The 86,464-nt window shown below is 74.5% G+C and carries 46 protein-coding genes (1 of these 46 cut by a window edge); 26 read left to right on the top strand and 20 right to left on the bottom strand.

Features of this window, described 5'->3' with window-relative positions; translation table 11 throughout:
* Positions 1-86: 86 nt before the first annotated feature.
* On the bottom strand, positions 87-539 hold the full coding sequence (locus AB0883_RS21935; RefSeq protein WP_366643005.1) for a hypothetical protein: 453 nt from the start codon (positions 537-539) through the stop codon (positions 87-89).
* 114 nt (positions 540-653) lie between these two features.
* Here AB0883_RS21935 and AB0883_RS21930 point away from each other — a divergent pair, with 114 nt between their 5' ends.
* A complete protein-coding gene (locus AB0883_RS21930) occupies positions 654-2,915 on the top strand; it encodes a catalase (RefSeq protein WP_366643004.1) in 2,262 nt (753 codons plus the stop codon).
* Positions 2,916-3,031: 116 nt separating this feature from the next.
* Here the strand turns inward: AB0883_RS21930 and AB0883_RS21925 are convergent, their stop codons facing one another.
* From AB0883_RS21925 to AB0883_RS21910, 4 genes are all read right to left on the bottom strand, one after another.
* Positions 3,032-3,904: a peptidoglycan DD-metalloendopeptidase family protein gene (locus tag AB0883_RS21925; protein WP_366643003.1), complete on the bottom strand. Its 873-nt coding sequence runs from the start codon at positions 3,902-3,904 to the stop codon at positions 3,032-3,034.
* 142 nt (positions 3,905-4,046) lie between these two features.
* Positions 4,047-4,469: a hypothetical protein gene (locus AB0883_RS21920; protein ID WP_366643002.1), complete on the bottom strand. Its 423-nt coding sequence runs from the start codon at positions 4,467-4,469 to the stop codon at positions 4,047-4,049.
* Positions 4,470-4,712: 243 nt separating this feature from the next.
* On the bottom strand, positions 4,713-9,056 hold the full coding sequence (locus AB0883_RS21915) for a S8 family serine peptidase (protein WP_366643001.1): 4,344 nt from the start codon (positions 9,054-9,056) through the stop codon (positions 4,713-4,715).
* Between the two features lie 199 nt (positions 9,057-9,255).
* Positions 9,256-9,786 carry an adenylate kinase gene (locus AB0883_RS21910; protein WP_366643000.1) on the bottom strand — a complete coding sequence of 177 codons (531 nt, stop codon included), beginning with the start codon at positions 9,784-9,786 and terminating at the stop codon, positions 9,256-9,258.
* Between the two features lie 343 nt (positions 9,787-10,129).
* Here AB0883_RS21910 and AB0883_RS21905 point away from each other — a divergent pair, with 343 nt between their 5' ends.
* Positions 10,130-11,212 carry a hypothetical protein gene (locus tag AB0883_RS21905; protein ID WP_366642999.1) on the top strand — a complete coding sequence of 361 codons (1,083 nt, stop codon included), beginning with the start codon at positions 10,130-10,132 and terminating at the stop codon, positions 11,210-11,212.
* Positions 11,213-11,232: 20 nt separating this feature from the next.
* Here the strand turns inward: AB0883_RS21905 and AB0883_RS21900 are convergent, their stop codons facing one another.
* Positions 11,233-12,384 (bottom strand): M20/M25/M40 family metallo-hydrolase, encoded by a 1,152-nt coding sequence (locus tag AB0883_RS21900; RefSeq protein ID WP_366642998.1) that lies wholly within the window; start codon positions 12,382-12,384, stop codon positions 11,233-11,235.
* 99 nt (positions 12,385-12,483) lie between these two features.
* Here AB0883_RS21900 and AB0883_RS21895 point away from each other — a divergent pair, with 99 nt between their 5' ends.
* From AB0883_RS21895 to AB0883_RS21830, 14 genes are all read left to right on the top strand, one after another.
* Positions 12,484-13,182: a GNAT family N-acetyltransferase gene (locus tag AB0883_RS21895; protein ID WP_366642997.1), complete on the top strand. Its 699-nt coding sequence runs from the start codon at positions 12,484-12,486 to the stop codon at positions 13,180-13,182.
* A gap of 3 nt (positions 13,183-13,185) precedes the next feature.
* The gene (locus AB0883_RS21890) at positions 13,186-13,824 is read left to right on the top strand and encodes an SIS domain-containing protein (protein ID WP_366642996.1); all 639 of its coding nucleotides are present in this window, start codon (positions 13,186-13,188) and stop codon (positions 13,822-13,824) included.
* Between the two features lie 85 nt (positions 13,825-13,909).
* Positions 13,910-15,040 carry an o-succinylbenzoate synthase gene (gene menC / locus AB0883_RS21885; RefSeq protein WP_366642995.1) on the top strand — a complete coding sequence of 377 codons (1,131 nt, stop codon included), beginning with the start codon at positions 13,910-13,912 and terminating at the stop codon, positions 15,038-15,040.
* A 139-nt stretch (positions 15,041-15,179) separates the two neighbouring features.
* Positions 15,180-16,478, top strand: a complete 1,299-nt coding sequence (locus tag AB0883_RS21880) for an MFS transporter (protein ID WP_366642994.1) — start codon at positions 15,180-15,182, stop codon at positions 16,476-16,478.
* A gap of 70 nt (positions 16,479-16,548) precedes the next feature.
* Entirely contained in the window at positions 16,549-16,770 is a 222-nt protein-coding gene (locus tag AB0883_RS21875) for an MbtH family protein (RefSeq protein ID WP_334609053.1), read from the top strand.
* Between the two features lie 21 nt (positions 16,771-16,791).
* Entirely contained in the window at positions 16,792-22,269 is a 5,478-nt protein-coding gene (locus AB0883_RS21870) for an amino acid adenylation domain-containing protein (protein WP_366642993.1), read from the top strand.
* A gap of 1 nt (position 22,270) precedes the next feature.
* Positions 22,271-25,579: an amino acid adenylation domain-containing protein gene (locus AB0883_RS21865; protein ID WP_366642992.1), complete on the top strand. Its 3,309-nt coding sequence runs from the start codon at positions 22,271-22,273 to the stop codon at positions 25,577-25,579.
* Positions 25,576-26,247: a hypothetical protein gene (locus AB0883_RS21860; protein WP_366642991.1), complete on the top strand. Its 672-nt coding sequence runs from the start codon at positions 25,576-25,578 to the stop codon at positions 26,245-26,247. The genes AB0883_RS21865 and AB0883_RS21860 overlap by 4 nt, the downstream gene beginning before the upstream one ends.
* A gap of 129 nt (positions 26,248-26,376) precedes the next feature.
* The gene (locus tag AB0883_RS21855) at positions 26,377-39,969 is read left to right on the top strand and encodes an amino acid adenylation domain-containing protein (RefSeq protein WP_366642990.1); all 13,593 of its coding nucleotides are present in this window, start codon (positions 26,377-26,379) and stop codon (positions 39,967-39,969) included.
* Complete coding sequence (locus AB0883_RS21850; protein WP_366642989.1) at positions 39,966-44,024, top strand: amino acid adenylation domain-containing protein; 4,059 nt, start codon at positions 39,966-39,968, stop codon at positions 44,022-44,024. The genes AB0883_RS21855 and AB0883_RS21850 overlap by 4 nt, the downstream gene beginning before the upstream one ends.
* Positions 44,024-53,590: an amino acid adenylation domain-containing protein gene (locus AB0883_RS21845; RefSeq protein WP_366642988.1), complete on the top strand. Its 9,567-nt coding sequence runs from the start codon at positions 44,024-44,026 to the stop codon at positions 53,588-53,590. The genes AB0883_RS21850 and AB0883_RS21845 overlap by 1 nt, the downstream gene beginning before the upstream one ends.
* Entirely contained in the window at positions 53,587-54,654 is a 1,068-nt protein-coding gene (locus AB0883_RS21840) for a GSCFA domain-containing protein (protein ID WP_366642987.1), read from the top strand. Before AB0883_RS21845 ends, AB0883_RS21840 begins: the two co-directional genes overlap by 4 nt.
* Positions 54,617-55,312 (top strand): hypothetical protein, encoded by a 696-nt coding sequence (locus AB0883_RS21835; RefSeq protein ID WP_366642986.1) that lies wholly within the window; start codon positions 54,617-54,619, stop codon positions 55,310-55,312. The genes AB0883_RS21840 and AB0883_RS21835 overlap by 38 nt, the downstream gene beginning before the upstream one ends.
* A 22-nt stretch (positions 55,313-55,334) precedes the next feature.
* A complete protein-coding gene (locus AB0883_RS21830) occupies positions 55,335-56,210 on the top strand; it encodes a TauD/TfdA family dioxygenase (RefSeq protein WP_366642985.1) in 876 nt (291 codons plus the stop codon).
* Between the two features lie 98 nt (positions 56,211-56,308).
* Here the strand turns inward: AB0883_RS21830 and AB0883_RS21825 are convergent, their stop codons facing one another.
* Positions 56,309-57,364, bottom strand: a complete 1,056-nt coding sequence (locus AB0883_RS21825; protein ID WP_366642984.1) for an NAD(P)/FAD-dependent oxidoreductase — start codon at positions 57,362-57,364, stop codon at positions 56,309-56,311.
* A gap of 270 nt (positions 57,365-57,634) precedes the next feature.
* Here AB0883_RS21825 and AB0883_RS21820 point away from each other — a divergent pair, with 270 nt between their 5' ends.
* The 6 genes from AB0883_RS21820 to AB0883_RS21795 are packed head-to-tail and all read left to right on the top strand — an operon-like array spanning position 57,635 to position 62,722.
* On the top strand, positions 57,635-58,276 hold the full coding sequence (locus tag AB0883_RS21820; RefSeq protein WP_121401313.1) for a hypothetical protein: 642 nt from the start codon (positions 57,635-57,637) through the stop codon (positions 58,274-58,276).
* A complete protein-coding gene (locus AB0883_RS21815) occupies positions 58,249-59,292 on the top strand; it encodes a transglutaminase domain-containing protein (protein ID WP_366642983.1) in 1,044 nt (347 codons plus the stop codon). The genes AB0883_RS21820 and AB0883_RS21815 overlap by 28 nt, the downstream gene beginning before the upstream one ends.
* Positions 59,289-59,561, top strand: a complete 273-nt coding sequence (locus AB0883_RS21810; RefSeq protein WP_121401311.1) for an acyl carrier protein — start codon at positions 59,289-59,291, stop codon at positions 59,559-59,561. Before AB0883_RS21815 ends, AB0883_RS21810 begins: the two co-directional genes overlap by 4 nt.
* Before the next feature lie 2 nt (positions 59,562-59,563).
* Entirely contained in the window at positions 59,564-59,815 is a 252-nt protein-coding gene (locus AB0883_RS21805) for an acyl carrier protein (RefSeq protein ID WP_121401310.1), read from the top strand.
* Positions 59,812-61,365, top strand: coding sequence for a long-chain-fatty-acid--CoA ligase (locus AB0883_RS21800; protein WP_366642982.1), 1,554 nt, complete (start codon positions 59,812-59,814; stop codon positions 61,363-61,365). Before AB0883_RS21805 ends, AB0883_RS21800 begins: the two co-directional genes overlap by 4 nt.
* A gap of 58 nt (positions 61,366-61,423) precedes the next feature.
* Positions 61,424-62,722: an SDR family oxidoreductase gene (locus AB0883_RS21795; RefSeq protein ID WP_366642981.1), complete on the top strand. Its 1,299-nt coding sequence runs from the start codon at positions 61,424-61,426 to the stop codon at positions 62,720-62,722.
* A gap of 57 nt (positions 62,723-62,779) precedes the next feature.
* Here AB0883_RS21795 and AB0883_RS21790 read toward each other — a convergent pair whose 3' ends face one another.
* On the bottom strand, positions 62,780-63,730 hold the full coding sequence (locus tag AB0883_RS21790) for a LysR family transcriptional regulator (RefSeq protein ID WP_366642980.1): 951 nt from the start codon (positions 63,728-63,730) through the stop codon (positions 62,780-62,782).
* A 99-nt stretch (positions 63,731-63,829) separates the two neighbouring features.
* Between AB0883_RS21790 and AB0883_RS21785 the strand changes: the two genes are divergently transcribed.
* The 3 genes from AB0883_RS21785 to AB0883_RS21775 all read left to right on the top strand — a co-directional run bounded on the left by AB0883_RS21785 (position 63,830) and on the right by AB0883_RS21775 (position 68,628).
* Positions 63,830-65,098 carry an MFS transporter gene (locus tag AB0883_RS21785; RefSeq protein ID WP_366642979.1) on the top strand — a complete coding sequence of 423 codons (1,269 nt, stop codon included), beginning with the start codon at positions 63,830-63,832 and terminating at the stop codon, positions 65,096-65,098.
* Positions 65,099-66,047: 949 nt separating this feature from the next.
* On the top strand, positions 66,048-67,217 hold the full coding sequence (locus AB0883_RS21780) for a SagB/ThcOx family dehydrogenase (RefSeq protein ID WP_366642978.1): 1,170 nt from the start codon (positions 66,048-66,050) through the stop codon (positions 67,215-67,217).
* 136 nt (positions 67,218-67,353) lie between these two features.
* Complete coding sequence (locus AB0883_RS21775; protein ID WP_366642977.1) at positions 67,354-68,628, top strand: MFS transporter; 1,275 nt, start codon at positions 67,354-67,356, stop codon at positions 68,626-68,628.
* Between the two features lie 78 nt (positions 68,629-68,706).
* Here AB0883_RS21775 and AB0883_RS21770 read toward each other — a convergent pair whose 3' ends face one another.
* The 5 genes from AB0883_RS21770 to AB0883_RS21750 all read right to left on the bottom strand — a co-directional run bounded on the left by AB0883_RS21770 (position 68,707) and on the right by AB0883_RS21750 (position 75,121).
* Positions 68,707-70,806 carry a cellulase family glycosylhydrolase gene (locus AB0883_RS21770; protein WP_366642976.1) on the bottom strand — a complete coding sequence of 700 codons (2,100 nt, stop codon included), beginning with the start codon at positions 70,804-70,806 and terminating at the stop codon, positions 68,707-68,709.
* A 192-nt stretch (positions 70,807-70,998) separates the two neighbouring features.
* Positions 70,999-71,505, bottom strand: a complete 507-nt coding sequence (locus AB0883_RS21765) for a hypothetical protein (protein WP_366642975.1) — start codon at positions 71,503-71,505, stop codon at positions 70,999-71,001.
* 112 nt (positions 71,506-71,617) lie between these two features.
* On the bottom strand, positions 71,618-73,012 hold the full coding sequence (locus tag AB0883_RS21760) for a hypothetical protein (protein ID WP_366642974.1): 1,395 nt from the start codon (positions 73,010-73,012) through the stop codon (positions 71,618-71,620).
* Positions 73,013-73,133: 121 nt separating this feature from the next.
* Positions 73,134-74,552, bottom strand: coding sequence for an FAD-dependent oxidoreductase (locus tag AB0883_RS21755; RefSeq protein WP_366643027.1), 1,419 nt, complete (start codon positions 74,550-74,552; stop codon positions 73,134-73,136).
* A gap of 74 nt (positions 74,553-74,626) precedes the next feature.
* Entirely contained in the window at positions 74,627-75,121 is a 495-nt protein-coding gene (locus AB0883_RS21750) for an N-acetyltransferase family protein (RefSeq protein WP_366642973.1), read from the bottom strand.
* 196 nt (positions 75,122-75,317) lie between these two features.
* On the opposite strand from AB0883_RS21750, the gene AB0883_RS21745 reads away from it, so the two are divergent.
* Positions 75,318-75,695: a metalloregulator ArsR/SmtB family transcription factor gene (locus tag AB0883_RS21745; RefSeq protein ID WP_121401300.1), complete on the top strand. Its 378-nt coding sequence runs from the start codon at positions 75,318-75,320 to the stop codon at positions 75,693-75,695.
* A 119-nt stretch (positions 75,696-75,814) separates the two neighbouring features.
* On the opposite strand, the gene AB0883_RS21740 is transcribed toward AB0883_RS21745, so the two are convergent.
* From AB0883_RS21740 to AB0883_RS21710, 7 genes are all read right to left on the bottom strand, one after another.
* On the bottom strand, positions 75,815-76,282 hold the full coding sequence (locus AB0883_RS21740) for an SRPBCC family protein (RefSeq protein WP_366642972.1): 468 nt from the start codon (positions 76,280-76,282) through the stop codon (positions 75,815-75,817).
* Between the two features lie 65 nt (positions 76,283-76,347).
* Entirely contained in the window at positions 76,348-77,550 is a 1,203-nt protein-coding gene (locus AB0883_RS21735; protein WP_366642971.1) for a hypothetical protein, read from the bottom strand.
* A gap of 98 nt (positions 77,551-77,648) precedes the next feature.
* Entirely contained in the window at positions 77,649-79,925 is a 2,277-nt protein-coding gene (katG, locus tag AB0883_RS21730) for a catalase/peroxidase HPI (protein WP_366642970.1), read from the bottom strand.
* The gene (locus tag AB0883_RS21725) at positions 79,922-80,377 is read right to left on the bottom strand and encodes a Fur family transcriptional regulator (RefSeq protein ID WP_366642969.1); all 456 of its coding nucleotides are present in this window, start codon (positions 80,375-80,377) and stop codon (positions 79,922-79,924) included. The genes katG and AB0883_RS21725 overlap by 4 nt, the downstream gene beginning before the upstream one ends.
* A 106-nt stretch (positions 80,378-80,483) precedes the next feature.
* Positions 80,484-83,423 carry an AAA family ATPase gene (locus AB0883_RS21720; protein ID WP_366642968.1) on the bottom strand — a complete coding sequence of 980 codons (2,940 nt, stop codon included), beginning with the start codon at positions 83,421-83,423 and terminating at the stop codon, positions 80,484-80,486.
* 101 nt (positions 83,424-83,524) lie between these two features.
* The gene (locus AB0883_RS21715; RefSeq protein WP_366642967.1) at positions 83,525-83,731 is read right to left on the bottom strand and encodes a hypothetical protein; all 207 of its coding nucleotides are present in this window, start codon (positions 83,729-83,731) and stop codon (positions 83,525-83,527) included.
* Positions 83,732-83,784: 53 nt separating this feature from the next.
* Positions 83,785-86,464: the 3' portion of a type 2 lanthipeptide synthetase LanM family protein gene (locus AB0883_RS21710; protein ID WP_366642966.1), read on the bottom strand. It continues 461 nt past the right edge of the window; 2,680 of the gene's 3,141 nt are visible here — the last part of the coding sequence; the start codon falls outside the window, past its right edge; it ends in the stop codon at positions 83,785-83,787.

Below are 86,464 nucleotides of genomic sequence, written 5' to 3'. Positions count from 1 at the left end.
CCACCCCGCATAAACCCCCGGCGGCCCCGCCTCCTCCCCCCCCCCGCCGGCGCCCCCCCCCCCCGGGGGGCGACGGCACCGGCGCGTCACAGCCGCGCGACGACGAGTTCGTGGATCGCGGCGAGCAGCTCCTGGTCGCGCTCCGCGTGCGCGGTCACCGTGACGGCGGCCCGCCGTGCGGGGCTGACCACCACGTACCGGCCGTAGCGACCGTCCAGCCGGTACGTGTCGGCCCGGTCGATCCACACGCCCAGCCCGTCTCCGTGGGTGTACGGCTCGCCGCAAGTGACGGCGCTCGTGTCGACCCGCTCCCCCGCCATCCGCCGCACGTACCGCGCGGGCAGCACCTGCCGGCCGTTCCACCGGCCCTCCCGCACGAGCAGCTGGGCGAAACGCGCGAGCTCCCCGGTACGGAGGAAGAGGCCGCTCTCCGCGAGGGGATGACCCAGCGGACACGTGAGCCAGGGCGGGTCGTGCAGGTCCAGCGGCGCGAACAGGCGCGGCAGCAGGAACGGACGACGGAGTAGACCGGCGCCCACGGGCGGACGACACGCGAGACGGCGGCCCGCCGGCGCGTCGCCGTTTCCGCCGCCCGGCTCGGGGTACGGGCCAGGACGCCTGCTCAACACCGTATTCGTGGAGGAACTCGCCAGATGGATGCCAGCAAGCCCGCCAAGGCGGTCAAGGACGTGGTGGAGGCCGCAGCCGGGAAGGTGGCCGACGCGCTGACCCCGGACGTGCCCGGCGCGCCGGGCAGCGCCCCGCCGACCGTCGAGGAGCCGACGACGCCACACGATCCGCTGCCGCCCAAGAAGGAACAGGGCGCCCCGGAGACCCGTACGCCGACCGGCGCGGCGACCGGCGCGCCGACGACGGCGAACGGTCAGCAGGGCGCCTTCCTCACGACGTCGCAGGGAGCGCGGCTGCGCGACACGGACCACTCGCTGAAGGCCGGGCCGCGCGGTCCGGTCCTGCTCCAGGACCACCACCTGCGCGAGAAGATCACCCACTTCGACCACGAGCGCATTCCCGAGCGCGTCGTGCACGCGCGGGGGGCCGGCGCGCACGGCGTCTTCGAGGCCTACGGCACAGCCGAGGGCGTGACGAAGGCCGGCTTCCTGGCGAAGGGCAGGACGACCAACGTCTTCGTGCGGTTCTCCACCGTCCTCGGTTCGCGCGGCTCGGCCGACACGGTCCGCGACACCCGCGGCTTCGCGACGAAGTTCTACACCGACGAGGGCACCTTCGACCTGGTCACCAACAACATGCCGGTCTTCTTCATCCAGGACGCCATCAAGTTCCCCGACATCATCCACGCCGGCAAGCCGCACCCCGACCGGGAGATCCCGCAGGCGCAGAGCGCGCACGACACCTTCTGGGACTTCGTCTCCCTGCACACCGAGGCGCAGCACCACACCATGTGGAACATGTCCGACCGGGGCATCCCGCGCTCGTACCGGATGATGGAGGGCTTCGGCGTCCACACGTTCCGGCTCGTCAACGCCGCCGGTGAGACGGCGCTGGCCAAGTTCCACTGGAAGCCCAAGCTTGGCGTGCACTCCCTGACCTGGGAGGAGGCGCAGTTGCTCGGCGGCGTGGACCCGGACTTCCACCGCCGGGACCTCTACGACGCCATCGAGGCCGGCGCCTTCCCCGAGTGGGAGCTGGGCCTACAGGTGTTCCCCGACACTGCCGAGGAGACCTTCGCCGGGATCGACCTGCTCGACCCGACCAAGATCGTGCCGGAGGAGCTGGCGCCGGTGCAGCCGGTCGGGAGGCTGACGCTCCACCGGACGCCGACGAACTTCTTCGCCGAGACCGAGCAGGTCGCCTTCCACGTCGGCCACCTGCCGCCGGGCATCGACGTCACGAACGACCCGCTGTTGCAGGGCCGGCTCTTCTCGTACGTCGACACGCAGCTCACCCGGCTGGGCGGGCCGAACTTCTCGCAGATCCCAATCAACCGCCCGCACGCCCCGGTCAACGACATGCTGCGCGACGGCTTCCACCAGCAGGCCGTCCACGCCGGGGTCGCACCGTACCGGCCGAACTCGCTCGACGGCGGCAACCCCTTCCCGGCCGGGGAGGAGGACGGCGCGTTCGTCGACGTGCCGGTGACGGTGACGGAGGCGCCCAAGGTACGCGCCAACCCGGTCTCGTTCGACGACCACTACAGCCAGGTCCGCCTGTTCTGGCTGAGCATGTCGCCGGTCGAGAAGGAGCACATCATCCGCGCCTACACCTTCGAGCTGGGCAAGTGCTACCACCAGGCGATCCGGGAGCGGCAGCTCCAGTGCCTCGCCAACATCGACCCGGTGCTGTGCGCGGAGGTCGCCACCGGGCTGGGTCTTCCCGCGCCGGAGCCGACCGTGCCGCTCGTCGACCCCGCGCCCAGCCCCGCGCTGTCGCAGGTGGGCAGGCAGTGGCCGGCCGACGGCCGCACCGTGGGCATCGTCGTCGACCCCGCCGCCGGGCTCGACGGCGTCAACGAGGTACGCCGGGCGGTCATCGCCGCCGGCATGGTGCCGCTCCTCGTCGCCCCGCACGGCGGCCTGGTGGGCGGCCTGCCCGTGCAGCGGACCTTCGCCACCGGTCGCTCGGTCGAGTTCGACGTGCTCCTGCTGGCCGGGGCGCCGGCGCCCGCGCCGGACGCGTCGCCGGCGCGCGACGCCAAGGCCGGCGCGGCGGACTCCGCCGCCGTGGATCCGCGGGTGCTGCTGCTGGTCGACGAGTGCTGGCGGCACGCCAAGGCGATCGGCGCGTGGGGCGCCGGCGTCGACGTGCTGCGGCAGGCGGGGGTCGCCGGCACGCCCGGCGTCGTCACGGGCGGCTCCGGCGCCGAGGTCCTCACCGCCGTGCAGCAGCTGATGGCCGCCCACCGGGTGTGGGAGAGGTTCCCCGCCTCGGTCGCCTGACACGCTCGTCCGTCGACGAGGGGCCGTCCCCCCGCAGCACCGGGAGGACGGCCCTCGTGGCGTCCGGCCCGCGCCGCGTCGCCGCCCGTCCGGCGGGTGCGGCGGGGCTGTCGCGGTCAGTCCCACCTGTCCTGGTTGAGGAAGCGGGCGAAGCCGCGCCACGAGTTGGGCCCCATGACCCCGTCGATCGGGCCGGTGTAGCCGTGGCCGGAGGCGAGGCGCTGCACGGCCCGCCAGGTGTTCGGGCCGGGCTGGCCGTCGATCGGTCCGGTGTAGCCGTAGGCCCGCATGGCCCGCTGGAGGGCGGCGTAGGTGCCCGGCCCGGGCACGCCGTCGATGGGGCCGGTGTATCCGGCGGTGAGCCGCAGCCAGTTCTGCATGCGCTGGTAGAAGATGGTGCCGGGGATGCCGTCCTGCTCGGTGGAGGTCTTGGGCAGTCGCCCGGGTGCGGGGTTCTGCCCGATGTAGGCCAGCGGGTTGATGCGTACGCCGGCCGGATTGATCATGTGCCAGTGCACGTGCGGCCCGGTCGACGAGCCCGAGCCCGGCGCGCCGGCCGCGCCGCCGGAGAGACCGACGACGGTGCCGCTGGACACGGCCGCGCCGTTGCCGAGCAGGAACTGCGACAGGTGCATGTACTGGCTGCGGTACCCGTCCGCGTGCTGGATGGTGACCGTGTGCCCACCCGTGCCGTTGTACGGGATGTTCTGGATCGTGCCCGCGCCGCAGGCGGGCAGGCGGGTGCCGACCGGCATGCCGAAGTCGACGCCGCCGAGCGAACCACGGTTCAGGTGGTCCTGCCAGGTGCCGGTGACGGGGTAGCCGGAGAAGGGGTTGTAGATGGCGGGCGCGGCGTACGCGCGGCCGGGAACGGCCAGCCCGGCCAGGGCGCCCGCGCCGAGGGCGGCGCCGAGCAGCACCGCGCGGCGGTCGACACCGGCGACCGCCGGGCCGTCGCCGCAGCATCCGGGTTGGTCGAGACGGTCCATCGCGTGCTCCCTGCTGATCGGTACGCCGGTCGGGCCAGTGACGATACATAGCCACGAATGAATCTGTCGACCGGCCGCTCCGCCACGGCGTCGGGTCACGGGCGACGTCTTGTCCGGCGCCGCGACCGCACCACCGGGTCGCTCAGCCGCCCGGGCAGCGGTTGTCACCGCCGCTGTGCTCCTGGCAGGTGGTCGGCGCCGGGACGGGCGCGGCCGGCGGCCTGAGGGTGCGCGCGGCATCCACGACCGCCGGCGTCAGCGCCGCCGCGACCACGACGGCCAGGAACAGGTAGACCAGCCCGGTGCGGCGGTACCGGCAGCCGAACGCCACCGACGCGATGACGGCCGGCCCGCCCGCTGCCGTCGCCGCGAGGAACAGCAGCGCCCGGGCGGAGCGCCGCCCGATCTCCGCCGCCCGCCCGCCACCGTTCGAGTGGTGGTCGGCCCACCCTTCCATGCCGATGGTGAACAACCACCACAGCAACGCCAGGCACGCCCCCACCCAGACCACCGTCAGGAGCACGACGGCGTACCGGGACCGGGCGGCGGGTGTCGACGAGGTCATGCCGTACAGCCTGGCGGAGCCGGGGCCGCGGGACGTGAGCCCGCGTACTCACCGCGCGGGCGGATCCTTCGCACCCGGGCGCACGCGCGGGGCCGGGGCCGGCGGGAGCCACGCGCCGGACGGCGGTCGTTGCGGCGGGAAGGGTCGCCGCCGGCGGGGACGGCGGCCCGCCGGTGCGGTCGCGACGGCGACCGCACCGGCGGGCCTGGCCTCGTCACCGGCGGGCCGGGTCGGGAGGTCCGCTCACCACCCGCGGCACTGGCCGGACGTCGGGCCGCTGACCGTGTTGGCCACCCCGCCGTCCACCGGTGGCGGCTGGTTGCCGACGCACCGCAGCGGCCCGTCGATCCGGTTGCCGGACACCACGACCGGCGTGTCGCCGGTGCGGCTGTCGACCACGCTGACCGGCCCGGTCACCCGCGTCCCGCTGATCAGCACCGAACCGGTGACGCCGGTGACCGACAGCGGGCCGTCGACCGTGCTGCCCGTCAACTCCACCACCGTGGCCCCGGTGGCGGTCACCGGGCCGCTGACGCTGGCGTCGAGCGCGATCAGGCCCGCGCCCTTCGCGACGGTCACCGGCCCGAACACCGTGGCACCCGGCGCGAGGCAGGTCACCCCACCGTCGACCGGCAGCGGACCCCGACGCTCACCGCTGACGACCTGGGCGCAGGTCTGGTCGGTGACCTCGAGCGTCACCGGCAACGTCGTCAGCGGGTTGGACGGGTCGTCGCTGGTGACGCAGAGCTGGGCCCGGTAGGTACCGGCGGCCAGCCCGGTGCTGTCCATCGAGAGCGTCACCTCGGTGGACCGGCCGGCACCGGTGCCGCCCGACGTGCGGGACGCCGTCAGCCACGGCACCTCGTCGGGCGTCACGCACGGCTGCAGGTCGGGCAGCCGGACGTGGGTGATGAACCGGGCGGCACCCTTGTCGTTCTCGACCTCGACCAGGCGGCCGGAGCGGTCGATCTCGTGGACCCCCTTGGAGCTGGTGGTCAGGATGTTGCCGTTGCCGAGCGGGTGCACGCCCTGGTATCCGCTTCCGCCGGGCGGCGTGTAGACGCCGACCAGCTTGCCGTCGCGGTCCATCTCCCAGACTCCCGGGGTGGAGCCGCTGCCCCAGCTCGCCGCGAGCACGTTGCCGTTCGGCAGTTCCACGAGCTGGCCGGGCCAGCTCAGCCCCTGGAAGAAGCGGGCGTTCGCGGCGGAGCCGTCCTTCTTGAAGCTGTGGATGGCGTCACTGTCGCTGGCCGAGACGAGCACGTCGTCGCCGCGGAACAGGATGCCCCACGGTCCCTTCAGCCCGTCGGCCCCCGGCGCGATGAACGTACCGAGGAACTTCCCGTCGGCGTCGAACTCGACCACCGAGTTGGCGTTCGCCTGGGAGGCGACCGTCACCAGCACGGTGCCGCGCGGCGAGAGCGCGACGCCCCGGGTGTTGCCCATGACCGTCGGGTCTCCCGCACCGCCGGCGGGGGCGAAGACGCGCCGGAAGCTGCCGTCCAGGCCGTGCTCGGTGACCACCGAGTTGACCTGGTCGGACATGAGGAAGCCGCTGCCGTCCGGCTTGGCGACGACCTGGAACGGCGTGTAGAGGTTGCTGGTCGGGTCGAACTTGAAGTGCGGGATGAACTGCGGGTCGATCTGCTTGCCGGTCTGCGGATCGAACGCCATCACCCCACGGGTCGCGCTGCCCGAGTTGGGGATCAGCAGGACACCGTCACGCAGGAGCTGGATCCGCTCGTCGCTCGGGCCGGCGTCCGGGTCGTCCAGCCGCCAGTCCAGCACGCCGTGCCCGGCGTTGCGTACCGCGAACTTCTGGCTGGTGACCAGGCCGGCCGGCTGCCGCGCGGAGAGCGACTTGGGCGCCACCTCGATCTTCGGCACCGGCACCACCGTCAGTTCCAGCGCGATCGTCGTCGCCGGCTGGTCCTGGTCGTTGCTGGCCAGGCACAGGTTCGCCTTGAACACGCCACCGTCGTCCAGGCCGGTCGAGTCGAGCGTGATCCGGATGTCCTGGCTCTTGAACGCGGCCAGGGTGCCCTGCGCCGGGGTCAGCCTGACCCAGCTCGGCCAGGCGCAGTCGTCGCCGTCGCCGGTCGCCCGCCAGGTGAGCTCGGCGCCGCCGGCGTTGCCCACCGTGACGGTGTGGCTCTCGCTCCGCGCGACGTCCATGCTGGAGCTGAGCGCGGTCTTGTCCACGGTCAGGTCCGGGGCCGCGGGGAGCACGGCGACCGGGAAGTGCGCCTGGGCGATCGGCTGCCCGTCCGGCGCGTGCCGGGCGTCGGTGGTCAGGTCGATCGCACCGAAGAGCCAGTTCTTGCGGGGGGTCCCGGTGACGTCCAGGGTGATGGTCAGCTGCTGGCTGGCGCCGGGCGCCAGGGTGAACTGGGTCGGGGCGACCGTGATCCGCGCCCCGGCCGGGGACTGCGCCGCCACCTGGTAGGTCGCGGCCACCCTGGCCACGCTGGACACCGTCCGGGTGAAGGTGCAGACCTTGAGGCAGTGGTGCTCGACCACGGCCGGCAGGTTCAGCGTCTGCGGGTCGCCACCGGCGTCGGGGTTGGCCGCGGCGAAGTTCGCGGCGGTCTCGTCGAGCACGATGCCGGTCCGGGCGGCCTGGGCCAGGTTGATCCGGCCGGAGCCCATGTCGAACGCGTCGGCCGGCGTGCGGCCGTCCTCCTTGACCACCCCGTCGCGGTCCGCGGTGACCGCCAGCGCGGACCGGATCCGCGTCGGCGACCAGTCGGGGTGCAGCGCCGCCAGCAGCGCGCCGGCGCCGGCGACGTGCGGCGACGACATGGACGTGCCCTGCATGAAGGCGTACGTGGCCGGGTTGTCCTTCGCCGCCATGGTGGCGGCGAGGATGTTGCGGCCCGGGGCCGCCACGGTGGGCGCGAGCATGTCGAACTTGCTGGGTCCGCGCGAGCTGAAGTCGGCCACGACGTCGGTCCAGTCGCCGTCGCGCAGCACCTCGCTGCCGGGGTCGACGCGCACGGTGACGGGGCCGTCGGTGGCCGCCGCGTGGTCGCGCAGCCGCTGCCCGTCGGCGAGGGAGACCATCACGGCGGGGATGGTGGTCCCGGCGAGCGCGCCCATCGTGATCGGCGGGCCGCTGTACTGGTTGTGCACGACCACGCCGGTCGCGCCGGCGGCGGTGGCGTTCTTGACCTTCACGGAGAAGTCGCAGCCGCCCCGGGGCAGCAGGGCGACCTTGCCGCTGAACGCCGCTGCCGGGAACGGAACGCAGGCCTGCACGTTGGTCGCGTCGACGGTGCCGGAGTACCGGATCTCACCCTCGATGGGCGGGTTCGGCGAGTTCTCCCCGATCACGGCGGCGATGCCGGTGAGCGCCGCCGGGACGGGCGTCGGGCCCGTCACGTCGAGCCGGTGGGCGATGACCCGCTCGTGGCTGACCGCGGCCACGGACATGTTCCACGGCGCGGTCTTCGCGACGGTGCTGGCGCCCGGGCCGCTGTTGCCGGCGGAGGCGGCGACGAAGATGCCGGCCGAGTACGCCTCCAGGAACGCCTGGTCGACGAGGTCCTTCCACGGGTCGTCGCGCCCGGAGATCGAGTAGTTGAGGACGTCCACACCGTCGGCGATCGCCTGGTCCACGGCGGCGATCGTCGCCGAGGAGAGGCAGCCGAGGGCCATGCAGACCTTGTACGAGATGACGTTGGCCCGCGGCGCGACCCCGGAAACGGTGATCTTGTGCGTGCTGGTGCCGACGGTCATGGTCGCCTCGTGCCGGTTGCCGGCGGCGGTCGAGGCGGTGTGGCTGCCGTGGCCGTTGTCGTCCCGGGCGTCGGTGCCGACCATCGACCAGGCGCCGATCAGCTTGTCGTTGCAGATCGGCTTGTGCTGGGGATGGGTCGGGGCGCAGACGCCGGTGTACCTGCCCGCGCCGTACGGGTTGGTGTGCCGGTAGCCGTCGCCGTCCACGGCCGCGAACGACGGGTGCTCGGGGTTGATGCCCGAGTCGAGGATCCCCACGATGGCACCCTCGCCACGGGTGCCGACGTTCTCCGCCGTCCTGCCCTCCCACACCGCGGGCGACTGGATCAGCGCGTTGCTGGTGTCTGTCGTCAGCTCCAGGACCTCGTCGGGTACGACCGCGCTGACCCCCGGCAGGCCGGACAGGTGCGCCGCCTCGTCCGCGCTGACCTCGACCGCCAGGCCGTTCACCACGTTGCGGTAGGTGTGGGCGACCCGCACGGAGCGGCCCAGGACCGCCTCCATCTCGTCCACCAGCGTGTCCTGCTGCCGCGCCAGCTCCTGCGCGTGGGAGGTGCTCGCCGCGGACCGGGTGTCGATCCCGCCGGTGCGTGCCGACCTCGCCCGCGAGGCGGCCACCACCGACGGCTTGTCCATCTTCACCAGCCAGAGCCCGCTCTTGGGCTGCGCCCTGCTCGCCGCCGGGCGCGCTGACGCCCCGGCTGTCGTGTCGCCCGCCGGCAGCGGTGCCGCCACGGCCGGGACGGGGGCCACGGCGAGCAGCACGGTGCTCGCCGCCACCGCCGCGACCAGCCGGGCCGGTGTCCGCCAGCGGGAGGGGAACGTTCTTCGGGAGGGGGAGTGTGCCACGGTGAGCTCCTAAGTCACTGAGCGGCGCGATCGGTGCTGTCTCGCTGCCTCGCCAGAGCCGGGGAGTGCTCGGTGCGGCTGGGTGCGATCGTGTGAAACCTAGGTGATCACGCAGGCCGAGGCAATGGCGTCCGTCCATCCGCGCACCTCACCGGGGCGCGCGGGGGAACACCGCCCGCCGGGCCTGCGGGACGGGTCCTCACCGTCGGGTCAGTTCGGACAGCCAGCCCTCCAGGGCCGCCGGGGAGCGGAACAGAAGCACCGGCGGCCCGGTCGGATCGGCCTGCCAGGCGCGCATCCGCCGCCGGGCCCGGCCGAACGCGGTGACGTGCCACACCAGGATCGAGTCCCGGGACAGCACGCTGCGCAGCGACTCGCGGTTGCCGTTGCAGATCTCCTCGCCGCTGACCAGCCGGTGGGCGGTGCGCCGCAGCAGCCGCCAGAAGGAGAGCCAGCGCGGGTAGTCCAGGCCGACGACCAGGTCGGCGCGCGCCAGCACCACGTCGCGCCAGCCGTGGTAGGCCCCGTCGAGGATCCAGCGGTCGCGTCGGCAGACCGCCTCGATCCGGCTGCGCTGCTCCGCGACCGGCACCTCCACCCAGCCCGGCTGCCACAGCAGGTCGTCGACCGGGTGCCACGGCGAGCCGAGGCGCTCGGCCAACCGCGCTGCCAGGGTGGACTTGCCGGCGCCGTACACCCCGTAGACGAGGATGCGGGCCGGTGCGGTCATCGCGGCAGCGTACGTCGCCGACGCCGGTCGGGTCCCGGCCCGGTCGCGTCTCGATCCGGGCGGGTGCGGCGGGCGGTGGCGTCACCGGCCGCGGCGACGGGGGCGGTCCGGGTCGCCGGCACGGCGGGCCGCGACCGGGGCCGCGCCACCGGGTCATACACTCATCCCCTGCTCACGCGCCCGGACGCCGCTCACGTCGGGGCCGGCGACGCACCGGAGCCGGGCGGACGGCAGCCGGTCCCGGCACACGGCGTGACGCCCGGGTCGGTGGGAGTGGATCGCCGGTGCGCGCACCGGCACCGGATTGCCGGACGGGGCGGACCGGCACTGGAAGGGACTGCTGGTGAGGCGACGAGGCAACGGGACCCGGCGGCTGCGGGTCGCGGCGGGGACGGTCGTCGTCCTCGCCGTCGTGACGGCCCCCGGTGGTGCCGTGGCCGACCCGACATCCTCGGCGGCCCCCGGGACGCCGGTGTGCGAGGTGCGCGGCGGCCGGCTGAGCGAGATCTCCGGCATGGTCGCCACGGACGACGGCTTCGTCATGGTCAACGACGGCGCGGACGACGAGGCCCGCCGCCGCATCTTCTTCCTGGACGATCGGTGCTCCGTCGTGCGGACCGTGTCCTATCCGTCCCGGCCGCGCGACACCGAGGATCTCGCCGTCGGCGCGGACGGCACGGTCTGGGTGGCGGACATCGGGGACAACGACAGGTCGCGGCAGACGATCGCGGTGTGGAAGCTGCCGCCGGGAGCCGACCGGCCGGTGTTGTACCGCATGGCCTATCCGGACGGTCCGCACGACGCCGAGGCCCTGCTCGTGACCGGCGACGACCGGCCGGTGGTCGTGACCAAGTACTCGGCCAACCTGTACGCGCCGAGCGGCGCCCTACGTGCGGGTACGACGGCGCCGCTGGTGAAGGTGGGGCAGGTCCGGCTGCCGGCCTCCGCGACGAGCAACCCGTTCGGGGCGCTCGGACGCACGGCGGTCACCGGCGCCGCCACCGCGCCGGACGGGCGCCGGATCGTCCTGCGCACCTACGCGGACGCGTACGAGTTCGACGTGACCGACGGCGACGTGGTCACCGCGTTGACCGGCGGGACGCCACGGATCATCGCGCTGCCCGACGAGCCGCAGGGCGAGTCGGTCACCTACAGCCGCGACGGGCGGTCCCTGCTCACCGTGTCCGAGACCGCCGACCAGCCGCCGGGGACGATGCCCGCGGTCCGGCGCTACCCGCTGCCGGCGGTCGCCGGGTCCCCCGCCCCGTCCGGCACGCCCGGGCCGACGACCCGCGCCGCCGGCGACGCGACCGGCCGCCCCGGTGCCGTGGGCAGCTACCTCGTGGCAGCCGGAGCGCTCGGGCTGGCGCTGATCGCCGTGGGGCTGCTCGCGCTGACCCGCGCGCGGCGCGCCAGGTCGCGCTGACCCGCGACCGGGTACCCGGGTCAGGCGCCGTCCCCACGGGACGGAGCCGCGGTGTGGAGGCCGGTGAACAGGGCGGCCAGCAGGTCGCTGCGCGCGTCGATGCCGGCCGTCGAGACCCACTCCTGCCGGGCGTGTGCGCCGCCACCGGGCGGGGCGAGCCCGTCGACGGTGGGGCGGCCGAGCGCACCCGTCGTGTTGGTGTCGGCGGCACCGTCCGCCGGGCGACCGGCGAGGCCGCCCTGACCGAGGTCGGCGGCGATGCCCACGATCCGGTCGAGCAGGTGCGCCCCCGCCTCGTCCGGCCGCCAGGTGGGCCGGTGCGAGAGCAGCCGGGTGTCGAGCCGGGCGCGGTCGCGCACCGGACGCAGTGACCGCAGGCCGGCGAGGACGGCGTCCTCGTCCGCCGGGTCGCTGAAGCGCAGTCCCAGTTCGACGTGGGCCTCGCCGGCCACCACGTTGGTCCGCCCCCCGCCGGCGATGGTGCCGGTGTTGAGCAGGACCGGCCGGCCCTGCACGAGTGCGCGGAGCCGCACGAGCTGGTCGACGAGCTCGTCGATGGCGTTGACTCCGGCGCCCGGGTCGAGCGCGGCGTGCGCCTCGATCCCGGTGACCCCGATGCGGACCCGGGTGCTGCCGCGCCGGCCGGTCTTGAGGTCGCCGCCGGGGTGCGGCGGTTCCAGGCCGAGCACCGCGCGGGCCCGGGCCGCCTCGGCCCGGACCAGCCCGGTGGCGGTGGGCGAGCCGATCTCCTCGTCGGCGACGACGAGGACCCTGATCTCGGGGTGCGGGGCGCTCTGCCGCTCGACGCGTGCCGCCGCCGCGAGCAGTGCGACGATCCCGGCCTTGGTGTCGTACACGCCCGGGCCGCGGACGACGTCCCCCTCGACGGACCACGGCATGCCGGACAGCGTGCCGACCGGCCAGACGGTGTCGTAGTGGGTCAGCAGTAGCACCGGGTCGCCCGGGACCCCTCGCGCGGGGAGGGTCCAGACCAGATGGTCGCCGCTCGGGTGCGGCACCCGGGCGGTGTCGAAGCCGGCGCGGGCGGCGTCGGCGTCGAGCACGTCGGCCAGCGCGGCCAGCGCCCGCCGGTCACCGGTCGGCGACTCGTGCAGCGTGTAGCGGTGCAGCGCGTCGAGCGCGGCGCGGGAACCTGACGGCGATGACGACACATACGGACCGTATGACTCGCCGCGAGGCCTTGTCAACAGGCTCGGACACCGGCAGCATGGGGGAACATACGATCGCTATCTTTCACATGGGAGTGGCTGATGACCGCTGACCCGCAGGGAATCGTGGCGCGTGACCTCACCGGGCTCGCCGAATGGACGGCGGCATCGGCGCTCTACCGGGCCGTCTTCGGTTACCAGGGCCCCGAGCACGCCGTCAGCCCCCGCCTCCTGGCCGCGCTGCGCGAGAACGCCGGGACCGTGGTCGGCGCGTTCGACGGGGAGGGCTCCCTCGTCGGCTTCTGCTACGGCTTCACCGGCGTCGAGCACGGCGAGCTGTACCACTACTCGCAGGCGGCCGTCGTCGACGCGCGGGCGCAGGGGCGCGGCGTCGGCCGCCTGCTCAAGCACGCCCAGGCCGAGGCGGCACGACGCGCGGGCGCGCACACGATGCGGTGGACCTTCGACCCGTACGCGCTGCGCAACGTCCACTTCAACCTGCACGTGCTGGGCGCCGTCGGGATCCGCTTCCTGCCCGACTTCTACGACGACGGCGGCAGCGACCGGGTCCTGGTCCGGTGGGACCTCGACCGTCCCGGGGGCGGCAACCGGGCACCCGGGCACGGGCACGCGACCGTGGACTCGCCCGCCGACGACCGTACCGCCGCGCGCAGGCCCGACGACCGGGCGCGACTGCGCCAGGAGTTGGCCGACCGGTTCGCCGCGGGCGGGCGGCTCGTCGGCGTCGCGCGGCGGGCGGACCGCCCCGGCCGCGTCAGCTACCTGTTCGCACAGGACTGAGGCATGACCACGAGAAGATCGACGCCCTCGGAGCGCTTCGACCGCAACGTGCAGCGCAGGTCCGCGCAGGTGCTCAAGCAGCGGGTCCTGGAGCAGCAACGCACCGAGTTCGCCACGGCGCTGGCGTGGGCCGCCGAGCAGGACGCCATCGAGCGGGCCGCGGCGCTCATCGTGTCGGCCCGGCGACGGTACCTGCTCGGCCACGGCAAGTCGCTCGGCTTCGCGTCCCTGCTCGCCTCCGACCTCAGCGCCGGGCTCTCCGGCGTCCACCTCGTCGACGGCGCGGCACTGCGGCCCCTCGACGTGCTCAGCGACATCCGCCAGGGCGACCTGCTCGTGGCCGTCTGCATGGCACGCTACCGGCGCGAGACCATCGACGTCGCCTCCGCCTACGTCCGACACGGCGGTCAACTGGTCCTCGTCACCGACGCCGAGGACGCGCCGCTGGCCGGGAGCGCCGCCGTCCGCATCGTCATCGGCACCGACAGCGCCTCCTACGCCAACTCCCCCACCCCGGTGGTGCTCGCGCTGCACCTGCTCGCCACCCTGACCATCGCCAGCTCGAAGGGGGCCGGCCGCCGCCTGCGCGAGCGCGACGCCCTCGCCGCCGAACTCGATCTCTACCACGAGGAGGAGCCGTGACCGACCGCAGGCGAGGCGGAGGGACCGCCGACGGGCCGGCCCGGGACGACCGGCACGGTCACGCCGGGCGCGGCGGGGTGACGGCGTGAGGCGGATCGAGGCGGTGGAGCTGCGCCGGGTCCGGCTGCCGCTCGTGCACCGGTTCCAGACCAGCTCCCACGCCAAGCGCGAGCTGGAGCACATCCTGGTCGCGCTCACCGACACCGACGGCGCCGTGGGCTGGGGCGAGATCGCGTCGCCGAGCGGCCCGTTCTACTGCGCCGAGACCGTCGAGAGCTGCTGGGCGGTCGCGCGTGACCACCTCGCGCCGATGGTCCTGCGTACCGGCTGGGAGCACCCGGCGGACCTGGCCACGACGCTCGGCCGGGTCCGGGGCAACCACTTCGCCCGCGCCGGTTTCGACATCGCCGCCTGGGCGTTGTGGTCGGCCGCCGAAGGCACCTCCCTCGCGCACGCGCTGGGCGGCACGCGCGGCAGCGTCGAGGCGGGGGTGTCGCTGGGGATCGAACCCACCGTCGACGACCTCCTCGCGCAGGTGCGGCTGCGGGTCGACGAGGGCTACCGCAGGATCAAGCTCAAGATCGCGCCCGGCTGGGACCTCGACCCGGTGCGGGCCGTGCGCGCGGCACATCCGCGCGTGCCGCTGCACGTCGACGCCAACGGCGCCTACGAGGACACCCCGGAACACCGGGCCGTCCTGGCGGAACTCGACGGCCTGGGCCTGCTGATGATCGAGCAGCCGTTCGCGCCACGGGCGCTCGTCGCGCACGCCGCCCTCCAGGAACGCATCGACACCCCCGTCTGTCTCGACGAGTCCGTCGAGGAGTTGGACGACCTCGTCACCGCGCTGCGCCTGGGCGCCGTACGCGTGCTCAACGTCAAGGTCTCGCGGATGGGTGGGCTGACCCACGCCGTACGGGCGCACGACCTCGCGCGCGAGCACGGCGTCCCGGTGTGGTGCGGCGGCATGCACGAGTTCGGGATCGGACGGGCCGCCAACGTCGCGCTGAGCGCGCTCGCCGGCTTCACGCTCCCCTCGGACGTCTCCGGCTCCGACAAGTACTACGCCCGCGACGTCACCACCCGCCCGATCGTGAGCGCCGACGGGCTCGTCGAGGTGCCCGCCGGGTCCGGCCTCGGGTGGGACGCCGACCTGGCGTACATCGGGGAGAGGACCACCGACCGGCTCGTGCTGCGCGCGGACGGCGCGGCGTGACGGGCCCGGCGCGGCTGACGCCGGCGGGCCGGCACGCCCGGCCGGCGGTGCGCGCCTGCCCCGCGACACCGGACCCGGGTCCGCGCGTCGGGTCGGCGTTGCCGCCGGAGGCGACCGCCCGGGTAGCCTGACCGGCACCATGGACGGTCACCGATTCGCCGTGTCCCGGCTCCTGCCGCCGCCCGGGCTGCCCCGGGCGATCGCGTACCAGTCCGCCATGGTCGCCGTCGGCAGCGGCACCTTCCTCACCGGCAGCATCGTGTTCTTCACCGAGGTGCTCGGGCTCAGCGCCGTGCAGATCGGGGTCGGCTTCTCGATCGCGGGGCTCGCCGGGGTCGCCACCTCGCTGCCGCTGGGCGCGCTGGCCGACCGGATCGGCGGTCAGCGGTCCTGGGCCGTCGGCGCGCTCGGCTCGGCGCTGACCTTCGCCGCCTATCCGCTCGTGACGTCCTTCGTGGGCTTCGTGGTGCTGATGGTGGTGGCCGCCGTGACCGACTCGTTCGCCAACGCCGGGCGCACCATCTACACCGCCGACGCCATGCCCGCCGGGGACCGGGTCCGGACGATGGCGTACGCGCGCTCGTACCTCAACGCCGGGTTCACCCTCGGCACCGGGCTCGGCGCCGTCGCGCTGGCGTTCGACTCCCCCGCCGCGCTCGTCGCCATGGTGCTGCTCAACTCGGCGTTGTCGTTGCTCAACGCCGGCCTCGTGACCCGGCTCCCGGCCGCGCCCGTGGTGCGGCACGACCGGAGGACCACCACGTCGCGGTGGGCGGTGCTGAAGGACCTGCCCTACGTCACGACCGCCGTGCTGCTCGCCGTCATGATGTTCCACGCGGTGATCCTGGTCGAGATCCTGCCGCTCTGGGCGATCACCCACACCGACGCCCCCAAGCCGCTGCTCGGCGCGATGCTGGCCCTCAACACGGTGCTGGTGATCACGTTGCAGGTGCCGGCGTCGCGCGGCGCGGACTCGCTTCCCGGCGCGGCCCGCCTGATCCGCCGGGGCGCCCTCGTCACCGCGCTCGCCTGCCCGGTGGCCGCGCTCGCGGGCCGGACCGGCGGCGGATGGACGGTCGTCGCGCTCCTCAGCGTCGTGGTGCTGGTGACCACCACAGAATTGTGGTTCTCGGCGGCGCTCTGGTTCGTCCAGACCAACGTGCCGCCCGCCGCGTCGCGCGGGGTGTACCTCGGCACGGCACAGACCATCAGCTCGGCGGCGGACGTCTTCGCGCCGGTGGGCCTGACCCTCCTCGCGATCCAGACCGGCGGCTGGGGCTGGTGGGTCGTCGCGGCGATCTTCGTGGGCTGCGCGCTGGCCGCCGGCCCGGCCGTCGGCTGGGTCGCCCGGACGTCGCGGATCGACGCCGGCACCGACGCGCCGCCGCCGTCGTCCACACCGGACTCCGAGGCGGCCGTACGGCCCACCTCCGCGTGACGTCGGAAGATCGACCGATCCTTGACACGGAATCGACGTGGCTGAAATCCTTCCCGGCGAAGGGGGTCCGATGAGCGCTGACGACGACGACACCCGGACGTACGCCGTGGTCGTGAACGACGAGGAACAGTTCTCGATCTGGTGGGACGACCGTGAACTGCCCGCCGGCTGGCGGCGTGAGGGCACCACCGGGACACGCGGCGAGTGCCTGGCCCGGATCGACGAGGTGTGGACGGACATGCGGCCGCTGTCGTTGCGGCGTTGGATGGACGAGCACGCCGCCACCGGCTGACGCCGCACCGGACGAGGGCGCATGAACGACAGTTGCCAGCGGTATCCGGCCCTCGCCGTGCAACGCGGGATGGTGCTGCAGACCCTCCGGCAGCCCGCCGGAGGGGTGGACGTCCAGCAGGTCACGATCAGGTGGGACGGTCCGCCGGACCGGGACGCGTTCACCACCGCCTGGCAGGCCGCGACCCGGCGGCACGCGGTGCTGCGTACGGCCTTCGAGGTCGACGGTGACCACGGCGTCGCGCAGGTCGTCCGGTCCACCGTGGCGCCGGACCTGCGGTGGCGGGAGACGACGCTCGACGACTTCCTCCCCACCGACCGGCACGAGCCCTTCGACGTCGGTCGGGCGCCCCTGCTGCGGGTCACCGCGCTGAGCGACCACCACGTCGTCGTCACCTTCCACCACGCGATCCTCGACGGCCGCTCCACCCGGATGCTGCTCGACGAGGTCCTCGCCGACTACGCCGCGCGCCGGGCCGGCGGGGCGCCGGACCCGCCGCGCCGGCCGCCGTTCGCGGACTTCGTGTACTGGTGGGGCACGCGCGACCCGAGCAGCGGCGACGCGTTCTGGAAGGGGTACCTCGGCGACGCCCCGATGCCCCGGGCGCTGCCGGGCCGCCTCGACGCGGACCCCGGCGCGCGCGGCGTGCCCGCCTCGCACGAGGTCGCCCTCACCCGGCCGGAGTCCGACCGGCTCCGCGCCGCCGCCGCAGCGGCGGGCGTCGGCGCCGGCGCCGTGGTCCACGCGGCCTGGGCGCTGCTGCGCGGCGGCTACGGCGGGGTCGACGACATCACCTTCGCGGTCACGAGATCCTGCCGGTACGGCAGCGTCCCGGACGCCGACAAGATCCTCGGGCTGCTGCTCAACACGGTGCCGCTGCGGATCCGCCTCGATCCACGATGGACCGTCCCGCGGTTCCTGGCCGACGTGGCGGACCGGATCCGCCGGATCCGCGAGCACCAGCTCACGCCGCTGCACACCATCCTCGACCAGGCCGGCCTGGCACCCGACACGCCGCTGCTGGACAGCCTGGTGGTGTTCGAACGGCAGCGGCTGGCCACCGCCCTGGCCGAGGGCGGGCCGGAGCGGGCCCGGCGCTCGGCCCACGTGCACCGGATGCCCGGCTATCCGCTGACGGTGCACGCCTTCGACGAACCGGAGCTGCGCCTCGGCGTGACGTGGGACGGCACCAGGCTGCTGGACGCCTCGGCGCGGCGGATCCTCGCACAGTTGCACGACACCGTGCGCGAGTTGGCGCGGCGACCGGACGCCCGCCTGGCCGACCTGGACCTCGGCGCCGCCGGGGAGGCGCCCCTGCGCGCCGCCTGGAACACCACCCGGCGGCCCTACCCCCGCGACGCCTCCGTCCCCGAGGTCTTCGCGACCCGCGTGGCCGACGACCCGGCCGCCACCGCGCTCGTCCTCGACGACCGCACCGTCTCGTACGCGCAGCTGGACCGGGCGGCCGACCGGCTGGCCTGGACGCTGCGCCGGCACGGGGTCGCCGGGGAGACCCCGGTCGCCGTGCTGCTCCCCCGGGGCGAACCGCTGATCCGGGCCCTGCTGGGCGTGCTCAAGGCCGGCGGGGCCTACCTACCCGTGGACCCGGCCGCCCCACCCGCCCGGATCGCGGGCCTCCTCGCCGCCAGCGGCACCCGCCTGCTGCTGACCACCTCCGCGACCGCCGCCGGCCTGCCCGACCTGGGCCCGGTCCGGGTGCTGGACGTCGACGCGTCCGCCGGGGAAGCGGCGCCGGCCGGCCCGCCGCCGGGGCGGATCCACCCGTCGCAGCTCGCCGCCGTCCTGCACACCTCCGGCTCGACCGGGGCGCCCAAGCGGGTCGGGATCACCCACCGGGGCGTGGTGCGGCTGGTGACCGGCCCCGACTTCGCCACCCTCGGCCCCGGCGAGCGGGTGCTCCAGTTCGCCCCGACCGCGTTCGACGCGTCCACCTGGGAGGTCTGGGGCGCCCTGCTGACCGGCGCCACGGCGGTGGTCGCGCCACCGGACCCGGTGGACCTCACCCGGCTGACCGCGTTGATGCGTAGCGGCAGGGTCACCGTCGCCTTCCTCACCGCCGGGCTCTTCCGGCAGGTCGCCGAGGAGGACGTCACGGCGCTGGCGGGCGTGCGGCAACTGCTCACCGGCGGCGACGTGGCCGACCCGGGCGCGGTCCGCGCCGTGCTCGCCGCGCGCGGCGGGCTGCCGCTGGTCAACGCGTACGGGCCGACGGAGAACACGACGCTGACCAGTTGCCACCTGATGAGCGGCGCCGGGCCGGTGGGTGACCGGGTGCCGATCGGCCGTCCCGTGCCGCAGAGCACCGTCCACGTGCTCGACGCGAGCGGCCGGCCGGTGCCGGTCGGGGTCGCGGGCGAGCTGTACACCGGTGGCGACGGGCTGGCCCGCGGCTACCTCGGCGACCCGGCGGCGACCGCCCGGGCGTTCGTGCCGGATCCGCTGGTGCCCGGCGAGCGCCTCTACCGCACCGGTGACGTCGTCCGCTGGCGCGCGGACGGGGTGCTGGAGTTCCTCGGCCGCCGCGACGACCAGGTGAAGATCCGGGGATTCCGGGTCGAGCCCGGCGAGGTGGAGGCGGTGCTCAGGACGCACCCGCAGGTCGCCGCCGCGGCGGTGGGCGTACGGGGCGACGGGCCGGAGCGGCACCTGGTCGGCTACGTCACGCCCTCCGGCGCGGCGGTCCCGAGCGCGGCGAGCCTGCGTGAGCACGTCGCCGCCCAACTGCCGGCCCACCTGGTGCCGGCCGCGTTCGCCGTCCTCGACCGGTTGCCGCTGACCGCGTACGGGAAGGTCGACCGCGCGGCGCTGCCGGCGCCCGACCTCGCCGGGACGGATCCGGACGTCGCCGGGCCCGCCACGCCGACCGAACACCGGCTGGCCGGGCTCTGGTCCCGGCTGCTGCCCGGCGGGCCCCCGCCCGCGAGCATCGGGCGGGAGACCGGCTTCTTCGCCCTCGGAGGCAACTCGCTGACGGTCACCCGGCTGATGTTCCGGATCCGCGAGGCGTTCGGCGTGGAACTGGGCGTGGGCCCCTTCTACCGGGCACCGACCCTGGCGGCGACGGCGGCGGCGATCGACGCGGCGACCGGATCGGCACCGGGCGGCCGGGTGGGGACGGGACCGGCGCTGCGCCGTCGCGACCGGGTGCCGCACCGCAGCGACCGGGACCTGCCCGCGCACCTGGCCCGGCTGACCGACGGATGGGCCCTGTGGCGGACCGTCTGCCTGCGGGGCGCGGGCCTCCCGGTCGACCTGCTGGCCCCGCTCGGCGACGCGGAGCTCGCCGCCGCCGCGGACCGGGTGGTGGCGGCCCGGGCCGACGGCGACCCGGCCGGCATCGCCGGCGCCGAGGCGGCGTACGCGGCCGCGTACCCGGGGGCGGTCGACCGGCTCACGGTCGCGCTGCACGCGGTGGCGGCCCACCCCCGCTTCCGCGAGGCGGTGGCCTGGCAGAACCCGCACGCGCTGCGCACCGGCGTCGACGCGCTGCTGCGCCGGGGCCCCGGCGGCCCGACCCGCAACACCAAGCACCGCCAGCACGAGGCGCTGGTCACCAGCTACCTCCAGCGCTACTGCGCGAAGAACGACACGATCGGCTTCTTCGGGCCGGTCGGCTGGGCGCGGATCGAGCCGGGCGCGGGCGTGCGGGTCGACGCCGCCGACCCGCCGGCGCTGCTCGCCGGGCGGACGGTCTACCTGGAGGGGTGGGCGGTCGCCGCGGTGCTGGCCCCGTACGCGGAACGGCTGCGCCCGTGGCTCGTACCCCGGCTCATGCCCTTCCTGGAGCTGACCGGGACGACGCTGCGGGTGCCGCTCGCCCCGCCGGTGGCGCTGACCGACGCCGAGGCGGCGGTGCTGCGCGCCTGCGACGGGGTCCGCGACGCCAACGAGGTCGCCGGGGCCGTGCTGGCCGAGCCGGGTTCGGGACTGCGGTCGACGCGGGAGGTGCACGAGGTGCTGGAGACGTTGGCCGGGGCCCACCGGATCGCGTGGCAGCCGGAGGTGGCGCCGCACGACACCCGGCCGGAGCGGACCATGCGGGCCCGGCTGGCCCGGGTCACCGACGAGGCCGCGCGCGGGCCCGCGCTCGCCGCCCTGGACGAGCTCTGCGCCGCCCGGGACGCGCTCGCCTCGGCAGCCGGCGACCCGGAGCGGCTGACCGGCACGATGGCCGAGCTGGAGGCCACCTTCACCCGGCTGGCCGGCGTCCCGGCCACCCGGCGCGCCGGCACGATGTACGCCGGCCGCACCCCCGTCTACGAGGAGTGCCTGCGTGCCGGCACGGTCGGCGTCGGCGAGGCCGGCCTGGACGGGATCCGCGACGCGCTCGGCCTGGTGCTGGAGAGCGCGCGCTGGTTCACCGCCGCCGGCGCGACGCTCTACCGGCGCCTCTGCGCCGACATCTACCGGCGCCGGGCCGCCGAGCTGGGCACCGACGTGGTCCCGCTCGCCGACTTCTGGCTGCTGGCCGGCGAGGCGCTGTTCCACCCGCCGCAACGGCTGACCGCCCTGCTGACCGCCGCGCTGCACCGGCGCTGGGCCGACGTGCTGGCGCTGCCGGCGGACGGGCGACGGATCCGGCTCACGGCGGCGGAGCTGGCCCCGGCGGTGGCCGCCGCCTTCCCGCCGGGACGGCCCGGCTGGCCGACCGCGCGGCAGCACAGCCCCGACCTGATGCGGGCCGGCGACGAGTGGGTCCTGGGTGAACTGCACCCGGGCGTCAACACCCTGCGGTACGCCACCTGGGTCGCCTACCACCCGGAGGTGGACGCGCTGCGCGCCGCGCTGGCCCGGGACGTGGGCACCGGGGCGGTCTATCCCGCCGAGACCGGCCAGGAGGGCGGCGTGCCGACCAGGCAGAGCAACGCGCTGGCCGGACCCGACGACATCCGGTTGGTGTTCGCGCACGACTCGTTCGGGCACGACCCGCGCCGCAGCCTGCGCGTCGGCGAGTGCGACCTGGTCGACACGCCCGGCGGGCTGCGGGTACGGTCGCGCGACGGGCGGTTCGACGTGGACCTGATGCACGTCCTCGGCGACGTGGTCGGCGCCGGGCTGTCCCAGCTCTTCCGTGTCCTGCCCCCGGCGGCGCACCAGCCCAGGGTCACCATCGACTCCCTCGTGGTCAGCCGCGAGGCGTGGACGTTCGCCGCCGCCGACCTGGCCTTCGCCGACACCCGCGACGAGGCGCTGCGGTTCCGGCAGGCGCGGGCCTGGGCCGGCGCCCACGGCCTGCCGCGGCACGTGTTCCTGCGCTGCGCGGGCGAGCGCAAACCGGTCCACGCCGACCTGACCAGCCTCGCCTCGGTCGACCTGGTGTCCCGGTCGGTCCGCCGGGCCCGCCGGCACGCCGGCGACGACGCCACGGTGGCAGTGGTGGAGATGCTGCCCGCGCCGGACCAGCTCTGGCTGACCGGCCCCGACGGCCGGTACACCGCCGAGCTGCGGATCGTCGCGGTCGACGGGCAGGTGCGCTGAGATGGCCGTGTTCGAGTTCCCGGCGTCGGCCGCGCAACGGCGGATGTGGCTGCTCGACCAGTTCGACCCGGGCCAGCCGACCTACCACGTCGGGTGGGCGGTGTGGCTGGACGGCCCGCTGGACACGGCCGCGCTCGACGGGGCCTGGGCGGCGGCGGTCGAGCGGCACGAGATCCTGCGCACCACCTTCCGGGCCAACGGCGGGCGGCCGATCCAGGTGATCGACGACACCGCCCGCGCGGGCGCCATCGAGGTCGTGGCGCTCGACGAGCTGCCCGAGGCGGACCGGGAGGCGGCGGCCCGGGTCGCGCTGCGGGAGCACGCCCGCACCCCGCTGCCGCTGGAGCGTGGCCCGCTGACCCGGGTCACGCTGCTGCGGCTCGCCCCGCAGCGGCACGTCCTGGCGCTGGTCGCGCACCACGCGATCGTCGACGGCTGGTCGTTCCGGCTGCTCTTCGACGAGATCTCCGCCGACTACGAGGCGCTGCGCGCCGGCCGGCCGCCCGTCTCGGTCGAGCCGCCCCTGCAGTACGCGGACTTCGCCCTCTGGGAGCGGGAGCACGACGACGCGGGCGGTCACGCCGAGGCCGAACGCTTCTGGCCGGCGGAGCTGGCCGGTGCCCCGCCGGAGGTGCCGCTCCCGGTCGACCACCCGTACCCCGACCGGCTGTCGCCGGCCGCCGGCGAGGTGGCGGTGCCGGTCGACGGGGAGCTGGCCGGGGCGCTGCGCCGCCTGGCCGGGGAGCGGGGCAGCACCCTCTTCACCGTGCTGCTGACCGCGTACGCGGCCCTGCTGTCCCGGCTCAGCGGCGCGGACGAGGTGCTCGTCGGCGTGCCCGTGGCCGGGCGCACCCGGATCGAGACCGAGCCGATGCTGGGCCTGTTCGCCAACACCGTCGCGATCCGGGCGGCGCTGCACGGCGAGCCGACGCTCGCCGAACTGCTCGACCGGCTGCACGCCGCCACCGCGCGCGCCCAGGCCCACCAGGACCTGCCGTTCGCGCGGGTGGTCGAGCTGTGCCGGCCGCAGCGGCAGCCGTCGCGGGCGCCGCTGGTGCAGGTGATGTGCACGGTCGAGGAGGCCCTGGCGCCGCTGGACCGGGGGGCGCTGCGCTGGCGGCCGGAGCTGGTGCCCACCGGCACCGGCAAGTTCGAGCTGGAGCTGGCCGCCGTCGCCGGCCCCGACGAGCTGACGGTGCGCCTGCGGTACCTCACCGACCTCTTCACCCCGGACAGCGCGGGCCGGTTCGCCGACGCCCTGGGCGCGATCCTGACCGCGCTGGCGACCGCCCCGCAGACCCGCGTCTGCGACGTGGACGTCCTCTCCCCCGCAACGGCGGACCTCGTCACCCGGGTGTGGCCGGCCGCCCGGTCCGGGTCGGTCCCGCCGCCGGGCAGCACCGCGGCGGCGCTCGTGACCGGGATCGACGCCGGCGACCGGGTGGTCATCGCCGGCGACGACGCGACGCTGACCGGCGCCGCGCTGCGCGGGCTCGCGGGCCGGATCGCCACGGGGCTGCGCGGGCTCGGCGTACGGGTCCAGGAGACCGTGGGCATCGTCCTGCCCCGGGGAGCGCGTCCGCTCCCGGCGCTGCTGGGCGTCTGGTGGGTCGGGGCGGCGTACCTGCCGCTCGATCCGACCCATCCGCCGGGGCGGCTGCGCGGGATGCTCGCCGACGCCGGGGTGCGGGTGGTCGTCACGGACAGCGGCGCCGTCCCCGCGCCGCTGCTGGCCGAGCTGGCCGCGTCGGTGACCCTGCTCGACCTGGCCGGACCGGAGCCGACCGGCGCGGGGGCGGAGCTTGCGGTGGCGCCACCGTGCGCGGTGCCGGCGACGGCGGCGGCGTACGTGCTGTTCACCTCGGGGTCGACCGGCCGGCCGAAGGCGGTCACCGTCACCCAGGGCGCGGTGGCGCACCTGCTGCACGCGTTCCGCGAGATGGTCCCGCTGGGGCCGGCCGACCGGGTCCTCTCGGTGAGCCCGTTCGCGTTCGACATCGCCCTGCTCGACCTGCTCCTGCCGCTGCTGTGCGGGGCGCCGGTGGTGGTCGCCGGCGACGACGACGTGATCGACGGCAACCGGCTGCGCCGGCTGCTCACCACGGCCGGGGTCACGATGCTCCAGGCGACGCCGACGACCTGGCGGATGCTGGTCGCGGCCGGCGGGGTGCCGGCGGGGGTGCGGCTGCGCCTCAGCGGCGGGGAGGCGCTGCCCCGGGCCCTCGCCGACGCCCTGGCCGAGCCCGGCACGCGCCTGTGGAACCTCTACGGCCCGACCGAGACGACCGTCTACTCCACCGGGGCCGAGGTCGAGCCGGGGTCGGCGCCGCCGGACCTGGGCCCGGCCCTCACCGGCAGCCGGGTGTACGTGCTGGACCGCTGGCTGCGGCCGGTGCCGCCGGGCGTCGTCGGCGAGGTCTGCATCGGCGGCGCGGGGGTCGGCCGGGGCTACGCCGGCGCGCCCGGCTGGACCGCCGAGCGGTTCGTGCCGGATCCGTTCACCCCCGGCGGCCGGCTCTACCGCAGCGGAGACCTGGGCCGCTGGCTGCCGAGCGGGCGGATCGAGCCGCTGGGGCGGGCCGACCGGCAGGTGAAGGTGCGGGGGTTCCGGGTCGAGACGGCCGAGGTCGAGGCGGTGCTGCGCGGCCACCCGCAGGTCCGCGACGCGGTCGTGACGACCGCGTCCGACGTGGAGCACGACGGCGTACGGCTGGTCGGGTACGTGGTCACCGACCCGCCCGCGACCGATCCGCCGGCGGGGCTTGCCGAGCACGCGCGCCGGTTCCTGCCCGCGCACATGGTGCCGGCGGTCTTCGTGGCCCTGCCCGAGGTGCCGCGGACCTCCCGCGGCAAGCTGGACCTGCGCGCCCTGCCACCGCCCGGCAGGGGTTCCGGCTCCGGCGAGGCGCCGGTGGCCCCGCGTACCCCGTTGGAGCGGGAGCTGGCGGGGTTGGTGGCCGACCTGCTGGGCCTGCCCGGCCCGGTCGGCATCGCCGACAACTTCTTCGTCCTGGGCGGGCACTCCGTGAAGGCCACCCAGCTGATGGCCCGGGTCTGGACGACGTACGGGGTCGACCTTCCGGTCCGGACGCTCTTCGACGACCCGACCGTGGCCGGGCTGGCCGCCGCGGTCACCGCCGCCGGGGCGGGCACCCGCGCGGGGTCCGACGCGACACCCGCCGGCACCGCACCGGCGGGGGCCGGCGCTCCGGCCCGGCCCGAGGGCGCGGGATACCTCGACACGTTGACCGACGACGACGTCGACGACCTCCTCGCCGGCATGGACGGGCCGTCGAGGTGGAACGGGTGAGCGGTCCGCCGCAGCCGCCGGCCTGGTTGGCGGCGGTGCTCGCCGCGCTCGCCGAGGGCCACGACCCGGCCGCGCCGCCGGCCTGGCGCCGACGGGTCGACGTCGAACTCGACCGGCTCGCCGGCCGGGTGCCGTTCCCGGTCGTGCACGACTGGCACGCGCGCGTGCTCGCCTCGACGCCCGGCGGGGACGCCGGGCGGCTGGTGGGCGACCTGCACCGGCGGGCGCTGGCCGGCGACCGGGTCGGGGCCGACGAGTGGCGCGGCGCGCTCCGGCCCGCCCTGCGCGAGCTGTACCGGGCCGCCTACCCGTACGCCGAGGCCCGGGCGGTCGCGTACGCCAACGCCGAGGTCTACGCGCGCGCCAACGGCTACGGTCCCGACGAGGTGGTCGAGTTCGCCGCGCACTACGCCGACCTCAGCACCGGGGCCAACGCCGAGGCGTTCGCCGACGCCAACGCCCTCGCCAACGCCGACGCGCTGGCGGGCGCCCTGTCGCGGGCCGACGCGGCGGCGTACGCCGGGACGTACCCGGCCGCCCTGGTGCGCGCGTACGCCCTGGCGGCGGCGAACCGGGCCGGCGCGGCGGGTGCGCCGCACGTGCTCCGGGCGGCGTACGGACGGCTCGCCGACGCGTTGGCCGAAAGTCTGAGTCGCGTGTCGGATTGAGGTCCCCGGACCGGCCCGTCGGTCCCTGGTCTCGGCCTGTCGAGTCGTCTACTGTGGATCCACTTCGGCCGATGTCAGGTGGCGCAGTCAGGTGGCGCGGCGGGCCGGCGGGGAATCGAGGGGGCACACTTGCCGGACGACAAACCGACCCGTGTCTCGGCCCCAGGTCGCGTCCCGCCGGCACGGACACCCGCCGAGGTCGAGCGCCTGCCGGAGCGGTCCGGCCTCCTGCCGCTCTCCTTCGCCCAGCGACGGTTGTGGTTCCTGGAGCGCCTCGGCAGGGTCGGACACGCCTACCACATGCCCCTCGCCCTCCAGCTCGACGGCCGGCTCGACCGGGACGCGCTGCGGGCGGCCCTGGACGCCCTGGTGGACCGGCACGAGGTCCTGCGTACCCGCATCGTGCCCGACGGCGCCGAGGCGGGCCAACGCATCGACCCGCCCGGGGCCGCGTTCCCGCTCGGGCTCGACGACCTGACCGGGCACGCCGATCCCGCCGCCGCCCTGGCCCGGCTCCAGCAGGAGGAGAGCACCGCCCCGTTCGACCTGGCGGCCGGCCCGCTGTTCCGGGGCCGTCTCGTCGTCCTCGCCCCGGACCGGCACGTGCTCCTGCTGACGATGCACCACATCGTCTCCGACGGCTGGTCGCTGGGGATCCTTACCCGGGAGCTGGGGGTGTTGTACGCCGCGCACCACCACGGCCGGCCCGACCCCCTGCCGCCCCTGCCCGTGCAGTACGCCGACTACGCCGCCTGGCAACGCCGATGGCTCACCGACGGCACCCTGCAACGCCAGGAGAACCACTGGCGACAAACCCTCGCCGACGCACCCACTCTGCTCGAACTACCCACCGACCGACCCCGCCCCACCGAACAGGACCACCACGGCGCCCACCTACCCGTCACCCTCGACACCCACCTCACCACCGCCCTGAAAACCCTCACCACCCAACACGGCGGCACCCTCTACATGACCCTGCTCACCGCCTGGGCCATCGTCCTGTCCCGCCTCTCCGGCCACCACGACCTCATCATCGGCACCCCCACCGCCAACCGCCGCCGCGCCGAACTCGAAAACCTCATCGGCTTCTTCGTCAACACCCTCGCCCTACGCGTCGACCTCACCGACAACCCCACCACCACCCAACTCCTACACCGCGTCCGCGACCTCACCCTCACCACCCTCGACCACCAGGACCTCCCCTTCGAACAGGTCGTCGAAGCCGTCAACCCCACCCGCAACCTCGCCCACACCCCCCTCTTCCAGGTCATGTTCGCCTGGCAGAACAACGAGGACGTGGACCTGGACCTGCCCGGTGTCGAGGTGACGGCCCTGGCCAGCCCGTGGACCAGCGCCAAGTTCGACCTGACCCTCTCGCTGGCCGAGCACGACGGCCGCATCACCGGCAGCCTGGAGTACGCCACCGCCCTGTTCGACACCGCCACCGCCGAGCGGCACATCCGCTACCTGCGCCACGTCCTCACCCAACTCGTCGCACACCCCGACCAGCCGATCGACCAGCTGACCCTGCTCGACCCGGCGGAGCGCCGCGAACTCCTCGCGGCCTGGGACGACGCGACCGCGTACCCGGTCGGGCGGACGATTCCCGCGCTGTTCGCGGAGCGGGCCGCCGCGGCCCCCGACGCGGTGGCCGTGACGTTCGAGGGAACCTCGCTCACCTACCGCGACCTCGACGCGCGCGCCAACCGGCTGGCCCACCACCTGCGCGAGCACGGAGTCGGACCCGACACCCTCGTCGCGGTCTGCCTGGACCGCTCACCCGAGCTGGTGGTCGCGCTGCTGGCCGTCCTCAAGGCCGGCGGCGCGTACGTGCCGCTCGACCCCACCCATCCGGCGGAGCGCCTCACCGAGCTGCTCCGCGACAGCGCCCCGGTCGCCGTGCTCGCCCACGCCGCGACCCGCGCCACCCTCGACGGCCTGACCGCCGCGCCCCTCGTCGACCTCGACGCCGACGCGCACCGCTGGGCCGACCGCCCCACCACCGACCCCGACCCCGGCACCCGGCCCGACCACCTCGCCTACGTCATCTACACCTCCGGCTCCACCGGCCGGCCCAAGGGCGTCATGGTCGAGCACGCCAACGTGGTGCGGCTCTTCTCCGCCACGGCCGGGTGGTTCGGCTTCGGTCCGTCGGACGTGTGGAGCCTCTTCCACTCCTTCGCGTTCGACTTCTCCGTCTGGGAGATCTGGGGGGCGCTGCTGCACGGCGGCCGGCTGGTGATCGTCCCCCGCCTGGTCAGCCGCTCCCCCGCCGACTTCCACCGGCTCCTCTGCGACGAGGGCGTCACCGTCCTCAACCAGACCCCCAGCGCGTTCCGCAGCCTGATCGCCGCGCAGGCCGACAGCGCGCGGGCGCACCGGCTGCGTACGGTGGTCTTCGGGGGCGAGGCGCTGGACCCGACGATGCTGCGGCCGTGGTACGCGGACGCGCGCAACGGGCGCACCGAGCTGGTCAACATGTACGGCATCACCGAGACCACCGTGCACGTGACCCACCGGCCGTTGACCCCGGCCGACACCGAGCGACCGGGCGTCAGCCCGATCGGGCGGCCCATCGGGGACCTGCGGCTCTACGTGCTCGACGGGCGGGGGGAGCCGGTGCCGCCCGGGGTCGTCGGTGAGCTGCACGTCGGCGGCGCGGGGGTCGCGCGCGGGTACCTCAACCGGCCCGCGCTGACCGCGGAACGCTTCCGGCCCAGCCCGTTCGTCGCCGGGGACCGGCTCTACGCCACCGGTGACCTCGTGCGCCACCGCCCCGACGGCGCTCTCGAGTACCTGGGCCGCAACGACTCCCAGGTGCAGATCCGTGGCTACCGCGTCGAGCTGGGCGAGATCGAGGCCCGGCTGGCCGCCTGCCCCGGCGTACGCGACGCGGTGGTGACGGTCACGACCGACGCCACGGGCGAGCCGCGCCTGGTCGGCTACTACACCGCCTCGGTGCGCCGGCTGACCGCCGAGGCGCTGCGGACCCGGCTGGCCGGTGTCCTGCCGGAGCACATGGTCCCGGCCGCGTACGTGCGGGTCGCCGAGTGGCCGCTCACGCCCAACGGCAAGCTCGACCACCGGGCGCTGCCCGCACCCGACGGGTCCGCCTTCGCCACCCGGCACTACACCGAGCCGGTCGGTCCGGCCGAGACCGCCCTCGCCGCCATCTGGGCCGAGGTGCTCGGCGTCGAGCGGGTCGGCCGGCACGACAACTTCTTCGCGCTGGGCGGGCACTCGCTGCTGGCCCTGCGGGTGCTGGAGCGGATGCGCCGCCAGGGCATGCCCGCCGACGTACGCGCGCTCTTCTCCTCGCCGGTCCTGGCCGACCTGGCCCGCGCGGTGGGCGCCGGCGCGGACCGGGCCGAGGCGACCCCGGACCCGATCCCGGTCGGCTGCGACCGGATCACCCCGGACCTGCTGCCGCTGGTGCAGCTGAGCCAGCCGGAGATCGACGCGATCGTCGCCACCGTGGCCGGCGGGGCGCCGAACGTGCAGGACGTCTACCCCCTTGCCCCGGTGCAGGAGGGGATGCTCTTCCACCACCTGATGGCCCCCGACCGCGACCCCTACCTGGTCACCACCGTCCTCCGCTTCGCCGACCGGCACCGGTTGGACCGCTACCGCACGGCGCTGGAGGCGGTGATCGCCCGGCACGACGTGCTGCGCACCGGGGTGGTGTGGCACGGGATCAACGAGCCGGTGCAGGTGGTGTGGCGCCGCGCGCCCCTGCCGGTGGAGGAGGTCCCGCTCGACCCGACCGGCGACGACCCGCTCCGGCAGCTCCGCGAGCACGTCGACCGGCGGTACGCCCGCCTCCCCCTCGACCGGGCCCCGCTGCTGCGGCTGCTGGTCGCGCGGGACCCGCGTGACGGCGCGTGGCTGGCCGTGGAGCTGATCCACCACATCGTCGACGACAACACCTCGCTCAAGCAGCTGCGGGCCGAGGTGCGCGCGTACCTGGCCGGCGAGGGCGACCGGCTGCCGCCGCCGCTGCCCTTCCGTGACTTCGTGGCGCGGATCCGGCGCGGCACGGACCGGGCCGAACAGGAGAGCTTCTTCCGCCGGATGCTCTCCGACGTCGACAGCCCGACCGTGCCCTTCGGCCTGCGCGACATCCACGGTGACGGGCACAGCATGCGGGACGCCCGGGTGTGGCTCGGTCCGGAGCTGACGCTGCGGCTGCGGCAGCGGGCCCAGGCCCTCCGGGTCGGGGTGACCAGCCTCTTCCACGTCGCCTGGGGGCAGGTGCTGGCCCGGGCCGGCGGCCGCCGGGATGTCGTCTTCGGCACCGTGCTCTCCGGCCGGATGGACGGCGGCGCGGGCAACGACCGCGTCCTCGGGCCCTTCCTCAACACGCTCCCCCTGCGGGTCACCCTCGACGACGCCGGCGTCACGGAGTGCGTGCTGCGCACCCACGAGGCGCTGACCGGGCTGATCCGGCACGAGCACGCGTCGCTGGCGCTGGCCCAGTCGTGCAGCGGGGTGGCGCCGCCGGCGCCGCTCTTCACCGCCCTGCTGAACTACCGGCACGCCGAGGTGCTGGCCGAGTCGGACGCCCCCGCGCCGGACCCCGACGCGGACGACCTGACCTACCTGGCCGCGCAGGAGCACGGCAACTACCCGCTCGCGCTGGACGTCGACGACCTGCGCGACGACGTCGTGCTGACCGTCGCCGCCGCGGCCGGGGTGGCGCCCGACCGCGTCTGCGCGATGGTCGAGCGGGCCCTGGAGACGCTGGCCGACGCGCTGGAGCGGACGCCGGACGCGCCGGTGGACGGGCTCGACGTGCTGCCCCCCGCCGAGCGCCGCCGGCTCGTCGAGGAGGGCAACGACGCCACGGTGGCGTACCCGCCGGGGCGCTGCGTGCACCACCTCGTCGAGGCCCAGGCGGCCCGCGACCCGGAGGCGGTGGCCCTCGTCCTCGGCGACGAGCGGCTCACCTACGGCGAGTTGAACACGCGGGCCAACCGGCTGGCCCACCACCTGCGCGCCCGGGGCGTCGGGCCGGACCGGCCGGTGGCGATCTGCCTCGAGCGGTCGCTGGACACCGTGGTGGGCCTGCTGGCCGTCCTCAAGGCGGGTGGCGCCTACCTCCCGCTGGACCCGGCCTACCCGGTCGACCGGCTCGCCGCCATGCTGCGCGACGCCACGCCGGTGGCGGCGCTGACCCACGGCCCGGCCCGCGCGCGGCTGCACGCCGCGCTCGCCGGGCTCGACACCCCGGTGGTCGACCTGGACCTCGACGCGGCGGCCTGGGCGGAGCTGCCGTCGAGCGACCCGGTCGTCGACGGGTTGGCCGCGCACCACCTGGCGTACGTCATCTACACGTCCGGCACCTCGGGCACCGCCAACGGGGTGCTGGTGGAGCACCGGCAGCTGGTGGCCGTCGCCGCCGCCTGGGAACGCGTCCTCGACCTGCGTCCCGGCCTGGTGCACCTGCAGATGGCCAGTTTCTCCTTCGACGTCTTCACCGCCGACGTGGTGCGGGCGCTCGGCTTCGGCGGGCGGCTGGTGCTCTGCCCGCGTCCGCTGCTGCTCGACAGCGCGGGCCTGTACGCCCTGCTGCGCCACCACGACGTGGACTTCGCCGACTTCGTGCCGGCGGTGCTCAACCCGCTGCTGGACCATCTGGAGTCCACCGGCGGGAGCCTCGCCGCGTTGGAGACGGTGGTCTGCGGCTCGGACGCCTGGACCGCCGCGAACGCCGCCCGGCTCCGGGCGCTGTGCGGCCCGCGGGTGCGGATCGTCAACGCGTACGGCGTGACCGAGGCGGCCGTCGACAGCACCTGCCACCTGCTCCCGGCGGACGGCCTCGCCGGGGCGACCTGCCTGCCGATCGGCCGGCCGCTGCCGAACGTGCGCGTCTACCTGCTCGACGCCGGGGGCGAGCCGGTCCCGGACGGGGTGGTCGGGGAGATCCACATCGGCGGCGCGGGCGTGGCACGCGGCTACCTGAACCGGCCCGAGCTGACCGCGCAGCGCTTCCGCGCCAACCCGTTCGTGCCGGGCGAGCGGCTCTACCGCACCGGTGACCTGGGTCGCCGGCTGCCGGGCGGGGAACTGGAGTTCCTGGGCCGCGACGACTTCCAGGTGAAGATCCGGGGCTTCCGCGTCGAGCTGGGCGAGATCGAGGCGCGGCTGGCGGCGACCGAGGGCGTCCGGGAGGCGGTCGTCGTGGCGCGCCCGGACGCCGGCGGCCACCAGCGGCTCGTCGCGTACGTGCTGGGTGGCGAGGCGCCGGACGCCGCGCGGCTGCGGGACCGGCTCGCCGGCGAACTGCCCGAGTACATGGTGCCCGCCGCGTACGTCCGGCTGGCCGCGTGGCCGTTGACGCCCAACGGCAAGCTCGACCGGGCGGCGCTGCCGGCGCCGGACGGGGCGGCCTTCGGTCAGCGCGGGCACGTCGAGCCGGTCGGTCTGCTGGAGGCCATGGTCGCCGGCGTCTGGGCCGAGGTGCTGGGCATCGAGCGTGTCGGCCGGCACGACGACTTCTTCGCCCTGGGCGGGCACTCGCTGCTCGCCATGCGGCTGGTGTCCAGGATCCGGCAGGTGCTGGGGCGGGAGGTCTCCCCGGCGGCGCTCTTCGCGGCGCCGGTCCTCGCCGCCTTCGTCGCCCGGCTGACGCCGGACGGGCGCGACGTGCTGCCCCCGATCCGCCCGGTCGACCGGGCCGGTGCGCTGGAGCTCTCCTTCGCGCAGCGGCGGCTGTGGTTCCTGGAACGCCTCGGCGGTCTGGGCCACGCGTACCACATGCCCCTGGCCCTGGAGTTGGCCGGCTGGCTCGACCACGACGCGCTGCGGGCGGCCCTGGACTCCCTGGTGGACCGGCACGAGGCCCTGCGCAGCCGCCTCGTCCCCGACGGCTCCGACGCGCACCAGCACGTCGACCCGCCCGGGGCCGGCTTCACCCTGCACACGCACGACCTGACCGGCGCGCCCGACGCCGCCGCCCGCCTGGCCCGGCTCCAGGACGAGGAGTTCACCGCCCCGTTCGACCTGACGACCGGTCCCCTGATCCGGGGCCGCCTGGTCACCCTCGCCCCGGACCGGCACGTCCTGCTCGTCACCATGCACCACGTCGTCTCCGACGGCTGGTCCATCGGCGTCCTGACCCGGGAGCTGGGGGTGTTGTACGCCGCGTACCGCCACGGCCGACCCGACCCCCTGCCGCCCCTGCCCGTGCAGTACGCCGACTACGCCGCCTGGCAACGCCGATGGCTCACCGACGGCACCCTGCAACGCCAGGAAAACCACTGGCGACAAACCCTCGCCGACGCACCCACCCTGCTCGAACTACCCACCGACAGACCCCGCCCCACCGAACAGGACCACCACGGCGCCCACCTACCCGTCACCCTCGACACCCACCTCACCACCGCCCTGAAAACCCTCACCACCCAACACGGCGGCACCCTCTACATGACCCTGCTCACCGCCTGGGCCATCGTCCTGTCCCGCCTCTCCGGCCACCACGACCTCATCATCGGCACCCCCACCGCCAACCGCCGCCGCGCCGAAGTCGAAAACCTCATCGGCTTCTTCGTCAACACCCTCGCCCTACGCGTCGACCTCACCGACAACCCCACCACCACCCAACTCCTACACCGCGTCCGCGACCTCACCCTCACCACCCTCGACCACCAGGACCTCCCCTTCGAACAGGTCGTCGAAGCCGTCAACCCCACCCGCAACCTCGCCCACACCCCCCTCTTCCAGGTCATGTTCGCCTGGCAGAACACCGACGACGGCGAGCTGACCCTCCCGGGCCTGCGGGTCACCGCCCTGCCGCCGCCCCACACCACGGCCAAGTTCGACCTCACGCTCGCGCTGGCCGAGCACGACGGCCGCATCACCGGCAGCCTGGAGTACGCCACCGCCCTGTTCGACACCGCCACCGCCCAGCGGCACATCCGCCACCTGCGCCACGTCCTCACCCAACTCGTCGCACACCCCGACCAGCCGATCGACCAGCTGACCCTGCTCGACGAGCGGGAACGGGAGGAGGCGCTGCGCCAGGCCGAGCCGTCCCCGGTGGAGCGGGGCGTCGTCGACCGCTTCGCGCAGCGGGTCGCCGCGGCCCCCGACGCGGTGGCCGTGACGTTCGAGGGAACCTCGCTCACCTACCGCGACCTCGACGCGCGCGCCAACCGGCTGGCCCACCACCTGCGCGAGCACGGAGTCGGACCCGACACCGTCGTCGCGGTCTGCCTGCGCAGGTCGCCGGAGCTGATCGTCGCGCTGCTGGCCGTCGCCAGGGCCGGCGGCGCGTACCTTCCCCTGGACCCGGCCCACCCCGCCGAACGCCTGGCCCACCTGCTGGCCGACGGCGCCCCGGTCGCCGTCCTCACCCACGGGGCCACCCGCGCCACCCTCGACGGCCTGACCGCCGCGCCCCTCGTCGACCTCGACGCCGACGCGCACCGCTGGGCCGACCGCCCCACCACCGACCCCGACCCCGGCACCCGGCCCGACCACCTCGCCTACGTCATCCACACCTCCGGCTCCACCGGCCAACCCAAGGGCGTGGCGCAGACCTGGCGGTGCCTGGACAACCTGATCGACTGGCAGCTCCGCTACGCCGCCCCGGGCAGCCCGGCCCCGGAACGGGTGCTCCAGTTCGCGTCGATCGGCTTCGACGTCTCCGCGCAGGAGATCTGGAGCACCCTCTGCCAGGGCGGCACGCTGGTGCTGATCGGTGAGGAGCGCGTCCGCGACCTCGGTCAGCTGCGTCACGTCCTCGCCGAGCAGGGCGTACGGCGGGCGTTCCTGCCGGCGGCCGTGCTGCACCAGCTGGCCGGTCTCACCGGAGCCGTGCCCCCGCTCGCGCCCGGCTGCGAGATCGTCACCGCCGGCGAGGCGCTGCGGGTCAACGACGACGTCCGTGCCCTGGTGGCCGGGCTGGGCGGCCGATACCTCTACAACCAGTACGGCCCGACCGAGACCCACGTGGTCAGCCAGTTCGCGCTGGCCACCGCGGCGGCGGCCGACTGGCCGGCGCTGCCGCCGATCGGCCGGCCGATCGCCAACGCCCGGCTCTACGTGCTCGACGAGCGGTGCGAGCCGGTGCCGGCCGGCGTGCTCGGCGAGCTCTACATCGGCGGGGCCGGCCTGGCGCGCGGCTACCTCAACCGGCCGGCGGCGACCGCGGAGCGGTTCCTGCCGGACCCGTTCGCCGGGCCCGGCGAGCGGATGTACCGCAGCGGCGACCTGGCCCGCCGCCGGGCCGACGGGACCGTCGAGTTCGTCGGGCGGGCCGACGACCAGGTCAAGGTGCGCGGGTTCCGCGTCGAGCCGGGCGAGGTGGAGAGCGCCCTGCGGCACGTACCGGGCGTCCGCGAGGCAGCCGTCCTGCTGCGCGAGGACACCCCCGGCGACCCGCACCTGGTCGGCTACCTGGTCGGCGACGTCACCGCCGAGGCGGCCCGCGAGCAGGTGCGGCGCCGGCTGCCCGAGCACCTGGTGCCGACCCGCTGGGTGGTGCTGGACCGGCTGCCGCTGACCGCCAACGGCAAGCTGGACCGGCGGGCCCTGCGCGCGCCGGAGCAGGCCGACGTCGCCACCGCCTACGTCGCGCCACGCGACGACCGGGAGGCCCGGATGGCCGCCATCTGGGCCGAGGTGCTGCGCCGCGACCGGGTCGGCGCGCACGACGACTTCTTCGCGCTGGGCGGCCACTCGCTGCTGGCGACCCGGCTCGTCCACGCGATCAACGAGCGGATGTCGGCGCGGCTGTCGCTGCGTACCCTCTTCCGGAAGCCGGTCCTGGCCGACCTGGCGGCCGAGCTGGCGGGGGCCGGCTCCCCCGCCGCCGACGCCCTCCCGTCGCTCGTCGGCGACCCCGCCGGCCGGCACGAGCCGTTCCCGCTCACCGACATCCAGGAGGCCTACTGGGTGGGCCGCGGGTCCACCATCGAACTCGGCGGCGTCGGCGCACACGGCTACAGCGAACTGCGGCTGCGCGACTTCGACGAGGAGCGCTTCACCCGCGCGCTGCACCGGCTGATCGACCGCCACGACATGCTCCGCGCGGTCTTCCACGACGGCGTCCAGCGGGTCCTGCCGAGCGTGCCACGCTACGCGATGGCCCGGCAGGACCTGCGCGGGCTCGACGCGGAGACCGCCGGGCGCCGGCTGGGCGAGACCCGGGAGCGGATGTCCCACCAGGTGTTCGACGCCGGCCGGTGGCCGCTGTTCGAGTTCGCGGTGACGCTGCTCGACGGCGAGGTGCGGCTGCACGTCAGCCTCGACGCGCTGATCCTCGACGCGGCCAGCGGGCAGATCCTGGAACACGAGCTGGCGCTGCTCTACGCCGACCCGGACGTCGACCTGCCGCCGCTCGCGGTGACCTTCCGCGACTACGTGCTGGCCGAACGGGCCCTGCGGCGCACGCCGCGCTACGCGCGGGCCCTCGACTACTGGCGGGAGCGGGTCGGCACGCTGGCCCCCGCGCCGCAGCTACCGCTGGAGCGGCAGCCGGAGAGCGTCGAACGGCCGCGCTTCACCCGCTACGACGAGGTGGTGCCGGCGGAGCGTTGGAGCCGGCTGAAGGCGGTCGCCGGCCGGCACGGGGTGACCCCGTCGGTGCTGTTGGTGACCGCGTTCGCGCAGGTGCTGGCCCGGTGGAGCCGCCAGTCGCGGTTCACGCTGAGCCTGCCGCTGTTCAACCGCCTGCCGATGCATCCCGGCATCAACGCGGTGATCGGCGACTTCACCTCGCTGGTGCTGCTGGAGGTCGACGTGGCGGCCGGGGTCGACTTCGCGACCCGGGCCCGTACGGTGCAGGAGCAGCTCTGGCAGGACATCGACCACTCGGCGGTCAGCGGCGTACGGGTCAACCGCGAACTCGCCCGCGCCCGGGGCACCCGCCACGCGGCCCTGCCGGTCGTGTTCAACAGCACGCTGGCCGAGGCGGCGCCCGACGTCGGCGACAGCGGCCTCGCGGCGGCGCTCGGCGGTGAGGTGCTGCACGGCATCACCCAGACCCCGCAGGTGTGGATCGACCACACGGTCCTGGAGGCCGGCGGGCGGCTGCACGTGAACTGGGACAGCATCGACGAGCTCTTCCCCGCCGGCCTGGTCGCCGAGATGTTCGCGGCGTACCGGACGCTGCTCGGGCGGCTGGAGGAGCCGGACGCCTGGTACACCACGGTGGACGGGCCGCTCGCCCCGCCGGTGCCACAGGCCCCGCCGGCCGGTCGTGGGCTCCTGCACGAGCTGGTCGACCGGCAGGCGCTGGCGACCCCCACCGCGCCCGCGGTGCTCGCTCCCGACCGGCGGCTGGACTACGCGACGGTGCGCGTCGAGGCGCGGCGGCTGGCCGGGCGGCTCCAGGACAGCGGCGTCCGGCCCGGCCAGCTCGTCGCGGTGCTGCTCGACCGGGGCTGGAAGCAGGTCGTCGCCACCCTCGCGGTCCTGCACGCCGGGGGCGCGTACCTGCCGCTCGACCCGGACTGGCCGGCCGAGCGGGTGGCCCGGGTACTCCAGCGGGCCGGGGCGGGGCTGGTCCTGGTGGAATCGGACCGGGTGGCCCTGCCCGAGGGCGTCGCGCGCCTGGTGGTGGACGCGACCACCGTCGGCGCGGGCGGGCCGGCGCTGCGGCCGGTCGACCTGGCGGAGACCGACGTCGCGTACGTGATCTACACGTCCGGGTCCACCGGCACGCCGAAGGGGGTGACGATCGACCATCGCGGTGCGGTGAACACGCTCCTCGACGTCACCGCGCGCTTCGGCGTCGGGCCGGCCGACCGGGTCCTGGCCGTCAGCGCGCTCAGCTTCGACCTCTCCGTCTTCGACATCTTCGGCACCCTCGCGGTCGGCGCGGCGGTCGTGACGCTCGACCCGGAGCTGGCGCGCGATCCCGCCCACTGGCGGGACGTGTCCCACGCCCACCGGGTCAGCGTGTGGAACTCGGTGCCGGCGCTGGCCGGCATGCTGCTCGACGACGCCGACGCCGGCCATCCGCTGCCGGCGTCGCTGCGGCTGGCCATGTTCTCCGGGGACTGGATCCCGCTCACCCTCCCCGACCGGCTGCGCAAGGCGCTGCCCGGGATCCGGGTCGAGAGCCTCGGGGGTGCCACCGAGGCGTCGATCTGGTCCATCCACCACCCGGTCGACGAGGTCGATCCGGCCTGGCGCAGCATCCCCTACGGCCGCGCGCTGGATCACCAGGGGGTCCACGTGCTGGACGACGCCCTGCGCCCCCGGCCCACCTGGGCCACCGGCGACCTCTACATCAGCGGCGCCGGGCTGGCCCTGGGCTACTGGCGGGACGAGGCGGCGACGGCGGCCAGCTTCGTCGTGCACCCGGTCACCGGCGAGCGGCTCTACCGCACCGGCGACCTGGGCCGGCTGCGCCCGGACGGGACGATCGAGTTCCTCGGTCGGGAGGACGGCCAGGTCAAGGTGCACGGCTACCGGATCGAGCTGGGTGAGATCGAGGCGGCGTTGGAGGGCCACCCGCAGGTACGCGCCGCCGCGCTGCGGCTGCTCGGTCAGGCGCAGGGCGAGAAGCGGCTGGCCGCGTACGTGGTGCCGGGCGGTCCCGCGCCGGACCCGGCCACCCTGGTCGCGTACCTGGAGCGGCGGCTGCCGGCGTACATGGTGCCGACGTCGTTCACCGTCCTCGACGCGCTGCCGCTGTCGGCCAACGGCAAGGTCGACCGCGGCCAGCTCCCCGACCCGAAACCGTCGCCGGAGACCGTCGTCGAGGCGCCGGTGCTCACCGATCCGGCCGAGAACCGGCTGGTGGAGATCGTCGCCGAGATCCTCGACCTGCCCGTCGTCGCGCCCGACGCCAACCTGCTGCTGCTCGGCGCCACCTCGATCGACATCGTCCGGATCACGAACGCCCTCTCCGGGGCGTTGGGCTTCCGGCCGAAGCTGGCCCGGCTGATGCGCCAGCCGACCCTCGCCGACCTGCTGCGGATGTTCCGCGAGCACACCGCCGAGCGGGCCGTCGTCGCGACCGCGCAGCGGGCCGCCACGGTGGTCGAGGACCCGGCCGCGCGCGCCGCGTTCACGGCGGACGGGCGGGGCCGTCGCGGCTTCGCGCCCGGCACCCCGGCGGTCGCGCTGGCCGCGCCGGCCGACCCGGCGTACGAGCGGCGCTACACCGACTACCGCTCGGTGCGCCGCTTCGACGCGGACCCGGTGCCGGCCGAGGCGCTCGGCCGGCTGCTGGCCGCCCTGCGCGAGCGGGAGGTCGACGGCCGGGCCAAGTTCCAGTACGGCTCGGCCGGCGGCACCTACGCCGTGCAGACGTACGTCCTGGTCCGGGCGGGGCGGGTCGACGGGGTGCCGGGCGGGGCGTACTACCACGACCCGGCGGCGCACCGGCTGCTGGCGCTCGGCCGCGACCGCGAGCTGAGCCCGGACGCCTTCGACTACTTCGTCAACCGGCCGGTCTTCGAGGCCGCCGCGTTCGCGCTCTTCCTGGTGGCGCAGCGCGCGGCCATCGAGCCCCTGTACCAGGAGCAGAGCGCGACCTTCACCGCCATCGAGGCGGGCGCCATGGCCCAGCTGCTGACGATGGCCGCCCCCGACCACGGTCTCGGCCTGTGCGGCATCGGCGCGCTGGACACGGCGGAGCTGGCCGCCCTGTTCGACCTGGAACCCTCCCACCGGCTGGTCTACGCGCTGCTCGGCGGCGGCCGGCCCGGGGCGGAGCCGCCCGGGCCCGACGCCGCGACCACCGACACGATCACGGTGGAACTGTGAACGCCTTCGAGTTGCTCGACACGCTCAACCGGCACGCGGTGGGACTGCGCGTCGACGGCGACCGCCTGCGCCTCACCGGTTCCCGCGAGGTCCTCACGCCCGACCTGCTGGCCGACCTCAAGCTCCACAAGGAAGAGCTGATCGCGATCCTGACCGGCGCCGACGCGGACACGATCCCCCGCCGGCCGCGACCGGACGCGCCGGTGCCTGTCGCGTTCGCCCAACGGCAGCTCTGGTTCCTCGACCAGCTCTCCCCCGGCAACCCCTTCTACAACAACCCGGTGGCGTTCGACGTCGTGGGCGCCCTGGACGTGCCGGCGCTGGCCCGCGCCCTGACCGAGGTGGTGCGCCGGCACGAGGCGCTGCGTACCGTCTTCGCCCTGGTCGACGAGGAGCCCTGCCAGGTGGTGCGGCCGGCCGGGCCGGTCGCCCTGCCGGTCACGGACCTCACCGCGCTCCCCCGCCCGCAGCGGTCCCGGCGGGCCGACGAGGCCGCCGAGGCCGAGGCGCGGGCGCCGTTCGACCTGGCCGCCGGCCCGCTGGTCCGCAGCCGCCTGCTCCGGCTGGCCCCCGACGCGCACCGCTGGCTGCTCACCGTGCACCACATGGTGGCCGACGGCTGGTCCGTCGGCATCCTGATCGGCGAGGTCGCCGCGCTCTACGACGCGTACGCGCGGGGCGAGGCCGCCGCGCTGCCCGAGCTGCCCGTGCAGTACCCGGACTACACGCTGTGGCAGCGCCGGCACCTCGGCGGCGGCGAGCTGGAGCGCCAGCTCGGCTACTGGACGCGGACGCTGGCCGGTGCGCCCGCGCTGCTGGCCCTGCCGACCGACCGGCCCCGGCCGGCGGTGCAGCGCTACCGGGGCGAGACCCACGCCACGACGGTGGACGCGGCGGTGCTCCGCGGGCTGCGCGAGGTCGGCCGGGCCGGCGACGCGACGCTCTTCATGACGCTCATGGCCACCCTGTCGGTGCTGCTGTGGCGCTACAGCGGGCAGGACGACGTCTGCGTCGGCACCCCGTTCGCCAACCGCAACCACCGCGACGTGGAGGGGCTGATCGGCCACTTCGTGAACACGGTGGTGATCCGCAACCGGCTGGACCCGGAGCAGCCCTTCGCGGCGCTGCTGGCCGACGTCCGCCGGCACCTGCTCGACGCGTACGCCCATCCCGACCTGCCGTTCGAGCAGCTCGTGGACGCGCTCAACCCGGAACGGCACACCAGCTACTCGCCGCTGTTCCAGGTGATGCTGGTGCTCCAGAACATCCCGCGCGGCCGGCTGGAGCTGCCCGGGCTGGTGCTGCGGCCTCTGTCGAGCAGCACCGGCGCGGCGAAGTTCGACCTGTCGGTCGAGGTGATGGAGCACGCCGACGAGCTGCACGTCCTCTTCGAGTACAACACCGACCTGTTCGACGCCGCGACGATCGCCCGGCTGGCCGGGCACTTCGTCCGCCTGCTCGGTGAGGTGGCGGCCGATCCGGCGGCCCCGGTCGGCGCGCTGCGGCTGCTCGGCCCGGACGAACGGCACCGCCTGCTGGTCGAGTGGAACCGGACCGCGCGGCCGCTCACCGGGCCGGCGGACGTGGTGCGGCGGATCGCGGCGCAGGCGCGGCGGCACCCCGACCGGCTCGCCGTGGCCGACGGCGACGAGCGGCTCGACTATGCCACGCTGGAGCGGCGGGCCAACCGCCTGGCGCACGCGCTGATCGCCCGGGGCGTCCGCCCCGACCAGGTGGTCGGCCTGCACGCACCGCGCTCGGCGGGGTTGATCGTCGCCATCCTGGGCGTGCTCAAGGCCGGAGCCGCCTACCTGCCGCTGGACCCGACCCTGCCGCCGGAGCGGCTCGCCGGCATGGTCGCCGACGCCGCGCCGGCGCTGGTGCTCGGCGAGGCCGACCTGGCCGCCGTCGAGGCCGAGGGGCGCCACGACGGCCCGCCCGGCGTCGTCGTGCACCCCTCCAACCTGGCCTACGTGATCTACACGTCGGGCTCGACGGGCCGCCCCAAGGGTGTCGCGGTCGCCCACGGCGGCGTCGTGAACCTGCTCGACCACTGGGTGTCGCGCCTCGGCGCCGCCGAGGGGGAGGCGGCGGCGCTCTGGTCGAGCGTCGGCTTCGACGTCTCGGTGCAGGAGATCTTCCTGCCGCTGACCACCGGCGGGGCCCTGCACCTCGTACCCGAGGAGTTGCGCGGCGATCCGGCGGCGCTCACGGGCTGGCTGCGCGAGCACCGCGTCGTGCAGGCCTACCTGCCGCCGGCCTTCGTCCGGTGGATCGACGAGGACCCGGCGGCCCGCCTGGCCGGGTTGTCGCTGCGCCAGCTGCTGGTCGGGGTCGAACCGCTGCCGGAGCAGGGCCTGCACCGCATGCAGGAGACCCTGCCCGGGCTGCGGGTCCTCAACGGGTACGGGCCGACCGAGACCACCGTCTACAGCACCGCCTACCTCGACCCGCAGCCGTCGGCCCGGCGGTGCCCGATCGGCCGGCCGGTGGCCAACACCCGTGTCCACCTGCTCGACGAGCGGCTGGAGCCGGTGCCGGTGGGGGTCACCGGCGAGATCCACATCGGTGGCGCCGGTGTCGCCCGCGGCTACCTGGGCCGGCCGGGGGCCACCGCCGAGCGGTTCGTCCCCGACCCGTTCGTGGCCGGGGAACGGCTCTACCGCACCGGCGACCTGGCGCGTCTCCTGCCCGACGGCAACATCGAGTACCTCGGCCGGCGCGACGGCCAGGTCAAGATCCGCGGTTTCCGCATCGAGCTGGGCGAGATCGAGGCCGCGCTGCGGGACCGGCCGGACGTACGCGAGGCGGCGGTGCTGGTCGACTCGGACGCCGCCGGCGAGCCGAGGCTGGTCGCCGGGGTCGCCCGGGGCGGGGCGGCGCCGTTGCTGGTCAGCGAGTGGCGCGAGGCGCTGTCGCGGCGGTTGCCCGGCTACATGATCCCGTCGCTCTTCGTGGAGCTGCCGCGGCTGCCGCTGACCGCCAACGGCAAGCTCGACCGGGACGAGGTGCTGCGGCTGGCCCGTACCGGCGCGCCCTGGCAGGTCAACCTGGCCAGCCCGCGCGACCAGATCGAGCTGACCCTCTACCAGATCTGGAAGCGCCTGCTGCTGCACCCGGAGATCGGCATCAACGACCGGTTCTTCGACGTGGGCGGCACCTCGATCTCGGCGATCAAGCTGGCCCACGCGATCGGCGAGGCGTTCGGCGAACCGCTGCCGGTCCACGAGATCATGCTGCACCCGACGATCGAGGCGCTCGGCGGCCGGCTGCGGCGGGGCGCGTCGGGCCGGCCACCGAGCAACCTGATCGAGTTCCGGCCGGGCGACGGCGACGGGCGGGTCATCTGCGTGCACCCCGCCGGCGGCACCGCGTTCTGCTACCTGTCGCTGGCCAAGGCGCTGCCGGAGTCCCTCGGCGTGTACGGCATCCAGTCCCCTGGGGTGAACCCGGGCGAGGAGTTCCTGCCCACGGTCGAGGCGATGGCCGAGGCGTACCTGGGGCAGGTCGCGCACCTGCTGGACGGGCCGGTGGTGCTCACCGGGCTCTCCTACGGCGGGCTGGTCGCGTACGAGATGGGACGCCGGCTGGCCCTCGCCGGGCATCCCGGGCTGAGCGTGGTGCTGCTGGACACCCTGGGCACCGACGACCCGGCCCACCGGGGCGCGATCGAGCCGGTGGACATGGCCGAGTTCCGCGACAAGCTCATCAAGTTCAACGGCATGTACCCGGGCATCGACGACGAGCAGATCGACCAGTACCACCGCGTCTACAACCACAACCGGTCGACCATGCGCGACTACCCGACCCCCGCGTCGCCGGCCCGGCTGGTGCTGTTGCAGGCCACCGCCGGGCGGGACGAGGCCTTCCTGCGCGAGGTGCGCGCCTTCTGGCGGCGACGCGGCGACGCCGACTTCCTGCTGGACCAGGTGCACTGCGACCACTGGGACATCCTGGAGAGCGCGGTGGTGCTGCGGGTCGCCGCGCTGCTGCGCGCCGAGATGGACCGGATCTCCGACGCCCGTCCGGCGACGCCGGCCGTACGGGAGGCGTGATGGTCCCCGGTCCCGGTCTCGCCCACGCCGTGCTCGCCCAGGCCCGCCGTACCCCCGACGCGGTCGCGGTCATCGACGGCGACCGACGCCTCAGCTACGCCGACCTGGACGCCGCCAGCGCCGCCGTCGCCCGGTCCCTGCGCCGGGCCGGAACCCGACCGGGTGAGGCCGTCGCGGTGCAGCTGCCGCGCGGCTGGCGGCTGGTCTGCGTCATGCTCGGCGTCCTGCGGCTCGGCGCGACCGTGGTGCCGCTGGACCGGCAGAGCCCGCCCGCGCGCCGGGGGCACATGCTGCGCGACTCGGGCGCCGTGGCGGTGATCCACGGCCCGGACGCGCCCGGCGGGCTTCCCGACGGGGTCCGGCCGCTGCCGGTGGCGGCGCTGCTCGCGGCGGACGCCCCGCCCGACGCGGACGGGCAGCCGGCGCCGGAGGTCGAGCCCGCGCCGGTCGCATTCGTCTTCTACACCTCGGGCACCACGGGCCGTCCCAAGGGCGTGGAGGTGCGCGACGCGGGCGTCCTGCGGCTGGCCCGCCCCGGCTACGTCGCCCTGCCCCCGGCGGCCCGCTACGCGAGCCTCGCCAATCCGGCGTTCGACGCGATCAGCTTCGAGGTCTGGGTGCCGCTGCTGACCGGCGGCTGCTGCGTCGTGCTCGACGACGAGACGGTGGCGACGCCGCACCTGCTCGACGCCGCGCTGCGCCGGGAGCGGATCGACACGCTCTTCATCACGGTGGCGCTGTTCAACGCGGTGGTCGACGAGCTGCCGCACTGCTTCGCCGACGTCGGCCAGGTGCTGGTCGGCGGGGAGCAGCTCAACGCCCGGCTGATCCGCCGCTGGTACCGCGACAACCCCGCCAGCCGCACCCGGCTGCACAACGTCTACGGGCCCACCGAGGCGACGACGTTCGCCCTGTGCCACCCGATCCCCCGCGACTTCGACGCGGAGGTCGTGCCGATCGGCCGGGTGCTGCCGGGCACCGACGCGCACCTGGTGGTCGACGGCGACCGCCTCGCGGCGCCGGGCGAGGTCGCCGAGCTGTACCTCGGCGGCGCGGCGCTGGCGGCCGGCTACCGCAACCTGCCCGGGGAGACCGCCGCGCGCTTCGTCCGGCTGCCCTGGCTGGACGGCTCCGCCGGCCGCCACTACCGCACCGGCGACCTCGTGCGCGCCGACGCCGCCGGTCGCGTCGAGTACGTCGGTCGGGTCGACCGGCAGGTCAAGGTCCGCGGCTTCCGGGTCGAGCCCGGCGAGGTGGAGCGGCAGATCCTCGCCCACCCGGGGGTCCGGCAGGCGTACGTGTGCACCCGGCGGGACCCGGCGCACGGGACGAACGAGCTGCTGGCGTACCTGGTGACGGCCGCCGACCTGTCGTTCGCGGAGTTCGACCGGCACCTGGCCGCGACCCTGCCGCCGTACCTGCGCCCGCACCGGGTCCACCGCGTCGGGGCGCTGCCGCTGACCGCGAACGGCAAGGTGGACTCCGACGCCCTGCTGCGGCGCGACGACCCGCCCTGGCGCGAAGGGCGCGACGACCCGCACCCACACGACGAACGCGAAGGGCGCGACGACCCGCACCCACACGACGAACGCGAAGGGCACGACGGGCACGACGGTGACCCCGTCGGCGCGGCGTGGCAGCGGACGGTGCTCGGGCTGGCCGGCGAGGTGCTGGGCGTGACCGACCTGCGACCGGACGACCGGTGGATCGCCAGCGGCGGGGATTCGCTGAAGGCGCTGCGGCTGCGCTTCGAGATCCAGCGGCGCTGGGGCGCCGAGGTGCCGCAGGCGGTGGTGCTCGCCGGCGACTTCGCCGAACTGGCGGCGGCGGTCGCGGCGGCCCGCACCGCGACCGGTTCGCCGTACCCGGTGCCGGCTGCCCCGGCCGGTGCCCGGTCCGCGCCGGCCACCTCGGAGCAGCAGCGGCTCTGGCTGTTGCAGCAACGCTCGCCGGCGTCCACCGCCTACCACGTGGGGCTCGCCTTCGAGCTGCGCGGGCAGGTCGACGTCGGCGCGCTGCGGCAGGCGCTGCGCCGGGTGGTGGCGCGTCATCCGGCGCTGCGGACCGCCTTCCGGGCCACGCCGGAGGGGCTGCGCCAGGAGGTGGGCGAGCCCTACGACCCGTGGCGCGAGCCCACCGGGGGCGACGACGGCGACGCGGACGGGTGGCGCGAGCGCGCCCGCGCCCTCTTCGCCGCCCCCTTCGACCTCGGGCAGCCGCGCATGCTGCGGGCGTACTGGCTGGCCCGCGACGGCGGCGGGGTGCTGCTGCTGCACCTGCACCACATCGCGGTCGACGGCTGGTCGCTCGACGTGCTGTTCCGCGGGCTGTCGGCCGCGTACGCGGCGGCGCTGGCCGGCACGACCGAGGACGAGGACGAGCCCGCCCCGACCCCGCTGGACTACGCCCGGTGGCAGGCCGACTGGTTCGCCCGGCCGGCCTACCGGGCGCAGCGCGACGCCCTGCGCAGCCACTACGCCGACGTGGCGGAGGTCGCCGCGCCGCTGCGGCCGGTCCGGCAGCGGCGCGGCACCGGGGACCACCTGCTGCGCACCGCGATCGACGCGGAAGGCCGCGCCGCCCTCGACCGGCTCGGCGCCGAGCTGGGACTGACCCGCTTCCCGCTGCTGCTGACGCTCTTCGGCTGGGCCGTGTACGGGGTCACCGGCCGCACCCATCCGCGCGTCGCCAGCCCGGTGGCGAACCGGCCCGTGGGCGACTTCGAGGCCAGCGTCGGCATGTTCGCCAACACGGTGCTGCTGCCCCTGGCGCTGGCACCCCGGGAGGAGCTGCGGGCGCAGCTGCGGCGACAGGCCACCGCCGTACGCGCGGTGCTCGACGCCCAGGACGTGGCGCTCGCGCACGCCGTCGCCGACCACGACTTCGGCGCCGACGCGCCGCTGTTCGACTTCCTCTTCGTCCTCGACAACACCGACTTCTCCACGCTGGCGCTGCCCGGCTGCGCGTCCCGCCCGGTCTGGCTGGCGCCGACCGAGGCCAAGTGCCCGCTCACCCTCTCGGTCGTCGAGCACGGCTCCGGCTTCGACTGCCTCTGGGAGTACGCCGACGACCACTTCGACGCCGCCGACGTGGCGGCGGCCGCCGACCTGTTCCGGCGCGGCCTCGACGCGTTGACCGGCGCCGGCACGAGCAGCCTGGCCGAGCTGGTGCGGCCCTACCGCAGCGGCCTGCCCGAGCCCGGCCGGGGCCGGCGTACCCCGGTGGCCCTCCCCACCGTGGCCGAGGCCTTCGCCCGGCGGGTACGGGCGGAGCCGACCGCGACCGCGCTCGTCGCCGGTGACCGCCGCCTCAGCTACGCCGACCTCGACGCGTACGCCTCGGCGCTCGCCGCCGAACTGGCGCGGCTCCATCCGGTGTCGACCGGCGACCGGCACCACGTCGCCCTGTTCTTCGAGCCGTCGGTGGAGCACGTGGTGGCGCTGCTGGCGGCGGCCCGGCTCAACCTGACGGTCGTGCCGCTCGACCGGGCCTACCCGCCGGCGCTGCTGCGCCAGGTGCTGGGCCAGGTCGACCCGCTCTGCGTGCTGCTGGCGCCCGGCGACGGGCCCGCCCTCGACGCGATCGACGAGGGCGGTCACCCCCGGCACCCGGTGGTCCTGTCCTCCTCGGCCACACCCGTCGCGCCGTCGTACGCCGGCCGCCCGCTGTACACGCTCTTCACCTCGGGCTCGACCGGCACACCCAAGGGGGTCCAGGTCGGCGACGCCCTGCTCGTCAACCTCCTGCGCTGGCAGAGCGAGGCCGGCGGCCTGGCGGGCGCGGCGGCGACCCTGCAGTTCTCCATGCTCTCCTTCGACGTCTCCTTCCAGGAGATCTTCGGCACGCTCTGCGGCGGCGGCACCCTGCACCTGCCCCGGCCCGGGTGGCGGCAGGACATGCCGGCGTTGCTGGCGCACCTCGACGCCGCCGGCATCGAGCGGATCTTCCTGCCGTACGTCGCCCTGCAACTCCTGGCCGAGCACGGCGTACGCCTCGGCCGGTACCCGTCGCGGCTGCGGGAGGTCGTCACCGCCGGCGAACAGCTGATCTGCACCGACAGCATCCGCCGCTGGTTCGCCGGGCTGCCCGGCGCGCGCCTGTTCAACCACTACGGCCCGACCGAGACGCACGTGGTCAGCAGCCTCTGCCTCGACGGCGACCCGGCCACCTGGCCGGCCCGCCCGGCCATCGGCCGCCCGGTCGCCAACACCTGGCTGCGGGTGGTGGACTCCGCCGACGAGGTGGTGCCGCCGGACTGCCCCGGTCAGCTGCTGATCGGCGGGGAGCTGGTGGCGCCCTGCTACCTGGACGATCCGGCGCTCGACCGGGCCCGTTTCGTCGAGCTGCCGGGCCACGGCTGGTTCTTCCGCAGCGGCGACCAGGCCCGGTTCGACCGGGACGGTCTGCTGCACTACCTGGGCCGCGACGACCAGCAGGTGAAGGTCAGCGGGCACCGGCTGGAGCTCGGCCAGGTGGAGGCGGCCCTGCTGACGCACCCGGCGGTCGTCAACGCCGTGGTGGTCCGCGACGACCCGCACCTGGTCGCCTGTCTGGAGTCGCGGGCCGACCCGCCGTCCCCGGAGGAGCTGACCGCTCACCTGGCGGGGCTCCTGCCCGCGTACGTGCGGGTGGACCGGTTCCGGCGGCTGGCGGAGCTGCCGCGTACCGCCAGCGGGAAGCTGGACCGCCGTCGCGCGTTGACCGCACCGGGCGAGGAGCTGCGGCCGGGCGCCGCCGCGCCGCCGCCGGTCATGTCGGTCCTGGAGGCGCGGCTGGCCGGGCTCTTCGAGGAGGTCGTCGGGAGACCGATCGGGCCCGACCGGCGCTTCTTCGACCACGGCGCGGGCAGCCTCGACCTGATGCGCTTCCACCTGCGCTGCGCCGCCGAGGGGCTGCCGCTGAGCATCCCCGACCTCTTCGAGCACGTCACCATCCGCCGCCTCGCCCGGTTCCTCGCCGGACAGCGGGCCACCGCCGGCCCGGCGACGCCGGACGAACCGGCGAGGGTGGCGTCGCCAGCCGCCGACACGGCACCCCCGGTGACCGAGACCCCGTCACCGGCCACCGTGACGGCGCGGCGGGCGGCCGGGCTGGAGGTGACGCCACCGCCCGTGGCCGAACCGGCGCGCAGCGCGGCCGGGTCGGAGCCGGCGCCACGGGCGGCCGAGCCAGCACGGCGGGCGGGCGGGGTCGCGGCGGCCGGGCGGGACGAGGCTGCTCCGGGCCCGGCGGACGAGCCGGTCGCCGTGGTCGGGATGGCCGTCCGGCTGCCCGGCGCTACCGACCTGGCCGCCTTCTGGGCGATGGTGGAGGCCGGCGACCGGGGCATCGAGCACTTCGACGCCGCCGACGGCCTGGTCGGCGCCCGCAGCCAGCTGGCCGGGGTGCTCGGCTTCGACCCGGGGCACTTCGGCATCAGCCGGCAGGAGGCGCGGCTGATGGATCCGCAGCAGCGGCACCTGCTGATGAGCTGTGTCGAGGCGTTGGCGCACGCCGGCATCGCCGATCCCGCCGGGCGGCGGGTCGGCCTGCTCGCCAGCTGCGGCGAGAACACGTACTTCCAGTCGATGCTGCGCGAGGCCGATCCGGCGCGGCTGCCGGACCCCTTCCAGTTGGCGCTGCACCACGAGAAGGACTTCCTGGCCACGAAGGTCGCCTACCACCTGCGCCTGACCGGTCCGGCCTTCACCGTGCAGGCGGCCTGCGCGAGTTCGCTGGTGGCGGTCCACGTCGCGGCCGGCCTGCTGCGGCAGGGCGACAGCGACGTGATGCTGGTCGGTGGCGTGCTGGTGGATCCGCTGATGGGCGCCGGCTACCGCTACCAGCCGCAGCACATCTTCTCCCCGGACGGGCACTGCCGGCCGTTCAGCGACGACGCCGGCGGCACCGTCGGCGCCAGCGGGGTGGGTGTGGTCGTGCTCAAGCCCCTGCGGCTGGCCCGGCGCGACGGCGACACCGTCTACGCGGTGATCACCGGATCGGCCGTCAACAACGACGGCGCGGAGAAGGTCGGCTACGCCGCGCCGTCGGTCGCCGGCCAGCGCGAGGTGATCCGCACCGCGCTGCGTCGCAGTGGGCGGGCCGGCGGCGACCTGGGCTACGTGGAGGCGCACGGCACCGGGACGGAGCTGGGCGATCCGGTGGAGGTGGCGGCGCTACGCCAGGCGTTCGACCTGGCCGAGTCCGGCCGCGTCGCGCTGGCCTCGGTGAAGAGCCAGATCGGTCACCTCGGCGCGGCGGCCGGGGTCGTCGGTTTGGTGCGTGCCGTGCTGGCCGTGCATCACGGGCTGATCCCGCCGAACGTCGACTTCCGTCGCCTGAATCCACGGCTCGGCCCCGATCCGGCCCCGTTCTACGTCCCCACGAAGGCCCGGCCCTGGCCCGTCGACCGGCCGCGCGTGGCGGCGGTGAGCAGCTTCGGCATCGGCGGCACCAACGCCCATCTGGTCTGCGAGGCGGTCGAGCCGGTCGGGTCCCCGGTCGACCCGCGCCAGCAGGCAGAGCACGGCACCGGCTCGGCGGCGCCGCCGCCGGGTGCCGGCGTACCGGTGGTGCTGCTCGCCAGCGGCAGCGCGGCCGGCCTGCGCGCCGACGCCGCCCGCATCGCCGACTACCTGGCGGCCCGGCCCGAGGCCTACCCGCGGGTGCTGCGGCACCTCCAGGCCGGCCGCACGCCGGGTCGGTGGCGGGCGGCGGCCGTCTGCGTCGACGTGGCCGCCGCCGTGGCCTGGCTGCGTACCGCGACCGCCGTCGAGGTCACCCCCGTCGAGGCGACGCCCGTCGCGGTCACCGGCCCGGCCGGTACGCCGCCGGCGGCCGACCTCGTCGCCGCCTGGCTGGCCGGTCGGCCGATCCGGTGGCCGGCCGGGCCGGCGCAGCCGCCCTGGGACTTCCCCCCGCCGGCGTTCGCGCTCGCCGACCACGAGTTCCCCCGCGTGCCGAAGGCGGGGCCGACACCCCCGCCCGGGTCGCCCCTGCCGTCCGGGTCGCCCCTGCCCGCCGGAGCGGCATCAGCCGGGGCGGCAGCACACGCCGGGGCGGCACCGCCCGGCGGGGCCGTGCCGGCCGATCAGCCGTGGCCGGCGCGGCTGCCCGAGGCCGAGTGGCTGCACCAGCCGCACTGGGTGCGCTGGCGGCACGCGGGGACCGACCCCGGGGCCCGCCGCCCGGAGACGCTCGTGGTCATGGCCGCGGAACCGCCGTCGCCGGCCGCGCTCCGCGCCTTCGCGGCGTCCCACGCCCGGGTGGTGGCCGTCACCGCCGCGGACGGCTTCGCCCGGCTCGGACCGGACAGCTACCAGGTCGACCCGGCCGATCCCGAGTCGCTGGGCCGGCTGCTCGACGCGCTCACCATTGCCGCCGCGCCGGCCGCGCCCGGGCGCGGCGGCGTCGACTGGCTCCACGCGCTGCCGCTGGCCGTCGACGGACCGGTCGGCGCGGACGCGCTCGCCCACTCGTACCGGGCCTGCGTCGACACCCCGGCGGCGCTGCTGGCAGCCGTCGCCGCACTGCCCGGCCGGCCCCGGCTGCGGGCCTGGTGGCTGTCGCACCAGGCGCAACCCGTGGACGACGACGTACGCCGGCCGGAGCTGGGCCTGCTCGCCGGGGCCTGCGAGGTCGCGCCCCAGGAGGGCGACGTCGAGAGCCACTGGGTGGACCTGCCGGGCGCCGATCCGGCCGACTGGGCGCCGGCGCTCGCGGCGCTGCTGGCGGAGGAGACAGCACCACCCCGACGACTCGCGCTGCGCGGCAGCTACTGGTGGGAGCAGGCGCTGCTGCCAGTCCGCCCGCCGGCCGCGGCGGCCGCGGGTCCGCTGCCCGCCGGACCGGCCGTGTACGTGGTCCTCGGCGGCACCGGCGGCATCGGGCGGAGCATCGCCGCCTGGCTGTTGGAGCAGGGCGACTGCCGGGTGATCCTGCTGGCGCGGCGCGGGCCGCTGCCGGCCGGGCTGGCGCCGTGGGCCGACCGCGTCGACCTCGTCGAGGTCGACCTGGCCGAGACCGGCCCCGACGAGGTGCTGGCCCGGCTCGACGACCGGACCCGACGGGTCGACGGGGTGGTCCACGCCGCGGGGATCGCGGCCGGCGGGCTGATCGGCCGGCGGGACGCGGCCGCGATGCGGCGGGCCACGGCCGGCAGGGCGCACGGCGCGCTGCTCGTGGAGCGGCTGGTCGCGCACCACCGGCCGGCGTTCGTCGTCTACTGCTCGTCGATGTCGGCGCAGCTCGGCGGCGTCGGCCAGCTCGACTACGCCGCCACCAACGGGCTGCTGGACGGCTTCGCCCGGCACCGGGCCAGCGGGGCCGACACCACGCAGCGGATCTCGATCGGGTGGGACGTCTGGAACGAGGTGGGCCTGGCCCGCGACGCCCTGCCCACCGACGCCCGGCACCGGGCGCACCTGGCGGTCGGCCTCTCCGTCGACGAGGGGCGCCGGCTCTTCGCCCAGGCCCTGCGGCTGCGGCTGCCGCACCTGCTCGTCTGCACCACCGCGCCGGATCGGGCGCGGGAGTTCTACGCGCCACCGGCCGGCCCGCAGGTCGCGACGCCGGCCGTGCTACCCCCGTCGGCGGCCGACCAGGTCGGCGAATGGCTCTGCGACTGGCTGGGCACCGACCGGCTCGACCCGGCCGCGTCCCTCTACGACCTGGGGGCCGACTCGCTGCTGCTGCTGGACCTGATCGACCGGGTCAAGGAGCACTTCGGCGTGAGCCTCGGCCTGTCCCAGCTGAGCCACCGGGTGAGCCTGGCCGAGGTGCTGGGGCTCCTCGGCGAGCCGGTCCGCGCCGCCGGGGCCGCCGAGCCCGCCGTGGCGGTGGAGGTCTGGCAGGCGGGTCGGGGGCGTACGGTGCTCTGCCTGGTCCACCCGGTCGGCGGGGACGTCCAGGCGTACCGGTCGCTGGTGTCGGCGCTCGACCCGGAGCTCACGGTCTGCGTCATCGCCGATCCCGCGCTGGTACGCCCCGGGCAGCCGGCCTGGTCGCTCGCGGAGCGGGCCGCGCGCTACCACGCCGCGCTGCGGGACCGATTCCCCCGCGACGAATGGCGCTGGCGGCTCGCCGGGTGGTCGTTCGGCGCCTGGGTGGCGCTCGGGATGGCGGCGGAAGCCGAGGCGGCCGGCCAGCCGGCGGACGAGCTCTACCTGCTCGACCCGCCGCCGCCGGATGCCGCGCCGGCCTTCCGGGCGTACGACGAGGAACGGCTCGCCGCGCTCTTCGCCCACGAACTGGGGGCGGCGACCGGCGCGAACACCGCGGCGACGGCGTACGCGGACGCGCTGGCGCGCTGCTGCCGGGCCAACCTGGCGAGCATGGCGCAGCACACCCTGCCCCGGCTGGCCGGGACGCCCGCGCGGCTCTGGCTCGCGGGCCGCCCGACGGCCGGTCTGCCGGCGCTCGGTCCGCCGCAGGAGCAGGCCCGGAAGTGGCGGACGCACCTGACCGGGCTCGCCTGGCACCTCGTCGACACCACCCACTACGGCATCGTCGGGGCCCCACACGTGGCGGCGGTGGCCGAGGCCATCAACGAGGCGGAGCCGGCCACCGACCCGAAGGCGGCGCGATGAACCCGTACCAGTCGTTGCCGTCGCGGTCGTTCTGGCGCACGGCCGTGGCCGAGCCGGAGATTCTGGCCATCGGTGAGGTGTGGACGCCGAAGTTCGGCCTCGACCCGGACGACGCGGTCCTCACCGCCGGCTCCTGCTTCGCCCGCCACCTCGGTCCCGCCCTGCTCGACGAGGGGATGAACTGGCGTGAGGTCGAGCTGCCCCCGCCGGGGCTGACCGAGGCCGAGCGCCGGGCCCGCCACTACGGCGCGTTCTCGTTCCGCACCGGCACCATCTACACCGCCGCCACCCTGCGGCAGTGGCTGACCTGGGCGCTGGCCGGCGACACCGGGCCCGACGAGGTCTGGTGCGAGGGTGACCGGTTCTTCGACCCGTACCGCCCGTCGGTCGAACCCGACGGGTACGACTCGGCGGAGGCGACCCTGGCCGCCCGCCGGTCGACCCTGGCGGCGATGCGGGGGGCGGTCGCCGAGGCGGGTTGTCTCATCTTCACCCTCGGGCTGACCGAGGCCTGGCGGGACGTGGTCACCGGCACCGTCCACCCGGTCTGCCCGGGCACCGTCCGGGGCACCTTCGACCCCGGGCGGCACGTCTTCCACAACTTCACCGTCGCCGAGGTGCACCGGGACCTCTCCGCCGTCGTCGCGTTGCTGCGCGCCGCCAACCCCCGGCTGACCGTCCTGCTGACCGTGTCGCCGGTGCCGCTCACCGCGACCGCCACCGGGGCGCACGCGCTGACCGCCACCACGTACTCCAAGTCGGTGCTGCGGGCCGCGGCCGGCCAGCTCGCCCAGGAACACGACCACGTCGACTACTTCCCCTCGTACGAGCTGATCACCGGTTTCCCGTTCCGGGGGGCCTTCTTCGCGCCGAACCTGCGCGCCGTGACGCCGACGGGGGTCGCCTTCGTCATGCGCCACTTCTTCGACGCCCTCGAACGGCGACGCGGGGAGACCGGGCCGACACCGCCGACCGCGACGGCGGCGGACCGTCGCGCCGACACCGCCGACGGAGGTGACCTCTACTGTGACGACGCCGTCCTCGACCGCTACCGCGCCCGCTAGGTTCCTGCTGCTGGGCGACTCGCACGCCGGACCGATCGCCCGCGCGGCCGCGGCGGCCGGGGTGCCCTTCGTCGGTGGCCCGGTCGGCTCGGGGCGCGACTTCAACGTCGGCTTCTTCGACGTACGCGACGACGGCCTGGTGTTCCGGGACGCCGCCGTGCAGGAACGCCACCGCGGCTTCCTGGCCGAGCTGGGCGTGACCGACATCGGGCAGCTCGCCGTCCCGCTGGTCTCGACGTTCGGGCTCAGCGCCCACTTCTTCGCCACCACCGAGAACTGGCGGATCTACCGGGCGGGCGACGGCGCGTTCCCGGCGGGCTTCCTCGCCGGTGGGCTCTTCGACGACATCGTGCGCGCCATGGCCCGCGACGCGCTGGCCTTCCACCGCCACGCCCTCGACCTGGGGCTGCGCGTCCTCGCGGTGCTGCCGCCGCAGCGGGTGCCGGGGATGTCCGACCCGCTGGTGTTCATGGCCGCCCAGGAGACGGTCCGCCGCGCGCTCGTCGCGCTCGGCGTGGAGATCGTGGACCTGCGGGCCCGGGTCACCGACGGCACGGGCCGGCAGCGGGCCGCGTTCTGCGAGCCGGACGACCCGATCCACGGCAACCTCGCCTTCGGCCGGCTGATCGTGGCCGACCTGCTGGCCCGGGGGCTGTGACACCGAATCCAGGAGGGAACGCATGGAAGAGCACGTCCTTGCCGCCGTCGAGCGGGCGACGACCCGCCCGCCGGAGCGCTACGACACCATCACCGTCCGACCGATCTCTCCGGTCATCGGCGCGGAGGTCTCCGGCCTCGACCTCGCCACCGAACTGTCGGACGGGCAGCTGGCCGAGGTCAGGCGCGCCTTCCTCGCCCACCACGTGCTGGTCTTCCGCGACCAGGTGCTCACCGCCGAGGACCACAAGCGCTTCGCCGGCCACTTCGGCGAGCTGCGCCGGCAGCCCCTCGCCGACCTCGACGGCGGCGACCCCGCCGTGCTCGAGATCAGCGCCGGCCGGGAGTCGCGGTTCGTGGCCGGCGAGGACTGGCACACCGACGGCACGGCCGAGGCCGAGCCGTCGCTGGGCTCGATGCTCTACGTCACCAGGACGCCGGAGATCGGCGTCGGCGGCGACACCCTCTGGGCGAACATGCACCTGGCGTACGAGATGCTCTCCCCGCCGATGCGGGCCTTCCTCGACGGGCTGACGGCGATCCACGACGGCCTGATCCCGTGGCAGGGTCACACCCCGCCGCCGGAGTACGTCGTGCCGAAGAGCGAGCACCCCGTGGTCGTACGGCACCCGGAGACCGGCCGCAAGCTGCTCTTCGTCAACGCCGGCTTCACCTCGCACATCGTGCAGCTCTCCCGCCACGAGAGCCGGGCGGTGCTGGACATGCTCTTCGGCTGGGTCGCCCAGCAGCCGATCCTGAGCTGCCGGGTCCGCTGGACGCCGAACACGCTGGTGTTCTGGGACAACCGCTGCACCCAGCACCACGCCGTGTGGGACTACTACCCGCACTCCCGCTACGGCCAGCGGGTGACCGTCAACGGCAGCCGCCCGGTGGGGTAGCCGGTCGGGCCGCCCCCGGCCGCTGGCGCGCCGGCCGGATCAGCTCGCCGGCCGGTGCAGGCGTCGACCGGTGGAGCGGAGGCCGGTGCACGCGGGGGTCAGCCGCGCACGATCTGCTCGGTGTAGGCCCAGTCGTCGTCGAGGGCGGCGTCGCGTTCGTCGGTCAGGCCGGTCAGGTCCGCGCCCGCGACGCGGCCGGCGCCCGCGATCCGGTCCCGCAGGATCCGGGCCGTGACCACGGCGGCCCGGGTGCCCTGGGCGGTGACCGGATCCAGGTGGTAGCCGGCGTCGCCGACCAGGCACCAGCCCGGCCCGCTCATCGGCCGGCGCAGCATGCGCATCCGGCCCGCGCCGCCGATCGACGTGCTCCGGCGGCCGGCGGCGACGGCCGGACCGAGGTGCGGGTCGTCGCGCACCATCCGCTCGAACGAGCGCGCGGGGTGCCGGCCGGTCTCGTCGATCAGGCTCTGGTGCAGGTCGAGCGCGACGCACCACTGCTTGTCGCCGCAGGGCGTCGAGATGAGGACGCTGCGGTCCTGCAAGGAGAAGTAGGAGCGGTCGGTGGGCAGCGGCAGGTTCTCGTAGTAGGCCAGCAGCGCGAACCACGGTGACTCGACGACCCGGTAGGCGGTCGCCCCCACGCGTTCCGCGTTGCGCGACAGCCGGCCGTCCGCCAGCACCAGCAGGTCACAGGTGACCTCGCTGTCGACGGAACCGTGCCGGACGGTCACGCCGCGTACCCTGCCCGCGTCGACGGTGAGGTCCCGCACCCGGGCCGGGCGCCGCACGGTGACGTTGCCCCGGCCGCGCGCCGCGGCCAGCAGCGCCGGGTCCAGCACCTCGCGCGGCACGCTCATCCGGTACGAGTACGCGTCCTCGCGCGGGTAGACCCGCTCGACCACGTCCTCGCCGATGCGCTGGGTGTCGCCGTAGGTGCGCGGGGCGCCGCAGGCCAGGACCGTGTCCAGCAGGCCGAGCTCGGCCCAGGCGAGGTTGCCGGACCGGTCCCAGGTGGACTGCTGCGGCCAGAACGCGGTGGGCCGCGAGGCGTCGAGGACGAGGACCCGCTCGGCGTACGGCGCGAGCGCCCAGGCGGTGCACGCTCCGGCGATCCGGCCGCCGACGACGACGACCTCCCAGTGGCCGGTGATCACGCCGGCACCGACCCGGCACGGTGCTGCTCCGGCGGGCTCCCGAGGTCGTCACGCGACACGACTCAGTCTCCCATCCGGACCCGACCCGGGGAAGGGAGCAGCCCGGCGAGGGACGCGTCCTCGCGGGCGGCGGGGCCGGCATCACGCGAGGGCCCCGCAGCCGCCGCAACGGTGGAAACCGGCGAGGGGATCTTCTTATTACTGGCCGATTACCCAAGACCATTAAATTCACCCAGGTCAGCGGGCTCCCGTCTGGACGTGGGGTGAACTATGAACAGTCGAACGATCGCGCGCCCGGAGCCCAGACTCGAGGTCCGGGACCTCGGGTGGCGGCAGCTGTGGGCGGGCGCCCGGCTGCTCGCCCAGGCGTACGAGAACGGCGCCATCTGGGCCGCCGCCGGCTCACTCCCCCGGTGGCAGCGCAGGTCCGCGCTGACCGCGCTGTACCTCGCGGAGCTGGTGATCGCCCAGCTGATGAGCTCGGGCATCACCCTGGCCGCGTACCGTGCCGACCGGCTCGACGGCATCCTCGTCCTCTACGGCGACGAGCGCACGACGCCGTGGTGGGGATGGGCGCTGCGCTCGGTGGCGTGCCTGCTGGCCGGGCCGCGGGCCGTGACGGAGGCAGTCCGGATCTCCAACGCGCTCGACCGGATGCGCCCCAGCAGCCCGCACGTGTGGTTCGCGGTGCTCGGCCGGCGGGTCGACTCGGTCGGTGTCGGCTACGTCCTCATGCGCGCCGGCCAGAAGCGGGCCGAGGCCCTCGGCCTGCCGGGCTACCTGGAGACCTCGGCCGGCCCGGAGCAGGTGCAGATCAACGAGATGCTCGGCTGGACCTCCGTGGACGAGTACGTGCTGAGCACCGGAAGCGTCATCAAGACGATGTGGCGCGACAACCCGGCGCGGTCATGACGGCGGCCGGACTGTGCCGGGGGCTGGACACGCTCTTCGCGGTCCCGCCGGAGCACCGGCTCGACGACGTCGACCGCGCCTCGGCGAGACAGGTCCTCGGCTGCGACGACCACACGCTCTCGGTGTTGCTCGACCGCGGGCTGCCGGCCAGCGGTGACCCGGGCGAGGAGCGGTTCGACTCGCGCGACCTGTTCAACCTGGCGCTGTACTCCGGCACCGGCACGACGGTGCCGGAGCAGGCCTTCGCCTACTCGCTGCGGTGGATGCGCTCGTCGACCGAGGAGCTGCTCGCGCCCCGCGCCTCCCGGTTCGCGCTGCGGATCGCGTGTGCCGCCGACGCGTGCGGCCCGCGGCCGACCAGCACGCTGGCCCTGCCGCGCCCCGAACGCTGCGGCGGCGCGGTGCACGACCTGACGGTCGAACCCGCCGACGGCGTCGCCGGGTCGGACGCCGAGCGCGACGACGCCGTCACCCGTACGGCGTCGCAACTCGCCGTCACCGCCACCGTCCACACCCGCGGCGAGCTGGCCGAGCTGCGCTCCCCGGAGCTGCGTGCGATCGCCGCCGAGTTCGCCGCCATGGACCTGCGCTGGGTCAAGCTGCCCGAGGCCCTGCAGAACGACGTCGACCTGGTGACCACGCACGGCGTGGCGAGCTGCGACTCGGCGAGCCGCTACCTGGCTCAGCTCTGCCGCCGGGCCGGTATCCCGGCGGTCACCAGGATCGGCTGGGTGGTCGGCATGCTCGACCTGGTCCACGCCTGGGTCGAGGTCGAGGACGCCGACGGGGCGACCAAGGTCATCGACCCGGTCTTCGCGCTGTTCTCCGCCACCGTGCGCGACACCAATCCGCTGCTGCGCGATCCGGCCGTCGCGCTGCGCACCAACCGGCTCATCCCGACCGGCCTGTCCACCGGACGGGCCGTGGCCGAACACCGGTGCGCCGACGAACCGACGGCGGCGCGGCTCACCACGAAGATCCTCCCCGCACCGACACGCCCCCAGGAGGGGTCATGAGTACGACCGAGACGGTTCCGGAGTTCCTCACCACGTTCCTGCGCGCCAGATGTCCGGACATCGACTCGGTCGGGCTCGACGACGACCTCGTGGACACGGGCGTCCTGAACTCGATGCACTTCGTCGAGCTGCTCTACCTGATCGAGGCGGAGCTGGGCACGGAGATCTCCCTCGACGAGGTGAGCACGGACGACTTCCGCACCATCTCCCGGATCACGCGACGTTTCTTCACCCCGGGGCAGGGCCTCGGCGCGACACCCAAGGAGTAGCAATGTTGGAGACCCGCGTCCGCGAGGTGGTCGCCTCGGTGTTCGGTGTCGCCCCGGACGAGCTGCCCGAGCAGCTGGATCCGGACACCGTCCCGGGCTGGACCTCGCTGCGCCAGATCCAGCTCATGATGGCGCTCGAGAACGCGTTCGGCATCGAGATCGACCCGAACCTGCTGCCGGCCCTCGCCTCCGGCCCGGCGATCGTGCGGTACCTCGAGGAGACGCTGGCGGTCCCGGAAGGGACGGGCCGATGACGGCGTACCACCCGCAGTTGCGCACGGTGCACGACGTCGTCGCCTTCCACGCCGGGCAGCGGCCCGACCACCCGGCGGTGCACTGCGAGGACCGTTCGGTCAGCTACGCGCAGCTGCACCGGTCGAGCAACCGGACGGCGCACGCCCTGCGGCGCGCCGGGGCCACGGCCGGGCACCGCGTCGCCTACCTGGGCAAGGAGTCCGAGCACTACTACGATGTCCTGTTCGCCTGCGCCAAGACCGGCACCGTGCTGGTCCCCATCAACTGGCGGCTGCGCGCCGGCGAGATCCGCCACATCATGCGCGACTCCGGCAGCACGGTCCTCTTCTGCGACGAGGACCTCCTGGACACCGTCGACACGCTGCGGCCGGACCTGCCCGAGCTGCGCGAGGTCGTGTCGCTGGCCGGCTTCACCGGCTGGCAGGCCGACGAGGACGGCGACCTGGACCCGTCCTGGACCGAGGAGCAGCCCCTGGCCCAGGTGTACACCAGCGGCACGACGGGCAACCCCAAGGGGGTCGTGCTGGCCCACCGCAGCTTCTTCGCGGTGCGGGACGCGCTCGCCTCCGAGGGCCTGGACTGGATCGACTGGCGGCCGGACGACGTGAGCCTGATCGGCATCCCGGGGTTCCACATCGGTGGGCTCTGGTGGTCGATCCAGGGATTCAGCGCCGGCATCACCAACGTGTCGGTCCGGGTGTTCGCCGGGCACGAGGCGGTCCGCCTCATCCGGCGGCACGGCGTCACCACGGCGTGCGTCGTGCCGGCCCAGCTGCAGATGATGCTGGCGCCGCCCCGGCCGAAGCGGGAGGACTTCGTCTCGCTGCGCAAGATCGTCTACGGCGGGTCGCCGATCTCCGAGGCGCTGCTCGGCCGCAGCATCGAGATGTTCGACTGCGAGTTCGCGCAGATCTACGGCCTGTCCGAGAGCGGCAACACCGCCGTCTGCCTGCCGCCGTCGGAGCACGTCGTCGGCGGGCCGCGCATGCAGGCGGCCGGGCGGCCGTACCCGGGCTTCGGCGTGAAGATCATCGACGGTACGGGCCGGGTGCTGCCGCCGTACGAGGTCGGCGAGATCTGCCTGTCGACCCCGGCCCGGATGATCGAGTACCGGGGCCTGCCCGAAGCCACCGCCGCGACCCTGGTCGACGGCTGGCTGCACACCGGCGACGCCGGCTACCTGGACGACGAGGGCTTCCTGTTCGTCCGCGACCGGATCAAGGACACGATCATCGTGGCCGGCGAGAACGTCTACCCGGCGGAGATCGAGAACGCGGTCTGCGCGTACCCGGGCGTGGTCGAGGCCGCCGCCGTCGCCGTGCCGCACGAGCACTGGGGCGAGGTCGTGCACTGCTTCGTGGTGACCCACCCCGACCAGCCCGCGACCGCCCGCGATCTCACCCCGTTCCTGCGGGGACGGATCGCCGACTTCAAGATCCCGGCGAGCTTCGAGTTCGTCGACCAGCTGCCCCGCAACCCGAGCGGAAAGCTCCTCCGGCGGGAGCTGCGCGAGAGGTTCTGGCAGCACCTCGACCGGCGCGTGGCCTGACAGCCGGCGCGGTCCCCGTCCGGCCCCCAACACCCACCCTTCGTGCAAAGGCGGATCCATGCACATTTTCCTGCGACACAACAGCGACCGGATCGCGCTGTCGACAGGCAGCCCCAACCGGCTCTCGCTCGGCTACTCGGAGGACCCGCGAGCGGTAGCGAGCCGGCTGCCCCGGCGCGGCGCCGACGAGCCGAAGAACGTGCTCCTGCTGGGCGCGAACGGATACGTCGGCATGCACATGCTGCGTGAGCTTCTCGGCAACGACCGGGTGGCGACGGTCTACGCGCTGGTGCGCCGCAAGGGCGACAAGTCCGGCGAGGACCGCATCGCGCGGCAGCTGCGCAAGTACAAGATGGAGCTGCCCGACACCGGGAAGCTGTCGGTCCTGGAGGGCAGCTACCTGGAGCCGGCGATGGGGCTCGACCCCGCCGCCCACGACGAGTTGCTCGCCGAGGTCGACGTGGTCATCGACGCCGCGGGGGCGACGACCCACGACTACCCCTACGCCCGGTACCGCCAGGAGAAGGTCCTGCCGACGCTCCGGCTCGCCGAGTTCTGCCTGCAGAAGCGCTTCAAGACGCTGCACGTCATCGGCTCGGTCGGCAGCGAGGTCTACCAGCAGCGGCGCGACTTCTACCGCAACAGCTTCTTCTACACCGGTTACAGCAGGATGAAGTGGGTCGTCAAGCACCTCAGCCTGCGGGCGAACCGTGACGGCGTGCCGATCCACATCTACCAGGCGCCGTTCGCGCTGGGCGGCGCGCCCACCGGGTTCAAGGACCCCGGTATGGAGTACTCGTTCTGGAACATGATCTCGCACATGCTGCAGCTGGGCCTGATCTGGGACTCGGAGGTCACCAGCCCGATCGTCGCGGGCGACGTGCTGGCCCGGTCGGTCGTGGACAACGCGCTGTCGGACGCGCCGCGGGTGATCAGCTACCCGGTGACCCCGGCGACCACCCGCGAGATCGCCGAGCGGTTCGACCTGAAGCTGGTGTCGTGGCAGGAGTTCCGGCGCGAGCTGATCCGGCAGCACCGGTTCCGGCCGGGCCAGATCGACTGGTCGAAGCCGATCACCAGCATCCGGCGCGGCCGGCAGCAGTCCAAGTTCGTACGCTCGCTGTTCCCGCGGTCGTTCCACACGCTGCTGAGCAACATCCACCACGCCGCCGCCAAGCCGACGACCGTGCGGCTCGACACCGACCTGCCGCCGATCGACGTCCTGGTCAACAACGCCAGGCGGATCCGCAAGCTCGGCAAGTACCTGCCCGAGGAGACGGTGGCTCCCGTCGCCGTCGCCGCGTCGGTCCCCGCTCCGCCTCCCGCCGCCGAGCCGGTGGCCGCCGGGGCGGTCTGATCCTCCTGCCCGCGTGGCTGACCCCGGCTGGCCCGGCACCGTCCAGGTCGGCCGGGGTCAGGCGCGCGGGCGGGCCCAGCCCGGCATCCAGGCCCCGGCCACGCTGGCCCTCCGCGCCGACATCAGGTGCCGGCGAAGGGCCGTGAGGCTGGGGTGCCGGTTGCCCGCGCGGCGTACGAACGAGTGGGGGTAGACCGGCGTCGGGCCGTGCAGCGGAATGCGACGCAGGTCGTGGGTGGCCGGCCAGACGTACCGGTCGCCGGTGCCCACGAGGGTCGCCAGGTCGGTGGAGTCGGCGATCGCGTCGAGCAGCGCCTCGGTGCCGAAGTTCGGGCCGATCGCGTCGATCCTCAGGTCGAAGGCTGCGGTGAGTTCGTCGTAGTAGGCGGCCCACTCGGTGCCCCGCCGGATGCCCGGGATCCAGATGCGGTGCCCGGCCAGGTCGGCCGGGGTCAGCGACCGGGCGGCGGCGAGCGGGTGGGACGGCCCGACGAGCAGTTGCAGCGGGTCGTCCAGGGCCCGTTCGACCACGATTCCGTCGGGTAGCGCGCGGTCCGGAACCGGCACGGCCCGGAAGGTCGCGTCGATCTCCCCGGCGCGGACCGCCTCGATGGCCGTCGCGGCGTCGACGTCCGACAGCGTGACGACGTCCAACTCGATCGCCGGGTGCGCCCGGTAGAAGTCCCGCAGTGCCACGGCCGGGGCGATGCGGCGGTTCAGGACGTCCACGCGCAGCGCGCGTTCGCCCGGCCGGACCGAGGCGGCAGCCCGTTCGGCCGCCCGGAGCAGTTCGCGGGAGTGCGGAAGGAACGCCTGTCCGTCGAGGGTGAGCCGGGCGCCGCGGGCGGTACGGGCGAAGAGGGTGACGCCCAGGTCGCGTTCGAGGTTGGCGACGCGCTTGGAGACGGCCTGCTGCGTGATCCGCAGGTCGACGGCGGCTTCCTGGAACTGCCCCGCGTCGGCGACGGCGACGAAGGTGCGCACGGCCTCGATGTCCACGCCCGGCATCGTACGACCGCACAAACGCCGGTTGTGGCTCGCCGGCACGGCCGTTGTTGGACGCCAGCTCACCCGCCCTGGTCGAATCCCTGCGGTCAACGATCGGTTGTGACGGGGAGGGGCAGCATCGTGCCGCAGCGGTTGGGACGGTCGTTCGGGTGGTTGTGGTCTGCGTACGCGGCGAGCACCGTGGGCACCTGGCTGGGGTTCGGGGCGTTCCCGCTCATCGCGATCCAGGTGCTCGACGCCGGTCCGGCCGCGGTCTCCGCGCTGGCCGCGGCGGGCCTGGCGGTGGGTGCGGTGCTGGTCCTCCCCCTTGGCCCGTGGGTCGAGCGGCAGCGCCGGAGGCCCGTCATGGTCGCCACGGACGTCGTCCGGTTCGCGGCCCTGCTGAGCATCCCGATCGCGTTCGGGCTCGGGGTGCTGAGCTACACCCAGTTGCTGGTCGTCTCCGTGCTGGGTGCGGCGGCCAACATCGCGTTCACGTCCGCGAGCGGGGCCTTCGTCAAGTCGATCGTGCGCCCCGAGCAGTTGCTGGTCGCCAACGGACGCTTCGAGTCGACCACCTGGACGGCCACCGCCGTGGGGCCGACCCTGGGCGGGGCCGCCGTCAGCCTGCTGGGGCCCGTCGTCACCGTGATCGCCAACGCGGCCGGGTTCCTGCTGTCGGCACTCGCGCTCGGCATGATCCGCGAGCGCGAGCCGCGCCCGGCGCACCGGACGGCGGCCCGGCTACGCGGCGCGGACCTGGTGGCCGGGTGGCGGTTCATCCTCGCCGACCGTGAGCTGCGCCCGATGTTCGCGAACACCGTGACCGTCAACGCGCTGATCATGGCGACCGAGCCGCTGTTGGCCGTGCTGCTCCTGGGTGACCTGGGCTGGGCCGCCTGGCAGTACGGCCTGGCGTTCGGGCTGCCCTGCGTCGGCGGCTTCATCGGCGCCCAGCTCGCCCCGCGGCTGGCGGCCCGGCACGGACGCCGCCGGGTCCTGCTGGTCTCGGGCGCGCTGCGCGCGGTGTGGCCGGTCGGCCTGTTCTTCGTCATGCCGGGCACGGCCGGCGTCGTCCTGGTGATCGCCGTCGAGCTGGCGCTGATCACCTGCATGGGTGTGTTCAATCCGCTGTTCGCGACCGGGCGACTCGAGCGCGTACCGGCCGAGAGGATCGGCCGCGTCCTGGTCGCCTGGAACGTCACGGGCACCGGGGCGATCGCGGTGCTGACCGCGCTGTGGGGCGCCCTCGCCGCGGTCGCCGGGGTACGCGCCGCGATCGGCGTCGCCGGCGTGCTGCTCCTGGCCACCCCGTTCCTGCTCCCACGCACGGGCACGAGGACGCCGGCCGGCGAACCCGCGCAGCCGACCGTGAGCGCTGCGGCGTGACCGGCGCCGGACCAGGGCGCGCGGCGACCATTCGACCATTCAAGGCTTTGACGTGTTCAAATGCGTCTTTCCGGTTACGGAGTCGCCGTCGAGCGCGCGGGAACGGGAGGACCCAAAGGCTCCCGAGGTCATACAGCAGTCCGCACACGAATGGCCCACCCGCAACCCATCGAGGGGGAATTGCCGCCCCGCGGTCGGCTCTGCCCGCCCCGGGGCCCGCGATTCGACCCACCACCCGAAGGAGCGCCCGCCGCCAAGGCGAAGGACCACCACAGCGCCCTGACCACCCGCCTGCGCGGCGTCCCGCCGAACCCGGCCGAGTCCGGCGGGACGCCCCGACGAGCGCTCGTCAGTGGGATCCACGTCGGCAGAAACGCTGGCGCCACCTGCGCAGACGCCCGCATCGAGGGCCCTGGCCGGCACGCCGGATCACGGCACCCGACCACGGCTCGGCGGTCCCGGCGCCCCGGCCGCTGCCGGCCCTGGAGGTCGCCTCGCATCTCCATTGATTCTCGCTGTAAGACGGCGACAGAGCGACCGCCGACCCCTTGGCAGGAGGTCGACGCATTCGCTACCTTCTCTCTATTGCCGCAAGCGGAATGGATGAGAGGAGTTGTCGTGACGGTGCGCCGCCCGGAGAATGTTTCCGAATTTCATTATCGGGGCCTCCGAAAGCTCGCCGCAGTCGACTCTCCCGCCTCGTCCACCCGACCGATCCGCATCCTGACTGCGTATCCGCGGCACTGAGGTTCCCCCGGACGCCCGTCCCGGACGCAGCGGAGACGGTCCCGTCCAGGGGTGCAGTGAGTCCACCGCGCTCGAGAGGAGGTACACGCCATGGCCTTCGACATCGTGATCGTCGAGACGAACGAAGTTGTGCTGAACCACGGGGCCGTCTGACGCGCCCGGTGCCGGACCCGCCTGCGGGTCCGGCACCATTCCGTCTGTCGTGCCTCGTCGTCGAAAGGGCATCGGAATGCGGGTACGTCGCCGCGACCAGCTCGTCTGCCGCTGGGACAGCGACGCGCTGATGGTCGCCCTGCCCGGTCAACGCCGGTGGCTGCGGGTAACGCCCGACCTGCTGAACCTGTTGCAGAGGCTGGACGACTTCACCGACGTCGACGAGATCGCCGCCCAGTTCCCCGGCGAGGCCGCCGACGCCGCCACCCAGGCGGTCCACAAGCTCCGCGACGCCGGCATCCTCGTCGCCGACACCGACGACGCCCGTACCCCGCCCGTCTGGCAGCACTGGGGCCCCATCGCGTCCCGCATGCACACCGAGGCGCGCGACGCCAACTACCTCGTGGATTCGCCGCAGCGCGACGCCACCGCCGCGCAGATCGCGGCCGACGGTGCGCCTCCGGCGCCCTTCAAGCGGTATCCGGACGCCCCGGCCGTGCACCTTCCCCGACGCACCCTGCCGCTGCGTACGCCCGTCGAGGAGGTGTTCGCCGCCCGGCGCACCCACCGCGCGTTCGCCGGCACCCCGGTCGGCATCGACGCGCTCGCCACCGTGCTGTCCTGCACCTTCGCGCCCCAGCGGTTCCTCGACGGCGGCGCGTTCGGCCCGCAGCAGGGACGCGTCAGCGCCTCCGCCGGTGGCCGGCACGAGGTCGAGTGCTACGTGGCCGTCTACGACGTCACCGGCGTCCCGGCCGGCCTCTACCACTACGCGCCCGAGGTGCACCGCCTGGAACTCCTCGACGCCACCGTCGACCGCGAGCGCATCGCCACCCTGGCCTACGAGCAGGAACCCTCCTACCAGGGGGCCTTCACCTGCCTCACCACCACCGTCGCCGCCCGCCTGTCCTGGAAGTACCGGCACCCCCGGGCCTACCGGCTGTGGATGTTCGACGCCGGCCACTACGGTCAGACCTTCGCGCTGACCTGCACCGCGCTCGGCCTGGCGCCGTTCCAGACCGTGGCGTTCCACGACAGCGGCGTGGAGGCGATGCTCGGCGTGGATCCCGACCACGAGTTCGCCACCTACCTGCTCTCCGCCGGCAATCCCGCGCCCGACGACGGCACCGGGCTGATGTATCCACCGCCGGCGCGCCTGGCCGCCAGCGCACACCGGTCACCGGCCGACCCGACCACCGGCCCGGAACAGCTCGGATGAGCCCGACCGGCCGCATCGGCGTCCCCACCGCGGCGTCCGGCACCGCCAGCCGCGGGGTCCCGCCCGGCCAGGCCACCAGCCCGGCGTCCCTCGTCGGCGCGCCGGCCACCGGCCACCGCCGGACGCGCCGCACGCCATGAGCGCATCCGCCAGCCCCGCCACCGCCGCCGCGCAGAAGCTGAGTCAGCATCCGCGGTTCCTACGGGTGTGGGCCAGCCAGTCCGCCGGGGCCGTCGCCGACCAGATCCTGCCGGTCGCCTTCGCGCTGTACGCCGTACAGCGCGGGGCCGGCGCCGGCACCATCGCCGTCATCCTCGCCGGCCGGGCGATCGCCCTGGTGGTCTGCCTGCTCGCCGGTGGCATCCTCGCCGACCGCGTCTCCCGGCCCCGGATCCTGTTCACCGCCGACCTGATGCGCACCACCATCGTCCTCGGCACGCTGCTCGCCCTCGACGACCTGCCCCTGGCCGCGCTCGGCGTCGTCACCGCGCTCTCCGGCGTGGCCGAGTCCCTGTCCCGGCCGGCCATGCGCTCCCTGGTTCCGGCGCTGCTCCCCGCCGGCCTGCTGGAACGCGGCAACGCCATGGTCTCCGCCGTGCAACGCTCCGCGACCCTCCTCGGGGCGCTCGCGGGCGCCGCGATCGTCACCGCCATCGGCATCCACGCCGCGCTGGGCCTGGCGGCCCTGCTGTTCGCGACCGGCGCCCTCGCGGTGCTGGGCGTGCGCGACGTCGCCGCCGGTGACCGGCCCCGGACCAGCGTCCTGGCCGACGCCGCGGCCGGCATCGCCACCGTCCGGCGTCGCCCCTGGGTCGCCGCCGTCATGGCTGCCGTGGCGGTCCAACTCTTCGCCGGCACCGCACCCAGCCTGACGCTGCTGCCGCTGATCGCCGCGGACCGCCTCGGTGGTGAACTCGCCTACGGGCTCGTCCTCGCCGCGGCTGCCGCCGGTGCCCTTCCGGCCATCGCGCTGGCCGGCCGGTGGCGGCCCCGGCGGCCCGGCACGGTGAGCATGCTCGCCCTCACCACCTACGCCGCCCTGCCCGCCAGCCTCGCCTTCGCCCTGCCGCTGCCCGTCACGGCGGTCTGCTTCGCGGTCGGTGGATTCGTCGTGGAGATCTACTTCATCTACTGGCTGTCCGCCCTGCAACGCGAGATCCCCGCCGAGGTGCTGGGCAAGACCCTCGCCCTGGACCAGCTCAGCGCGTTCGCCCTGCTGCCGGTCGGTTACGCCCTCACCGGGCCGGCGGTCGCGGCGTTCGGAATCCAGCCCACCCTCGTCGCGGCGGCCGCCCTGACCGCCGCGGCCAGCGCCGTCACGCTGCTGGTTCCCGGCGTCAGCACCTTCAGCGACCCCGGCCGCGCCCACGCCACGGGCCCGACGGCGGACGGCGCGGACCGCAGCGGATGATCCGATCGGGTACGCGGAACGGGCCGTGACGCCGCTGGCGGTCACGGCCCGTTCCGCGCGGTGGACACCGTCGCCGGGTCAGCCCACCCGGGCGGCGCCGGCGGTGACGCCCGTGACGCCGCTGCCCGACTTCGTGACGTGGTAGGTGACGGTCGTGCCGCTCCAGAAGTGGAAGGTCAGCGTCACCCGGGCGCCGTCGTCGACCTCGCCGAAGAAGGTGTCGGTCAACGTGATGCGGTTGCCGGCGTAGTCGGGGGCGAAGGCCACGTCGAACTCCTTGAACGGCGTCCAGTCGTGCGGGCCGGCGTTGCTGCCGTCGGCGTACTTCGCCTCCATGGTGGCGAGCTGGTCACCCCGGAACTGGGTCGGCACGGCGAACGAGGTCGTGCTCCCGGTCGCGTTCGACAGCACCGGCGGGTCGTAGGTGACCACGTCGACCCGCCACGGCACCCCGGCGGAGAACCGCGCGTGCAGGGTGGCGTTCACGCCGTACGCCCGGCTGCCGACCAGCCGGGTCAGCGCGCTCGCGGTGAGCGTGAGCTGGTTGCCCGACACGGTGTAGTCGGCGCCCCGCACGAGGGCGGTGCCGCCCTGGTACAGCCCCTGGAAGGTGGTGCCGTTCGGGTTCAGGGTCAGCGACCTGGCGGTGATCGAGCCGGTACGCGGCACGTACACCTGGTCGGAGGAGGCGGTTCCGGACCGGCCGGTCCAGCTCGACCGGATCTGCGCGAACAGCTCCGGGTCCTTCCAGCGGAAGCCGAGCCGGTCGAAGTGCTGCCCGTTGTCCCAGAGCTGGGTGGTGATCTGCCTGGTCTTGGCGTACCAGCCGAGGAACTCGAAGAACTTCAGCTTCTCGCCCTGCTGGATCGTGCCGGTGTGCCGGTCGAAGCCGAGCAGACCGTACTCGCCGATGACCACCGGGATGCCCTTGGCGACGAAGGCGTTGTGCACCCGGTCGAAGGCGTCGGTCAGGTCCTTCTGGGTGGTGGCGTCGAACCGGGTGCCCCCGGCGACGTTCACGCTGAACGGCCAGTAGCCGTAGAAGTGCACGGTGGCGATGAGGTTGCGGTCGCCCAGCTGGGTGAAGGTGCTCGTCAGCTCGTCGATGCGGGGTTGCTCCGACGAGGTGTGCAGGGTCGGCAGCACGAGCATCCGGGTGGCGTTGTTGCCGCCGGAGGCCCGCACGATCCGGTGGAAGGACGTGTTCAGCTCGTGCAGCAGCTGGGCGTTCTGGGCGTCCCCGGAGCTGTTGGCGAACTGCGGCTCGTTGACGCTCTCGAAGTGCAGCTTCGGCGAGGCGTCCCGGAACGCGGTCGCGATCTGGGTCCAGAGCGCGTTGTAGCGGTTGAGGACGGTGGTCCGGTTGGCCGGCATCTCGTTGATCCACTGCCACGAGTCGTGGTGAATGTTGATCATTACGTAGAAGCCGTCGTCCAGGGCCCAGCCGACGACCTCCCTGATCCGGTTCAGCCACGCCGGGTCGATGGTGTATGCCGGCGCCGGGCCGTGGTGGTTGCTCCAGGTGACCGGGATCCGGATGCTGTTGAAGCCCTGCGCCCGGATGGCGTCCAGCTGCGCCTGGGTGACCCGTGGGTTGCCCCAGGCCGTCTCGTCGCTGCCGACCGCGTCGAACGTGTTGCCGAGGTTCCAGCCCGGCTGCATCGCGGCCACGTAGGCCAGCGGGTCGCCGACCGGCGGCGGGGTGGTGGGAGGCGGCGTGGTCGGCGGCGCGGTGGTGGGGCCGACGCCGCCGGTGCAGGTGACGCCGTTGAGGGCGAACGACGTGGGGGCGGTGTTGGCGCCCGACCACGAGCCGTTGAAGCCGAAGGACACCGTGGCGTTGGTGCCGATCGCGGCGTTGTAGCCGACGTCGGTCGCGGTGGCGTCGGCGCCGAGGGAGGTGACGTTGGCGTTCCACGCCGAGGTCACCCGCTGCCCGGAGGGGAACGTCCAGGTAAGCCGCCAGCCGTCGATCGGGTCACCGAGGTTGGTCACGGCCACGTTCGCGGTGAAGCCACCGGGCCACTGGTTGGCCGAGTACGCCACCCGACAGCCGGCCGCCGCGTGGGCGCTCACCGCGAACGTCAGACCGAGGCTCACCAACAGCAGGGTGAGGGCGCTGGTGAACAGGCTCAGCCGCCATCGGGTTCTTCTCGTCGTGCCTCGTATCTCGGCCATGACGCTCCTCGCCTGGGGGTGCCGCTGGGACGGGCTCGCGGCAGGCGCCACCACGAACGCGGCCGCACCCGATCGCGAACCGCAGATTAAGTTTGGATTCCAAACTTTGTCAATCGGCGTACCCCTATTTGAACGCGGGGCGCGGGACAGCGACGCGGGACGGCCGGAGGTTCGACCGCCCCGCGCCGTGCCTCACTGGTTGCGGCGGTACACCTCGATGTACGCCGCGGCGCGGTACTGCTGCCGCACGTCCTGGGCCAGCACGCCGATCCACAGCGGGCCGGTGCCGGTCTTCGAGCTGACCGTCGTGTGCGCCTGGTCCAGCGCGCCGGTGGGCAGGAAGGCCGGCTGCTCCACCACCGCGGAGTGGTACGCGTCCGTGCCCCCCAGCCACCAGACCAGCACGTCCTTGGCCGCGATGTTGCGCGCGTTGTCGATCCGCCCGAGGGTCTGGTACTCGTCGGCCAGCACCTGCGGCAGGAAGCCGCCCCACACGGTGTACTTGTGCGCGCCGAAGGTGCCCAGCGAGTAGCCGTGGCAGAAGAACCTCTGGTCACCGGTGACGGTGGGCCCCGCCCGCCACGCCTCCACGCGGTTGCCGAGATCGGTCCGCACGGACAGGTTCATCCCGCTGACGTTGTTCGCCAGCGCGGGCTGGTGGAGGATCTGGTCGCCACTGGTCAGGTCGAACGGCTGCATGGGACTCCTCGGACGCACGTGCGGCGGATGTGGGCAGGGTTCGACCCTCGGCCATCCGGTCACGCGCGGCAAGCGTGCGGTCACCAACCCGACCCGCGCGGGAGCGCGCGTGCTACGACGCAGGAAAGCCCAGCCGCGCGTTCCGGCCGGGGTCCGCCCGGACCACGTCCATGACCCGTGCCGCCACGGTGGCCGTCCGGCGGTCGCGGAGATCCAGCACGGTGCCGGGGACGCTCACCCGCACGGTCACGAGCAGCCGCATGATGTCCAGCAGGGCGTCGAACCGGCCGGTCAGGTCGAACTGCCGGCCATCGGGTCCGATCACCACGGCCGGGCTCACCCCGGCGGCGAGGGCGCTGCGCTCCCAGTCGATCTCGTACGACCGCCCGTCCGCGCCGACCCGCACGACGAGCTGCTTCGTGCGGTGCAGCAGCGCGAGGTAGGTCATCGGCACGGTCAGCTTCTTGCTGACGTCGATCGGGCGGGTGCCGTCGGCGGGGAAGAGCCGCAGGACGGTCTCCAGCACCGGGCCGGCGTACTGGAAGGTCGCCGTGCCCCGCAGTTGCAGCAACCGACCGTGGATCAGGTGCCCGCCGCGACGTGCCCACCGGCGGTCCACGCCGCCGAACGCCCCCTTCTCGCCGGCCAACAGGTCGACCACCCACCTAGCCCGCTCGTCCGGCACCGGCTCGGGCGTCGGCCATCCGCCGGCGGCCCGTTCGACCAGGCCCTGGAGCCGCCTCGCCACGGCGGGGTCGGCGCAACGCAGGTCGATCGTGTCGCCGTCCATGGTGATCCGGCCGGCGGCCCCGGTGATCCGCCACAGCTCCAGCAGGAGATCCGGGCGCCCGGTCAGCGCGGCGTACCGGCCGTCGAGACCGAGCAGCCCACACGTTCGGACGCCCGACAGCAGGGCGCTGCGCGGCCAGTCGATGCCGAACTCCTCGGGAACGCCGGGATGGACGACGGCGGCGAGTCGCCCCGCGGTGACGGCCGCCAGGCACAGCGACGGCACGCGCCACGTCTGCGTCGACTCGAACGGTTCGCCGCCCTCGGGGTGGACCCGCAGCCTGAGCCGGATGCGCGGCTTCGGCTCGTCGGGGTCGACGTCGTTCCCGTACTCCTGGTACGTCGCCTCCCAGTCCTCGCCGTACGACACGAACGTCGCCTCGCGCACCTCGGCCACGGCCAGGCGGCCGCCCTGGATCGGGATCCGGGCGCGGGGCGCCCACAGGACGAAGGTGTGATCGTCGCAGTGGAACGCCGTGGAGACCCGGTCCCGGTCGGTGATGACCCGGAAGTGCTTCCGGGTGAAGCGGAACGCCGCGACGGCAATCGCGAGGGTGAACACCAACCCGGCGAGAAGGAAGGCCAGCGGGACTCCCCGTTCGCCGCCGCCGGCATCGGCGACGCCCAGGGCGCCGCAGACGAGCAGGATCGGTCCCGCCGCTCCGAGGAGCATGAAGAGCGCGAGGTTGCCGACGAACGTACGGGCGTAGTTCTGCACTGCCCCTCCTCGGCCGGTGTCGGTCCTTGATACCACCGCACGGGATCCGGGGCAGCGCGCCCGGCCGGAGTCCGGTGGTGCCCGCCGGCCGCGCGGGCGGCGGGCACCGTGATGGCGGGCGTCAACCGGCGCAGCAGCCGCCGGCCTGACCGCCGGCGGGCGCGGCATCGAGGGTGGCCAGGTGCAGCGGCGTGGACAGCAGGCCGCCGGAGAGGCCGGTGGCGAGACCACGACCGGCCGGCTCGACGGCGGGGGCGGGACCGCAGCAGCCGTCGCCGTCGCCGGGCTCGGTGGGGTTGCCGTTGCACACCCCGGTCTCGGGCAGCTCGAGCTGGACGTCGCGGGCGGCGTCCCAGTCCCCGGCGAGGGCGGCGACGACGGAGCGGACCTGCTCGTAGCCGGTGGCCATGAGGAACGTCGGCGCCCGACCGTAGCTCTTCATGCCGACGGCGTAGTAGCCGGTCTCCGGGTGGGACAGCTCGTCGACCCCGTGCGGGGGCACGGTGCCGCAGGAGTGCTCGTTCGGGTCGATCAGGGGGGCCAGGGCCCGGGTGGCGCCCATCACCGGGTCCAGGTCCAGTCGCAGCTCGGAGGCGATCGAGTGGTCGGGCCGGAAGCCGGTCGCGGCGACGATCCGGTCGACCGTAATCGACTCCTCGCCGCCGTCGGCGTGCCGGACGACCACCGCGACGCGGTCCTCGGCCGGAGCGAGCGCGTGCACGGAGAAGCCGGTGAGCAGCCGGATCCGGCCGGCGTCGACGTGCCCGCGCAGCCGGGAACCGAGGGCGCCGCGCGCCGGGAGGGCGTCGGCGTCACCGCCGCCGTAGGTGCGGGTGGGGCTGGCCGAGCGGATCGCCCAGGTGACCGTGGTGCCGGGTTCGGCGCCCGCCAGCTCCGCCAGGGACAGCAGCGTGTTCGCGGCGGAGTGACCGGCGCCCACGACGAGGGTGTGCCGGCCGGCGAACCGGGTCCGGTCCGCGCCGAGAACGTCCGGCAACGCGTGCTCCAGGAAGGCGGCGACGTCGGCCTCACCACGGGCGGGCAGGCCGCAGGCGCCGAGGACGTTCGGGGTGGACCAGGTGCCGGAGGCGTCGATGACCGCACGGGCGAGAAGCTCCTCGCCGTCGGCGAGGCGGATCAGAAATGGCGTCCGGTCGCGGCCGCCGGTGCGCAGCCGGTCCAGGCCGAGGCGGCTGATCGCCTCGACCCGGGCGCCGTGGCGCAGGTGCGGCTTGAGGCCCGGCAGGTCCGCCAGGGGCAGGAGGTAGTCGCTTACCAGTTCGGCGCCGGTGGGCAGGGCCTCCGGGTCGGGAGCGACCCAGCCGGCGTCGTCCAGGAGCCGGCGGGCGGCGGGATCCACGTTGTACCGCCACGGCGAGAACACCCGCACGTGGCCCCACTGCCGTACCGCCGCGCCCGGGGTGTCGCCGGCCTCCAGGACGGTGAAGGCGATGCCGCGCTCGTGCAGGTGCGCGGCGGCGGCCAGGCCGACCGGTCCGGCGCCGATCACCGCGACGGGCAGGTCGTTCAGGTTCTTCATCAGACCACTCCACTGCGTAGACATTTATCGAATCAAAAGGGCTGAGTGCGGTCCCGTCACCGGGGCGGGACGGGTCAGGCGATGACGGGACTGCGCCGCTCGAGCAGGACGACGTCGCGCCACCGGCCCCGGTGGCGGCCCACCCGTTCGCGGACGCCGACGACCCGGAAGCCGGCCCGCCGGTGCAGGCCGAGGCTGGCGGTGTTCTCCGGGAAGACACCGGACTGGATGGTCCAGATGCCGGCCGCCTCCGTGGACGCGACGAGCGTGTCCAGCAGGAGCCGGGCCACGCCACGGCCCCGCGCGCCAGGGTCGACGTAGACGGAGTGCTCCACCACGCCGGCGTAGACGGGGCGGGTCGAGGTCGGCGAGACGGCGATCCAGCCGACCACGGCGCCGCCGTCGACGGCCACGAAGCGGTGCCCGGGCAGCCTGGCCGCGTCGAAGTCGGCCCAGGTCGGCGCGCTCGTCTCGAAGCTGGCCTCGCCGTCGTCCAGACCGGCCTGGTAGATCGCCAGCACCCGCTCGGCGTCGTACGGACGCATCGGGCGGACGGTGCTGCCGGCCATCAGCAGGCTCCGTGCGGACCGGAACCGGTGACGGCCGGGGCGGGGCCCGGTTCGTCACCGGGCCCACCGGCCCTCGCCCGACCCGCCGTCGACCATCGGTCCTCGCCGACCATGACGTCCCCCTCCACGAGCCCTGCCTTGACGTTCGTCTAAGCAGACGGTTGCACGTTGATTAGAAGAATGTCAACCTAGAGGAATGTCGAAGCAAGCGGCGCCGCTCGCCCTCCTGGATCTCACCGCCGACGCGGCCTGCTGCCCTCCCCTGGCGCAACGCCGCGTGCCGGCCGAGACGGCCGCGGCGCTCGCTCCCGCGTTCAAGGCGCTCGGGGATCCGGTGCGGTTGCAGCTGATGTCGATGATCGCCTCCGCGGAGGGCGGCGAGGTGTGCGTCTGCGACCTCACCCCCGCCTTCGACCTCACCGGGCCGACGATCTCGCACCACCTGAAGACGCTGCGCGAGGCCGGCCTGGTGGCCGCCGAACGGCGCGGGACCTGGGTCTACTACCGCGCCCGCCCGGCCATCCTGCGCCAGCTCGCCGCGCTGCTCACCGTCGAGCCGGCCCCCGCGCCGTAGACCACGGCTGCCGTTCCCGTCCGGCGCGTCGAGAGGTTCCCGGGTCGGGTCACCCGCCGTCGGACCCAGCTCAGGTCGACGACCGGCCGGTTCGGGATCTCGCCGGCGGCCGGTCCGCGTCAGCCGGCCGCCTCGACGTACGCCGCCAGGTTGGCCAGCGAGGAGGCGATCCCGGCCTCGTGGTCGGCCTGGTCGATGCCGGGTGGCACGTCGGTGGCGGTGACGGTCACCTCCGTCCCCGCGCCGGTGGCGGCGAGGTGCCAGGTCATCGTCATGGTGCCCGCGTACGACGGGTCGTCGGCTTCGAACACCGCCCGCTGCACCACGCGCTCCGGAGGCACCAGGGCGGCGAACCCGACGTCGACGACGTCCGTCGCATCCGAGGTCTTGCCGGGGCTGTCGGCGGCGTCGAGGTAGGTCAGGACCATCCGGAACCCGCCACCGGGGCGCGGATCCCACCGCTCGACCCGCCCGCGCATGCCGTCCGGCGGCAGCCATGCCTCCAGCGACTCCCGGTCGAGCAGGGCGCCGTAGACCCTCGTCGGTGGTGCCGCGATCACCCGGCTGGCGCGGTCGGTCCTTCGCATGACCCGATCCTAGGACCGGGGCTCCGGCAGGCCCGTCCTCATCGGCCGACCCGCGGCGGTGGGAGTCAGCCCAGTTTCGAGCCGGTCACCGTGGGGTTGCGGGCGCCGAGGAAGAAGATGCCGGGGTAGCCGCGCGTCTCGAAGCCGTCGCTCGGGTTGCGGCGCAGGGTGGAGTCCTCGATCCGCATGGTGCCGGTGCGGTCGTTGCTGACGAAGAAGACGGCCCCGCCGCCCTCGTTCGCCCTGTTGTCCTCGATGATCGTGCCGGCGATCCGGACGGTGAACCCGTTGCCGTCGCAGTAGATCGCCCCGCCGCTGCCGCCGCCCGGCGTGCCGGCCCTGGCCGGGTTGGCCCCGGTGCCGACCGCCCGGTTGTCACGCAGGACGCTGTTGAGCACCACCCAGCTGACGCCGATGCTGCTCACCGCGCCGCCGTTGGCGCAGACGCCGCCGTCGAACGTGCTGCCCACCACGTACACCGGCTTGTTCTCGTACTGGCTGAGTACCCGGATCGCCGCGCCGCCCAGGTCTGGGCCGGTACGGTCGCAGCGGTTGCGGACGAAGCGCGAGTTGACCACCCTGAACCGGCCGCCCCGGACGAAGATCGCCCCGCCGCCGCCACCCTCGGCCCGCTCGCCGGTGGAGTTGCCGTCGGCGAAGGTCAGGTTCTGCACGGTGAGCTGCGGGTGGTCCTGGTTCTGGCAGTGCGAGGTGGTCCAGCCCTGCGCGCCGTCGCAGGTGTTCATGTAGAGGATCCGCCGCCGTCCCGCACCACTGAGGGTGACCTTGCCGCCGCCGTCCAGCACGACCCTGGGCCCGTTGGCGTTGCGGACCTTGGCCGTCGCCGTCATCTTGATCGTCACCGGTTCCGGCCCGCAGTCGAACGTGATGACGCCGCCGGCCGCGACCGCCTTGACCACCGCGGCCGAGGTGCAGCTGGCGGCGGTACCGCTGCCGATCGTCCGGGTCGGCTTCGACGTGTCGACGGCGCGCGCCTCGGCCGGCACGTCCGCGCCGCCGTTCGGGTTGCCGGCCTTCAGCGCCCCGGCCTTCGTCGGGGGCTTCGGGCTGGCACTCGCCCCGGGCCCGCCGAGGCCGGTACGGGCCGCCGGAGCCCCGCGCCCGGGCGCCCCGGCCCCACCGGCAGACGTCGACGCGGCGACCGGGGTCGGCGGTGGGTCGCCGTCGGGGGCGGAGTTCCCGCAGGCGGGCAGGCCCGCCCCGGCGACGGTCAGGACGAGCAGGGCGGCAAGCGACTTCACACGCACCCCGTGATGCTAGGAGCCACCCGGACCGGTGAGCGAATCCGCCGCCCGGGCAGACGAGCCCCCGGTCGATCGACCGGGGGCTCGTCGTCGCAGTCGCGTCAGGCGAGGTCGAACCGGTCGAGTTCCATGACCTTGGTCCAGGCCGCGACGAAGTCGGCGACGAACTTCTCGCGCGCGTCCTGGCTGGCGTAGACCTCGGCGAGGGCCCTCAGCTGGGAGTTGGAGCCGAAGATGAGGTCGACCGCGGTGGCGGTCCACTTCACCTCGTCGGTGGCCAGGTCCCGGATCTCGTACACGTGCTCGTCGGACTCCGACGCCTTCCACCGGGTGCCCGGGGAGAGCAGGTTGGCGAAGAAGTCGTTGGTGAGCACCCCGGGCCGGTCGGTGAGGACGCCGTGCCGCGTGCCGCCGACGTTGGCCCCGAGGGAGCGCAGGCCGCCGACGAGGACGGTCATCTCGGGCGCGGTCAGGTCGAGCATGTAGGCACGGTCGATGAGCAGTACCTCCGGCTGCGTCTTCTCGCCGGGGCGCAGGTAGTTGCGGAACCCGTCGGCGCGCGGCTCGAGGACCCGGAAGGACTCGACGTCGGTCTGCTCCTCGGTGGCGTCGGTGCGGCCGGGGTGGAACGGCACGGTCACCTCGACGCCGGCGTCACGCGCCGCCTTCTCCACGGCCGCCGAGCCGGCCAGCACGATCAGGTCCGCGAGGGAGATCTTCGCGCCGCCGGCGGAGTTGAACTCCCGCCGGATGCCCTCGAGTGCCTCCAGGACCGTCGCGAGCTGCTCGGGCTGGTTGACCTCCCAGCTGCGCTGCGGCTCGAGACGGATCCGCGCGCCGTTGGCGCCGCCGCGCTTGTCGGTGGAGCGGAAGCTGGCGGCCGAGGCCCAGGCGGTGGAGACCAGCTGGGCGGTCGTCAGACCGGATTCCAGAACCTTCGCCTTGAGGGCCGCGACGTCGGCGTCGCCCACCAGCTCGTGGTCGACGGCCGGCACCGGGTCCTGCCACAGCTGGGGCTCCGGCACCCACGGCCCGAGGAAGCGGCTGACCGGGCCCATGTCGCGGTGCAGCAGCTTGTACCAGGCCTTGGCGAAGGCCAGCGCGAACTCGTCGGGGTGCTCCAGGAAGCGGCGCGAGATCTTCTCGTACGCCGGGTCGACGCGCAGCGACAGGTCGGTGGTGAGCATCGTCGGCTTGTGCTTCTTCGACGGGTCGTGGGCGTCCGGGATGATCGCCTCGGCGTCCTTGGCGACCCACTGCTTCGCGCCGCCGGGGCTCGTGGTGAGCTCCCACTCGTAGCCGAAGAGGATCTCGAAGAAGCGGTTGCTCCACTGCGTCGGCCGGTCGGTCCAGGTCACCTCGAGACCGCTGGTGATCGTGTCCCCGCCCTTGCCGCTGCCGTGGGTGCTCAACCAGCCGAGGCCCTGCGCCTCCAGCGGGGCGGCCTCGGGCTCGGGGCCCACGTGGTCGTCGGCGACGCCGGCGCCGTGGGTCTTGCCGAAGGTGTGGCCACCGGCGATGAGGGCGACGGTCTCCTCGTCGTCCATCGCCATCCGGGCGAACGTCTCGCGGATGAAGTGCGCCGCCGCGGCCGGGTCCGCGTTGCCGCGGGGGCCCTCGGGGTTGACGTAGATGAGGCCCATCTCGGTCGCCCCGACGCCGGGTGCCATCTCCTTCTCGGAGGCGTAGCGCTCGTCGCCGAGCCAGGTGTCCTCCGGGCCCCAGAAGATCTCCTCGGGCTCCCAGACGTCCTCCCGGCCGAAGCCGAAGCCGAAGGTCTTGAAGCCCATCGACTCCAGAGCGACGTTGCCGGCGAGCACGAGCAGGTCGGCCCAGGAGATCTTCTGGCCGTACTTCTGCTTGACCGGCCAGAGCAGGCGGCGGGCCTTGTCGAGGTTGGCGTTGTCGGGCCAGCTGTTGAGCGGGGCGAACCGCTGCCCGCCGTCACCGGCGCCGCCGCGACCGTCCTCGATGCGGTAGGTGCCCGCGGCGTGCCAGCTCATCCGGATCATCAGGCCGCCGTAGTGGCCGAAGTCGGCCGGCCACCAGTCCTGCGAGGTGGTGAGGACCTCGACGATGTCCCGCTTGAGGGCCTCGACGTCGAGCTTGGCGAACTCCCTGGCGTAGCTGAAGTCCTCCCCCAGCGGGTTGCCCTTGGACGAGTGGGCGTGCAGCACCGACAGGTCGAGCTGGTTGGGCCACCAGTCCCGGTTGGTGCGCGGACGGCCTCCGGTCTTGGGCGTCGGCGAGTCGATCGCCGGGTTCTCGCTCTCGCTGCCGTGCGCGGTCACGGAGTCGTGCGCGACCGGGCAGCCGGCCGCCTCCTTCTTGTCCACGCCCTGCGCGCTGACGGGTCCGTTGCCCTGGGTGTCGCTCATCTGCTTCCTTCCGAACTGGCGGATCGCTGAACGGTGCGTTCGGTCGCACAGTCGGGGCAGGTGCCCCAGTAGACGACCTCCGCCTCGTCGACCACGAAGCCGCGGTCGTCGGAGGCGGTGAGACAGGGGGCATGGCCGACGGCGCACTCGACGTCGGCGATCGCGCCGCAGGAGCGGCACACGACATGGTGGTGGTTGTCGCCCACCCGGGATTCGTAGCGGGCGGTCGCACCGGCGGGCTGGATGCGCCGCACCAGACCGGCGTCGGTGAGCGCCCGCAGCACGTCGTACACCGCCTGGTGGGAGACCGTGGGCTGCTCCGCCCGCACCAGGGCGATCACCGTGTCGGTGTCGACGTGCGGGTGGTCGCGCAGCGCTCTGAGCACCGCCAACCGGGGCCGCGTCACGCGCAACGAGACCGCCCGCAGCTGGGTCTCGAAGTCGGGCGTCACGTGATGAAGATAGTCCAGTATTCTGGAACCGATCAAGTTTTTCCCGGGTTCGACCCGCGCACCTCCGACGCGACCCCCGGCCGCTCGACCGTGGGGCCGAGGTCGATCACCGACGGCTTCCGGATCGGCTGTCGGACCGCAGCAGCTCGTCCACGCTGTCGCGCAGCGCCCTGCGGTTCGCGTGCCCGGTCTTGAGCAGCAGGCTGGCGACGTGCTTCTCGACCGTACGCGGCGAGAGGTGCAACAGCGAGGCCAGGTCCTGGTTGTCGTGGCCCTTCGCGAGCAGCACGAGCACCTCGTGCTCGCGGACGGTCACCCCGACGGCGCGCAGCCGGGCCGGGATGCGGTCGTGACCGGAGCGCCGTTGCCCGAGCGATGCGCCGGCCTGACGGAGCAGGCCCCGGCAGGCGCCGGCGATCACCGGCGCGTCGACGTTGTGGAAGTGGTCCTCCGCCGCCCGCAGCCAGGTGACGGGCTCGCCCCACCCGTCGGCGAGCGCGGCCTCGGCGACCAGACGCAACCCCAGGTGATAGGTCATGCGGTACGGCGCCGCGGCCTCCAGGGCCAGCGCGACCTCCGCGGCGGCCCGCTCGCGCTGCCCCGCGCGCCCGTACACCACCGCCTTCGCCAGGTGCAGGAACTGCCGGTTCCAGCGCAGGCTCGCACCCGGTGCCAGCGCCACCGCCTCCATGCCGGTGCGGTCCAGCGACCCGGCCAGCGCGTCGAGCAGTGGCCGCAGCCCGAAGCGACCCGTCATGTAGTAGGTGTTCGGGTGGTCGTCCTCCCACGCCCGGGCCAGGTCGAGGGCCCGGACCGCCGCCGGGCGGTCCTCCTCCAGCAGCGCGCAGACGGCTTCGCAGAACCCGTAGGCGAGGGGCACGTGCCCGGACTCTCCCCCACCGACCGCCCGGAACTCCTCGAGCCGCTGCTCCATCAGTCGTCGTCGTCCCCGGTGGGCGGCGGAGGCGGCGGCCGTCACCAGCGCGAACTGCTGGTCGTCGATGTTGCGCAGCCGGGCGGTCGCCGCGGCGCACCGGGCGGCGAGTTCGTCACCTGTCGCGTAGTCGCCCTGCATCACGGCACGGATCGCGTACACGCCCTCGATGCTCTGCCCGAGCATGATGGCGCCGGACAGCTGCGCGGCCTGCTCCGCCTGGCGCAGCAGCGTCTGCTCACCGGTCCGCATGCTCTGGTTGACCCCGAGCCGGAACAGCGCGTTGATGCGCCACAGGGGCAGGCGGTGCTCCTCGGCCATCGCCAGCATCCTGGTCAGGTAGGACTCCGCCTCGTCGAAGCTCCGGCTGCGGGCGATCATGGCCAGGAGTTGCAGGGCCTGGCACGCCGTCTCCGCCATCGGCACCCGCTCGGCGACCGCCAGAGCCTGGAGCACGAGCTGCTCGGCCTGCGTGGTCCGGCCGCAGCCGTCACCGTCGCCGAAGATCAGGTGCGCCTCGACCACGTCCACCCGGGCCGCCGGCCCCGGCGGCGGGTTGCTGCCGAGGATCGCCCGGGCGATGCGTACCTGGGTCGCGCCGTCGGACCACCGCCCGGTCATGACCGCGACCCAGGCGAGCCGGGTCCGGATGCTGACGTGCTGCTCGACGCCGAGGGTCACGGCGTTCACCCAGGTCGCGTCGTCGACCAGGGCGAACGCCCGGTTCGCGTGGCCGGCTTCGGCCAGGGCGTTGAGCAGCGACTCGAGGATGCCGGCGCGCGCCTCGGGGTCGGGCGGGTCGGACATCAGCTCGTACGCCCGGTCGAGCAGGGTGACGGCCGAGGTGGTGGCGCCGTCGCCGAGGGCCCGCCGGCCCGCCTCCGCGAACAACAGGCCCGCGGCGTGGTTGTCGCCGGCGGTCTGCCTGAGTTCCGCCGCGAGCTGGCACCAGTGGCCGGGCAGCCCGGCGTACGCCGACTCCAGCGCGTCGGCGGCGCGCTTCGCCAGCGCGGACCGTTCGGCGGGGGTGAGCGTGGCCAGGATCGCGTCGGCGGTCAACGCGTGGCGGAAGGAGTACCAGTCGGGGGTCGACCGGTCGGGCATGATGACCTCGACGTCCACCCCGGAGCGCAGGTGGCTCAGCATGGCCCGCTCCTCGAGACCGGTCGCCGCCCGGACCGCGGCCACGGGGAAGCGACGGCCCAGCACCGCGGCGGTGTGCAGCAGCGTCCGCGCCTGCGGATCGAGGCTGGCCAGCCGGCGCGTCACACTGAGCGTGACGGTGTTCGGCAACGCGATGGCCGGGTCGTCGCTGAACCGCCAGCCGTCGCCGTCGCGGACCAGAGCGCGCGCGCCGATCATGCTGTTGAGGAGTTCCTCGGCGACGAACGGGTTGCCTTCGCTGTCGCGTACCAACCGGTCGGTCAGTTCGGCGGGCACGGCGTCGGTGTCGAGGCAGGCGGAGGCGAGTTCGTGGACCTCCTGATCGGACAGGGGGCGCAGTTCGACGACGGTCGCGGACCGACGCACGGCCGCGGCCCAGGCCAGCTCCGTCGCGGGGCCGCTGCCCGGCCGCATGGTGGCCACCATCAGGATGGGCAGGTCGGCGAGGTTGTCGACCAGATACTCCACGACGGCGTGGGTCTCGGCGTCGGCGTCGTGGATGTCCTCGAGGACGAGGACGCAGCCCCGGCCCCCGGCCACGGCGGTGACGAGCCGCAGGACGGCCTCGGCCAGTTCGACGATCGAGGCCACCCGTTCCGGCACCGCGGGGTCCCGCCACTCCGGAACGAGCCGGGCGAGGGCCGGGCGGTACGGCGCCAGCTCGGTGTTGTCCGGCAGCCGACCCGTGCGCGACAGCGAGAAGATCGCCTCGGTCAGCGGGCGGAACGGGACGATGGGGCCGGTGGAGCTGCTACGGCCCCGTAGCAGCTCCATACCGGCCTCCGCCGCCGCGTGCGCGCAGTGTTCCGCGAGCCGGGTCTTGCCGATCCCCGCCTCGCCGATCAGGAAGATCGTGCCGCCGGACGAGGCCCGCGTGGCCGTCAGTCGAGCGTTGACGGTGCGGAGTTCGGCATCACGTCCGATCATCACCGGCGAGGAGAAACGCATGCCCGCAGGCTAACGTGAGCGACGCCCGCATTACCGCGTCGAACACGGGGCGCCCGCTGTCGATGACACGACACGGGAAGGTGCCGCTCCCCGGCGGGGGCTCACTCCGACGAGTGACCGCCCGTGCCGCCGGTGTCGATGATGGCCGCGATGGCGGGCGCGGCGATCATCAGGCCGGTCAGGATGCCCGTCCGCCTCCCGACGTGCCACAGGAAGCTGAGCTTGATCTCGCCCGCCGGGTGCGTGTCGGCCGACCCGGATTCCTCCACCGCCCCCGCCGGTCGAGGAACAGTCAGATCGTTCCGCATGTCTTCCCCCTTGTTCCGCATATCTTCCCCCTCATCTGGTTCTCGACACCGCGTCAGGATGTCGTCGGCTCGGCATGCAGCAGCAGTGCCGAGGGCACATGATCGGCGAAGCCGACACGGAGCAGTCCGTGGCCGATCCCGGCCAGGCCGTCCAGCAGGCCGGGGACGCTCACGCCGCCGGCGGCGCCGCACCTCGGGCCGGCCTGGTCCAGCGCGGCGACCAGTTGCCCGGCCTGGTCGGAGCGGACGCTGACGGCGGCCTGCCGACCCCGTGCGGCGGCGACCGACAGCATCTCCTGCCTGCCCAGCTCCCCGTGGCAGAGGCTGTGGTCGCCGACCAGCCCCGATCTCGACACGGCGGTCGCCGCGCGGTCCACGAAGGCGGCCAGCGCGGGGTCCGCCAGCAGCCGGCCCTGGTCGGCGATGGCGACCGCGATTCCGGGGACGCCGTGGCACCACGAGTGCGCCGCCAGGTCCGGGAAGGGGCCGGTGGCGGCACGGGCCAGCAGCTCGCTACCGGCCTCGGCGTACCGCTCGTCGCCCTCCGCCTGCGCGAACCGCAGCAGGGCCCAGCCGATCCCGGCCGTACCGGTGGCGAAGCCGGGCTGTGCGGGCAGCGACGGGCCGGCCGCCAGCAGCCGCTTGGCACAGTCGCGGGCCGTCTCGGCGGCGAGCGGCAGGCCGGTCAGCTCGCTGACGGCGAGCATCGCGGCGAGGCAGCCGGCGAGCCCGTCGAGCACGCCCAGCTGGGGTTCCGTCGCGGCGGCGATCGCCGCGAGGCGTACCGCCGGCTCGACGGAGTCGCCGAGCGCGTCGTCCTGGAGCAGGTCGGCGAGCCGGGCCGCCGCGTAGGCGATGCCCCCGAGGCCGGTGAACCCGCCGCTGCCGACCGTGCTCGCCAGGTGCGGCCGGGCCTCCATCGCGGTGAGCAGCACGGGGAGCTGGCGCACCGCCCGGCCGGCGGCCTCGGCGTAGCGGTCGACGTCCGTGAGCCGGGCCAGTTCGGCCAGGAAGAGGGCGGTGCCCGGGTATCCGTTACCCAGCCCCGCGCCCAGCGGCATGATCGTGCTGTGCCCGCCGTCCACCGGTTCGAGGCCGAGCCAGTTGGCGAACACGCCGTCGTCGTACGCGTCCGCGATGATCTTGTCGGCGATGCCGCAGGCGACCGTGAGCAGCCTGCCCGGGTCCGGTGCCGTGGCCTCCCACCGGACGGGCACCGGCTCGGCGCACTCGTGGCGTGCCCCGCCGAGCCGGCCGGCGAGCGCGGCCTGGACGATCCACTCCTGGTCGCGCTGGTCAACGGCGCCCATGCCGGCGATCCTGCGCAGCGCGGTCGCCAGCACCGGCTCGTCGAGCACGTCGACGAATCCGACGCCGTCGCCACCGGTCAGGTCGCGGTCCTCCGGGCGGCAGGTGAACAGGGGGACGTCGCCGTCCCAGAGCTGTTCGATCTCGCGGGACACCAGCCGGTTCCGCACCGGGTCGTCCACCGAGGCCGCCCAGAGCAGGTCGAAGATCTGATCACGGTCGAGCGCGTCGCGCAGCACGTCGGGATGGGTGGACTCGCTCAGCAGCACGGTGTAGGTCCGCGTCGACCGGGCGATGACCCGCAACTCGTCGGCGGCGAACCGCCGGAGCAGGCCGTCCGGGCCGGTCAGGTCGCCGGCCCGCCGGGCGATGGCGCGGTACCCGGCACGGAAGCCGGCGAGCAGCTCGCCCGTGTACTCGGCGGCATCGGCCGGGACGCCGTGCAGCGTCGGGCGGTTCTCGGCCGCCCGCACCGGCGCGGCACCACGTACCAGGTGCATCGTGTCGGTGCCGGCCGCGGCCCACTCGACGGCCTCCCGGAGCTGTTGCGCGCCGGGGTCGCCACCGAGGCCGGAGATGTCCAGCAGGCCGCGTTCGCCGATGAGCGGCTGCGGCAGCAGGGCGGTGCGGTACACCGACGTCCGCAGCGCCCGGGCGGCGGGGTCGGGCGCGGCGGTCGGTACGGGCAGGTCGGGGTGCAGCAGCGTCTCGACGTCGACGAGAACGGGCTGGTCGGCGCAGGCGATCAGGTTCTCGTGGTGGATGTCCGTCATGCCCAGCAGGTAGAGCAGGGCGAGCAGCACCCCCTGCCGGCGGTAGAACGCGCCGACCTCGGCGGCGTCGGAGCAGGCGGCACGGTCGACGACCTCGATCCACCCGTAGCCGTCGCGGGCGAGCACCGTCAACGTGCGCAGCTCCAGCTCCGGCAGCAACCCGTTGAGCCAGTCCAGGACCTCGTTGAAGTGCACGTGGACGGCGACCGAGCGCGGCCGGTAGACCACCCGGGCGCCCGAGGCGAAGCGCAGGAGCGCCACCGCCCGCCCGTGCCCGTGCGAGTCCCCCGCCACGTCGGCTCCGGCCAGCGGTCCCGGATCCCGGCCGGGGAACAACCGCCGGAGGATCTCCGCCCGGTCCGCGACGAACCGGTCGAGCAGCTCGGCCGTCGCCTCGACGGCGTGCCGGCAGGCGGTCGCCAGGATCCGCGCCAGCACGGGGTAGTCCGTCATCACCCGGGTCAGCCGCCCGCGCTGGGCGAGGTCGGCCACGAAGGCGGCGAACCGGTGCTCGGGCGTGGGACCCACCAGCCGGCCGGCGGCGCGGGCGGCGTTGAGTTCCAGGACGAAGGTACGCGACGCCATCGCGACCAGCCTCTTGCGGAGCGCGTCGGCGAACCCGGCGTACACCGCGGCGAGGTCCACCACCGTG

This window comes from Micromonospora sp. NPDC047812, assembly GCF_040704175.1.
In the GTDB taxonomy this organism is placed as follows: domain Bacteria; phylum Actinomycetota; class Actinomycetes; order Mycobacteriales; family Micromonosporaceae; genus Micromonospora.
Note: the sequence above shows the minus strand (reverse complement) of the source record. Positions and strands in the feature narration are given on the sequence as shown.

Bases quoted from the DNA above. Each gene is read 5' to 3' on its own strand.
- AB0883_RS21800 (WP_366642982.1), top strand. From the start codon at position 59,812: ATGACGGCGTACCACCCGCAGTTGCGCACGGTGCACGACGTCGTCGCC.
- AB0883_RS21930 (WP_366643004.1), top strand. From the start codon at position 654: ATGGATGCCAGCAAGCCCGCCAAGGCGGTCAAGGACGTGGTGGAGGCC.
- AB0883_RS21840 (WP_366642987.1), top strand. From the start codon at position 53,587: ATGAACCCGTACCAGTCGTTGCCGTCGCGGTCGTTCTGGCGCACGGCC.
- AB0883_RS21895 (WP_366642997.1), top strand. From the start codon at position 12,484: ATGACCGCTGACCCGCAGGGAATCGTGGCGCGTGACCTCACCGGGCTC.
- AB0883_RS21925 (WP_366643003.1), bottom strand. From the start codon at position 3,904: ATGGACCGTCTCGACCAACCCGGATGCTGCGGCGACGGCCCGGCGGTC.
- AB0883_RS21790 (WP_366642980.1), bottom strand. From the start codon at position 63,730: ATGCCGGGCGTGGACATCGAGGCCGTGCGCACCTTCGTCGCCGTCGCC.
- AB0883_RS21715 (WP_366642967.1), bottom strand. From the start codon at position 83,731: ATGCGGAACGATCTGACTGTTCCTCGACCGGCGGGGGCGGTGGAGGAA.
- AB0883_RS21750 (WP_366642973.1), bottom strand. From the start codon at position 75,121: ATGGCCGGCAGCACCGTCCGCCCGATGCGTCCGTACGACGCCGAGCGG.
- AB0883_RS21865 (WP_366642992.1), top strand. From the start codon at position 22,271: ATGGCCGTGTTCGAGTTCCCGGCGTCGGCCGCGCAACGGCGGATGTGG.
- katG (WP_366642970.1), bottom strand. From the start codon at position 79,925: ATGAGCGACACCCAGGGCAACGGACCCGTCAGCGCGCAGGGCGTGGAC.
- AB0883_RS21740 (WP_366642972.1), bottom strand. From the start codon at position 76,282: ATGCGAAGGACCGACCGCGCCAGCCGGGTGATCGCGGCACCACCGACG.
- AB0883_RS21820 (WP_121401313.1), top strand. From the start codon at position 57,635: ATGAACAGTCGAACGATCGCGCGCCCGGAGCCCAGACTCGAGGTCCGG.
- AB0883_RS21795 (WP_366642981.1), top strand. From the start codon at position 61,424: ATGCACATTTTCCTGCGACACAACAGCGACCGGATCGCGCTGTCGACA.
- AB0883_RS21880 (WP_366642994.1), top strand. From the start codon at position 15,180: ATGGACGGTCACCGATTCGCCGTGTCCCGGCTCCTGCCGCCGCCCGGG.
- AB0883_RS21890 (WP_366642996.1), top strand. From the start codon at position 13,186: ATGACCACGAGAAGATCGACGCCCTCGGAGCGCTTCGACCGCAACGTG.
- AB0883_RS21830 (WP_366642985.1), top strand. From the start codon at position 55,335: ATGGAAGAGCACGTCCTTGCCGCCGTCGAGCGGGCGACGACCCGCCCG.
- AB0883_RS21775 (WP_366642977.1), top strand. From the start codon at position 67,354: ATGAGCGCATCCGCCAGCCCCGCCACCGCCGCCGCGCAGAAGCTGAGT.
- AB0883_RS21770 (WP_366642976.1), bottom strand. From the start codon at position 70,806: ATGGCCGAGATACGAGGCACGACGAGAAGAACCCGATGGCGGCTGAGC.
- AB0883_RS21920 (WP_366643002.1), bottom strand. From the start codon at position 4,469: ATGACCTCGTCGACACCCGCCGCCCGGTCCCGGTACGCCGTCGTGCTC.
- AB0883_RS21870 (WP_366642993.1), top strand. From the start codon at position 16,792: ATGAACGACAGTTGCCAGCGGTATCCGGCCCTCGCCGTGCAACGCGGG.
- AB0883_RS21845 (WP_366642988.1), top strand. From the start codon at position 44,024: ATGGTCCCCGGTCCCGGTCTCGCCCACGCCGTGCTCGCCCAGGCCCGC.
- AB0883_RS21910 (WP_366643000.1), bottom strand. From the start codon at position 9,786: ATGACCGCACCGGCCCGCATCCTCGTCTACGGGGTGTACGGCGCCGGC.
- AB0883_RS21720 (WP_366642968.1), bottom strand. From the start codon at position 83,423: ATGCGTTTCTCCTCGCCGGTGATGATCGGACGTGATGCCGAACTCCGC.
- AB0883_RS21810 (WP_121401311.1), top strand. From the start codon at position 59,289: ATGAGTACGACCGAGACGGTTCCGGAGTTCCTCACCACGTTCCTGCGC.
- AB0883_RS21745 (WP_121401300.1), top strand. From the start codon at position 75,318: ATGTCGAAGCAAGCGGCGCCGCTCGCCCTCCTGGATCTCACCGCCGAC.
- AB0883_RS21875 (WP_334609053.1), top strand. From the start codon at position 16,549: ATGAGCGCTGACGACGACGACACCCGGACGTACGCCGTGGTCGTGAAC.
- AB0883_RS21805 (WP_121401310.1), top strand. From the start codon at position 59,564: ATGTTGGAGACCCGCGTCCGCGAGGTGGTCGCCTCGGTGTTCGGTGTC.
- AB0883_RS21755 (WP_366643027.1), bottom strand. From the start codon at position 74,552: ATGAAGAACCTGAACGACCTGCCCGTCGCGGTGATCGGCGCCGGACCG.
- AB0883_RS21765 (WP_366642975.1), bottom strand. From the start codon at position 71,505: ATGCAGCCGTTCGACCTGACCAGTGGCGACCAGATCCTCCACCAGCCC.